The organism is Pseudomonas sp. DTU12.3, assembly GCF_004124275.1.
GTDB classification, from domain to species: Bacteria; Pseudomonadota; Gammaproteobacteria; order Pseudomonadales; family Pseudomonadaceae; genus Aquipseudomonas; species Aquipseudomonas helmanticensis.
Window position 1 is genome coordinate 229,818 of sequence record NZ_CP027218.1, and the last position, 111,884, is coordinate 341,701.

113 protein-coding genes (2 of these 113 cut by a window edge) are annotated in these 111,884 nt (G+C 59.4%); 53 read left to right on the top strand and 60 right to left on the bottom strand.

Translation table 11 applies throughout. From position 1 onward, the window contains the following. The 5 genes from mnmE to rpmH all read right to left on the bottom strand — a co-directional run. Positions 1-850, bottom strand: the 5' portion of a protein-coding gene (mnmE, locus tag C2E19_RS01030; RefSeq protein WP_129386927.1) for a tRNA uridine-5-carboxymethylaminomethyl(34) synthesis GTPase MnmE. 521 nt of this gene lie to the left of the window's left edge; the window shows 850 of its 1,371 coding nt (coding positions 1-850); it begins with the start codon at positions 848-850; its stop codon lies off the left edge, out of view. 79 nt (positions 851-929) lie between these two features. After that, complete coding sequence (gene yidC / locus C2E19_RS01035) at positions 930-2,609, bottom strand: membrane protein insertase YidC (protein ID WP_129386930.1); 1,680 nt, start codon at positions 2,607-2,609, stop codon at positions 930-932. 2 nt (positions 2,610-2,611) lie between these two features. After that, the gene (yidD, locus tag C2E19_RS01040) at positions 2,612-2,857 is read right to left on the bottom strand and encodes a membrane protein insertion efficiency factor YidD (RefSeq protein ID WP_010465488.1); all 246 of its coding nucleotides are present in this window, start codon (positions 2,855-2,857) and stop codon (positions 2,612-2,614) included. Next, on the bottom strand, positions 2,850-3,251 hold the full coding sequence (rnpA, locus tag C2E19_RS01045; RefSeq protein ID WP_042704971.1) for a ribonuclease P protein component: 402 nt from the start codon (positions 3,249-3,251) through the stop codon (positions 2,850-2,852). The genes yidD and rnpA overlap by 8 nt, the downstream gene beginning before the upstream one ends. Before the next feature lie 16 nt (positions 3,252-3,267). After that, positions 3,268-3,402, bottom strand: coding sequence for a 50S ribosomal protein L34 (rpmH, locus tag C2E19_RS01050; protein ID WP_003213577.1), 135 nt, complete (start codon positions 3,400-3,402; stop codon positions 3,268-3,270). Positions 3,403-3,969: 567 nt separating this feature from the next. On the opposite strand from rpmH, the gene dnaA reads away from it, so the two are divergent. The 4 genes from dnaA to gyrB are packed head-to-tail and all read left to right on the top strand — an operon-like array spanning position 3,970 to position 10,180. Then, complete coding sequence (gene dnaA, locus C2E19_RS01055; protein WP_129386937.1) at positions 3,970-5,496, top strand: chromosomal replication initiator protein DnaA; 1,527 nt, start codon at positions 3,970-3,972, stop codon at positions 5,494-5,496. Positions 5,497-5,535: 39 nt separating this feature from the next. After that, positions 5,536-6,639: a DNA polymerase III subunit beta gene (dnaN, locus tag C2E19_RS01060; RefSeq protein WP_007911887.1), complete on the top strand. Its 1,104-nt coding sequence runs from the start codon at positions 5,536-5,538 to the stop codon at positions 6,637-6,639. A gap of 14 nt (positions 6,640-6,653) precedes the next feature. Beyond that, on the top strand, positions 6,654-7,757 hold the full coding sequence (recF, locus tag C2E19_RS01065; RefSeq protein ID WP_129386940.1) for a DNA replication/repair protein RecF: 1,104 nt from the start codon (positions 6,654-6,656) through the stop codon (positions 7,755-7,757). Positions 7,758-7,762: 5 nt separating this feature from the next. Further along, a complete protein-coding gene (gyrB, locus tag C2E19_RS01070; protein WP_129386943.1) occupies positions 7,763-10,180 on the top strand; it encodes a DNA topoisomerase (ATP-hydrolyzing) subunit B in 2,418 nt (805 codons plus the stop codon). A 160-nt stretch (positions 10,181-10,340) separates the two neighbouring features. Here gyrB and C2E19_RS01075 read toward each other — a convergent pair whose 3' ends face one another. After that, positions 10,341-11,057 carry a response regulator transcription factor gene (locus tag C2E19_RS01075; protein WP_129386946.1) on the bottom strand — a complete coding sequence of 239 codons (717 nt, stop codon included), beginning with the start codon at positions 11,055-11,057 and terminating at the stop codon, positions 10,341-10,343. A gap of 167 nt (positions 11,058-11,224) precedes the next feature. On the opposite strand from C2E19_RS01075, the gene C2E19_RS01080 reads away from it, so the two are divergent. Then, a complete protein-coding gene (locus tag C2E19_RS01080; RefSeq protein WP_129386948.1) occupies positions 11,225-12,757 on the top strand; it encodes a HAMP domain-containing sensor histidine kinase in 1,533 nt (510 codons plus the stop codon). Positions 12,758-12,925: 168 nt separating this feature from the next. On the opposite strand, the gene C2E19_RS01085 is transcribed toward C2E19_RS01080, so the two are convergent. The 4 genes from C2E19_RS01085 to glyQ form a co-directional block, all read right to left on the bottom strand. Then, positions 12,926-13,705 carry a 1-acyl-sn-glycerol-3-phosphate acyltransferase gene (locus C2E19_RS01085; RefSeq protein WP_129386951.1) on the bottom strand — a complete coding sequence of 260 codons (780 nt, stop codon included), beginning with the start codon at positions 13,703-13,705 and terminating at the stop codon, positions 12,926-12,928. Between the two features lie 83 nt (positions 13,706-13,788). Beyond that, a complete protein-coding gene (gene gmhB / locus C2E19_RS01090) occupies positions 13,789-14,328 on the bottom strand; it encodes a D-glycero-beta-D-manno-heptose 1,7-bisphosphate 7-phosphatase (protein WP_164979400.1) in 540 nt (179 codons plus the stop codon). A 4-nt stretch (positions 14,329-14,332) separates the two neighbouring features. Further along, entirely contained in the window at positions 14,333-16,387 is a 2,055-nt protein-coding gene (gene glyS, locus C2E19_RS01095; protein WP_129386957.1) for a glycine--tRNA ligase subunit beta, read from the bottom strand. Continuing rightward, positions 16,384-17,337 carry a glycine--tRNA ligase subunit alpha gene (gene glyQ, locus C2E19_RS01100; RefSeq protein WP_025112261.1) on the bottom strand — a complete coding sequence of 318 codons (954 nt, stop codon included), beginning with the start codon at positions 17,335-17,337 and terminating at the stop codon, positions 16,384-16,386. The genes glyS and glyQ overlap by 4 nt, the downstream gene beginning before the upstream one ends. 81 nt (positions 17,338-17,418) lie before the next feature. Here glyQ and C2E19_RS01105 point away from each other — a divergent pair, with 81 nt between their 5' ends. The 3 genes from C2E19_RS01105 to C2E19_RS01115 all read left to right on the top strand — a co-directional run bounded on the left by C2E19_RS01105 (position 17,419) and on the right by C2E19_RS01115 (position 19,260). Next, the gene (locus C2E19_RS01105; protein WP_129386960.1) at positions 17,419-17,976 is read left to right on the top strand and encodes a DNA-3-methyladenine glycosylase I; all 558 of its coding nucleotides are present in this window, start codon (positions 17,419-17,421) and stop codon (positions 17,974-17,976) included. Between the two features lie 40 nt (positions 17,977-18,016). Then, positions 18,017-18,904: a lysophospholipid acyltransferase gene (locus C2E19_RS01110; protein ID WP_129386963.1), complete on the top strand. Its 888-nt coding sequence runs from the start codon at positions 18,017-18,019 to the stop codon at positions 18,902-18,904. 116 nt (positions 18,905-19,020) lie between these two features. Beyond that, complete coding sequence (locus C2E19_RS01115) at positions 19,021-19,260, top strand: PilZ domain-containing protein (protein WP_025112264.1); 240 nt, start codon at positions 19,021-19,023, stop codon at positions 19,258-19,260. A gap of 4 nt (positions 19,261-19,264) precedes the next feature. Here C2E19_RS01115 and C2E19_RS01120 read toward each other — a convergent pair whose 3' ends face one another. The 5 genes from C2E19_RS01120 to def all read right to left on the bottom strand — a co-directional run bounded on the left by C2E19_RS01120 (position 19,265) and on the right by def (position 23,960). Then, entirely contained in the window at positions 19,265-19,579 is a 315-nt protein-coding gene (locus C2E19_RS01120) for a tetratricopeptide repeat protein (protein ID WP_129386966.1), read from the bottom strand. A gap of 151 nt (positions 19,580-19,730) precedes the next feature. Continuing rightward, positions 19,731-21,107, bottom strand: coding sequence for a Trk system potassium transporter TrkA (gene trkA / locus C2E19_RS01125; RefSeq protein ID WP_064389689.1), 1,377 nt, complete (start codon positions 21,105-21,107; stop codon positions 19,731-19,733). Between the two features lie 22 nt (positions 21,108-21,129). Beyond that, entirely contained in the window at positions 21,130-22,440 is a 1,311-nt protein-coding gene (gene rsmB / locus C2E19_RS01130) for a 16S rRNA (cytosine(967)-C(5))-methyltransferase RsmB (RefSeq protein WP_129386969.1), read from the bottom strand. Then, positions 22,437-23,396, bottom strand: a complete 960-nt coding sequence (fmt, locus tag C2E19_RS01135) for a methionyl-tRNA formyltransferase (RefSeq protein ID WP_129386972.1) — start codon at positions 23,394-23,396, stop codon at positions 22,437-22,439. The genes rsmB and fmt overlap by 4 nt, the downstream gene beginning before the upstream one ends. Positions 23,397-23,453: 57 nt before the next feature. Beyond that, positions 23,454-23,960, bottom strand: coding sequence for a peptide deformylase (def, locus tag C2E19_RS01140; RefSeq protein ID WP_129386974.1), 507 nt, complete (start codon positions 23,958-23,960; stop codon positions 23,454-23,456). A 160-nt stretch (positions 23,961-24,120) separates the two neighbouring features. Between def and C2E19_RS01145 the strand changes: the two genes are divergently transcribed. The 3 genes from C2E19_RS01145 to C2E19_RS01155 all read left to right on the top strand — a co-directional run bounded on the left by C2E19_RS01145 (position 24,121) and on the right by C2E19_RS01155 (position 26,940). Further along, positions 24,121-25,146, top strand: coding sequence for a LysM peptidoglycan-binding domain-containing protein (locus C2E19_RS01145; RefSeq protein WP_129386977.1), 1,026 nt, complete (start codon positions 24,121-24,123; stop codon positions 25,144-25,146). Positions 25,147-25,229: 83 nt separating this feature from the next. Then, positions 25,230-26,327: a DNA-processing protein DprA gene (dprA, locus tag C2E19_RS01150; RefSeq protein ID WP_129386980.1), complete on the top strand. Its 1,098-nt coding sequence runs from the start codon at positions 25,230-25,232 to the stop codon at positions 26,325-26,327. Between the two features lie 55 nt (positions 26,328-26,382). Continuing rightward, the gene (locus C2E19_RS01155; protein WP_129386983.1) at positions 26,383-26,940 is read left to right on the top strand and encodes an L-threonylcarbamoyladenylate synthase; all 558 of its coding nucleotides are present in this window, start codon (positions 26,383-26,385) and stop codon (positions 26,938-26,940) included. Positions 26,941-27,029: 89 nt separating this feature from the next. On the opposite strand, the gene C2E19_RS01160 is transcribed toward C2E19_RS01155, so the two are convergent. Then, entirely contained in the window at positions 27,030-28,007 is a 978-nt protein-coding gene (locus tag C2E19_RS01160) for an NADPH:quinone reductase (RefSeq protein WP_129386986.1), read from the bottom strand. Positions 28,008-28,156: 149 nt separating this feature from the next. On the opposite strand from C2E19_RS01160, the gene hemF reads away from it, so the two are divergent. Next, entirely contained in the window at positions 28,157-29,071 is a 915-nt protein-coding gene (gene hemF, locus C2E19_RS01165) for an oxygen-dependent coproporphyrinogen oxidase (RefSeq protein WP_129386989.1), read from the top strand. A 9-nt stretch (positions 29,072-29,080) separates the two neighbouring features. After that, entirely contained in the window at positions 29,081-29,902 is an 822-nt protein-coding gene (gene aroE, locus C2E19_RS01170; protein WP_129386992.1) for a shikimate dehydrogenase, read from the top strand. 82 nt (positions 29,903-29,984) lie between these two features. On the opposite strand, the gene C2E19_RS01175 is transcribed toward aroE, so the two are convergent. The 3 genes from C2E19_RS01175 to betC form a co-directional block, all read right to left on the bottom strand. Beyond that, positions 29,985-31,553 (bottom strand): SulP family inorganic anion transporter, encoded by a 1,569-nt coding sequence (locus C2E19_RS01175; RefSeq protein WP_129386995.1) that lies wholly within the window; start codon positions 31,551-31,553, stop codon positions 29,985-29,987. A gap of 254 nt (positions 31,554-31,807) precedes the next feature. Next, a complete protein-coding gene (choX, locus tag C2E19_RS01180; protein WP_129386999.1) occupies positions 31,808-32,728 on the bottom strand; it encodes a choline ABC transporter substrate-binding protein in 921 nt (306 codons plus the stop codon). A 16-nt stretch (positions 32,729-32,744) separates the two neighbouring features. After that, positions 32,745-34,259, bottom strand: a complete 1,515-nt coding sequence (gene betC / locus C2E19_RS01185) for a choline-sulfatase (protein ID WP_129387002.1) — start codon at positions 34,257-34,259, stop codon at positions 32,745-32,747. A 114-nt stretch (positions 34,260-34,373) separates the two neighbouring features. On the opposite strand from betC, the gene C2E19_RS01190 reads away from it, so the two are divergent. Continuing rightward, the gene (locus tag C2E19_RS01190) at positions 34,374-35,324 is read left to right on the top strand and encodes a LysR family transcriptional regulator (protein ID WP_129387005.1); all 951 of its coding nucleotides are present in this window, start codon (positions 34,374-34,376) and stop codon (positions 35,322-35,324) included. Positions 35,325-35,354: 30 nt separating this feature from the next. Here C2E19_RS01190 and C2E19_RS01195 read toward each other — a convergent pair whose 3' ends face one another. Further along, the gene (locus C2E19_RS01195) at positions 35,355-36,023 is read right to left on the bottom strand and encodes an NAD(P)-dependent oxidoreductase (protein WP_129387008.1); all 669 of its coding nucleotides are present in this window, start codon (positions 36,021-36,023) and stop codon (positions 35,355-35,357) included. Between the two features lie 80 nt (positions 36,024-36,103). Here C2E19_RS01195 and C2E19_RS01200 point away from each other — a divergent pair, with 80 nt between their 5' ends. Beyond that, entirely contained in the window at positions 36,104-36,430 is a 327-nt protein-coding gene (locus C2E19_RS01200; RefSeq protein ID WP_129387011.1) for a DOPA 4,5-dioxygenase family protein, read from the top strand. Here C2E19_RS01200 and C2E19_RS01205 read toward each other — a convergent pair whose 3' ends face one another. Continuing rightward, complete coding sequence (locus tag C2E19_RS01205) at positions 36,431-36,832, bottom strand: GFA family protein (protein WP_129387014.1); 402 nt, start codon at positions 36,830-36,832, stop codon at positions 36,431-36,433. It lies immediately after the preceding gene. 321 nt (positions 36,833-37,153) lie between these two features. Here C2E19_RS01205 and C2E19_RS01210 point away from each other — a divergent pair, with 321 nt between their 5' ends. Continuing rightward, positions 37,154-38,461 (top strand): CitMHS family transporter, encoded by a 1,308-nt coding sequence (locus tag C2E19_RS01210; protein WP_007954069.1) that lies wholly within the window; start codon positions 37,154-37,156, stop codon positions 38,459-38,461. Between the two features lie 70 nt (positions 38,462-38,531). Continuing rightward, on the top strand, positions 38,532-39,299 hold the full coding sequence (locus C2E19_RS01215) for a TerC family protein (protein ID WP_129387017.1): 768 nt from the start codon (positions 38,532-38,534) through the stop codon (positions 39,297-39,299). 265 nt (positions 39,300-39,564) lie between these two features. Here C2E19_RS01215 and C2E19_RS01220 read toward each other — a convergent pair whose 3' ends face one another. Continuing rightward, positions 39,565-39,930, bottom strand: a complete 366-nt coding sequence (locus C2E19_RS01220; protein ID WP_129387020.1) for a DUF6124 family protein — start codon at positions 39,928-39,930, stop codon at positions 39,565-39,567. Between the two features lie 600 nt (positions 39,931-40,530). On the opposite strand from C2E19_RS01220, the gene C2E19_RS01230 reads away from it, so the two are divergent. The 14 genes from C2E19_RS01230 (at position 40,531) to C2E19_RS01295 (ending at position 53,080) form a co-directional block, all read left to right on the top strand. Continuing rightward, positions 40,531-41,028 carry a PAAR domain-containing protein gene (locus tag C2E19_RS01230; protein WP_129387026.1) on the top strand — a complete coding sequence of 166 codons (498 nt, stop codon included), beginning with the start codon at positions 40,531-40,533 and terminating at the stop codon, positions 41,026-41,028. 16 nt (positions 41,029-41,044) lie between these two features. After that, complete coding sequence (locus tag C2E19_RS29280) at positions 41,045-41,347, top strand: DUF2515 family protein (RefSeq protein WP_305955843.1); 303 nt, start codon at positions 41,045-41,047, stop codon at positions 41,345-41,347. A 15-nt stretch (positions 41,348-41,362) separates the two neighbouring features. After that, entirely contained in the window at positions 41,363-42,187 is an 825-nt protein-coding gene (locus C2E19_RS01235; protein WP_305955844.1) for a DUF2515 family protein, read from the top strand. Further along, a complete protein-coding gene (locus C2E19_RS01240; RefSeq protein ID WP_129387029.1) occupies positions 42,187-42,819 on the top strand; it encodes a hypothetical protein in 633 nt (210 codons plus the stop codon). Before C2E19_RS01235 ends, C2E19_RS01240 begins: the two co-directional genes overlap by 1 nt. Beyond that, positions 42,819-43,457 (top strand): hypothetical protein, encoded by a 639-nt coding sequence (locus tag C2E19_RS01245; protein ID WP_256661273.1) that lies wholly within the window; start codon positions 42,819-42,821, stop codon positions 43,455-43,457. The genes C2E19_RS01240 and C2E19_RS01245 overlap by 1 nt, the downstream gene beginning before the upstream one ends. Further along, positions 43,435-44,136, top strand: a complete 702-nt coding sequence (locus C2E19_RS01250) for a hypothetical protein (protein ID WP_256661274.1) — start codon at positions 43,435-43,437, stop codon at positions 44,134-44,136. The genes C2E19_RS01245 and C2E19_RS01250 overlap by 23 nt, the downstream gene beginning before the upstream one ends. Continuing rightward, positions 44,133-44,774 (top strand): hypothetical protein, encoded by a 642-nt coding sequence (locus C2E19_RS01255; protein WP_256661275.1) that lies wholly within the window; start codon positions 44,133-44,135, stop codon positions 44,772-44,774. The genes C2E19_RS01250 and C2E19_RS01255 overlap by 4 nt, the downstream gene beginning before the upstream one ends. 302 nt (positions 44,775-45,076) lie before the next feature. After that, positions 45,077-46,735, top strand: a complete 1,659-nt coding sequence (locus tag C2E19_RS01265; RefSeq protein ID WP_129387032.1) for a Na/Pi cotransporter family protein — start codon at positions 45,077-45,079, stop codon at positions 46,733-46,735. Between the two features lie 185 nt (positions 46,736-46,920). Further along, positions 46,921-48,300 carry a pitrilysin family protein gene (locus C2E19_RS01270; protein ID WP_129387035.1) on the top strand — a complete coding sequence of 460 codons (1,380 nt, stop codon included), beginning with the start codon at positions 46,921-46,923 and terminating at the stop codon, positions 48,298-48,300. 185 nt (positions 48,301-48,485) lie between these two features. Continuing rightward, a complete protein-coding gene (locus C2E19_RS01275) occupies positions 48,486-49,514 on the top strand; it encodes a DUF5924 family protein (RefSeq protein ID WP_129387038.1) in 1,029 nt (342 codons plus the stop codon). A gap of 54 nt (positions 49,515-49,568) precedes the next feature. After that, positions 49,569-50,717, top strand: a complete 1,149-nt coding sequence (locus C2E19_RS01280; protein ID WP_129387041.1) for an ABC transporter permease — start codon at positions 49,569-49,571, stop codon at positions 50,715-50,717. Continuing rightward, a complete protein-coding gene (locus C2E19_RS01285) occupies positions 50,714-51,517 on the top strand; it encodes an ABC transporter ATP-binding protein (protein ID WP_116254167.1) in 804 nt (267 codons plus the stop codon). The genes C2E19_RS01280 and C2E19_RS01285 overlap by 4 nt, the downstream gene beginning before the upstream one ends. 1 nt (position 51,518) lies before the next feature. Beyond that, positions 51,519-52,457, top strand: a complete 939-nt coding sequence (locus tag C2E19_RS01290) for an MlaD family protein (protein WP_129387044.1) — start codon at positions 51,519-51,521, stop codon at positions 52,455-52,457. Continuing rightward, complete coding sequence (locus tag C2E19_RS01295) at positions 52,454-53,080, top strand: ABC-type transport auxiliary lipoprotein family protein (protein ID WP_129387048.1); 627 nt, start codon at positions 52,454-52,456, stop codon at positions 53,078-53,080. The genes C2E19_RS01290 and C2E19_RS01295 overlap by 4 nt, the downstream gene beginning before the upstream one ends. A gap of 119 nt (positions 53,081-53,199) precedes the next feature. Here C2E19_RS01295 and C2E19_RS01300 read toward each other — a convergent pair whose 3' ends face one another. From C2E19_RS01300 to C2E19_RS01320, 5 genes are all read right to left on the bottom strand, one after another. Beyond that, positions 53,200-54,429 carry a nucleoside recognition domain-containing protein gene (locus C2E19_RS01300; protein WP_129387051.1) on the bottom strand — a complete coding sequence of 410 codons (1,230 nt, stop codon included), beginning with the start codon at positions 54,427-54,429 and terminating at the stop codon, positions 53,200-53,202. A gap of 195 nt (positions 54,430-54,624) precedes the next feature. Further along, positions 54,625-55,956 carry a glutamate/aspartate:proton symporter GltP gene (gene gltP, locus C2E19_RS01305; RefSeq protein ID WP_129387055.1) on the bottom strand — a complete coding sequence of 444 codons (1,332 nt, stop codon included), beginning with the start codon at positions 55,954-55,956 and terminating at the stop codon, positions 54,625-54,627. Positions 55,957-56,662: 706 nt separating this feature from the next. Next, complete coding sequence (locus C2E19_RS01310) at positions 56,663-57,127, bottom strand: inhibitor of vertebrate lysozyme family protein (protein ID WP_129387058.1); 465 nt, start codon at positions 57,125-57,127, stop codon at positions 56,663-56,665. 2 nt (positions 57,128-57,129) lie between these two features. After that, entirely contained in the window at positions 57,130-57,294 is a 165-nt protein-coding gene (locus C2E19_RS01315; RefSeq protein WP_003177151.1) for a DUF1328 domain-containing protein, read from the bottom strand. A 76-nt stretch (positions 57,295-57,370) separates the two neighbouring features. Continuing rightward, positions 57,371-57,658, bottom strand: a complete 288-nt coding sequence (locus C2E19_RS01320) for a hypothetical protein (RefSeq protein WP_129387061.1) — start codon at positions 57,656-57,658, stop codon at positions 57,371-57,373. 427 nt (positions 57,659-58,085) lie between these two features. Between C2E19_RS01320 and algB the strand changes: the two genes are divergently transcribed. Next, on the top strand, positions 58,086-59,432 hold the full coding sequence (gene algB / locus C2E19_RS01325; RefSeq protein WP_129387064.1) for a sigma-54-dependent response regulator transcription factor AlgB: 1,347 nt from the start codon (positions 58,086-58,088) through the stop codon (positions 59,430-59,432). 10 nt (positions 59,433-59,442) lie between these two features. Then, positions 59,443-61,233 (top strand): KinB sensor domain-containing domain, encoded by a 1,791-nt coding sequence (locus C2E19_RS01330; protein ID WP_129387067.1) that lies wholly within the window; start codon positions 59,443-59,445, stop codon positions 61,231-61,233. On the opposite strand, the gene C2E19_RS01335 is transcribed toward C2E19_RS01330, so the two are convergent. The 7 genes from C2E19_RS01335 to C2E19_RS01365 all read right to left on the bottom strand — a co-directional run bounded on the left by C2E19_RS01335 (position 61,230) and on the right by C2E19_RS01365 (position 68,614). Next, positions 61,230-62,843 carry an EAL domain-containing protein gene (locus tag C2E19_RS01335; RefSeq protein WP_174823955.1) on the bottom strand — a complete coding sequence of 538 codons (1,614 nt, stop codon included), beginning with the start codon at positions 62,841-62,843 and terminating at the stop codon, positions 61,230-61,232. The genes C2E19_RS01330 and C2E19_RS01335 overlap by 4 nt on opposite strands. Positions 62,844-62,919: 76 nt before the next feature. Continuing rightward, positions 62,920-63,702 (bottom strand): N-acetylmuramoyl-L-alanine amidase, encoded by a 783-nt coding sequence (locus tag C2E19_RS01340; RefSeq protein WP_129387073.1) that lies wholly within the window; start codon positions 63,700-63,702, stop codon positions 62,920-62,922. Between the two features lie 101 nt (positions 63,703-63,803). Beyond that, entirely contained in the window at positions 63,804-65,879 is a 2,076-nt protein-coding gene (locus C2E19_RS01345; protein ID WP_129387076.1) for a diguanylate cyclase, read from the bottom strand. Next, positions 65,876-66,754 carry an endonuclease/exonuclease/phosphatase family protein gene (locus tag C2E19_RS01350; protein WP_129387080.1) on the bottom strand — a complete coding sequence of 293 codons (879 nt, stop codon included), beginning with the start codon at positions 66,752-66,754 and terminating at the stop codon, positions 65,876-65,878. Before C2E19_RS01350 ends, C2E19_RS01345 begins: the two co-directional genes overlap by 4 nt. A 14-nt stretch (positions 66,755-66,768) precedes the next feature. Further along, on the bottom strand, positions 66,769-67,410 hold the full coding sequence (locus tag C2E19_RS01355; RefSeq protein ID WP_129387082.1) for a thiol:disulfide interchange protein DsbA/DsbL: 642 nt from the start codon (positions 67,408-67,410) through the stop codon (positions 66,769-66,771). Positions 67,411-67,666: 256 nt separating this feature from the next. Next, entirely contained in the window at positions 67,667-68,278 is a 612-nt protein-coding gene (locus tag C2E19_RS01360) for a cytochrome c (RefSeq protein ID WP_129387085.1), read from the bottom strand. A 30-nt stretch (positions 68,279-68,308) separates the two neighbouring features. Then, a complete protein-coding gene (locus C2E19_RS01365) occupies positions 68,309-68,614 on the bottom strand; it encodes a cytochrome c5 family protein (RefSeq protein ID WP_129387088.1) in 306 nt (101 codons plus the stop codon). A gap of 191 nt (positions 68,615-68,805) precedes the next feature. Between C2E19_RS01365 and yihA the strand changes: the two genes are divergently transcribed. Beyond that, complete coding sequence (gene yihA / locus C2E19_RS01370; protein WP_008081236.1) at positions 68,806-69,450, top strand: ribosome biogenesis GTP-binding protein YihA/YsxC; 645 nt, start codon at positions 68,806-68,808, stop codon at positions 69,448-69,450. A 424-nt stretch (positions 69,451-69,874) separates the two neighbouring features. Here yihA and polA read toward each other — a convergent pair whose 3' ends face one another. After that, positions 69,875-72,679, bottom strand: a complete 2,805-nt coding sequence (polA, locus tag C2E19_RS01375) for a DNA polymerase I (protein ID WP_129387090.1) — start codon at positions 72,677-72,679, stop codon at positions 69,875-69,877. Between the two features lie 74 nt (positions 72,680-72,753). On the opposite strand from polA, the gene C2E19_RS01380 reads away from it, so the two are divergent. Together C2E19_RS01380 and C2E19_RS01385 are read left to right on the top strand one after the other, a co-directional pair. After that, positions 72,754-73,050: a DUF2782 domain-containing protein gene (locus C2E19_RS01380; protein WP_008081231.1), complete on the top strand. Its 297-nt coding sequence runs from the start codon at positions 72,754-72,756 to the stop codon at positions 73,048-73,050. A gap of 61 nt (positions 73,051-73,111) precedes the next feature. Continuing rightward, positions 73,112-74,065, top strand: a complete 954-nt coding sequence (locus C2E19_RS01385; RefSeq protein ID WP_129387093.1) for a homoserine kinase — start codon at positions 73,112-73,114, stop codon at positions 74,063-74,065. A gap of 101 nt (positions 74,066-74,166) precedes the next feature. On the opposite strand, the gene znuA is transcribed toward C2E19_RS01385, so the two are convergent. After that, positions 74,167-75,087 carry a zinc ABC transporter substrate-binding protein ZnuA gene (gene znuA, locus C2E19_RS01390; protein ID WP_218569990.1) on the bottom strand — a complete coding sequence of 307 codons (921 nt, stop codon included), beginning with the start codon at positions 75,085-75,087 and terminating at the stop codon, positions 74,167-74,169. Positions 75,088-75,153: 66 nt separating this feature from the next. Here znuA and C2E19_RS01395 point away from each other — a divergent pair, with 66 nt between their 5' ends. The 4 genes from C2E19_RS01395 to C2E19_RS01410 are packed head-to-tail and all read left to right on the top strand — an operon-like array spanning position 75,154 to position 77,953. Continuing rightward, positions 75,154-75,636 (top strand): Fur family transcriptional regulator, encoded by a 483-nt coding sequence (locus tag C2E19_RS01395; protein WP_007911760.1) that lies wholly within the window; start codon positions 75,154-75,156, stop codon positions 75,634-75,636. Beyond that, entirely contained in the window at positions 75,636-76,421 is a 786-nt protein-coding gene (gene znuC, locus C2E19_RS01400; RefSeq protein WP_008081224.1) for a zinc ABC transporter ATP-binding protein ZnuC, read from the top strand. Before C2E19_RS01395 ends, znuC begins: the two co-directional genes overlap by 1 nt. Then, positions 76,414-77,202 carry a zinc ABC transporter permease subunit ZnuB gene (gene znuB / locus C2E19_RS01405; protein WP_129387099.1) on the top strand — a complete coding sequence of 263 codons (789 nt, stop codon included), beginning with the start codon at positions 76,414-76,416 and terminating at the stop codon, positions 77,200-77,202. The genes znuC and znuB overlap by 8 nt, the downstream gene beginning before the upstream one ends. 37 nt (positions 77,203-77,239) lie before the next feature. Beyond that, positions 77,240-77,953, top strand: a complete 714-nt coding sequence (locus tag C2E19_RS01410; protein ID WP_129387102.1) for a PA5502 family lipoprotein — start codon at positions 77,240-77,242, stop codon at positions 77,951-77,953. Between the two features lie 83 nt (positions 77,954-78,036). On the opposite strand, the gene katE is transcribed toward C2E19_RS01410, so the two are convergent. After that, on the bottom strand, positions 78,037-80,178 hold the full coding sequence (gene katE / locus C2E19_RS01415; protein ID WP_129396073.1) for a catalase HPII: 2,142 nt from the start codon (positions 80,176-80,178) through the stop codon (positions 78,037-78,039). Between the two features lie 260 nt (positions 80,179-80,438). On the opposite strand from katE, the gene C2E19_RS01420 reads away from it, so the two are divergent. The 3 genes from C2E19_RS01420 to C2E19_RS01430 all read left to right on the top strand — a co-directional run bounded on the left by C2E19_RS01420 (position 80,439) and on the right by C2E19_RS01430 (position 82,967). Then, on the top strand, positions 80,439-81,446 hold the full coding sequence (locus tag C2E19_RS01420) for a methionine ABC transporter ATP-binding protein (RefSeq protein WP_129387105.1): 1,008 nt from the start codon (positions 80,439-80,441) through the stop codon (positions 81,444-81,446). Further along, a complete protein-coding gene (locus C2E19_RS01425) occupies positions 81,446-82,120 on the top strand; it encodes a methionine ABC transporter permease (protein WP_129387108.1) in 675 nt (224 codons plus the stop codon). The genes C2E19_RS01420 and C2E19_RS01425 overlap by 1 nt, the downstream gene beginning before the upstream one ends. A 76-nt stretch (positions 82,121-82,196) precedes the next feature. Then, the gene (locus C2E19_RS01430) at positions 82,197-82,967 is read left to right on the top strand and encodes a MetQ/NlpA family ABC transporter substrate-binding protein (protein WP_129387111.1); all 771 of its coding nucleotides are present in this window, start codon (positions 82,197-82,199) and stop codon (positions 82,965-82,967) included. A gap of 736 nt (positions 82,968-83,703) precedes the next feature. Here the strand turns inward: C2E19_RS01430 and C2E19_RS01435 are convergent. From C2E19_RS01435 to C2E19_RS01455, 5 genes are read right to left on the bottom strand one after another with little or no spacing between them, the layout of a single operon-like run. After that, positions 83,704-84,339 carry an SCO family protein gene (locus C2E19_RS01435; protein WP_129387114.1) on the bottom strand — a complete coding sequence of 212 codons (636 nt, stop codon included), beginning with the start codon at positions 84,337-84,339 and terminating at the stop codon, positions 83,704-83,706. Continuing rightward, positions 84,336-85,235, bottom strand: coding sequence for a heme o synthase (cyoE, locus tag C2E19_RS01440; RefSeq protein WP_129387117.1), 900 nt, complete (start codon positions 85,233-85,235; stop codon positions 84,336-84,338). The genes C2E19_RS01435 and cyoE overlap by 4 nt, the downstream gene beginning before the upstream one ends. After that, positions 85,223-86,302 (bottom strand): heme A synthase, encoded by a 1,080-nt coding sequence (locus tag C2E19_RS01445; RefSeq protein WP_129387120.1) that lies wholly within the window; start codon positions 86,300-86,302, stop codon positions 85,223-85,225. Before C2E19_RS01445 ends, cyoE begins: the two co-directional genes overlap by 13 nt. 10 nt (positions 86,303-86,312) lie before the next feature. Continuing rightward, on the bottom strand, positions 86,313-86,906 hold the full coding sequence (locus C2E19_RS01450) for a hypothetical protein (RefSeq protein ID WP_129387123.1): 594 nt from the start codon (positions 86,904-86,906) through the stop codon (positions 86,313-86,315). Continuing rightward, positions 86,872-87,612 (bottom strand): SURF1 family protein, encoded by a 741-nt coding sequence (locus tag C2E19_RS01455; RefSeq protein ID WP_129387126.1) that lies wholly within the window; start codon positions 87,610-87,612, stop codon positions 86,872-86,874. The genes C2E19_RS01450 and C2E19_RS01455 overlap by 35 nt, the downstream gene beginning before the upstream one ends. Before the next feature lie 70 nt (positions 87,613-87,682). Here C2E19_RS01455 and C2E19_RS01460 point away from each other — a divergent pair, with 70 nt between their 5' ends. Then, positions 87,683-87,886 (top strand): twin transmembrane helix small protein, encoded by a 204-nt coding sequence (locus tag C2E19_RS01460; protein WP_034152251.1) that lies wholly within the window; start codon positions 87,683-87,685, stop codon positions 87,884-87,886. A gap of 88 nt (positions 87,887-87,974) precedes the next feature. Here the strand turns inward: C2E19_RS01460 and C2E19_RS01465 are convergent, their stop codons facing one another. From C2E19_RS01465 to coxB, 4 genes are all read right to left on the bottom strand, one after another. Beyond that, positions 87,975-88,862 carry a cytochrome c oxidase subunit 3 gene (locus C2E19_RS01465; protein ID WP_129387129.1) on the bottom strand — a complete coding sequence of 296 codons (888 nt, stop codon included), beginning with the start codon at positions 88,860-88,862 and terminating at the stop codon, positions 87,975-87,977. A 25-nt stretch (positions 88,863-88,887) separates the two neighbouring features. Then, positions 88,888-89,439, bottom strand: coding sequence for a cytochrome c oxidase assembly protein (locus C2E19_RS01470; protein WP_129387132.1), 552 nt, complete (start codon positions 89,437-89,439; stop codon positions 88,888-88,890). Positions 89,440-89,541: 102 nt separating this feature from the next. Beyond that, on the bottom strand, positions 89,542-91,128 hold the full coding sequence (gene ctaD, locus C2E19_RS01475) for a cytochrome c oxidase subunit I (RefSeq protein WP_129387135.1): 1,587 nt from the start codon (positions 91,126-91,128) through the stop codon (positions 89,542-89,544). An 82-nt stretch (positions 91,129-91,210) separates the two neighbouring features. Continuing rightward, positions 91,211-92,341, bottom strand: coding sequence for a cytochrome c oxidase subunit II (coxB, locus tag C2E19_RS01480; RefSeq protein WP_129387139.1), 1,131 nt, complete (start codon positions 92,339-92,341; stop codon positions 91,211-91,213). A 369-nt stretch (positions 92,342-92,710) separates the two neighbouring features. On the opposite strand from coxB, the gene C2E19_RS01485 reads away from it, so the two are divergent. After that, a complete protein-coding gene (locus C2E19_RS01485; RefSeq protein ID WP_129387142.1) occupies positions 92,711-93,361 on the top strand; it encodes a hypothetical protein in 651 nt (216 codons plus the stop codon). A gap of 123 nt (positions 93,362-93,484) precedes the next feature. On the opposite strand, the gene C2E19_RS01490 is transcribed toward C2E19_RS01485, so the two are convergent. The 3 genes from C2E19_RS01490 to C2E19_RS01500 form a co-directional block, all read right to left on the bottom strand. Continuing rightward, positions 93,485-95,011 carry a SulP family inorganic anion transporter gene (locus C2E19_RS01490; protein WP_129387145.1) on the bottom strand — a complete coding sequence of 509 codons (1,527 nt, stop codon included), beginning with the start codon at positions 95,009-95,011 and terminating at the stop codon, positions 93,485-93,487. Positions 95,012-95,101: 90 nt separating this feature from the next. Further along, the gene (locus C2E19_RS01495; RefSeq protein ID WP_129387148.1) at positions 95,102-95,830 is read right to left on the bottom strand and encodes a carbonic anhydrase; all 729 of its coding nucleotides are present in this window, start codon (positions 95,828-95,830) and stop codon (positions 95,102-95,104) included. A gap of 237 nt (positions 95,831-96,067) precedes the next feature. Continuing rightward, positions 96,068-97,126, bottom strand: coding sequence for a PA0069 family radical SAM protein (locus C2E19_RS01500; protein WP_129387151.1), 1,059 nt, complete (start codon positions 97,124-97,126; stop codon positions 96,068-96,070). A 233-nt stretch (positions 97,127-97,359) separates the two neighbouring features. On the opposite strand from C2E19_RS01500, the gene C2E19_RS01505 reads away from it, so the two are divergent. After that, complete coding sequence (locus C2E19_RS01505) at positions 97,360-97,662, top strand: hypothetical protein (RefSeq protein ID WP_129387154.1); 303 nt, start codon at positions 97,360-97,362, stop codon at positions 97,660-97,662. A gap of 75 nt (positions 97,663-97,737) precedes the next feature. Here C2E19_RS01505 and C2E19_RS01510 read toward each other — a convergent pair whose 3' ends face one another. From C2E19_RS01510 to C2E19_RS01520, 3 genes are read right to left on the bottom strand one after another with little or no spacing between them, the layout of a single operon-like run. After that, positions 97,738-99,039, bottom strand: coding sequence for a cytochrome c (locus C2E19_RS01510; protein ID WP_129387157.1), 1,302 nt, complete (start codon positions 99,037-99,039; stop codon positions 97,738-97,740). Between the two features lie 12 nt (positions 99,040-99,051). Continuing rightward, on the bottom strand, positions 99,052-100,836 hold the full coding sequence (locus tag C2E19_RS01515; RefSeq protein ID WP_129387160.1) for a GMC family oxidoreductase: 1,785 nt from the start codon (positions 100,834-100,836) through the stop codon (positions 99,052-99,054). Positions 100,837-100,838: 2 nt separating this feature from the next. Next, complete coding sequence (locus tag C2E19_RS01520) at positions 100,839-101,585, bottom strand: gluconate 2-dehydrogenase subunit 3 family protein (protein WP_129387163.1); 747 nt, start codon at positions 101,583-101,585, stop codon at positions 100,839-100,841. Between the two features lie 303 nt (positions 101,586-101,888). Between C2E19_RS01520 and C2E19_RS01525 the strand changes: the two genes are divergently transcribed. After that, complete coding sequence (locus C2E19_RS01525) at positions 101,889-102,533, top strand: dual specificity protein phosphatase family protein (RefSeq protein WP_129387166.1); 645 nt, start codon at positions 101,889-101,891, stop codon at positions 102,531-102,533. 45 nt (positions 102,534-102,578) lie between these two features. On the opposite strand, the gene C2E19_RS01530 is transcribed toward C2E19_RS01525, so the two are convergent. Next, complete coding sequence (locus tag C2E19_RS01530; RefSeq protein WP_129387169.1) at positions 102,579-102,866, bottom strand: YheV family putative zinc ribbon protein; 288 nt, start codon at positions 102,864-102,866, stop codon at positions 102,579-102,581. Next, on the bottom strand, positions 102,863-104,914 hold the full coding sequence (prlC, locus tag C2E19_RS01535; protein WP_129387172.1) for an oligopeptidase A: 2,052 nt from the start codon (positions 104,912-104,914) through the stop codon (positions 102,863-102,865). The genes C2E19_RS01530 and prlC overlap by 4 nt, the downstream gene beginning before the upstream one ends. Before the next feature lie 88 nt (positions 104,915-105,002). Between prlC and C2E19_RS01540 the strand changes: the two genes are divergently transcribed. Next, positions 105,003-105,548: a gamma carbonic anhydrase family protein gene (locus C2E19_RS01540; RefSeq protein WP_129387175.1), complete on the top strand. Its 546-nt coding sequence runs from the start codon at positions 105,003-105,005 to the stop codon at positions 105,546-105,548. A 29-nt stretch (positions 105,549-105,577) separates the two neighbouring features. Next, the gene (locus tag C2E19_RS01545; protein WP_129387178.1) at positions 105,578-106,228 is read left to right on the top strand and encodes an HAD family hydrolase; all 651 of its coding nucleotides are present in this window, start codon (positions 105,578-105,580) and stop codon (positions 106,226-106,228) included. Between the two features lie 99 nt (positions 106,229-106,327). Here C2E19_RS01545 and C2E19_RS01550 read toward each other — a convergent pair whose 3' ends face one another. Then, entirely contained in the window at positions 106,328-107,404 is a 1,077-nt protein-coding gene (locus tag C2E19_RS01550; protein ID WP_129387181.1) for an aminopeptidase, read from the bottom strand. Positions 107,405-107,463: 59 nt separating this feature from the next. Here C2E19_RS01550 and C2E19_RS01555 point away from each other — a divergent pair, with 59 nt between their 5' ends. Together C2E19_RS01555 and C2E19_RS01560 are read left to right on the top strand one after the other, a co-directional pair. Beyond that, the gene (locus C2E19_RS01555) at positions 107,464-107,886 is read left to right on the top strand and encodes a hypothetical protein (RefSeq protein ID WP_129387184.1); all 423 of its coding nucleotides are present in this window, start codon (positions 107,464-107,466) and stop codon (positions 107,884-107,886) included. 40 nt (positions 107,887-107,926) lie between these two features. Then, entirely contained in the window at positions 107,927-108,346 is a 420-nt protein-coding gene (locus tag C2E19_RS01560) for a hypothetical protein (RefSeq protein WP_129387187.1), read from the top strand. A gap of 6 nt (positions 108,347-108,352) precedes the next feature. Here C2E19_RS01560 and C2E19_RS01565 read toward each other — a convergent pair whose 3' ends face one another. Next, a complete protein-coding gene (locus tag C2E19_RS01565; RefSeq protein WP_129387190.1) occupies positions 108,353-108,592 on the bottom strand; it encodes a DUF1161 domain-containing protein in 240 nt (79 codons plus the stop codon). A 240-nt stretch (positions 108,593-108,832) separates the two neighbouring features. Beyond that, the gene (locus tag C2E19_RS01570) at positions 108,833-109,264 is read right to left on the bottom strand and encodes an OsmC family protein (RefSeq protein ID WP_129387193.1); all 432 of its coding nucleotides are present in this window, start codon (positions 109,262-109,264) and stop codon (positions 108,833-108,835) included. 242 nt (positions 109,265-109,506) lie between these two features. Here C2E19_RS01570 and C2E19_RS01575 point away from each other — a divergent pair, with 242 nt between their 5' ends. Next, entirely contained in the window at positions 109,507-110,508 is a 1,002-nt protein-coding gene (locus C2E19_RS01575; RefSeq protein WP_129387196.1) for an LLM class flavin-dependent oxidoreductase, read from the top strand. Between the two features lie 275 nt (positions 110,509-110,783). Here C2E19_RS01575 and C2E19_RS01580 read toward each other — a convergent pair whose 3' ends face one another. Continuing rightward, positions 110,784-111,005: a DUF1161 domain-containing protein gene (locus C2E19_RS01580; protein WP_129387199.1), complete on the bottom strand. Its 222-nt coding sequence runs from the start codon at positions 111,003-111,005 to the stop codon at positions 110,784-110,786. 127 nt (positions 111,006-111,132) lie between these two features. Then, positions 111,133-111,348 carry a dodecin gene (locus C2E19_RS01585; protein ID WP_129387202.1) on the bottom strand — a complete coding sequence of 72 codons (216 nt, stop codon included), beginning with the start codon at positions 111,346-111,348 and terminating at the stop codon, positions 111,133-111,135. Positions 111,349-111,505: 157 nt separating this feature from the next. Between C2E19_RS01585 and C2E19_RS01590 the strand changes: the two genes are divergently transcribed. Beyond that, entirely contained in the window at positions 111,506-111,832 is a 327-nt protein-coding gene (locus C2E19_RS01590; protein ID WP_129387205.1) for a YqjD family protein, read from the top strand. Here C2E19_RS01590 and C2E19_RS01595 read toward each other — a convergent pair. Beyond that, positions 111,805-111,884, bottom strand: the 3' end of a protein-coding gene (locus C2E19_RS01595; protein WP_129387208.1) for a LysR family transcriptional regulator. It continues 838 nt past the right edge of the window; only the last 80 of its 918 coding nucleotides appear in the window; its start codon lies beyond the right edge, outside the window; its stop codon occupies positions 111,805-111,807. The two genes, C2E19_RS01590 and C2E19_RS01595, sit on opposite strands and share 28 nt — an antisense overlap.

Sequence of the window (111,884 nt, forward strand, 5' to 3'; positions counted from 1 at the left end):
TCTTTTCCACCTGATCGTCGGTATCACGTAAGCCTGCAGTATCGACAACGTGCAGCGGCATGCCGTCGATGTGAATATGTTCCCGCAGGATGTCCCGTGTAGTGCCGGCAATCTCGGTAACAATCGCCGCTTCACGTCCGGCCAGGGCATTGAGCAGGCTCGATTTACCAGCGTTCGGACGGCCGGCAATTACCACCGTCATGCCATCTCTTAGCAAAGCACCCTGCCCGGCTTCGCGCAGCACAGTGGATAACTCACTGCGAACTTTGTCGAGCATGCTCAAAACATGACCATCGGCGAGAAAGTCGATTTCTTCTTCCGGGAAGTCGATGGCGGCTTCGACGTAGATACGCAACCCGATCAGCTGTTCGGTGAGGTTATGCACACGCTGGGAAAAAGCGCCTTGTAATGAGCGCAATGCATTGCGCGCAGCCTGTGCAGAACTGGCTTCGATCAAATCGGCAATCGCCTCGGCCTGTGCCAGGTCGAGTTTGTCATTGAGGAACGCGCGTTCGCTGAATTCCCCCGGACGCGCCAGACGGCAGCCCAGTTCCAGACAACGTTTGAGCAACATATCCAGAACGATCGGGCCGCCGTGGCCCTGCAGTTCCAGCACGTCTTCACCGGTGAACGAGTTCGGCCCCGGGAAATACAGCGCCAGACCTTCATCGAGCACTTGCTGGTCATCACTGAAAAACGGCCCGTAATGGGCGTAACGCGGTTTCAGTGCGCGGCCGCTGATGGCTTGTGCGGCAACGCTGGCCAGTGGCCCGGAAATACGGACGATGCCGACACCGCCGCGACCTTGAGCGGTGGCGACAGCAGCGATGGTTTCACGAGGTACGCTCATTAACCGGAATCCAGACAAAAATGACAGATAGCAAAACGCCCCACTAGGGGGCGTTTTGAGTGGTTATCCACAGTGTAAATCAAGCGGCTGCTTTGGTAGCCCGTTCGATCTTACGCGTGATGTACCACTGTTGGGTGATGGACAGGCAGTTGTTCACTACCCAGTACAGCACCAGACCCGCCGGGAACCACAGGAAGAAGAAGGTGAAGATGATTGGCATCATTTTCATGACCTTCGCCTGCATCGGATCCGGAGGAGTCGGGTTCAACTGCTGCTGGATGAACATGGTTGCGCCCATGATGATCGGCAGAATGAAGAACGGATCCTTGATCGACAGGTCAGTGATCCACAGCATGAACGGCGCTTGGCGCATTTCCACGCTTTCCAGCAGAACCCAGTACAGCGAGAGGAAAACCGGCATCTGCACGAGGATCGGCAAGCAGCCGCCCAGCGGATTGATCTTCTCTTTCTTGTAGAGCTCCATCATGGATTGCGACATTTTCTGCCGGTCATCGCCATGCTGTTCTTTCAGTGCAGCCAGTTTCGGTGCAACGGCACGCATGCGCGCCATCGATTTGTAGCTGGCAGCCGACAGAGGGAAGAACAGACCCTTGATCAGCATGGTCAGGAAAATGATCGACCAGCCCCAGTTACCGACGATGGCGTGGATGTGTTGCAGCAGCCAGAAGATTGGCTGGGCAATGAACCACAGAATGCCGTAGTCGACGGTCAGTTCCAGACCTGGGGACAACTGTTTCAGCACAGCCTGGCTTTTCGGACCGGCGTACAGCACAGCGCTTGTTTCAACTTTGGCACCCGGAGCAGCGGTCAGTGTCGGACCGGTGTAACCGATGATGTAGTTGCCTTTGCTGTCTTTACGGGTCTGGACGACATTGTTTTCGCCCTTCGCCGGAATCCATGCAGTCACGAAGTAGTGTTGCAGCCAGGCTACCCAACCACCGGTGACTGTTTCTTTCAGCTGCGCCTTGTCCATGTCCTTCATGGACACTTTCTTGTACGGCTCCGAACTTGTCCACAGGGCGGCGCCCAGGTAAGTCGCGGTGCCAGTAGCGGTTGTGGACGAAGGATCGGCGCTGTTATCGCGCTTCAACTGAGCAAACATCGCGCCGTTCCAGGGCTGAGCGCTCTGGTTATCCACAATGTAGGAAACAGCTACGTCATACAGGCCGCGTTTCAGAGTGAAACGCTTGATGTAATTGACGCCGTCCTTGCTGAACTTCAGGTCTACGACCAGTTGGTCCTGACCGTCAGCCAGTTGATAAGTCTTCTTCTCCGAGGAGTAAACCGGACGACCGGCAGGATTTGCATCCGGGCCATTGGTGCCGATCAGACCGCTTTGTGCCAGATAAACACGTTCGCCGCCGTTATCGAACAGCTGAAACGGAACATCAGGACGATCCTGACGACGTGGATACAGAGGCAAGGTCAGTTGGGCAACGTCGCCACCTTGTGGATCGATCGCGAGATCGAGCACGTCGGTTTTGATCTGGATCAGATCCTTGCTGGCGGCTACCGGTGTTTCGGCAGGTGCGCTGGTATCGCTAGCGGCGCGCGGAATATCGTCACTGGCGGCAGCATTATTGCCAGTGGCGGTGTCCGGCAAACCGGATGTAGTCGTACTGGAAGCAACATTCTGAGTCGGCAGGGCAGCCTGACCGTAGTCCTGGTTCCATTTAAGGACCATAACGTAGGCCACGATTGCCAGGGCGACGATCAGGATCGTGCGTTTGATATCCATGATTACTCGGCCATCGAAGAAGAACGGGAGGTAGGGATAGGTGGAACCGGGTCATAACCACCGGGATTCCACGGATGACAGCGACCTAAACGACGAAAGGTCAGCCAGCCACCGCGCAGAAGGCCATGATTTTCAATGGCTTCATACGCGTAGCAGGAACAACTGGGGTAGAAACGACAATGACTGGCCATCAAAGGACTAATGGCATAGCGATAAAACTGGATCGGAACGAGGGCCAGTTTACGCATCAGGACTGTCTACCCCTACAGTTTCGGTTTTGACTTCTGGAACTGGCTTGCTGCGTGCCAGACGCTTCCAGAGCTTGCCGAAATGCTGAATCAATTCGGGGTTTTCTACATCGCCCAGACCTTTGCGCGCGACGATAACGATATCCCAGCCGACCAGTGAATCCTGGTGCAGACGGAATGATTCGCGCATCAAACGTTTGAGTCGATTGCGCTCAACGGAGAGCTTTACGCTCTTTTTCCCGATAACCAGCCCGAGACGGGGGTGATCAAGATCGTTGTTGCGTGCAAGGAGCAGGAGATTTTTCCCCGGAACCTTGCCGGTAGGGGAGTCAAAGACTGCCTTGAAATGCCGGGGGGTTAGCAGACGCTTCTCCCGACTGAAGTCCTGACTCACCTCCAGTACCGGATTATCAAACTGCCAGACGCGCACGACCTTTGGCCCGGCGACGCGACAGGACTGCACGGCCGTTCTTGGTAGCCATGCGAGCACGGAAACCGTGGGTACGGGCGCGTTTGATAGTGCTTGGTTGGAAAGTACGTTTCATTGTCGTGTTACCTGGTTCGTCCACAACGGGCCGGAATGGCCCCCGTTTTAAGAGACCGGGGATTCTAGAGAAAGCAAGCCTTCAGGTCAATTTCCAACCAGCGTTTCCTTATAAATAGATCTCGATGCCTTCTTGGGCTGACAGCCTGTTCGCCAAATATAAAAATAAAGAAGGGAATTATTTAAAGCTTTTCTGTAAAGCTTATAAAAGCTAGGGCCACCATCTTCTGTGGATAACTACTCTCAGGCCTTGTTTAACCTGATGTACAGAGGATGACAACTACAGTGGAAAACCGTGTTCAGCCTGTGCTGCACTGTCGGATAACCTGTGTGTGGAATGGGCTGTTATCCACAGGCAGGTTATCCACCGAGTTCAACCCCCAGTTGTCCAGTGCCCTTAGAGCGGGTTATCCACAGAGCTTATTCACACACCGTTGGTCGCTTTGTTGTCATTTAACGCATTGATAAATCATGCGCAGCGGACTACCTGCATGTGGATAAGTGGGCGGCTCGCCGCTACAATGGCCGCTTGTTTTTGCCTCACCGGCTTTCAACTTAGGGGATATCCGTGTCAGTGGAACTTTGGCAGCAGTGCGTGGAGCTTTTGCGCGAGGAGCTGCCTGCCCAACAATTCAACACCTGGATCCGTCCACTACAGGTCGAAGCCGAAGGCGACGAGTTGCGCGTCTACGCACCGAACCGTTTTGTGCTGGACTGGGTCAACGAAAAGTACCTGGGCCGCGTCCTTGAACTGCTGGATGAGCATGGCGACGGCATGGCGCCGGCGCTTTCCTTATTAATAGGCAGCAAACGCAGCTCGGCCCCACGTGCCGCACCGAATGCACCGCTGGCTGCCGCACAGGTTTCCCAGGCCCAGGTAAACACGGGCGCGCCTGCAAATACGCCTGCTCCTGTGTCAACGCCTGCGCCGGCCAAGCGCTCGACGCAGAAATCCGTTGAAATCAGTGACGAGCCATCGCGTGACAGCTTCGATCCGATGTCCGGTGCTGCGTCACAACAGGCCCCGGTCCGCGCAGAACAGCGCACCGTGCAGGTCGAAGGCGCGCTCAAGCACACCAGTTACCTGAACCGCACCTTCACCTTCGAGAATTTCGTCGAAGGTAAATCCAACCAGCTCGCCCGCGCGGCGGCCTGGCAAGTGGCGGACAACCCGAAGCACGGCTACAACCCGCTGTTCCTTTATGGTGGCGTCGGCCTGGGTAAAACTCACTTGATGCACGCGGTGGGTAACCATCTATTAAAGAAGAACCCGAATGCCAAGGTCGTGTACCTGCATTCCGAGCGTTTCGTGGCCGACATGGTCAAGGCGCTGCAACTGAACGCGATCAACGAGTTCAAGCGTTTCTACCGTTCGGTGGATGCTTTGCTGATCGACGACATTCAGTTCTTCGCCCGCAAGGAGCGTTCGCAGGAAGAGTTTTTCCACACCTTCAACGCCCTGCTTGAAGGTGGCCAGCAGGTCATTCTCACCAGTGACCGCTACCCGAAAGAAATCGAAGGCCTTGAAGAGCGCCTCAAATCCCGCTTCGGCTGGGGTCTGACGGTTGCCGTCGAGCCGCCGGAGCTGGAAACCCGCGTGGCGATCTTGATGAAGAAGGCCGACCAGGCCAAAGTCGACTTGCCGCACGACGCCGCGTTCTTCATTGCCCAACGCATTCGCTCCAACGTCCGTGAGCTGGAAGGCGCGCTGAAGCGCGTGATCGCCCACTCGCACTTCATGGGCCGCGACATCACCATCGAGCTGATTCGCGAATCCCTGAAAGACCTGTTGGCATTGCAGGACAAACTGGTCTCTGTGGATAACATTCAGCGCACCGTCGCCGAGTACTACAAGATCAAGATCTCGGACTTGCTGTCCAAGCGCCGCTCGCGCTCGGTAGCACGCCCGCGTCAGGTGGCCATGGCGTTGTCCAAGGAACTGACCAACCACAGCCTGCCGGAAATCGGTGATGTGTTTGGTGGCCGTGACCACACCACCGTGTTGCACGCCTGCCGCAAGATCAACGAACTTAAGGAATCCGACGCGGACATCCGCGAGGACTACAAGAACCTGCTGCGTACACTGACCACTTGATGAACACCAGCGCAGCTTATTAAGGCAAGGGACTAGACCATGCATTTCACCATTCAACGCGAAGCCCTGTTGAAACCCCTGCAACTGGTCGCAGGCGTCGTCGAGCGTCGACAGACCTTGCCGGTACTGTCCAACGTGCTGTTGGTAGTCGAAGGCCAGCAACTGTCGCTGACCGGTACCGACCTGGAAGTCGAACTGGTCGGTCGTGTGCAACTTGAGGAGCCAGCTGAGACAGGTTCCATCACCGTGCCTGCGCGCAAGCTGATGGACATCTGCAAAAGCCTGCCCAACGACGCGCTGATCGACATCAAGGTCGACGAGCAGAAGCTGGTCGTGAAGGCTGGCCGTAGCCGCTTCACCCTGTCGACCCTGCCAGCCAACGACTTCCCGACCGTTGAAGAAGGTCCGGGTTCGCTGACTTGCAGCCTTGAGCAAAGCAAACTGCGACGTTTGATCGAACGCACCAGCTTCGCCATGGCCCAGCAGGACGTGCGTTATTACCTCAACGGCATGCTGCTGGAAGTTTCCGAAGGCATCATCCGTGCTGTGGCCACTGACGGTCACCGTCTGGCCATGTGCTCGATGAAAGCCGATATCGGCCAGCCGGATCGCCATCAGGTGATCGTGCCGCGCAAAGGTATTCTCGAACTGGCGCGTCTGCTCACCGAGCCGGACGGCAACGTCAGCATCGTGCTGGGTCAGCACCACATCCGTGCGACCACCGGTGAATTCACCTTCACCTCGAAACTGGTCGACGGCAAATTCCCGGATTACGAGCGCGTTCTGCCGAAGGGCGGCGACAAGCTGGTATTGGGCGATCGTCAGGCTCTGCGTGAAGCGTTCAGCCGTACCGCGATTCTGTCCAACGAGAAGTACCGTGGTATCCGTCTGCAACTGGCCAGCGGTCAGTTGAAGATCCAGGCTAACAACCCGGAGCAGGAAGAAGCAGAAGAAGAAGTGGGCGTTGAATACAACGGCGGCTCGCTGGAAATCGGCTTCAACGTGAGCTATCTGCTCGACGTGCTGGGCGTGATGACCACCGAGCAGGTTCGTCTAATCCTGTCCGACTCTAACAGCAGTGCGCTGGTGCAAGAGTCCGACAACGACGATTCGGCTTACGTTGTCATGCCGATGCGTCTGTAATCAGCTGACCCTGGATGTCCTTAAGTCGTGTTTCGGTCACCGCGGTGCGCAATCTGCACCCGGTGACCTTCTCCCCCTCCCCCCGCATCAACATTCTTTACGGCGCCAACGGCAGCGGCAAAACCAGTGTTCTGGAAGCCATTCATCTGCTGGGGCTTGCCCGTTCGTTTCGCAGCACGCGTCTGTTGCCGGTCATCCAGTATGAGCAGCTCGCCTGTACCGTGTTCGGTCAGGTTGAATTGGCCGAGGGTGGCCATAGCGCTTTGGGCATCTCGCGCGATCGTCAGGGCGAGTTTCAGATCCGTATCGACGGCCAGAACGCCCGTAGCGCCGCGCAACTGGCGGAGATCCTGCCGCTGCAGTTGATCAACCCCGACAGCTTCCGCTTGCTCGAAGGTGCACCGAAGATTCGCCGGCAGTTTCTCGACTGGGGCGTGTTCCACGTCGAACCGCGCTTCATGGCTACCTGGCAGCGTTTGCAGAAGGCCTTGCGCCAGAGAAACTCCTGGCTGCGGCATGGTACACTTGACGCCGTTTCGCAAGCGGTTTGGGACAGGGAACTGTGCCAGGCCAGCGCTGAAATCGATGAATACCGCCGCGCTTACATCAAAGCCTTGAAACCAGTCTTTGAACAAACCTTGAGCGAACTGGTTGAGCTCGAAGGTTTGACGCTCAGCTATTACCGAGGCTGGGACAAAGACCGGGAATTGAGCGCCGTACTGGCCGGATCCCTGCAACGGGATCAGCAAATGGGTCATACCCAGGCCGGACCGCAACGGGCTGATTTGCGTCTTAGATTGGGCGCACACAACGCCGCGGACATTTTGTCCCGGGGTCAGCAGAAGTTGGTGGTCTGTGCACTGCGGATTGCCCAAGGGCACCTGGTCAGCCAGGCCCGACGCGGTCAGTGTATTTATCTGGTGGATGACTTGCCGTCCGAGTTGGACGAGAACCACCGTCGCGCGTTGTGCCGCTTGCTGGAAGACTTATGCTGCCAGGTGTTCATCACCTGTGTAGATCACGAATTATTGAGGGAGGGCTGGCAGACGGAAACGCCAGTCGCTCTGTTCCACGTGGAACAGGGCCGTATCACCCAGACCCACGACCATCGGGAGTGAAGGCATTGAGCGAAGAAAATACGTACGACTCAACGAGCATTAAAGTGCTGAAAGGCCTGGATGCCGTACGCAAACGTCCCGGTATGTACATTGGTGACACCGACGATGGCAGCGGTCTGCACCACATGGTGTTCGAGGTGGTCGACAACTCGATCGACGAAGCCCTCGCCGGCCACTGCGACGACATCAGCATCATCATCCACCCGGATGAGTCCATCACCGTTAAAGACAACGGCCGTGGCATCCCGGTAGACGTGCACAAAGAGGAAGGCGTTTCCGCCGCCGAGGTCATCATGACCGTCCTCCACGCTGGCGGTAAGTTCGACGACAACTCTTACAAGGTATCCGGCGGCCTGCACGGTGTAGGTGTGTCGGTTGTGAACGCGTTGTCCAAAGAACTGGTCCTGACCGTTCGCCGCAGCGGCAAGATCTGGGAACAGACCTACGTCCACGGCGTACCTCAGGCGCCGATGGCGATCGTTGGCGACAGCGAAACCACCGGCACCCAGATCCACTTCAAGCCTTCGGCTGATACCTTCAAGAATATCCACTTCAGCTGGGACATCCTGGCCAAGCGTATTCGTGAACTGTCCTTCCTCAACTCCGGTGTCGGCATCGTCCTCAAGGATGAGCGCAGCGGCAAGGAAGAGCTGTTCAAGTACGAAGGCGGTCTGCGTGCTTTCGTTGAATACCTGAACACCAACAAGACTGCGGTCAACCAGGTGTTCCACTTCAACATCCAGCGTGACGACGGCATCGGCGTGGAAATCGCCCTGCAGTGGAACGACAGCTTCAACGAGAACCTGTTGTGCTTCACCAACAACATTCCGCAGCGCGACGGCGGTACTCACCTGGTGGGTTTCCGTTCGGCACTGACGCGTAACCTGAACACCTACATCGAAGCGGAAGGCTTGGCGAAGAAGCACAAAGTCGCCACCACCGGTGACGATGCCCGTGAAGGCCTGACTGCGATCATCTCGGTGAAGGTGCCGGATCCGAAGTTCAGCTCGCAGACCAAAGACAAGCTGGTCTCTTCCGAAGTGAAGACCGCGGTCGAACAGGAAATGGGCAAGTACTTCTCCGACTTCCTGCTGGAAAACCCGAACGAAGCCAAGCTGGTTGTCGGCAAGATGATCGATGCCGCTCGCGCCCGTGAAGCCGCGCGCAAGGCCCGTGAGATGACCCGCCGCAAAGGCGCGCTGGACATCGCCGGCCTGCCAGGCAAGCTCGCTGACTGCCAGGAAAAAGACCCGGCGCTGTCCGAACTGTACCTCGTGGAAGGTGACTCCGCGGGCGGCTCTGCCAAGCAGGGACGTAACCGCAAGACCCAGGCGATCCTGCCGTTGAAGGGCAAGATCCTCAACGTCGAGAAAGCCCGTTTCGACAAGATGATCTCCTCCCAGGAAGTGGGCACCTTGATCACCGCACTGGGCTGCGGTATCGGTCGCGACGAGTACAACATCGACAAGCTGCGTTATCACAACATCATCATCATGACCGATGCTGACGTCGACGGTTCGCACATCCGTACCCTGCTGCTGACCTTCTTCTTCCGTCAGTTGCCGGAGCTGATCGAGCGTGGCTACATCTACATCGCTCAGCCGCCGCTGTACAAGGTCAAGAAAGGCAAGCAAGAGCAATACATCAAAGACGACGACGCCATGGAAGAGTACATGACGCAGTCGGCCCTGGAAGATGCGAGCCTGCACCTGAACGAAGAAGCCCCGGGCATTTCCGGTGAAGCGCTCGAGCGTCTGGTGAACGACTTCCGCATGGTGATGAAGACCCTCAAGCGTCTGTCGCGCCTGTACCCGCAGGAACTGACCGAGCACTTCATCTACCTGCCGGCCGTGAGCCTGGAAAAGCTCGGCGACCACGCAGCGATGCAAGAGTGGCTGGCCCAGTACGAAGCGCGTCTGCGTACCGTGGAAAAATCCGGTCTGGTCTACAAGGCCAGTCTGCGTGAAGACCGTGAACGTGGTGTGTGGCTGCCAGAGGTCGAACTGATCTCCCACGGCCTGTCGAACTACGTCACCTTCAACCGCGACTTCTTCGGCAGCAACGACTACAAGACCGTCGTCACCCTCGGCGCTCAACTGAGCACCCTGCTCGACGAAGGCGCGTACATCCAGCGTGGCGAGCGCAAGAAAGCGGTCACCGAGTTCAAGGAAGCCCTCGACTGGCTGATGGCTGAAAGCACCAAGCGCCATACCATCCAGCGATACAAAGGTCTGGGCGAAATGAACCCGGATCAGCTGTGGGAAACCACCATGGACCCGAGCGTGCGCCGCATGCTGAAAGTCACTATCGAAGACGCCATTGGCGCAGACCAGATCTTCAACACCCTGATGGGTGATGCGGTCGAACCTCGCCGTGACTTCATCGAGAGCAATGCGCTGGCGGTTTCTAACCTGGATTTCTGATCCTCGGGCAAATCGTAAAGAAAAATGAAAAAGCCCGGTGAATTCTATTCACCGGGTTTTTTATGGCTAGTCGATGCTGGCAGGCCAATCACTTTTCGCTAGCCAGCGAACCATTTTGTTGATTGCAACAATATGGTTCAAGCTTTCGGAGGCACTAGAGTCAGCTCCCTGTCGCCACACTCTCCAACCGATACCCATACCCATAAATCGTCAACAACTGCCAACCCCGATCCGCCGTCAGCCCAAGTTTGTTCCGCAGCCGATAGATATGCGTATCCAACGGCCGCGACGACGCCATCTCCTCATGCGGCCAGAACCGTTCATACAGATAATCCCGCGACAACGGTCGGCCCAGGTTGCTGAACAAACACCGCGCCAGTCGATATTCACGCTCGGTCATGACAATCGGCTTTCCCTCGCGGGTGACAGTCAGCTCAGCGTCATCAAACGTCAGATCGTTAAAGCTCAGCACTTCCGTCGCCGCCGCACGTTGCTGGCTATGCCGCCGCAATACCGCAGCCACCCGCGCCTTCAGCTCATTCGGCCGAAACGGCTTGCTCACATAATCATCAGCCCCGGCATTCAACGCTTGGACGATATCGCTCTCGCCATCGCGGCTGGTGAGCATGATCGCCGCCGGTGGCGCTTCCATGTGTTCGCGGGTCCAGCGCAGCAGGGCCAGGCCGGTGAGGTCGGGCAGTTGCCAGTCGAGGATCAGCAGGTCGAAGGTTTCCCGGCGCAGTTGCCGTAGCAGGTCTTCACCGCGCTCAAAGCTGTGCAACGACCACGGCTGTTCGCCAGCGTCGGCCATTTGCTGCAGGGTTTGCTCGACCCGGCGCAGTTCGGCGGGTTCGTCGTCCAGTATCGCAACGCGCATACGCGGTGATTCCTTGTTGCTTGGGCAGTTGGCGGACAACCATAGTCGCTCGGCCCTCGCTATGAAAGTAAGCAGCCGCCGTCGGTCGACGTCCGCTATGATTCTTCGGTCTACGTCTCAGACCTGTGGCCTATGAAACCATTCACACTGCCCTGCCCTTTTTCCACATGAACCATGATCGTCGGCGTGAAAGCCGAGAGCCGAGCCAGGTGCAACGCCTGTTTCGCCAGTTGGTGCGCGAATGGTTGTGGATAAGTCTAGTGCTGTTGCCGCTGACTGCGCTGTTGTCTTATCGCGCACAGATCAACTTGCACGATGCGTCTCCCGCCATGGGCGCCTTGTTATCGGTCGCCTTGGTGGCCGGCAGTCTTGGCCTGCTGTTGTGGCGTCCGCGCTGGGCACTGTGGGTCACGTTGATTGGCATGGCGTGCGCGTTGCTGGCCAGTGCAGGTTTAGCGGAAATGCGCCGTTGGTGGTCGCCGACACCTGCAGTGCTGGGCATGTTGTTCGGTTATCTGATCTGGAACTGGCGGCGCCTGAGCGTGGTGCTGACCTATTTCGGCTGGGAACTGGCACGGCTGGACAACGAACCGAAGGTTTTCCCCGAACGCCGTCGCTCGCAATTCACCGGGGCTGACCGTTTGCAGGGCCAGATCATGGCGCTTGAGCAAGCCATGAGCCGAACCCGCGATACCCGTCGGTTTATTGCCGACGGCCTGGAATACCTGCCGGTTGCCACATTGATCAGCGATCCCAAAGGACAGATCCTGTTGGGCAATCGCAAGGCTCGCCAGCTCTTCGATAACAACCTGGTGGGGGATGACGTCCTTGCACAACTCGCACGTCTTGGTTACCCGGAGTTATCCACAGAGCAGCGTCCGCCATTGTCCGCCCTGCCGCTGTTGGAGTTTTGCGATCACAAGGAGCGCAGCCTGCGTCTGGAGCGGGCCGCCCTGCTGCCGGTAGACGGTGACACGCCGATCGGTTGGCTGCTGAGTCTCACCGACCTCAGTGCTGAACGCGCGGCCGAGGAGCAACGCAGTGTGTTGTTGCGCTTTCTTTCCCACGACCTGCGCGCGCCGCACTCTGCCATCCTCGCCTTGCTCGATGTGCACCGTCATCAAGTCGGGGCCGATGCGCCGTTGTTCGAACAAATCGAACGCCAGGTGCGTCGTGCGCTGGATCTGACCGACGGTTTTGTTCTGCTGGCGCGGGCTGAGTCCGAGGCGTACCAATTTCAGCCGACGCTGTTCGCGATGCTGGTGCTGGATGTGCTGGATCAGGCGTTGCCCATCGCCCAGCAGAAACGCATCGAGCTGCTGCATGACATGGATGAGGAATCGCAGGAACGCCTGATCAATGCTGACCAAGGCTTGCTGACCCGCGCGCTGTTCAACCTTTTGGAGAACGCGATCAAGTACAGCCTGGCCGACACCACGATCACCCTGCGCGTCTGTTGCCGCGAGGAGTGGTTGCACTGTGAATTGATCGATCAAGGCAAAGGCATCTCATCCGAAGAGTTGCCCGACCTGTTCAGCCAATATCGACGCTTTTCTTCCGCGCAAGGCATCGACGGCGTTGGTCTAGGCCTGTCGATGGTCAAAGCGGTGGTCGACCACCATGGCGGCAAAATCGAATGCCTGAGCGTGGTTGATCAAGGCACCACGTTCCTATTTGAGTTGCCGCTGATTCACGAGTGAACAGGCACAAAAAAACCGGCTATATCGGCCGGCTTTTTTACATCCTAAAAAAACTTATGCACCTTTTACGGTCTTTTATGAGCTTGAGAAATATATAAGTAAATCAATTACTTAATATCAATAATCAGGCCTTTTCAGCAAAACCGTACACAGGTTATCCACAAAATCTCAGACAGCGATCTGATCATTTGCCGCTGGTGCCTGCGGGGCCGGTGGCAGTGAGCCCATTTCGCGCTGAGTTTTCTCGTTCCAGGCTTGCACCCGGTCGTTCAACTCGGCGATGGCGCGCGGGCCTGTGCCTTCGGCATACATCGGTTCACCAATGACCACAGTGATCACGCCGCACTTTTTGCCCCAGCCGATTTTCGGCCAGAACTTGCCGGCATTGTGTGCAATCGGCAGCACCGGAAGCGCCGCATTCACCGCCAAAGCGCTGCCACTGCGGGAGAACTTGCCGACAGTGCCAAACGGAACGCGTGTGCCTTCCGGGAAGATCAGCACCCAAACGTTGTCCTTGAGCAGCTCATCACCCTTGGCGGCGACTTGTTTCAATGCAGCTTTCGGGTTGTCGCGGTCAATCGCGATAGGCCGCAACATGGCCATGGCCCAGCCGAAGAACGGTACATACAGCAGTTCGCGTTTGAGCACTTGGCTCAGCGGCGAGAAATAAGCGGAGAGAAAGAACGTCTCCCAGGTGCTCTGGTGGTTCGATTGAATCACGCAGGGCCGGTCAGGCACGTTTTCCGCGCCTTTGATTTCGTAACGGATACCGAGAAATACCTTGGTCAACCACAAGGCGCAACGGCACCAGTACACGTTGATGAAACGATAACGCGCCTTGAATGGCAAAAACGGCGCGATAAAAAAACTCAAGCTGCACCACAGCAGGGAGGTGGTGCCCAGCAGAAGGTAAAAGAGAAAAATTCTGATGGCCCGCAGTATCGACATAGTGACGTTTACCGTGACGGGGCAATGCCCGAGTGTTCAAGCGCACTCCCGATCAATCCCTGGTCAGGAACTTCAGAAGTACTCTAGTTGTGGATAAGTTCTGCGGCAATCGCCGCCAGATCGTCAAAAATCAGAGTGCCCACCGGCAGGGTTTTGCCCTGAGTCTTTTCGCCTTTTCCGGTCTTTACCAAAACTGGCTGTGAATCGACGGCTTTGGCGGCCTCCAGGTCACCAAGGCTGTCGCCGACGAACCAGACATTGGTCAGCTCGACGTCGTAATGCGCCGCGATGGTTTTCAGCATCCCCGGTTTCGGCTTGCGGCAATCGCAGCCTTCGTCCGGCCCATGCGGGCAATACACGATCAGCCCGACCTCACCGCCCTGCTCCGCCACCAACTCGCGCAACCGCGCGTGCATGGCATCGAGGGTGGCGAGGTCGTAGTAGCCGCGAGCAATACCCGACTGGTTGGTGGCGACCGCCACCGTCCAGCCGGCCTTGCTCAACTGCGCAATCGCCTCGATCGAGCCGGGCAACGGCATCCACTCCGCCACGGACTTGATGTAAGCGTCGGAGTCGTAATTGATCACTCCGTCCCGATCGAGAATCAGCAGTTTCAACAGCAATCCCTCAACCCAGCAGCGAAATGTCGGCAACACCGAGGAACAGGCCACGCAGACGCGCCAGCAGCGCGTAACGGTTGGCCCGTACATTGGCGTCGTCGGCATTGACCATCACCGCGTCGAAGAATGCATCCACCGGCTCGCGCAAGGCGGCCAGGCGTGCCAGCGATTCGTTGTACTGACGCGCTGCGGCCATCGGCTGCACCGCTTGATCCGCTTGCTGGATCGCCGAGTACAGCGAGAACTCGTTGGCGTTATCGAAATACTTGGCTTGGACCTCGGTCGGTACCGCGCCTTCTACTTTGCTCAACAGGTTCGATACACGCTTGTTCACTGCCGCCAGCGCTGCCGCTTCCGGCAGCTTGCGGAACGCTTGCACCGCTTGCACACGCTGATCGAAGTCCAGCGCCGAACCCGGCTTCAGGGCACGTACCGACAGGTAAGTGGCCACTTCAACGCCTTCGTCTTCGTAGCGTGCACGCAGACGGTCGAAGATGAACTCCAGCACCGACTCGTTGAGGCCGGCAGCCTTAACCTTGGCACCGAACGCGGCCACGGCGAACGCCACGGCATCGTTCAGGTCCAGATCAAGTTTCTTCTCGATGAGGATACGCAGCACACCGAGTGCCGCGCGGCGCAGGGCATACGGGTCTTTGCTGCCGGTTGGCAGCATGCCGATACCAAAGATACCGACCAGGGTGTCGAGCTTGTCAGCGATGGCAACGGCCGCACCGGTCAGGGTCGACGGCAGTTCTGCACCGGCACCGCGTGGCATGTATTGCTCGTTCAGCGCCAGCGCGACGTCTTCCGGCTCGCCGTCATTGAGGGCGTAGTAGTAACCGGCGACACCTTGCATCTCCGGGAACTCGCCAACCATTTCAGTGGCCAGGTCGCACTTCGACAGCAGGCCCGCGCGAGCAGCCCACGACGCGTTGCCGCCAATGCGTGCGGCGATGTACGCAGCCAGTTTTGATACGCGCTCGGCCTTGTCGTAGACGCTGCCGAGTTTTTCCTGGAACACCACGTTCTTCAGGCGATCATTGAAAGCTTCGAGTTTCTGCTTCTTGTCTTGCTTGAAGAAGAACTCGGCGTCGGTCAGGCGTGGGCGAACCACTTTTTCGTTACCGGCGATGATCTGCTGCGGGTCTTTGCTTTCGATGTTGGCCACAGTGATGAAACGTGGCAGCAACTTGCCGTCGGCATCCAGCAGGCAGAAGTACTTCTGGTTGTCCTGCATGGTGGTGATCAGCGCTTCCTGCGGCACGTCGAGGAAACGTTCCTCGAACGAACACACCAGCGGCACCGGCCATTCAACCAGCGCGGTCACTTCGTCGAGCAATGCCGGCGGAACGATAGCCGTGCCTTCCTGACGGGTGGCCAGCTCTTCGGTGCGCTTGCTGATGATCTCGCGACGCTCGTTGGCGTCGGCCAGCACGTAAGCGGCACGCAGGTCGGCGAGGTAGCTCGACGGCGAACCGATGCGCACGCTTTCCGGGTGATGGAAACGGTGACCACGGGAATCACGGCCAGCCTTCTGCGCGAGGATGGTGCAGTCGATGACCTGGTCACCGAGCAGCATCACCAGCCACTGGGTCGGACGCACGAACTCTTCCTTGCGCGCACCCCAACGCATGCGTTTCGGGATCGGCAGGTCGTTCAGCGAATCTTCGACGATGGTCGGCAGCAGGCTCGCGGTCGGCTTGCCGGCGATGCTCTGGCTGTAACGCAGTTTCGGGCCGCTCTGATCGATTTCGCTCAGATCAACGCCGCATTTCTTGGCGAAACCCAAAGCTGCCTGAGTCGGGTTGCCGTCAGCGTCGAACGCCGCCTGACGTGGCGGGCCGTCGAGGTTGATGCTGCGATCCGGTTGCTGGGTGGCCAGCGCGGTGATCAGCACAGCCAGACGGCGCGGCGCCGCGTAGACGGTTTTAGTCTCATAGCTCAGGCCTGCGGCTTGCAGGCCCTTGTCGATACCGGCGAGGAATGCCTCAGCCAAGGTGTTCAGGGCTTTCGGTGGCAGTTCTTCGGTGCCCAGTTCAACCAGAAAATCTTGCGCACTCATTGTGCTGCCTCCAGCTTGGCCAGTACTTCGTCACGCAGATCCGGGGTCGCCATCGGGAAGCCCAGCTTGGCGCGCGCCAGCAGGTAGGCTTGCGCAACGGAACGCGCCAGGGTGCGTACGCGCAAAATGTATTGCTGACGCGCGGTCACCGAGATCGCCCGGCGCGCATCCAGCAGGTTGAAGGTGTGCGACGCCTTCAGGACCATTTCGTAGCTCGGCAACGGCAGCGGCTGGTCGAGTTCGATCAGGCGCTTGGCTTCGCTTTCATAGAAGTCGAACAGTTCGAACAGCTTGTCGACGTTGGCGTGTTCGAAGTTGTAAGTGGACTGCTCCACTTCGTTCTGGTGGAACACGTCGCCGTAGGTGACTTTGCCCATCGGGCCGTCAGCCCAGACCAGGTCGTAGACCGAATCCACGCCTTGCAGGTACATGGCCAGACGCTCGAGGCCGTAAGTGATCTCGCCGGTCACCGGGTAGCACTCGATGCCACCAGCCTGTTGGAAGTAGGTGAACTGAGTCACTTCCATGCCGTTCAGCCAGACTTCCCAGCCCAGACCCCATGCGCCGAGGGTCGGCGATTCCCAGTTGTCTTCGACGAAGCGAATGTCGTGAACCAGTGGGTCCAGGCCGACATGCTTGAGGGAGCCCAGGTACAGTTCCTGGAAGTTGTCCGGGTTGGGCTTGAGCACGACCTGGAACTGATAGTAGTGCTGCAGACGGTTCGGGTTTTCACCGTAGCGGCCGTCAGTCGGACGGCGGCTTGGCTGCACGTAGGCGGCGTTCCAGGTTTCCGGGCCGATGGCACGGAGGAAGGTCGCGGTGTGGAAAGTGCCGGCGCCTACTTCCATATCGTAGGGCTGAAGTACCACGCAACCTTGCTCGGCCCAGTATTGCTGGAGCGCGAGGATCAAGTCTTGGAAGGTACGCACGGCTGGCGTAGGCTGGCTCACGAAATTCACCTGTTTCTTGGGCTGCGATTTAAAGAGCGGGAGTATACCCGATTCAGTCGCACCTCCACCCCCTGGAGCCTTATGCCACGCTGCTTTTGGTGTACCGAAGATCCGCTGTACATGGCTTATCACGATCAGGAGTGGGGCACGCCGCTACGCGATGCGCAGGGTTTGTTCGAGTTGCTTTTGCTCGAAGGGTTCCAGGCCGGGCTGTCGTGGATCACCGTGCTGCGCAAACGCGAGCGTTATCGCGAGGTGTTGTTCGGCTTCGACGTGCAGCGCGTGGCGCAAATGAGCGACGCTGAAATCGACGAGTTGATGCTCGATCCGGGGATCATCCGCAACCGCCTCAAACTCAATGCCGCCCGCCGCAATGCCCAGGCCTGGCTGGCGCTGGAGGATCCGGTGGGGTTCCTCTGGTCGTTCGTCGGCGACCAGCCGATCATCAATCATTTCAAGGATCGCAGCGAAGTCCCGGCGATCACCCCCGAAGCGCTGGCGATGAGCAAAGGCCTGAAAAAGGCCGGGTTCACGTTCGTCGGCCCGACCATTTGCTACGCACTGATGCAGGCCTCGGGCATGGTCATGGACCACACCCAGGACTGCGACCGCTACGCGCAGCTCGCCAACGGCGGTTAGAATGGGCGCCTCGCGCACCGCACAAGATCAGGAGTGACCTGTGGAAAAGTTTAAAGGCGCCTTGCTGGTAGGCGCTCTGCGGCTGTTTGCCCTGCTGCCATGGCGGGCCGTGCAGGCCGTGGGTTCGGCGATCGGCTGGATCATGTGGAAAACCCCCAACCGCTCCCGCGACGTGGTGCGGATCAATCTCGCCAAATGTTTTCCACAGATGGATGCGGCCGAACGTGAGCGTCTGGTCGGCCAAAGCCTGAAAGACATCGGCAAGTCGCTGACCGAAAGCGCCTGCGCGTGGATCTGGCCGGCGCAGCGTTCGATTGATCTGGTGCGCGAAGTCGAAGGCCTCGACGTGCTGAAAGACGCCTTGGCCTCGGGCAAAGGCGTGGTCGGCATCACCAGCCACCTGGGCAACTGGGAAGTGCTCAACCACTTCTATTGCAGCCAGTGCAAACCAATCATTTTCTACCGCCCGCCAAAGCTCAAGGCTGTGGACGATTTGCTGCGCAAACAGCGCGTGCAACTGGGCAACAAAGTCGCCGCCTCCACCAAGGAAGGCATCCTCAGCGTCATCAAGGAAGTGCGCAAAGGTGGTGCAGTGGGCATCCCCGCTGACCCGGAACCAGCCGAATCCGCCGGGATCTTCGTGCCGTTCTTCGCCACGCAAGCGCTGACCAGCAAATTCGTTCCGAACATGTTGGCCGGTGGCAAAGCCGTCGGCGTATTCCTGCATGCGCTGCGCCTGCCCGACGGTTCCGGCTACAAAGTCATCCTCGAAGCCGCGCCCGAAGCCATGTACAGCACCGACACCGCCGAATCCTGTGCGGCAATGAGCAAAGTCGTCGAACGCTACGTCGCGGCGTATCCAAGCCAGTACATGTGGAGCATGAAGCGCTTCAAAAAGCGCCCACCCGGCGAAGAACGCTGGTACTGAGGTAATTGGCACACTCTGTGGATAACCTGTAGGAGCTGCCGCAGGTTCGGGCCGCGATCGGACGATCTTTGATCCTGCTTGAGTTATCCACAACCGTTCAAAAAGGGCGCACCAAGATGTCCGAACAACGCAAATCCTTCCGCATCAAGATCACCCACGACAGCTTCGGCGAATGCCTCGGGCAAACCCGCAACCTGTCCCCGACTGGCGTGTACGTCCAGCACCCGCGCTTGGCTTCTTTGCCCAAAGGCGCGGTGGTTTATGGCCAGGTACAGGACTTACCCACAGGCGCGCCGCGAGTGCGGATGGAAGTGGTGACGGTCGATGCGGAAGGCATCGGCCTGCGCTATCTATAGAAAATCACTGCGCCTGACGATCGAGCTTCTTCAAGAACACCGTCATTTCCTTCTCGGCCTGCTTGTCGCCATGCGCGCGGGCCGCTTCCAGACCTTGCTCCCACGCCTGACGCGCGGCAGCGTGATTGCCCAGCGCCAGCTGCGCCTTGCCCAACAATTTCCACGCCGCTGAATACTTCGGATCAAAGCCGACACAGCGCTGGAAATGCTCGGCGGCTTTGGCATTTTCGCCCAGATCCAGATAGCCCTTGCCCAGGCCGAAGCGCAGCAGAGAGTTATCCACACCCTTGGCGAGCATTTTTTCCAGAGATTCGAGCATGGGTGGATACCTTTTCGGGGGAGTGTCAGGTGTTGATCGGGTTTAGTGAGGCCGCTTTCGCGAGCAAGCCCGCTCCCACAGGGGGAATGCATTCCAAATGTGGGAGCGGGCTTGCTCGCGAAGAGGCCATCACAGTCAGCGAAATTCCGGATCAGAAGAAGCTCAACCCCACATGAAACAGCTTCTCCACATCGCGAATATGCTTTTTATCCACAAGGAACAGAATCACATGGTCGCCCGCTTCGATCACCGTGTCGTCGTGGGCGATGATCACTTGTTCGTTGCGGATCACCGCACCGATCGTGGTGCCCGGCGGCAGGCCGATTTTCTCGATCGGCTTGCCAATCACCTTGCTCGATTTCGCATCACCGTGGGCAATCGCCTCGATCGCCTCCGCCGCGCCGCGCCGCAATGAGTGCACGCTGACGATATCGCCACGGCGCACGTGGGCCAGCAGCGTGCCGATGGTCGCCAGTTGCGGGCTGATGGCGATGTCGATATCGCCGCCCTGAATCAGATCGACGTAGGCCGGGTTGTTGATGATCGTCATGACCTTCTTTGCCCCCAGCCGTTTCGCCAGCAGCGACGACATGATGTTGGCTTCGTCATCGTTGGTCAGCGCGAGGAAGATGTCGGCGTCGGCAATGTTCTCTTCCAGCAGCAAATCGCGGTCGGACGCACTGCCCTGCAACACCACGGTGCTGTCGAGGGTGTCGGAGAGATAGCGGCAACGCGCCGGGTTCATCTCGATGATCTTCACCTGATAACGGCTTTCGATGGCCTCGGCCAGACGCTCGCCGATCTGCCCGCCGCCCGCAATGACGATGCGTTTGTAGGTTTCATCGAGGCGGCGCATTTCACTCATCACCGCGCGAATATTCTCACGCGCGGCGATGAAGAAGACCTCGTCGTCGGCCTCGATCACGGTATCGCCCTGCGGCAGGATCGGCCGGTCACGGCGAAAAATCGCCGCAACGCGGGTTTCGACATTCGGCATGTGTTCGCGCAACTGCCGTAGTTGCTGCCCCACCAACGGCCCGCCGTAATAGGCACGCACCGCCACCAGTTGCGCCGCACCTTCGGCGAAATCGATCACCTGCAAGGCGCCGGGATGCTGGATCAGGCGCTTGATGTAGTTGGTCACCACTTGCTCGGGGCTGATCAGCACGTCGACCGGGATCGCTTCGTTCTGAAACAGTTGTTCCTCGCGATTGAGGTAGGACGCTTCACGCACCCGGGCGATCTTGGTCGGGGTGTGGAACAGCGTGTGGGCGACCTGGCAGGCGACCATGTTGGTTTCGTCGCTGTTGGTCACCGCCACCAGCATGTCGGCGTCATCGGCACCGGCCTGACGCAACACCGACGGCAGCGAGCCACGGCCCTGCACGGTACGGATGTCGAGGCGATCGCCGAGGTCGCGCAGGCGTTCGCCGTCGGTATCGACCACGGTAATGTCGTTGGCCTCGCTGGCCAGGTGTTCCGCCAGCGAACCGCCGACCTGTCCCGCACCGAGGATGATGATTTTCATCCAGTCACTCCGTTGAATCCGTTTAGCCGCGCGCGGCAGCGATCTTGATCAGCTTGGCGTAGTAGAAACCGTCATGCCCACCCTGCTGGGCCAGCAATTGGCGGCCATGGGGCTGTTTGATCCCTGCCGTGGTGGCCAGATCCAGTTCGCGGGCGCCTGGTGTGCGCTCAAGGAACGCGGCGATGACTTCGGTGTTTTCGGTCGGCAGCGTCGAGCAGGTGGCATACAGCAGGATGCCGCCGACTTCGAGGGTTTTCCACATCGCCTCGAGCAGCTCGCCTTGCAGTTGCGCGAGGGCGACGATGTCGTCGGGCTGACGGGTCAGCTTGATGTCCGGATGGCGACGGATCACGCCGGTGGCCGAGCATGGTGCATCGAGCAGGATGCGCTGGAACGGTTTGCCGTCCCACCATTTGTCGATATCACGGCCATCGGCAGCGATCAATTCGGCGTCGAGACCCAGGCGTTCGAGGTTTTCTTTGACTCGCACCAGACGTTTGGCTTCCAGATCCACCGCCACCACGCCGGCCAGTGCCGGTTCGGCTTCGAGGATGTGGCAGGTCTTGCCGCCAGGCGCGCAGCAGGCGTCGAGCACGCGTTGGCCCGGCGCCAGGTCGAGCAGGTCAGCGGCCAGTTGCGCGGCTTCGTCCTGCACGCTGATCCAGCCTTCGGCGAAACCCGGCAGGCTGCGCACGTCGGCGGCGGCTTCGAGGATGATGCCGTCGCGGCTGTACACGCACGGTGTCGCAGCAATGCCGGCCTCAGTCAGCAGACCGAGGTAAGCGTCGCGGCTGTGATGGCGGCGATTGACCCGCAGGATCATCGGCGGATGCGCGTTGTTCGCCTCGCAGATGGCTTCCCACTGTTCCGGCCAGAAAGCTTTCAGGGATTTTTGCAGCCAGCGCGGATGAGCGGTGCGCACCACTGGATCGCGCTCCAGTTCGGCGAAAATCGTCTCGCTTTCGCGCTGGGCATTGCGCAACACGGCATTGAGCAGGCCTTTCGCCCAAGGTTTTTTCAGCTTGTCGGCGCAACCGACGGTTTCGCCGATGGCGGCGTGGGCTGGCACGCGGGTGTAGAGCAACTGATAGAGACCGACCAGCAGCAGCGCTTCGACATCGGCATCCGCAGCTTTGAACGGTTTCTGCAGCAGCTTCTCGGCCAGCGCCGACAGACGTGGCTGCCAGCGCGCGGTGCCAAAGGCCAGGTCCTGAGTGAAACCGCGATCGCGATCCTCGACCTTGTCCAGTTGCGTCGGCAGTGAGCTGTTCAACGAAGCTTTGCCACTGAGTACGGCGGCGAGTGCCTTGGCGGCGGCCAGACGCGGGTTCATTGCGCGTCCACCGCTGCGCCGAGCACCGTGCCGACAGCGAACTTCTCACGACGGCTATTGAACAGGTCGCTGAAATTCAGCGCTTTGCCGCCGGGCAATTGCAGGCGGGTCAGACACAGCGCCTGTTCACCGCAGGCGACGATCAGCCCGTCCTTGCTGGCGCTGAGGATTTCACCCGGCGCGCCTTTGCCGTCGGCAATGGTTGCCGCCAGTACTTTCAGCGCTTCACCGTTGAGGGTGCTGTGGGTAATCGGCCATGGATTGAAGGCGCGCACCAGGCGCTCCAACTCAACCGCCGGACGGCTCCAGTCGATGCGTGCTTCGTCTTTGTTGAGTTTGTGCGCGTAAGTGGCGAGTTCATCGTTCTGCACTTCGCCTTCAAGGGTGCCAGCAGCCAGACCGGCAATCGCCTGCACCACGGCCAGCGGCCCCATCTCGGCGAGACGGTCGTGCAGGCTGCCGCCGGTATCTTCGCCGGTGATCGGCGTGACCACCTTGAGCAGCATCGGCCCGGTGTCGAGGCCGGCTTCCATGCGCATCACGGTCACGCCGCTTTCGGCATCACCGTGTTCGACGGCGCGCTGAATCGGCGCCGCACCGCGCCAGCGTGGCAGCAAGGAGGCGTGACTGTTGATGCAGCCCAGACGCGGAATATCCAGCACCACTTGCGGCAGGATCAGGCCGTAGGCGACCACCACCAGCAAATCCGGTTTCAGCGCGGCCAGTTCAGCTTGAGCCTGCGGGTTGCGCAACGTCGGCGGCTGCAACACCTGGATATTGTTTTCCAGCGCGAGCTGTTTGACCGGGCTCGGCATCAGTTTTTGCCCGCGACCGGCCGGACGATCCGGTTGGGTGTAGACCGCAACGATCTCGTAAGGGCTGCTCAGCAGGGCCTTGAGGTGTTCGGCGGCGAATTCCGGGGTGCCGGCAAAAACGATGCGCAGTGGCTCAGTCATGAAGGGAGTCTCATAAAAAGAAAAAGGCTTGCCGCAGCAAGCCTTTGAAGAGGGGCATCAAGCGTTCTGGCGGTGCTGCTTTTCCAGTTTCTTCTTGATCCGGTCGCGTTTGAGCGTGGACAGGTAATCGACGAACAATTTGCCGTTGAGGTGGTCGCATTCGTGCTGGATGCACACCGCGAGCAGGCCTTCGGCGATCAGTTCATAGGGCTTGCCGTCGCGGTCCAGCGCCTTGATCCTGACCTTCTGCGGGCGATCGACGTTTTCGTAGAAACCCGGGACCGACAGGCAGCCTTCCTGATATTGCTCCATTTCGTCGGTCAGCGATTCGAACTCGGGGTTGATGAACACCCGGGGTTCGGTGCGGTCTTCGGAAAGGTCCATCACGACGATACGTTTGTGCACGTTGACCTGGGTCGCGGCGAGGCCGATGCCCGGCGCTTCATACATTGTTTCAAACATGTCGTCGACCAACTGACGCACTTCGTCGTCCACTACAGCCACTGGTTTGGCGATAGTGCGCAGACGTGGGTCCGGAAATTCGAGGATGTCTAAAATGGCCATAGGCTTTGATTGCTGCACGTATTGAGTAAAGTCGGGCGATGGCCTGGCAGGTCCGAAGATGCAGGCTACCGTTGTGAAGCGTAGCTTGTGCAATTTGCTCAAGCGAGCCACGGGGGCTCTGACGGTTCACGCGAACGCACATGATAAAGGGATTCACTGCATGAGGAAAACACTACTCGCCCTGCTGTTGCTGGCTTCGGCCGGCGTGGCGCAAGGGCAAGTGCAACTCAGGGATGATTTTCCACAGCAATACACGGTGGTTGCGGGTGACACACTCTGGGACATTTCCGGCAAATACCTGCGCGAACCCTGGCAGTGGCCGCAGCTGTGGCGGGCCAATCCGCAGATTGAAAACCCCAACCTGATCTACCCTGGCGACACGCTGACGCTCAGTTACGTCAACGGTCAGCCCCGCCTGATGCTCAATCGCGGTGAGTCGCGCGGCACCATCAAGCTCTCGCCACGGATCCGCACCAGCCCGGTGGCCGAGCCGATTCCGAGCATTCCGCTCAAGTCGATCAACAGTTTTCTGCTGAGCAACCGCATCGTCGACAAGGTCGAGGAGTTCGACAAGGCGCCATATATCGTCGCCGGCGATGCCGAACGCGTGCTCAGCGGTACCGGTGACCGTATCTTCGCGCGCGGCCATTTCGACCCGAATCAGCCGGTGTACGGCATCTTCCGTCAGGGCAAGGTCTACACCGACCCGCAGACCAAGGAGTTTCTCGGGATCAACGCCGATGACATCGGCGGTGGCGAAATCGTTGCCACCGAAGGCGACGTCGCTACCCTCGCGCTGCAACGCACCACCCAGGAAGTGCGCCTCGGTGACCGCTTGTTCAGCGGTGAAGAGCGATCGATCAACTCGACCTTCATGCCCAGCGCGCCGACCAGCGCCATCAACGGCGTGATCATTGACGTGCCGCGCGGCGTCACGCAGATCGGCGTGATGGACGTGGTTACCCTGAACAAGGGCAAGCGTGACGGTCTGGCCGAAGGCAATGTGCTGGTGGTGATGAAAACCGGCGAGACCGTGCGTGACCGCATTACCGGCCAGCCGCTGAAAATTCCCGACGAACGCGCCGGGTTGCTGATGGTGTTCCGCACTTACGACAAGCTCAGCTATGGCCTTGTCCTCAATGCTTCACGCTCGCTGGCGGTGCTCGACAAGGTGCGAAATCCGTAAGCTTGCTTAACAAGTTACCAACAGAGTTATCCACAGCTTGTTCCGAATGGTTCGGGACTTATAACGATCAAGGATGATCCACGATGCTCTCTGTCTGCACGCCGGTTTCGCCGGCGGAACTGGAAGCGCGCCTGCGCCTGCACCGCTTGCCGGAAATCGGTCCGAAGCGCTTTGCCAAATTGCTCGACGCCTTCGGCTCGGCGTCCAAAGCCATCAGCGCGCCAGCGAGTGCCTGGCGCTCGCTGGGAATGCCGGCGGCCTGCGCCGAAGCGCGACGCAGTCCTGAGGTGCGCGATGGCGCCAGCCATGCGATGCGCTGGCTAGAGCGCCCGGAGCATCATTTGCTGATGTCCGATCAGGCGGATTATCCGGCGCTGCTGGCGCAGATTCCCGATCCGCCGCCGCTGCTGTTTGTTGCTGGCGACCCACTGATTCTGGAAAAACCACAACTGGCGATGGTCGGCAGCCGTCGTGCCTCACGCCCGGGGATGGATACGGCGGCGGCGTTCTCGCGCAGCCTTGCCGGGGCTGGTTTTGTCATCACCAGTGGTCTCGCACTGGGTATTGATGCCGCCGCGCATCAGGCGGCACTGGATGTCGGTGGCTTGACCGTGGGTGTGTTGGGCACCGGCCTGGAAAATTTTTATCCACAGTGCAATCGACGCCTGGCTGACGCGATGATTGCGTCCGGCAGCGCGGTGCTTTCAGAGTTTCCGCTGGACGCCGGACCGACGCCGAGCAACTTCCCGCGGCGTAACCGGATCATCAGCGGCTTGTCGCTCGGTGTGCTGGTGGTCGAGGCCAGCGTCGCCAGCGGTTCATTGATCACTGCGCGGCTGGCAGCGGAACAGGGGCGCGAGGTGTATGCAATCCCCGGTTCGATCCATCACCCCGGTGCGCGCGGTTGTCATCAATTGATTCGCGACGGTGCGGTGCTGGTGGAAACCATCGAACACATTCTCGAAGCGCTGCGCGGCTGGCAGCATTTGCCGTTGTTCACAGACACAGCGAAAGTCGATCACCCGTTGCTCGCCCTACTCCACGCCGCGCCGCATACCAGCGAAGGTCTGGCCGACAGCAGCGGCTGGGCGTTACCGAAAGTGCTGGCAGCCCTGACCGAACTGGAAATGGATGGCCGCGCGGTATGCGAAAACGGCCGCTGGTTTGCGCGGGTGAGCTAGGTTTTACAAGGAAGATCGGTAAACTGCGCGAAACCTGTTTGCGGAGAGTTTTTTCATGGTCAACAGTTGGCGTGTGCAACAAGCCGCACGAGAGATTCGCGCCGGGGCGGTGATTGCCTATCCAACCGAAGCCGTCTGGGGGCTGGGTTGCGACCCGTGGAATGAAGAGGCGGTGGATCGGCTGCTGGCGATCAAGAATCGCTCGGTCGACAAGGGCCTGATTCTGGTGGCCGACAACATTCGCCAGTTCGATTTCCTGTTCGAAGACTTCCCGCAAGAATGGATCGACCGCATGGCCAGTACCTGGCCGGGGCCGAACACCTGGCTGGTGCCGCACCAGGGTCTGTTGCCGGAGTGGGTGACGGGCGTGCACGACACTGTGGCGTTGCGCGTTAGTGATCATCCACAGGTGCGCGATTTGTGTTCGATGGTCGGGCCGTTGATTTCGACCTCGGCCAACCCGCAAGGACGCCCGGCGGCGCGCACGCGGTTGCGCGTCGAGCAGTATTTCCGGGGGCAGATTGATCTGGTGCTGGGCGGGGAATTGGGTGGACGCAAGAATCCGAGCCTGATTCGTGATCTGGCCACGGGCAACGTCGTGCGCCCGGCTTGATACCGAGTAGCCTCATTCGCGAGCAAGCCCGCTCCCACAATTGAAATGCATTCCAAATGTGGGAGCGGGCTTGCTCGCGAAGGGGCCGGTCAAGGCAACAGAATGGTTGAACCTGTGGTGCGTCGAGCCGACAACTCGGTTTGCGCTTTGGCAGCATCAGCCAACGAATAGCGCTGACTGATATCCACCTTGATCTTGCCGCTGATGATCATCTCGAACAGCTCATCCGCCATCCGCTGCAAATTCTCAGCGTTATTGGCGTAAGTCGCCAATGTCGGCCGTGTCACATACAGCGAGCCTTTGGCCGAAAGAATCCCCAGGTTCACCCCGTCCACCGCGCCCGACGCATTGCCGAAGCTCACCACCAGACCACGCGGTGCAACGCTGTCCAGCGAAGTCAGCCAAGTGTCCTTGCCCACACCGTCGTACACCACCGGGACTTTCTTGCCATCGGTCAGCGCCAGCACGCGCTCGGCAACGTTCTCATGGCTGTAATCAATGGTCGCCCACGCACCATTGGCCTTGGCCAGTTCGGCCTTCTCTTTCGAACTGACCGTGCCGATCAGCTTCACGCCCAGGGCCTTGGCCCATTGGCAGGCCAGCGAACCAACGCCACCGGCGGCGGCGTGGAACAGAATGGTTTCGCCACCTTTCAGTTCATAAGTCTGACGCAGCAGATATTGCACGGTCAGGCCTTTGAGCATTACCCCGGCGGCCGTTTCGAAGCTGATTTCATCCGGCAGTTTCACCAGATTGGCTTCGGGCAACACGTGCAACTCGCTGTAAGCCCCCAATGGGCCACTGCCATAGGCCACGCGATCGCCGACCTTGAAGCGGGTGACGCCGCTGCCGACCGCGTCAACCACGCCTGCACCTTCCGCACCGAGACCGGACGGCAAGGCTGGCGGCGCGTACAGACCGCTGCGGAAATAGGTGTCGATGAAATTCAGGCCGATCGCCTTGTTCGCCACGCGCACTTGATTGGGGCCGGGCGCGGCGGGTTCGTAGTCAACAAATTCGAGCACTTCGGGGCCGCCGTGGGCGCGGAACTGGATACGCTTTGCCATCTGCCTGCTCTCCTTGGGTCTGTCGTGAACCCCCTATCCAACTCCCATGCTTGATCTTCGTCAACTGCGGCGCGCCAGTCTGCGGTGGTATGCTACGCGCCCATTTGCGTCGCCCGCCTGCGGGGCGCCGCCCGATTCAAGGTGAAGCCATGACGACCCGCACCGACGCCGTAAAGGCCTATCTGCTCGACCTGCAAGACCGTATCTGCGCTGCACTCGAAACCGAAGACGGTGGCACGCGCTTCGTCGAAGACGCCTGGACCCGGCCGGCGGGCGGTGGCGGTCGCACCCGCGTGATCGAGAACGGCACGCTGATCGAAAAGGGCGGCGTCAACTTTTCCCACGTCTACGGCAACGGTCTGCCACCGTCGGCCAGCGCCCATCGCCCGGAATTGGCCGGTCGCGGTTTTGAAGCCCTCGGTGTGTCGCTGGTGATTCACCCGCACAACCCGCATGTGCCGACGTCCCACGCCAACGTGCGCTTTTTCATCGCCGAGAAGGAAGGTGAAGAGCCGGTCTGGTGGTTCGGTGGTGGCTTCGACCTGACCCCGTATTACGGCAACGAAGAAGACTGCATCCATTGGCATCGCGTTGCTCAACAGGCTTGCGCGCCATTCGGGCCGGACATTTACCCGCGCTACAAAGCCTGGTGCGACACCTACTTCCACATCAAGCATCGCCACGAACCGCGCGGTATCGGCGGGCTGTTCTTCGATGATTTGAACGAGTGGGACTTCGACACCAGCTTCGCCTTCATGCGCGCCATTGGCGACGCCTACATCGATGCCTATCTGCCGATCGTGCAGCGCCGGAAAAACGATGCCTTCACCGCCCAACAGCGTGAATTCCAGGAATTCCGCCGTGGCCGCTACGTCGAATTCAATCTGGTTTACGACCGAGGCACGCTGTTCGGCCTGCAATCGGGCGGGCGTACCGAATCGATTCTGATGTCGCTGCCGCCGCAAGTGCGTTGGGGCTACGACTGGAAGGCTGCGCCTGGCAGTGAAGAGGCGCGCCTGACCGAGTACTTCCTGCAAGACCGCGACTGGCTGGCCCAGGCCTGAGGATTACTGATGGATCGTTACGTCGTTTTCGGTAACCCGATCGGCCACAGCAAATCGCCGATGATTCACAAGTTGTTCGCCGAGCAGACCGCACAGCAGCTCGACTACAGCACCTTGCTGGCGCCGCTGGACGACTTCTCCGGCTGCGCCAAGGCGTTTTTCGTAGACGGTCGCGGCGCCAACGTGACCGTGCCGTTCAAGGAAGACGCCTACCGTCTGGCCGACAGCCTGACTGCTCGCGCAGAGCGCGCCGGCGCGGTGAACACCTTGAGCAAACTGGCCGACGGTTCGCTGCTCGGCGATAACACCGATGGCGCCGGGCTGGTGCGTGACCTGACGGTGAACGCCGGGTTCAGCCTGAGCGGCAAACGCATCCTGCTGCTCGGCGCTGGCGGCGCGGTGCGTGGGGCGCTGGAGCCATTGCTGGCGGAGAAACCGGCATCGGTGATCGTCGCCAATCGCACGGTCGACAAGGCTGAGTTGCTGGCGGAGTTGTTCTGCGATCTGGGGCCGGTGTCGGCCAGTGGTTTTGACTGGCTGCGCGAGCCGGTGGACGTGATCATCAACGCTACATCGGCGAGCCTGACCGGCGATGTACCGCCGATTGCGCCGAGCCTGATCGAGCCAGGCAAGACCTTGTGCTACGACATGATGTACGGCAAGGAACCGACGGCGTTCTGCCGCTGGGCCAGCGAGCATGGCGCGGCGGTGGCGATGGATGGTTTGGGGATGTTGGCGGAGCAGGCCGCTGAGGCGTTCTTTTTGTGGCGGGGTGTGCGGCCTGATACGGCGCCAGTATTGGCCGAACTACGCCGCCAACTGACGGGTTGAAAATCAAAAGATCGCAGCCTGCGGCAGCTCCTACAGGGTGAACACCGATCCAATGTAGGAGCTGCCGAAGGCTGCGATCTTTTCAATCCTCAAACCGGATCGGACATTTCTCCGGTCCCTCCAGCTTCCGCAACTCCTCCACCACCTGCGGCCGCGCCCGACGCAAGGTCAAACTGCGATTCTGGCTCAACAACCGCCGCGCCTCCTGATGCAGCATCTCCACTCCCGAATAATCGATGAAGTTGATCTGCTGCGCCTCGATCACCACCCGCGCGCCGTGCATGCGCTGCAGGCGCACTTGCAGGTAATGGCTGGCGCCGAAAAAGATCGAGCCGCCGACGCGTAAAACATCGTCCTCACCGTCGCGCCAATGCTGCACACGTGGTTGCGAAGTGCGCTTGAGGTAGAAAAACAGCGACGCCAGCACCCCGGCATAAATCGCCGTCTGCAACTCCAGCAGCAAGGTCGCGAGACACGTCAGCGCCATTACCACGAATTCGGCGCGGCTGACTCGCAGCAACGAGCGAATGCCGCGATGATCCACCAGCCCCCAGGCAATCAGCAGAATGCTGCCCGCCATCGCCGGAATCGGAATGTGTGAAATCAGCCCCGCACCGAAAATCGCAAACAACGCCACCCAGATCGCTGAAAAAATCCCGGCCAGAGGCGAGCAGGCGCCCGCCTCGTAACTTAATCCTGAGCGAGTAAATGATCCGGCCGACAACGATCCGGAAAAGAACGCCCCGACAATGTTCGATAAACCTTGCGCACGCACTTCCTGATTGGCATCGAGTAATTGCTGCGACCGCGCCGAAATCGAGCGCGCAATCGACAGGCTGGTGACCAGCCCGAGCATGCCCACCGCCACGGCGCTCGGCAGCAGGCGCAAAATCAAATCCAGATCCAGCGGCAAGCCACTGAACGGCGGCAAACGCCCAACGAACGCACTGACCAGATGCACATGGCCGAACATCGCCGGCCACAACCACACCAGCAGGCTGGCCAGGATCAACGTTATCAACAGCGTCGGCCAGCGCGGCAGCAGTTGTTTCAGGACGATGCCGACCACCACCGTGGCCACGCCGAGCACCAGCGAAGGTTTATCCACAGCCCTTAGGTGTTGCAGCAGATCCATCAGACTCGCCAGCGCCGTGGCTTTGGCCGGCAATTCCAGGCCCAGCAGATTCGGCAATTGCCCGATAGCAATCACCACTGCCGCGCCAAGGGTGAAACCGAGCACCACCGAATGCGAGACGAAATTCACCAGCGCGCCGAAGCGCAGCAAACCGAGCAGCCACTGGAAAACCCCGGCGAGGAAGGTCAGTAGCAGGATCAGCGTGATGTAGTCCTGCGAGGCCGGCACAGCCAAGGGGCTGACGCTGGCGTACAGCACAATCGAAATCGCTGCGGTCGGGCCGCAAATCAGATGCCACGATGAACCCCACAGGCAAGCGATCAATACCGGGATAATCGCGGCATACAGACCGTACTCAGGTGGCAGACCGGCGATCAGCGCGTAGGCAATCGACTGGGGTAACGCGAGAATCGCACCGCTGAGGCCGACGATCAGATCCCGTCCGACGCTGGCGCGGGTTTGCCGCGGTAGCCAGGTGAGAAAGGGGAAGAGAGAGTGGCGGCTGGGGAAGGCCATGGATCCTCGCGGTTGGGGTTTTGTTCAAGGTTATCAGGGTGTCAGGGAAAGGGCCCTCACCCTAGCCCTCTCCCGGAGGGAGAGGGGACTGACCGAGGTGTTTGGACTGAATGTGTCGACCTGAGAAATCAGCGTCGAACTCAGGTCTTGAATCCAACAAATATCGGCTCCCTTCCCCCTCGCCCCCTTGGGGGAGAGGGCTGGGGTGAGGGGGCAAAAATCTCAAGCCGATTACTCATCCAGCCACCCCACAATCAAAGCTTCGCCTTAACCGCCGCCAACGCATCCTTCCCGTCAACCGTCTTCACCCCGTCCAGCCACTTATCCAGCACCGCCGGATTCGCCTTGATCCACGCCTTCACCGCCTCGGCATTAGTGACCTTCTTGTTCACCACCTCGGCCATGATGCTGTTCTCCATCGCCTGAGTGAACGAAAGATTGGTCAGCAATTTACCCACATTCGGACAGGCCTCGGCGTAACCCTTGCGCGTCAGCGTAAACACGCTGCCGGTGTCGCCGAAGTACTTCTCGCCGCCCTTCAGGTAATGCATTTTCAACTGCACGTTCATCGGGTGCGGGGTCCAGCCGAGGAAGGTGACGAATTTCTGTTTCTTCACCGCCCGCGACACTTCGGCGAGCATCGCCTGTTCGCTGGACTCGATCAGCTTCCACTGGCCCATGTCGAAGTCGTTCTTCTTGATGATTTCCTGCAGCGAGATATTCGCTGGCGCACCCGAACCAATGCCGTAGATCTTGCGCTCGAATTTGTCGGCGTATTTGTTCAGGTCGGCGAAGTTATGCACACCCGCGTCCCACACGTAATCCGGCACGGCGAGGGTGAATTCGGTGCCGTCGAGGTTCTTTGCCAATTGCGTGACGTCACCGGTGGCGACGAACTTGTCGTAGAAGCCCTGCTGCGCCGGCATCCAGTTGCCGAGAAACACATCCACCTGGCCATCCTTCAAACCGCCAAAGGTGATCGGCACCGCGAGGGTGTCGATCTTGGCCTTGTAGCCCATGCCGTCCAGCAGAAACCCGGTGATGGCGTTGGTCGCGGCGATGTCGCTCCAGCCCGGGTCGGCCATTTTCACCGTGTCGCAACTCTGCTCGGCGAACGCCGAGGCGCTGCTCAGCGCGAGCAGGCCGACCGTCACTACTGTGGATAACTTGCGCATGGACTTCCCCTTAACATTATTGGTTTTGGCAGGGTTGTGGATAACGTGCTTTGCGCTCCAGATCATCTAGGTCGATGTGGTTGCGCATGTACTGCTGACTGGCGTCCACCAGCGGCTGGTGATCCCAGCTCTTCAGCTTGCCGATGGATAACGCCTCGGCAACGAAACGGCGGCGCCGCTGGCTGGCGAGGACCTTCCGGTGAATTGCCGGAATATCCCACTTGGCCCGCGCTTGAGCGAGAAAATCGTCGAACAGCTGGCGATGTTGCGGCGATTGACTGAGTTCTTCCAATTCGCGCGGATCGTTGCTTACGTCGAAGAGTAGGCAAGGGTCGCTTTCACTGTAGATAAATTTGTAGGCGCCGCGACGGATCATCATCAACGGGCTGACGGTGCCTTCGGCCATGTATTCGCCGAACACTTCGTCATGGCCGCCCTGCCCTTGCAGGTGTGAGACCAGCGAACGGCCATCCAATGGCAGGCCCGGTTCCAGCGTTCCGCCGGCCATTTCCACGAAAGTTGGCAGCAGGTCGGCAGTGGATACGGCAGCACTGACACGGCCTGAATCGAACTGCCCTGGCGCACTGATCAACAGCGGCACGCGGGCAGCCATTTCATACCAGTGCATTTTGTACCAGAGGCCTTTCTCGCCGAGCATGTCGCCGTGGTCGCCGGAGAACACGATGATGGTGTCATCGATCAGCCCGGTTTCTTCGAGGGTTTGCAGAAGTTTGCCGACGTTGGCGTCTATATAGCTGCACGCACCGAAGTACGCCCGGCGCGCATCACGAATCTTATCCACAGGCAGCGGTTTATCCCACAGGTCGTAAACCTTGAGCAGGCGCTGCGAGTGCGGATCGAGTTCGTGTTGATCCGGGGTCGTAGGCAAAGGGATATCGGCATCGTCGTACAAATCCCAGAACGCCTTGGGAATGGTGTAGGGGTCGTGTGGGTGCGTCATTGAAACAGTCAGGCAGAACGGCTGATCGCCATCCTCGCGGATGTGATCAAACAAATACTGCTGCGCTTTGAACACCACCTCTTCATCGAAATCGAGCTGGTTGGTGCGCACGCACGGCCCAGCCTGCAATACCGAGGACATGTTGTGATACCAGCTCGGCCGTACGTCCGGCTCATCCCAGTTCACTGCCCAGCCGTAATCGGCCGGGTAGATGTCGCTGGTCAGGCGCTCTTCGTAACCGTGTAACTGATCGGGGCCGCAGAAATGCATCTTGCCCGACAGCGCGGTGCGATAGCCGAGGCGGCGCAGGTAGTGGGCGTAAGTCGGCACATCGGCGGGGAAATCGGCAGCGTTGTCATAGGCGCCGATCTTGCTCGGCAACTGGCCGCTGACCAGGGTGAATCGCGACGGCGCGCACAACGGGCTGTTGCAATAAGCGGCATCGAACACCACGCCTTGGGCGGCGAGGCGGGAAAGATTCGGCAGTTTGATCGGCGACGGGCCGTAGAACGGCAACATTGGCGCGGCCATCTGATCGGCCATGATGAAAAGAATATTCTTGCGCTTCATGTGATCGCGGCATTCCATAGTGAATATTTATGCGACATTGCTGCGATCGAGCATGGAGTCCATGCTGTATCCGGTAAAGCCCGCGTCGGACAATGACTAGGATAAGCACCGCTTATGTATGAAGCCTTGGGTGATCTGTCGCTCGACCTGTTGCGCGCATTCGAAGCGGCGGCGCGACATCGCAGTTTTACCGCCGCGTCGGTAGAGCTGGGCACTACGCAACCGGCGATCAGCCAGCAGATCAAACGCCTGGAAGAGCAACTCGGCACGCGCTTGTTTGATCGCATCTACCGCGGGATCGAATTGACCGAAGTCGGCGCCATCCTGTTCGAGCAGGTTTCCCTCGGTTTGCAGAATATCGACGCTGGATTGAGCGCAATCAGTGCACAGCAGCAACATGAAGTGCTGCAGGTCGCTACCGATTTCGCTTTCGCTGCATATTGGCTGATGCCGCGCCTGCACCGCTTCCATGAAGCCAATCCGCATGTCGATGTCAGCCTGGTGACCAGCGAACGCAACCACAACATGCTGCGCACCGATATCGACGTGGCAATCCTGTTTGGCGACGGGCGTTTCAAGCAGGGCGAAAGCCATTGGCTGTTCAGCGAAGAAGTGTTCCCGGTGTGCAGCCCGCAATTGCTCAATGAGCGCGCCCTGCCCTTGCCTGCTCAGGCACTGTTGGAATTGCCGTTGTTGCATCTGCGTGGCGAAAACAGCAGCAACTGGTTTGACTGGAGCGGCTTGTTTCGCGAGTTAGGCATCAACACGCCGCCGGCGCCGGGGCAATTGCGCTTCGACAATTACACGCTGTTGATCCAGGCGGCGATTGGCGGGCAGGGGGTGGCGATCGGTTGGCGCCACCTTGTGGATAACTTGCTGACTCAGGGTTTGTTGTGTCGGCCGATTGCTGAAACAACGCTGTCGCGGTTGGGGTATTACGTGGTGTTGCCGCAGCGCAAACGACGTGGGGCGTTGATTCAGCAGTTTGTCGATTGGTTGATGGTGGAGCAGGCGAACAGCGCCGAATCGTTGGCCGGGTTGGCGTTGCCTTCGATTGCGGTTTGAGGGGCAAGAGATCGCAGCCTGCGGCAGCTCCTACGAGGGATCTGTGGCGGCGATGAAATTTACGTGTTCGCCCACATGCAGATTCAGCCGCAGCTCATCGGCAATGCCGACCGCCACGCGATTCAGGCGTTCCAGCGGTTCGGCCAGACCCGGTTCCAGGTTGCCGCCGACCTGACTGAAATGCTCGATGGTCAGTCCAGCCACGCCGTGCGGGGCATTCACCAGCGTCCAGCGCAGCGGGCTGCTTTGCACGGCTTCGCGGATTTCCTCGGCAGCGTGACGTTGCAGGCGATCATCCAGATCCGGCTCGTCGAGTACGGCAAAATCGCCCACCAGAAACAGTCGCGAGACGTTGGCCAGTTGCAGGCCATCGACCAGCGCATCGACAGCCAGCACCTGTTCCACCGGCCCCAGCACCACAGATCTTTCCACGTGGTCACTGCTGAACGGCAAACCCGGCGCATCCAGCAGGCAAATCACCGCCGAACTCCCCGCTACGCTTTGATTGACTCGCTCGACATCGAACAGATCGCCGCTTTTGGTACGCAAACCCGGACGCGGCGCAAGCGCGGTCAGATCGTCGAGAATGGCGATGACTTCATGCTGGCGGCGCAGCAATTCAGCCATCAACGCACCGCCCAGGCTGGCCATGGCACCATAGAGCACCACTTTCACCGTAGGGGTTTCGGCATTTTTCATGGCTGATCCCTTTTGTTATCCCTTGTATGGCGTGTGACATACGGGCAACGCCGAGGGTTCGAACCGATTGAGGCTTTCCAATGCAAGTGATCAAGGGCTACCACGCCCACGTCTATTTCGACGCCGTCACCATCAGTCAGGCGCGCGCGTTATGTGATCAAGCTGCGCAGTTATTCCCGTTGAAGATGGGCCGCGTCCACGAACGCCCGGTCGGCCCACACCCGGACTGGAGCTGCCAATTGGCCTTCGGCCCCGAGCTGATTGGCGAGGTGTTGCCATGGCTGGCGCTGAACCGCAAAGGCCTGGTGGTGTTCCTGCACCCGGACACCGGCGATGACTTGCTCGACCATACCGAGCACGCGATCTGGATGGGCGCGATGCGGCCGCTGGACCTGTCTATTTTTTAATCACAGCGTTTCTTCGGCTTCGCCCGGCAGATGCTCATCCAGGTGCAGCCAAGGTAATTGGCTGTCGGTCCAGATGTGTCGTTCAGCCGGCGCCCGCTCCGGGTGATCAAGGGTGGCGATGGTCACGTCGATGCTCTCGGGGCTGAGCATTGTCAGCAACGCCAGTTGCGCGCCGCAATTCGGGCAGAAGAATCGCGCGCAGCTGCTGGACGAGTCATAGCGCGAAGGCGCCCCCGCCAGCCATTGGAAATTCGCTGCCGCCACGCTGATCCAGGTCGTGACTATTCCGCCGCTGACCTTGCGGCAGATCGAACAATGGCAGTGGGCGATGTCCTGCAACGCCCCGCTGAACTGATAACGAATGTGTCCGCAATGACAGCCGCCGCTGTGCAATTGGCTCATGGCCACAGCCTCCTTCCCGGGTTTATTGACTCTAGCCGTATCCGACGGCCGGTTAACCGTTCATTCAAAGCTTTCTTCAGCGAAAGGTAGCTGAAAGCTTCCGCGATTAGGATCGCCTCCACTTCCGGCAACAGACCGGTTGGCCAACGCGTGTGATACCACGCACGAACGGCCCAATTAACAACAACAATGGTGATTCTGATGTCCTCTGTAGCCCGCCTCCCCGCTTCAACTCCACCCGTACGCCTCGTGCTTCGCGTTCTGCGCTGATCCCACCCGATCCGCTCACTCAACTAGCCGCGCTACGCCTGGAGTATTCCCATGCTGACTTTCCTTGGCTTCGCCATGGTCATCACGTTCATGTTTTTGATCATGACCAAGCGCCTGTCCGCGCTGATCGCTCTGATCATCATCCCGATTCTGTTCGCGCTGTTCGGTGGTTTCGCACCGAAGATCGGCCCGATGATGCTCGAGGGCATCACCAAGCTCGCGCCGACCGGCGTGATGCTGATGTTCGCCATTCTCTATTTCGCCCTGATGATCGACTCCGGCCTGTTCGACCCGGCCGTGCGCAAGATCCTCAAACTGGTCAAGGGCGACCCGCTGAAAGTTTCGGTCGGTACCGCCGTACTGGCGCTCGTCGTCTCCCTCGATGGTGACGGCGCGACCACTTATATGATCTGCGTGGCCGCGATGCTGCCGCTGTACAGCCGCATCGGCATGAGCCCGCGAATCATGGCCGGCCTGATCATTCTCGCCGGTGGCGTGATGAACATGACCCCGTGGGGTGGCCCGACCGCGCGTGCGGCGAGTGCGCTGCATGTCGATCCTTCGGACATTTTCGTACCGATGATTCCAGCGATGGCCGCCGGTGTAGTGGCGATCCTGATCATTGCCTACTTCTACGGCAAACGTGAACGTGCACGCCTGGGTGAATTGCACCTGATCGGCGACGAGATCGATCACAGCGAAATCAGCGTGTCGCAATTCCCGGATGCCCGCCGTCCGAAACTGATCTGGTTCAACGGCCTGCTGACCCTGGCGCTGATGTGCACGCTGATCGCCGGCCTGCTGCCGCTGCCGGTGCTGTTCATGGTCGCGTTCAGTATCGCGATGATCGTCAACTACCCGTGCCTGCAAATGCAGAAGGATCGGGTCGCGGCCCACGCTGGCAGCGTGCTGTCGGTGGTCAGTCTGATTTTCGCGGCGGGTATCTTCACCGGTATCCTCTCCGGAACCGGCATGGTCGACGCCATGTCGAAAAGCCTGTTGGCAGTGATTCCGGACTTCCTCGGCCCGTACCTGGCGGTGATCACGGCGCTGGTGAGCATGCCGTTCACATTCTTCATGTCGAACGACGCGTTTTACTACGGTGTGTTGCCGGTATTGTCCGAAGCGGCCAGCCATTACGGCATCACCGCAGTGGAAATGGCGCGTGCCTCGATCGTCGGTCAGCCCGTCCACTTGCTCAGCCCGCTGGTGCCGTCGACGTACCTGCTGGTGGCGCTGGCCGGTATCGAGTTCGGTGACCATCAACGTTTCACCCTGAAGTGGGCAGTACTGGTCTGCCTGTGCATACTGGTGGCTGCATTGCTGTTGGGGACTTTCCCGCTGTTCAGCACTTTGTAACGGCATCAACTCACCAACACGCCAGCTGCTTGCTGGCGTCTTGGTTTAACACACGCTCAAAGGAATACACATGGAATGGCTGACCAACCCCGAAATCTGGGTTGCCTTCTTCACCCTGACCGCCCTGGAAATCGTCCTCGGCATCGATAACATCATCATGATTTCGATCCTGGTCAGCCGCATGCCCAAACACATGCAGCAGCGCACCCGGATCTTCGGTCTTGGCCTGGCCATGATCACCCGCATCCTGTTGCTGCTGTCGATCACTTGGGTCATGCGCCTCACCGCCGACCTGTTCGAAGTGTTCGGCCAGGGCATTTCCGGCCGCGACCTGATCCTGTTCTTCGGTGGTCTGTTCCTGCTGTGGAAGAGCTCGCAAGAGATGTACCACGCACTGGAAGGTGAAGACGAAAGCGATGACACCCCCGGCGGCAAGGGCGGCAACTTCCTCTACACGATCATCCAGATCGCGATCATCGACATCGTCTTCTCGCTGGATTCGGTGATCACCGCTGTCGGCATGGTTTCCCACGTGCCAGTGATGGTCGCGGCGATTGTCGTGGCAGTGCTGGTGATGATGCTGGCATCGGGCAAGATCAGCGAGTTCATCGACAAGCACCCGTCGCTGAAAATGCTCGCGCTGTCGTTCCTGCTGGTGGTCGGTACCGTGCTGATTGCCGAGTCGTTCGACGTGCATGTGCCGAAAGGCTACGTCTACTTCGCCATGGGCTTCTCGCTGGCGGTCGAGGCGATCAACATCAAACTGCGCGGCGCGATGGCCCGCAAGAAGAAACAGCAAGACCCGGTGAAACTGCGCAAGGACGTGCCGGGCCAGTAACCCGATAGTCCGCTAACAACGCAACACCCCTGTGGGAGCGGGCTTGCTCGCGAAAGCGTCGTGTCAGTCGACAGAAATGTTGGCTAACCCACCGCATTCGCGAGCAAGCCCGCTCCCACATTTGTTCAGGTGCACTGAATAACCTGGGTCAGCCAAAAGACCTGTAGGAGTGAGCCTGCTCGCGATTGCGGTTTCTCAGTCAACATCAATGTTGAAGCTGACGGCCGCATCGCGAGCAGGCTCACTCCTACATTTGTTTCTGCGTTCAGGCAGGCGGAACGAGGTTGTCGAGGACGCGGTTGACGGCCAGCTCACCCAGCATGATTACCTGCGCAATCCCCAGCAACGAATTGCGCTGCGGCCCGTCGATGAATCCGGCCAGATCACTGGCCATGATGCTCGCCGACGCCAGTGATTCGCATGCATGCACCAACAGGGTTTCGTTATCCACGGCGGGATCGATGAAAAAAATGCTGCTGGGTTTGCGTGGTGCGCCGGGGTCTTGTTTGAGACCGGGGCAGAGATAGAAGTCGAGGGCGCGGTCGGCGGCTTCTTTCATGCGCAGTGCTTCGACGGCGGGGTCGTGCGGTGCCGGATCGATGTCCGGGGGATCTGGCGTGATCTTTGTCATTGGCTCTAACCTCTTTGAAGAGTGAGGCTGCAAACCGCTCGCGACTAAACGAATGGGAGGCAGCTGTACGCAGGTTAGTCGACCGATGAGCCACGAAATCGGCGCGCCCGAAAGCGCCCTGCGCACAGCCACCATCAAGTGCAGGAATAGATAACCTGATTGACAGAGATTTGTACGTCGTGGAACAGACGGGCGACTAAACCCGACCACTGATAAGCAGTGGCCAGCCAACGATAGAGCCCCGCCCCAAGGCGCACAAGCCGGCGGATTCTGGCGTAGCCGTAGGCAACGGCGCAAGGTTTTGTAGCCTTGCGGACGTAACACCGCATGTGCATAAACACCCTGCCCAATCCGCGTTTAACACCCTCCAAAACATCACCACAAAAACCTGTGGGAGCTGGCTTGTCAGCGATAGCGGAGTGTCAGCCAACATCAATGTCGGCAGTGCCGCCGTCATCGCTGGCAAGCCAGCTCCCACAGGGTTTTCAGCGCTCCAACAGTGGCACATCGCACCCCTTTGAAACCGGATTCAAAGGTTGACGCACCCCGTTCCGCTCGTTAGCTTCCCCGCTCGCCTCAAACGACAAACAAGGAGTGTTCATGTCTGGAAAACCCGCCGCTCGCGTCACCGACCCGACCACCTGCCCCATTCCCGGCCACGGCACCAACCCGATTGCCAGCGGTTCCGGCGACGTCTTCTTCAACGGCCTCGCCGCCGCCCGACTGGGCGACACCTGCACCTGCGGCCAAGCCCTCAATGGCGCGTTCTCTGCCACAGTGTTCATCAACGGCAAAAACGCCATGACCCTCGATAGCACCGCCAGCCATGGCGGCGTCGTGGTCGGCGGCTCCGGTGACGTCATCATCGGCAGCTCGCACACGCCCGCGCCGTTCATTCCGCCGATGCCGATCGTTGGCCAGCCGCTGATTGAATTCAAAGCCGTCAGCGCCGGCAACGGCGAACCCATCGCCGCACAAGGCTACGAAATCGAAACCGCCGAAGGTCGCATCGTCAAAGGCCAGACCAACGAAAAAGGCATGACCCAAAGCGTCGCCACGCGCCAGCCGGACCTGGCTATCGTGCGCTGGACAGCCTGACCTTCAAGGAAGAACCATGACCGGACAATGCATCGCTCCAGACGACCTGGATATGAAAAAACTCTGGGACAGCACCTGCAAACGCGAAACCAACACCGCCGGCCCCAACCCGAAAACCCGCGTCGAAGTCCCGCTACTGACCTGCAACTGCCTGTGGCGCCGCTTCCAGAAAGAAGCCGAAGACTGGGTCGCCCCCGGCGGCGTCCTCATCGCCGACCCCCAGGCCCGCAACCGCAAAATCAACGCTGCCTACGCGCAGCTGTGGCTGGCGGATAACCGCTTTCAGTGGGCGGGGTTGGCGGCGTTTGCTTCGAAGTAGGTGGGGTGTGGGCTCGTGCATGCGGCCACTCTCGACCAGCGAATCGAAGCGGAAAAGAAGGCTTACCGAACCCTTAAAGACAGCCAACCCAAGGATTTGTATGAGCGCATAGTGGTGAACAGATTGCGCTCTGACCCTGAGCTGTGGCGGCAGTGGGATGAGGCCAAGCAACAGAACCCGGTTCCTTTGGCGAGTGATCCTTTGTCTGGCGATGCGATTGCTTTACTTCAAGAGGAGTTGCAATACGTTCACGAAATGCTGGCGCTTGGGAACACGGCTCTTTTTCTAGATGTTTATCCTTTGCACCGATTTTTTATGGTGCGCGGCCAGCAGGAGCTGGAAAGGTGCCTTGCTGATAGAAACAGCTTAAAAAATGAAGTGCTTTGGCCGATTGCGGATAAAGTCGAATTCGGGATGTACCGCACTGAAGTTTCCGAAACGTTCAAGGCAATCGAAGCTGGGGATATTGCTGCAAGCGTGGAGCTCATGGCTGCTCATGAGCGACTGAATATCCTGCAGCCCGCAATGTATGACGTGACTCATTTTGCGCTGCTGATGCAGGGCACCCAAGCGGGTGACGTTGTATCCGTGGTGACCGGATTATTCACCGGTATTTCTGAACAGATTCAGCTAACTCTCGCTAGCCAATGCAAAGCACCAGGCAATCAGCAGGTAACGTTTGGGCGCAACCCGCTAGCTAATCTTGCGGACAAAGATCAACGTATGGCGTTTGTGCTTCGAGCCGCGACGCAATTTAATCTTTTGCTTAAAGACCCGGCTACTCGGTCCCAGCTCGAGCAATCAATTAAAGAGATTTCAGTCGGTGGCGGTGTCAAATAATGACTTTCAAAAAGTACATCTTGGCCCTACTGGTAGGCGTCATCGCAGTAACTGCTTATGCCGTCAATTTGAATAGAAGCATGGATGTGCTCAGCGTCCATGTAGGCAAGCCATACGAGCAGGTCGTAAAAGATTCAACTTTTGCCGTCGACTCGAAGACAGCCATTTATCCGGGTCCCCCCCCGCATCCTAGTTCGACCTGGATCAGCGATCCCGTTGTCGTTCAATTTGACGATCCTATTCATGGCTTCACCTTGCCACCTACCAAGTTCGGTGCAGTGACATACCGGAACAGCAAAGTAGCAACCGTGACTACTTCACCGATGCTTGAAACCCTACCGTTTGAAGAGCTGGTGCCTCTTTTGGAGAGGCTTCAGCTCATGCTGAAAGCAGCAGGATGGGCGCCGCGTGACGCCGATAAACATGCTTGGGTGCAAGTACCAAGTGATGGCGAAAGAAGTGCGCTGCAAAGCAAGCTGTTCGATCAGGTCGTCATCGTGCTGCTACAGATCCCTCACAAATACACCCTGGCGCTAAACCTCAAATGCTACGTTCGCTGCGACGAGCGCGATCCAGACACCGCAAGGTATTTGATCGATGTCAGTATTGGTTCGGATAACTACAACAGGTGATGTCTCGCATCACGGAATGGCGCTGCTATGGGCGATGGCCGGCACTTTTCCTGCTGTACATCGGCCTGACGTCTTTTCACTATCCGCTGGATTTTCTGGTCGTTCACATCGGCAAGCCTTACGAAAGCGTTGTGCAAGACTCGACGTTTCCTGTGACATGGAAAACGGCTGTTTACCCAAGTGATCCACCTCACCCAAGTTCGACTTGGATCAGTAGCCCAGTGATCATCACTTTCGATGACGAACAACATGGGTTCACGTTGCCCGTCACAAAATTCGGTGCGATTGGCTGGTCTGACTTCAAAGCCATCACTCTTTCTACGTCACCAATGCTGGAGACGTTGCCGTTCGAGCAAGCAGTGAATCTGCTGGGAGAGCTGCAGCAGATGTTCAAAAAGGCAGGTTGGTCGCCAGAAGCTGTTGAAGGGAATGATTGGCTAAAGACTCAAACCCAAGAAGACAAGGTGCGTCTTCAGGCCAAGCTTTTTGATCAAATGGACGGTGTCATTCTGTTGATCCCAAACAAATACAGCCTGTTCCTCCACATCAAGTGCTATGCACGGTGCGATGAGCGGAATCCGGAGACGGCGAAATATTTGATTGATGTAGGTTTTGGTGAAGATCATTTCAGTGATTGATCGTTTTACATCGTCTCGTAGGAAATCAACGACCTTGGCAGGTAAGCATTGGGTGTCGATGGGCGCCGCTACGATTTTGCTGGTTGGTGTTATGGCGTGGCCATTGGGCGCCAAGACCCTATCCGTTCATATCGGAAAACCCTACGAACTGGTCATTAAGGATTCAACCTTCCCGGTCGAGGATAAAACGGCGATCTATCCTGGTGATCCTAATGACCCGAAGGATCCCGCGCGTCCTGGCTCTACATGGATTAGCAGCCCGACCATCATTGAGTTTGATGATCCTGTTAATGGCTTCAAACTTCCCCCGACTGTATTCGGCGCTGTGACGTATGCAAGCCAGAAAGTCTCGACACTGACGACCTCGCCGATGATAGAAACTTTGCCGTTCGCAGAAGCTCTGGATCGATTGGTTGTTACTCAAAGCAACCTCAAATCGCGAGGATGGAAGCTTGAGCCTCTGGAAAAAAACGACTGGTTCAATCTTGACTCCGTTCCGGAGCGTGAGCGGCTACGGGCGAAACTATTTGATCAAGCAGTTGGCATTGATTTGTACGTACCGGGAAAGTACAGCTTGCTGCTCTTGATCAAATGCTACGCAAGCTGTGACAAGCAAGATCCGACGACGGCGAAATATCTGATTGATGTCAGTGTGGGTCGGGATCGAAGCGGAGCATGAGTAATCGGTACAAGTGGCGCAGTCGATACTGGCGCACAGCAGCGTTTTTCGCGCTGTATGTATGCCTGACGTCTTTCCACTATCCGATGGGTGTTCTGGTCGTTCGCATCGGCAAGCCATATGCCGAGGTCGTCAAAGACTCCAGTTTTCCTGTTGAGCAGAAAACAGCCATGGACCCAAGTGACCCGCCCAAGGTCGACTCAACCTGGATTAGCAGTCCGGTCGTGATCACTTTTGATGACCCTGAACATGGCTTCACTTTGCCCAAAACCATCTACGGGGCGGTGGGCTACACCAGAGGGAAAGTAGACGGCATAACCACGTCTCCAATGGTTGAAACGCTTCCCTTCGATCAGACGGTGAAGCTTTTGAATGATCTGCAATTGATGTTCAGGGATGCCCTCTGGATTCCTGAACCCGTTGAGGGCAATGATTGGATCAAAGTGCAAAGCGATGATGAAAAGCGACAGCTACAAGCGAAGCTTTTTGATCAGGCGGATGGGGTCATTCTGCTGGTTCCGCACAAATACAGCCTGTTGATGCACATCAAGTGCTATGCGCGTTGCGATGAGCGGAATGTGGATACGGCCAGGTATTTAATTGACGTAGGCCTGAGCAGGGATCATTTCAGCGATTGATTCAGCCGCACCCGCAAACCCTGTGGGAGCTGGCTTGCCAGCGATGGCGGCGTGTCAGGCAACATCAATGTTGGTAGTGCCGCCCTCATCGCTGGCAAGCCAGCTCCCATAGGGATTTGCGGTGATTGTGGAAGGGGATGGATGAAGTGCTTTTCATGACACTTTTGTTTCAATCCACACTTTAGCTGTGCAATGCTGGCGCCCAGACCGTTAGCCGACTACAGCTTAAGTATCAAAAACGTAGAAACCGCGCGGTACCGTCCACTTGCCCCTCTGGGGCACTGCTATTACAGGGGGTCTGCATGCTCACCCTGCTCAATCTGCTTTCCGCCGTCGCCCTGCTGATCTGGGGCACGCACATCGTTCGAACCGGCATCCTCAGGGTGTACGGCACCAATCTGCGCCATGTGATTGGCCAGAACATGTCCAAGCGCTGGCTCGCGTTCGTGGCTGGCATCGTCGTCACCGCGATGGTGCAAAGCAGCAACGCCACGGCCATGCTCGTCACTTCATTCGTCGGCCAGGGCCTGATGGCGCTGACCCCGGCGCTGGCGACCATGCTTGGCGCCGACGTCGGTACCGCGCTGATGGCGCGGGTGCTGACATTCGACTTGTCGTGGCTGTCGCCGCTGCTGATCTTCCTCGGGGTGATTTTCTTTCTGTCGCGCAAACAGACGCGCCTTGGGCAGATGGGCCGCGTGGCCATCGGATTGGGGCTGATCATTCTCGCGCTGCAATTGATCGTTGAAGCCGCCGCGCCGATCACTCACGCCCAAGGGGTGAAGGTGATTTTTGCCTCGCTGACCGGCGACATCCTTCTCGACGCCCTCGTGGGCGCGTTGTTCGCGATGATTTCCTATTCCAGCCTCGCCGCCGTGCTGCTCACCGCGACCCTCGCGGGCGCCAGTGTGATCAGTCTGCCGGTGGCGATCGGTCTGGTGATCGGTGCCAACATCGGCAGCGGCGTGCTGGCGTTCATGAGCACCAGCATGCAGAACGCCGCCGGCCGGCAAGTGGCGCTGGGCAGCCTGTTGTACAAACTGATCGGCCTGCTGCTGATCATCCCGGTGCTCGACCCGCTGGTGCACTGGATTGATGGTCTCGATTTCAGCCCGCAGGAAATGGTCATCGGCTTCCACCTGCTCTACAACACTGCGCGTTGCCTGATTCTGCTGCCGAGCGTCGGGCCGATGGCGCGTCTCTGCGCGTGGTTGCTGCCGGAGCGGCCGGAGGTCAACGGCACCGCCAAACCGCGTCACCTCGACGCCACCGCACTGGTGACGCCGAGCCTGGCCTTGGCCAACGCCGCGCGGGAAACCCTGCGCATGGGCGATCTGCTCGACAACATGCTCGACGCCACGCTCGATGTGTTGCGCGGCAAGCAGACCGCTGTCACCCAGGAAATGCGCCGGCTCACCGACGACGTCGAAGCGCTGTACAGCGCGATCAAACTGTACCTGGCGCAGATGCCCCGCGAGGATCTTGGCGAGCAGGACAGCCGGCGCTGGGCCGAGATCATCGAACTGGCGATCAACCTGAAACTGGCCGCCGACCTGATCGAACGCATGCTGCGCAAGATTCAGCAGCAGAAGACTTCGCAGCGCCGCTCGTTTTCCGAGGAAGGTCTGGAAGACCTGGCCGGTTTGCAGCAGCAACTGATTGCCAACTTGCGCTTGGGCTTGTCGGTGTTTCTCAGCGGCGACCGCGAAAGTGCCCGGCAGTTGCTGCGCGAAAAACGCCGTTTTCGCGCGCAGGAGCGTCGTTTGGCCCATGCGCATGTCAGCCGTTTGCAACGCAAGATCGTGCAGAGTATTGAAACCAGTTCGCTGCACCTGGAGTTGATTGCCGACATGAAACGCTTGAATTCACTGTTCTGCGGCAGTGCCTATGTGGTGCTGGAGACGGCGGACACCGGAGCGCTGGAGTCGGATGATATTGCCGACATTACGCATTCGCCTTGAACGTCTGGGGCTAGGGTCAGTCAGTAACACAGAGTTCAGCCTCAAGGACGCCTTCGCGAGCAAGCCCGCTCCCACATTTGGAATGCATTCCCCCTGTGGGAGCGACGGTGCGACGATTCGACTTGCTCGCGAAGGCCATTTGACTGACGACACGGATCTCCAAATCAGCCGTATGGAAGCCTGTTATGCGTTGCCTGTTGTTCGCCTGTCTGTTGCTCGGTTCCCTGCCCGCCTTTGCCCTGGATCGCTTTCAGGTCGAAGGCTATGCGCTGCCCAACGGTTTGCAGTTGCTGCTCAAGCCCGGCACCGAGCGTGGGCATGTGGCTATCCGACTGGTGGTTGGCGTCGGCCTCGATGATTTCGACTGCAATGACAAAGAGCTGCCGCACCTGCTCGAACATCTGCTGTTCAGCGGCATCGACGCCACTGGCGAAGGTGGCCTGGAGGAACGCATGCAGGCGCTGGGTGGCGACTGGAATGCGTTCACCAGCAACGCCGACACCACGTTCGTCATCGAAGCCCCGGCGAAAAATCAGCGCAAGGTGCTCGACCTGCTGCTCGATCTGCTCACGCAAACGCGCATCGACGACAACGCCATCAACGCCGCCAAACGTGTGGTCGAGCGCGAGGACGGCGGCCACTACACGCGTCTGCAACGCTTTCTCGACCGTCAGGATCTTGGCCACACCGCAAGCAATCAGCTCGCCGTCGAACTGGGCCTGAAATGCCCGCAGCGCGCCGAGGTCGGTCACCTGACTCAGGAACAACTGGAGAAGGTGCGCAAGGCCTGGTACGCGCCGAACAACATGACGCTGATCGTCGTCGGTGAACTCGACAAATTGCTGCCGGCTTATCTGGAGCGCACCTGGGGCGCGTTGCAGGCGGTTGATCCGAGCGAACACCGGCCGCTACCGGACATCCGCACCAGCGCTGCGCATGAGCGCACCCTCACCCGTGGTTTTATCGGCGACAGCGCCAAGCTGCACTGGCTGGTGCCGGAACCGGTGCTGGACGATCAGTACGACGAGACCTTCGACATCCTCAAGGATTACCTCGACTGGGCGCTGTACCGGCAGATCCGCCTCAATCACGGCTTGTCGTACGGGCCGTGGGCCGAGCGCGAAGTGTTTGGTGGCGTCGGCTTCATGAGCCTGAATGCCGATCTGGATCGCGATGATGTCGACGAAGCCATTCAGGTACTCGAAGACCTCAAGGCTGATCTGCTGAAAAACGGCCTCGATGCCGACACCTTCGCGCGGATCAAACAGGCGGCGATCGCCCATCAGGCGTGGGCGGTGCAGGGCAACAGCGCGATGGCCGATTATTACTGGAGTGCGCTGGGCGATTACGAAGATGGCCGCTTTGCCAACCCCGCGCGCGAGCTGCAAGGGGTGACGCTGGCGGCGGCGAACAAGGCCATGCGTGAGTTGCTGCTGCAACCGGGGTATTTGCGGATCGAGAAGCCGTTGATCAGTGATGATCAGGTGTTGTGGCTGAGTGCGGGCGGGTTGGGTCTGGTGTTGCTGGTCCTGATCGGCTGGCGTTTGCATCGTAAGCGGGGTTGAAGATCAAAAGATCGCAGCCTGCGGCAGCTCCTACAGGGGATTGCGTTCCAAATGTAGGAGCTGCCGCAGGCTGCGATCTTTTGAGGTCCTGAAATGCACCGAATAAGTGACCGGCAGCCTCGCCACAGCGCCCGGCGGGCGCTACTCTGTCGAGGTTTTTTCCTACAGCGTTGTGAACCGCCCAAATGCCGAAAATACAGCTCCTGATCCAGCGCATTCTCGAACTGATGAAGCGCTATCCCGGGGTCATTGCGCTTGGCGGTTTCATCTCCGGGGTCGGCAGTTTCATCATGGTCGATCGTCAGCAGGGACTGGCGAGCTGGATCACCGTGATCATGCTGCTCAGCTGGATCTGGCTGATGCTGGAAAACACCCTCACCGGCCTCTTCACCCGCGTGTTCAAACGCGAGATTCCCCAGCCGCTGCTGCGTTACGCGACGCAGATGATCCATCAGGAAAGCCTGTTTTTCGTCCTGCCGTTCTTCTTCATCACCACGACGTGGAACAGCGGCCAGTTGTTTTTCACCGGCCTCCTCAGCGTCGCGGCGCTGATCTCGATCGTTGATCCGCTTTACTACAAATGGCTGGCGCCACGGCGCTGGGCGTTTCTCGCGCTGCACACCCTGACCCTGTTCGCTGCCCTGCTAACGGCGTTGCCGGTGATCATGCACCTGACCACGGCGCAGAGCTTCAAATGGGCGCTGGGGATTGCCGTGCTGTTGTCGTTCCCGAGCCTGGCGTCGATCTTCCCGATCCGCACGCTGCGTAATGCGCTGGCGATTCTCTGTATCACCGTCGGTATCGGCGCTGTCGGCTGGACCCTGCGTTCATGGGTGCCGCCGGCGACGTTGTGGATGACCGACGTGGCGATCAGCACTCAAATGCAGGATCGCACCCCCGGCGCCAGCCTCGACACGGTGAGCGCCGAGCAGATTCGTGGCGATGGCCTTTACGCCTACACCGCGATCAACGCGCCGCGCGGGCTCGATGAGCGGATTTATCACGTCTGGCAGTTCAACGGCAAAGAGGTCGACCGCATCCCTCTCGACATCCACGGCGGGCGCAAGGAAGGCTACCGGGCGTGGACGCACAAGCAGAATTTCCCCGGCAACCCGGCGGGCAAATGGCAGGTGCGGGTGCTGACCGAGGATGGCCAGGTCATCGGCGTGCTGCGCTTTGAAGTCACCGACAGCACAGCGATCAAAGAAAAGTAATCCGGTTCGTGCTATTACGTATGCCAGCATATTTAGCCGAAAAGCACGGAGCTTATGACCAGCAGCTCGATCAGCGGCAATGCCCAACTGGACACGTCGAACAGCCCTGCCCGCCTGCGGGTGACCGGGGACTGGACGCTTGCCCATTACGCCGAGCTGAAGACGCTGAGCGAAAAGCTCCACGGCCAGTACGACGCCAACACTCCGATCGACCTCAACAGCCTCGGCGCCCTCGACACCGCTGGCGCTTCGTTGCTGGTCGAACTGCTCGGTTCCGAGCGCCTCGGTAAATCTGCCGAGCATCCTGATTGCACGATTTCCACCGCCGACCGCGCGCTGCTGCAAACGGTGTATCGCTCGATGACTGATTTCTGCGTGCCGATCAAGGAGCCGGAAATCAGCGTCAGCGTGCAGTTGCTGACGCGCATCGGCCGCGCCGTCGACACGGTCTGGCAAGACACCCTGCAACTGCTCGGTTTTGTCGGCCTGATCCTCGAAACCATCGCTCGCAGTCTGTTCCGGCCCAAGCGCTGGCGCATCACGCCAATGATCGCGCACATCGAACAGACCGGCCTCGACGCCGCGCCGATCGTGGCCTTGCTGACTTTCCTGGTCGGCGCGGTGGTAGCGTTCCTCGGCGCGACGGTGCTGGCCAGTTTCGGAGCGACGATTTTTACCGTCGATCTGGTCGGTTTCTCGTTTTTGCGTGAATTCGGCGTACTGCTCACGGCGATCCTGATGGCGGGCCGCACTGCCAGTGCCTTTACCGCGCAAATCGGCTCGATGAAGGCCAACGAAGAAATCGACGCGATCCGCACTCTCGGCCTCGACCCGATGGAGCTGCTGGTGGTGCCGCGCGTGCTGGCGATGTTGGTGGCGCTACCGATGCTGACGTTTCTGGCGATGCTCTGCGGGATCATTGGCGGCGGTGTGGTCTGCGCGGTGTCGCTGGATATTTCGCCGGCGATGTTCCTGACGCTGTTGCAGTCGGACATCGGCGTGCAGCATTTTCTGGTCGGCTTGGTCAAAGCGCCGATCTTCGCCTTCATCATTGCCGCGATTGGCTGCCTGGAAGGCTTCAAGGTCAGCGGCAGCGCCGAGTCGGTTGGCGCCCACACCACCTCCGCTGTGGTCCAATCGATTTTCGTGGTGATCGTGCTCGACGCGGTGGCCGCACTGTTCTTCATGGAGATGGGCTGGTGAGTCGTCTACCCCGCGCGCCCTCGGAGGCGGTGATCGAAGTCCGTGGCCTGTGCAATCGCTTCGGCAGCCAGAGCGTGCACGAGAACCTCGATCTGGATTTGTACAAAGGCGAAATCCTCGCGGTGGTCGGTGGCTCCGGCAGCGGCAAATCGGTGCTGTTGCGCAGCATTGTCGGCCTGCGTCGGCCCAGCGAAGGCATCGTAAAAGTGTTCGGCAAGAACCTGCCGAGCCTGTCCGAGCACGAACGCTCGCTGGTCGAACGACGTTTCGGCGTGCTGTTTCAGAAAGGCGCGCTGTTTTCGTCCCTGACGGTCACCGAGAACGTCGCCCTCCCCCTCATCGAACACGCCGGCCTGAGCCGCAACGACGCCGAGCACCTGGCCGCCGTGAAGCTGGCGCTGGCCGGGCTGCCGCTGTCGGCGGCGGACAAATACCCGGCGTCGCTGTCCGGCGGCATGATCAAGCGCGCCGCGCTGGCCCGGGCCTTGGCGCTGGATCCGGACATCCTGTTTCTCGACGAACCCACCGCCGGCCTCGATCCGATTGGCGCGGCACAGTTCGATCAACTGATCCTGACCCTGCGCGATGCGCTCGGCCTCAGCGTGTTTCTGGTGACCCACGACCTCGACACGCTCTACACCATCACCGACCGCGTGGCGGTGCTGGCGCAGAAAAAAGTGCTGGTCGCCGGCCCGATCGATGTCGTCTCGGAAACCGACGACGCGTGGATTCACGAATACTTCCACGGCCCGCGCGGCCGCTCGGCGCTGGACGCCGCCAAATTGCTCAACGAGGTCTGACATGGAAACCCGAGCGCATCATGTGTTGATCGGCCTGTTCACCGTGATTGTGGTGGCAGGCGCCCTGCTCTTCGGTCTATTCCTGGCCAAGTCCAGCGTCGACACCGAGTTCAAGGACTACGAGATTGTCTTCAGCGAGGCGGTCAGCGGGCTGTCCAAGGGCAGCCCGGTGCAGTACAGCGGAATCAAGGTCGGCGATGTGATCAATTTGCGCCTTGATCCGAAAGACCCACGGCGGGTGCTGGCGCGGATTCGTCTGGCCGGTGACACGCCGGTCAAGGAAGACACCCAGGCCAAACTGGCGCTGGCCGGGATCACCGGTACGTCAATCATCCAGCTCAGCGGTGGCACCCCCGAGAGCCCGAAACTGACCGGCCATGACGGCAAACTGCCGCTGATTGTCGCCTCGCCCTCGCCTATTTCGCGCCTGCTCAATGACTCCAACGATTTGATGAGCGGGATCACCGCGCTGCTGCAGAACGCCAACCAGATGTTCTCCTCCGAGAACGTCGAGCGCGTCAGCAAGACCCTCGCCCATCTGGAGCAAACCACCGGCACCATCAACGATCAGCGCGGCGACATCAAGCAGGCCATGCAACAACTGGCGACTGTCGGCAAACAGGCCGGCAGCATGCTCGAACAGACTTCGCTGCTGATGCGCAACGCCAACGGCCTGATCAACGATCAGGGCAAACAAGCGCTGGGCAGCGCCGAACAGGCGATGAAGTCGCTGGAGCAAAGCACCACCACCATCAGCACCTTGCTCAGCAAAAATGAAAGCTCCCTCGACAACGGCATGCAGGGCCTCAACGGCCTGGCCCCGGCGATCCGCGAATTGCGCGAGACGCTGACTTCGCTGCGGGCCATCTCGCAACGCCTTGAGGCCAACCCCAGCGGCTACTTGCTGGGCCGTGACAAGAACAAGGAATTCACGCCATGAAGCTGACTCGCCTCGCCCTTCTCGCTGCTGGCATTTCGCTGATCAGCGCGTGTTCGATTCTGCCCAAGGCCGAGCCATCGGATGTCTATCGCCTGCCGACGGCACAGGCGCCCGCCTCGGCCAGTTCGGCGGCAACGCAGCATTGGTCGTTGCGACTTAACAAGCTGCAGGCCAGTGAGACATTGAACCGGCCGATGATTGCGGTGATTCCTCAGGGGGATGTGATCAGCAGCTACAAAGGCTCGCGCTGGAGCGATCCGGCACCGGTGCTGGTGCGCAATCGCTTGCTCGACGGCTTTGCGCGTGATGGCCGGGTGACGTTGCTCAGTACCGATGACAGCAACTTTGCTGCGGATCTGGAATTGGGCGGGAGTTTGCAGGCGTTTCAGACTGAATATCAGGGCACGCAGGCCAGCGTCGTGGTGCGGGTCGATGCGTTGCTGGTGCGCGGTTATGACCAGCGGATTCTGGCCAGCCGGCGCTTTGAAGAACGTCAGCCGTTGAGTGATGTGCAGGTGCCGGCGGTGGTCGCAGGCTTTGGCCAGGCCAGTGATCGCCTGACCGCGAAAGTCGTCGCGTGGGCCGTCGACCAAGGCCAAAAATTGGCCCCCCAAAAACCTTAAGCCCAACACAATCCCCCTGTGGGAGCGGGCTTGCTCGCGAATGCGGTGTATCAGTCAACATTATTGCTGGCTGACCCACCGCATTCGCGAGCAAGCCCGCTCCCACATTGGATTTTTGTTTAACCGAAGAACCAGTAGCAGACCGCGATCGCGCCAACCACACCGGCAAACTCCGCCAGCAGTGCACAACCCACCGCATGCCGCGCCCGCTGAATACCCACCGCGCCGAAATACACCGCCAACACATAGAACGTCGTTTCGGTACTGCCCTGCACCGTCGCGGCGACCAGTGCCGGGAAGCTGTCGACCCCCGAGGTCTGCATCGTCTCGATCAACATCGCCCTTGCCGCGCTGCCGGAAAACGGTTTAACCATCGCCGTCGGCAACGCATCGACAAACCGTGTGTCCCAACCGGCCCACTCGACCAGATGACGAATCCCATCCAGCCCGAAGTCCAGCGCCCCGGAGGCACGCAGTACGCCGACCGCGCAGAGCATCGCTACCAGATACGGCAGGAGATTCTTCGCGACATCGAAGCCTTCCTTCGCGCCTTCGACAAACGCCTCGTAGACCTTCACTTTCTTTAACGCGCCGATGATCAAAAACAGCATGATCAACCCGAACAACGTCAGATTACCGAGGATCGACGACAATCCCGCCAAAGCCGTCGCCGAAAGCGTGCCGAGCAGCGCCATAAAGCCACCGAGAATCAGCGCACCGGGAATCAGATAGGCCAACACCACCGGATCCCAGATCCGCAGGCGTTGCATGAACGCCACCGAGAGGAAGCCGACAATCGTCGAGCAACTGGTCGCCAGCAGAATCGGCAGGAACACCAGCGTCGGGTCCGGCGCGCCTTGCTGGGCGCGGTACATGAAGATCGTTACCGGCAGCAGGGTCAGGGAGGAGGCGTTGAGCACCAGAAAGAGGATTTGCGCGTTACTGGCAACGGTGGCGCTGGGATTGAGCTCCTGCAGCGCCTTCATGGCTTTCAGGCCGATTGGCGTCGCGGCGTTGTCGAGGCCCAGGCCGTTGGCAGCAAAGTTGAGGGTGATCAGGCCAAGGGCAGGGTGGCCGGCCGGGACTTCCGGCATCAGCCGAAGAAACAGCGGCCCAAGCACCTTCGCCAGCCATTCGACGATCCCGGCCTTCTCGGCAATGCGCAGAAAACCCAGCCACAGGGTGAGGGTGCCGAACAGCAGCACCATGACTTCGACCGAGAGCTTGGCCATGGCGAAAATGCTCTCCACCATCGCCGCAAAGATCCCGGCGTTGCCGCCGATCAGCCACTGCGCCAGCGCCGATACGGCTGCGACGATGAAGAAGCCAAGCCACAGGCCATTAAGCATCAGTCAAATCCCCCGAAGAATGCCGCGAATGATAGCGGGGTCGCCAGAAACGACAAACCCCGGATTTCTCCGGGGTTTGTCTACAGGCTCGTGGCCCCAATCTTATGTAGGAGCTGCCGAAGGCTGCGATCTTTTGATTTTATTTTTAAAAGCAAGATCAACAGATCGCAGCCTGCGGCAGCTCCTACAGGTGTATCAGTTTTTCGAGATTTCGCCCGCTGGCAATTTTTCCTTGCTGCGCCAGTGCGGCAGGGAGTTCCAGTAGCGCTCGCCCTTGGCGTCGTCGTACATGCCTTCCCAGCGCGAGATAACCAGTACGGCCAGCGCGTTACCGATCACGTTCAGTGCGGTACGGGCCATGTCCATGACGCGGTCGACACCGGCAATGAACGCCAGGCCTTCCAGCGGAATACCAACGCTGCCCAGGGTGGCCAGCAGCACCACGAAGGACACGCCCGGTACGCCGGCGATGCCTTTGGAGGTGACCATCAGCGTCAGCACCAGCAGCAGTTGCTGGCTGATCGAAAGGTCAATGCCGTACAGCTGGGCAATGAAGATCGCGGCGATCGATTGGTACAGGGTCGAACCGTCGAGGTTGAACGAATAACCGGTCGGTACCACGAAGCTGCAGATGGCTTTCGGCGCGCCGTAGGCTTCCATCTTCTCGATCACGCGTGGCAGCACGGTTTCCGACGAAGCGGTGGAGTAGGCCAGCACCAGCTCATCCTTGAAGATGCGCATCAGCTTGATCACCGAGAAACCGAACAGCTTGGCGATCAGGCCCAGTACCACGAAGGCGAAGAAGGCGATGGCGACGTAAACCAGGATCACCAGTTTGGCCAGCGGCACCAGCGAAGCGAAACCGAAGTTGGCCACGGTCACCGCGATCAGTGCGAACACGCCGATCGGCGCATAGTTCATGATCATGTGGGTGACTTTGAACATGCTTTCCGAGACGCCCTGGAACATCTTCACCAGCGGCTCGCGCAGGTCCGATTGCAGGCTCGACAGACCGAGACCGAACAATACGGAGAAGAAGATGATCGGCAGCATTTCGCCGCGGGCCATGGCCGCGAAGATGTTCGACGGGATCAGGTTGAGGATGGTCTCGATGAACGCGTGTTCATGTTGTACTTCGGCGGCGGTCGCCTGGTACTTGGAGATGTCCACGGTGCCGAGGGTGCTCATGTCGATGCCGGCACCCGGATGGAACAGGTTGGCCAGCAACAGACCGACAACGATGGCGATGGTGGTGACGATTTCAAAGTAGATGATCGTCTTCAGGCCGATGCGCCCGAGCTTCTTGGCGTCACCGACACCGGCAATGCCGACGATCAGCGAGGAGATGACGATCGGGATCACGATCATCTTGATCAGACGGATAAAGATATCGCCTGCTGGTTGCAGGACGTTGCTGATCCACCAGGCCTTCTCGGCACTGAAGTGGTTGAGCAACGCACCAATTGCAATACCCAAAACCAGACCGATGAGGATCTGCCAGGCGAGGCTAATTTTTGCCTTCTTCATTATCTTTACCCTTACTTGCGTTTGACTCAGGCACATGCAGGAACTGGAACGCTTTTTAGCGGAAAAGTCTGTGCATCTGCCTCCGTATAAGGTGCCCCGAAGCGCGTGTTTACGGCTCTTCGGCAGGCGAAAAAAGGCGCAACTATTCCGATGCAAGGTTGCGCCGTCTAATGCCGTAAACGCCTACCCTATGCCGAATCGGCATGAGCTTTTTTAAATGAAACTGGCGTCCCAACCGGTTCGATTGTGACATTTCGGCCGGCATAAGTGCCGTGAACCGGCCATCACAGCGTAGATTGATTATTTTTTGAACGAGAAAATTCGTCGAGAATTTTAGGAAAAAGCCTACGCGAGAAGACTAGAAGTCCCACTGTTTAAAAGGTTTTTTTCTCGATATACGGTCGCCATGAAACACCGCGTAATGTTTTCGCGCGCAGTGTCGACGATAAAAGGGAAGGGCTGGACGCTCTGGATCAACGTTTTGATAGATTGAAAGCTCAGCGCAAGTCCGTCGAACCACTGTGGGCCGGCGAACCTGCGGCGCAGCTTTTACTTACCCTGACCCGGCCCTTGCGCAGGCACTCCATGTCCCCGTAGGTCACTCCGACCCTGTAACAGTCAGAACGTCCCGGCCCCTTGGTCATGCGCCGGCCCTCCTCGTGTGGGCGCAATGGAAAGCAGCAGGGCTGCTGCCTTCATGTTCAAATCAGTACCACTGCGGATCTTTTTTCAGCGTTTCCATCAACAGATCCTGCATGCCCTGATCGGGTTTGCCGAGGAAGCGGTAGGTCGCATGTCGCGTTGGCGACTTATCGGCCGGCAGTCCCTCTGGCACATCGACGAGCATGGCGTAGGCATCTTTTTTGTCGAAACTGAACGCGACGATCAAGCGGTGATTCAGGCACTTGTCTGCGGATTCGCAGAGCGGGCCGACCAGATACTTGTCGCCATCTTCAGTCACGGCATTCATCTGCTGGTCCGGCGTGCCGGACAGGTTCATCACCCATTCCGGCAAGCGTTCTTCCTTCTTCACCACGCCTTCCCAGGTTTGCCGATATTGCGGGTCGGAACTCAACAGTTCGTTGACCCGCGCCTGGCCATCGTTGGCCGCCATCGTCATGGCACTACCGCCCAGAAGCAGGGCGGCTGCCAGTGTCTTTAAAACAGTCATCGTTAACCTCGGCCGCGACGGCCAAAGAAGAAGGAAGCGATGAACATCACCAGGAACACGACAAAGAGAATCTTGGCGATACCCGTGGCGGTGCCCGCGATACCACCGAAGCCCAGTACTGCGGCGATGATGGCAATGATCAAGAATGTAATTGCCCAGCTCAACATGGTGATTCTCCTTACTTCTCTATTTGGGGGTGTTACGTGTTCCGGCGCATCGCGCCTGAATTCATTTTTCAATCAGTCAGAAAACCCAACGCTCTTCACGTGGCATTTGATCCAGTGGCTGCGCCTGATCGACCGCCATCATGTGCATCGCCGCGTTTTCGTCCTGGGTGCTGCTGACAGCGCTGAAATGACTCTGGGTGCTGTGCTGCATCGAGATCAGCGGTGCCTCTGGCTGCTGGCTGTTTTCCCAGCGCAGGTATTGCTGGCAAGCAATCAGGGTGATAAGCAGCGCAAGTACGCCAAACAGACCTTGCTGGATGTGCAGTGGCGAGATGCGTACTTGGGCGGCGCGTTGGCGAGTCATCCTGGGTTCCTCACTCTTATTCGGTTGGGGCAGTTCTGATCTGCCCGGGCTGAATGAAGTATTGCAGCGTGCGTGCCAGTTTTTTAATTGAAAAATATTCAATAAAATCAACGTCTTACATAGATGTAAAAAATGAATAGCGACGCATCCTGCACGATGGGTCATCTGCGATCGTGCGCAATGCACGATTATTTCGTAGGAGAATTCATTCTTATGGAATTGCGAGCCGGTCGCAGATGTCAGAAAAGGACGCAGGCAACGCCCTGAAAACCGGTGATTGTTTAAAAAACCAACAAAATCAACGTATTGGCCGTAATGGCAGGAGAGAGCTACCCTCCTATGGCTGGCATCGTTCAGAATCAACCATGCAACTTGCCCGATTTTTCCGGGACTAACCCAAGACCAATCACTATGGAGCGTAGGAAAAATGGAATCTGCCACTGAGCATCAAGGCCGCATTCTGCTGGTGGACGATGAATCCGCCATCCTGCGTACCTTCCGTTATTGCCTCGAAGACGAAGGCTATACGGTCGCCACTGCCAACAGCGCGGCCCAGGCCGACGCTTTGCTGCAACGCCAGGTTTTCGACCTGTGCTTCCTTGATTTGCGTCTGGGCGAAGACAACGGTCTCGACGTGCTGGCGCAAATGCGCGTGCAGGCGCCGTGGATGCGCGTGGTGATCGTCACCGCTCACTCGGCAGTCGATACTGCGGTAGATGCAATTCAGGCGGGCGCTGCTGATTATCTGGTGAAACCGTGCAGTCCCGATCAATTGCGTCTGGCGACCGCCAAGCAACTCGAGGTGCGCCAGTTGTCGGCGCGTCTCGAAGCGCTCGAAGGCGAGATGCGCAAACCGAAGGACGGTCTCGATTCCCACAGCCCGGCCATGAAAGTCGTACTGGAGACTGCGCGCCAGGTGGCGAGCACCGATGCCAACATCCTTATCCTCGGTGAGTCTGGTACCGGTAAAGGCGAGTTGGCCCGGGCGATTCACGGCTGGAGCAAGCGTGAGAAAAAATCTTGCGTGACTATCAACTGCCCGTCGCTGACTGCCGAATTGATGGAAAGTGAATTGTTCGGTCACAGTCGCGGGGCATTTACCGGCGCTAGCGAAAGTACGTTGGGTCGAGTCAATCAGGCTGACGGTGGCACGCTGTTTCTCGACGAGATCGGCGATTTTCCCTTGACGTTGCAACCGAAGTTGCTGCGTTTCATTCAGGACAAGGAATACGAGCGGGTAGGGGATCCAGTCACCCGTCGCGCCGATGTGCGCATTCTGGCGGCGACCAACCTTAATCTGGAAGACATGGTCCGCGACGGGCGCTTCCGTGAAGACCTGCTCTATCGCCTCAATGTCATCACCCTGCATCTGCCACCGTTGCGCGAACGTGCCGAGGACATTCTCACCCTCGCTGATCGCTTCCTCGCACGCTTCGTCAAAGAGTACGCACGCCCGGCACGTGGTTTCAGTGATGAGGCCCGTGAAGCGCTACTCGGCTACCGTTGGCCGGGCAACATTCGTGAGTTGCGCAACGTGGTCGAGCGGGCGAGCATCATCTGCCCGCAGGAGCGGGTGGAAATCAGCCACCTCGGCATGGCCGAACAACCCGCCAACAATGCGCCGCGCGTTGGCGCTGCGTTGAGTCTCGATGAATTGGAAAAGGCTCATATCGGCGCGGTCCTCGCCACCGCCGGAACCTTGGATCAAGCGGCAAAAACCCTCGGAATCGACGCCTCGACGCTGTATCGCAAGCGCAAGCAGTACAACTTGTGAGTGTCTGGCGATGAAACTGGCGATGAAGTTGCGGACCCGCTTGTTCCTGAGTATTTCCGCCTTGATCACGGTGGCCTTGCTCGGGTTGTTGCTCGGGCTGGTCAGCGTGATGCAAATGGCCGGATCGCAGGAAGCGCTGGTGCGCAATAACTTCGTCACCCTCGACCTGGGGCTAAAGCTGCGGCAGACGCTCGGTGATCAACTGATCATCATGCTCGCGGAAAAGCCTGACCCAGTGGCGTTTGAAGCCTCCAAACAGCATTACTTCCAGTTGCTTGACGAGGGCATCGCCCAAGAGCAGGTGGGCGACGGCCGTCAATACGGTTTCAGCCAGGCCAAGGCTGATTACCTGAGTTTCCTGCAAGCCTTCGATCTGTCCCGCGACCCCGCCAGCGCACTGAGCAGCGACGCCGACTTCAGGGAGCGCTTCAACACCTTACGCAACGGCCTGATCACCGAACACAAGCATGCACTGGACAACATCAATGCGGTGCAGCATGACGCCCGCGACCGCGCGTTGTTGGTTGCCGGCCTGCTCGGGCTGGTCGGGCTGGCGGTGTTGATCATCGGTTTCGTCACGGCTCACGGCATCGCCCGGCGTTTCGGTGCGCCGATCGAGGCGCTCGCGCAGGCGGCGGACAACATCGGCCAAGGCAATTTCGAAGTGACTCTGCCGATTTCCTCGGCCATGGAAATGAACCAGCTGACCAAGCGCTTCGGGCTGATGGCCGAAGCGCTGCGTGAGCATCAGGCGACCAACGTCGACGAACTGCTGGCCGGCCAGCAGCGCTTGCAGGCGGTGCTCGACAGCATCGATGACGGTTTATTGATGATCGACCGCCAGGGCCAGCTGGAGCACCTCAACCCGGTCGCTCAACGCCAATTGGGCTGGGACGATGATCGCCTCGGTCAAGGTTTGGGCTCGGCGCTGCAACGGCCGGAGCTGGATTCGCAGCTGCAACTGGTCTTGCGCGGTGGCACGCTTGAGCGAGCGCCGGAAGATTTGAGCATTGAGGTCGATGGCGAATCACGCCTGCTGACCTACAGCCTGACGCCGGTCAGCCACACGCAGGGGCACATCCTCGGTGCGGTGATGGTGCTGCACGATGTCACCGAGCAGCGCGCGTTCGAGCGGGTCCGTAGCGAGTTCGTTCTGCGCGCCTCCCACGAACTGCGCACACCGGTCACCGGCATGCACATGGCCTTCGGCCTGTTCCGTGAGCGGGCGAAGTTTCCGGCGGATTCACGCGAGGCGGATCTGCTCGATACCGTGAATGAAGAAATGCAGCGCCTGATGCAGTTGATCAACGATCTGCTCAATTTCTCACGCTACCAGAACGGTTTGCAGAAACTGTCGCTGGCGCCGTGCTCCATCGAGGATCTGCTGGAGCAGGCGCAATTGCGGTTTGCCGACTTTGCGGCGGGCAAAGGCATTGCGCTGACTGTCGAAGTGCAGGGACCTTTGCCGCGCTTGCAGGCCGATCAGGCGCAGTTGGATCGGGTGCTCGACAACCTGATCGACAATGCCCTGCGCCATACCGCCCGCGACGGCCAGATTCGTTTGCAGGCGCGGCGCCATGGCGAGCGGGTGATCATCAGTGTCGAAGACAACGGCGAAGGCATTGCCTATGGCCAGCAGGGACGCATTTTCGAGCCGTTCGTGCAGGTTGGACGCAAGAAGGGCGGCGCCGGTCTCGGCCTGGCGCTGTGCAAGGAAATTGTGCAGTTGCACGGCGGGCGCATGGGCGTTTATTCGCGGCCGGGGCAGGGCACGCAGTTCTATATGGCGCTGACGGTTTAAGCTTCGTCGTCCATGCGTCGCGCGGCAAGGCGCCGGCCCCGGGTGATCAGCTCAATGAACTGCACCGCGCTCAGGGCATGGGCGAACAGCCAGCCTTGGCCGAACTTGACGCCTTCGCTGCTGAGCAATTCGGCTTGCGACTCCAGCTCGATGCCTTCGGCAATCACCTTCAGATCCAGCGCCTGCGCCATGTGAATGATGTGCGGGGCGACGCCACTGCTGGCCGCGTCATGGCCGAGCGCGTCGATGAAAGCCTTGTCGATCTTCAGGCAATCCACCGGCAGGGTTTGCAGGTAGGCGAGGCTGCAATAGCCGGTACCGAAGTCGTCGATCAGCACTTGGTGGCCGACATCGCGCAACGCTTGCAGATTCTCCCGCGCCACCACCACATCGATCAGGCCGCGTTCGGTGACTTCGAAAGCAATCTGCCGCGCCGCCACCCGGTGCAACGTCAGCAGCCGTGCCATGACCTGGCCGATGCGCGGCACCATGACGTCGCAAGCGGCGAGGTTCACCGAGATATACAGTTGCGGGTTGGCACGCAGCAGTTGGCCCAGTTGTTCGAGCAGACGCTGGAGGACGAAATCGGTCATCTGGCGAATCTGCCCGGTGTTTTCCGCCATTGGAATGAACAGGTCAGGGCTGGTCAGCGTGCCGTCCGGGCGGCGCCAGCGCAGCAGAGCTTCAGCGCCAACGCAGTTGCGACTGTCGAGGTCGAAGATCGGTTGATAGAGCACCTGCAACTCGCCACGACGGATCGCGCCGTGCAATTCGGCGTCGAGTGACTGGCGTTGGCGCACCAGCAGGAACACCAGAAAGCCCGCCAGTGCGCCGAGCAACAGGCAGGCGGGCACCATCCACCACCAAACGGCAGGAATGTGCATGCCGGTGCGCGGCGAGATCAGCACCAATTGATATTCCGGGTTGTCGGTGGGCATGCGGTAGACAAGGCGCGTTTGCGTGACTTGCAGGGCCTCGCGGCTTTTCGGCGGCCAGTGTTCGGTGGGTGGCCAGGCTTGCTCTGTACCCAGTACCGGGATTGCGCGCGTGCCGTGATCCAGCACGACCAACAGGCTGCTGCCGGGCGAGAGGTCGACCATGTCGGTCAGATGCCCGCGAGAAGTGGCCACGCGAAAATTGCCACGTCCGAGCATCAGCGCGGCGCGGTTTTCATCGGGTTCAGTGGTGGTGTTCAGCCAATAACTGTAGGTCGGGCCTTTGATATCGGGCTGGCGGACGACTGGCAGAGCTTCCTGGCGCGGACGATTTGAGCAGGTTCGCGTGCCATCGCTGTAAGCCGCCTCATAGACGAAGCGGTAATTGAAGGTGACTTGCTGCAGGGTGGCGATCATCTCGTCGTCACAGCTGCGCAACGGTTGTGCTTCCAGATCATCGAGACTTTCGCGCAACTGGCCGAATAATTGTTCGAGACGGGCGAGGAAGCGTTCGCCCTGCGCGTTCATTTCCTGGCTTTCGTTCTGCTCGACCTGGTGCATCGCGACGAACATTGCGCCGGCGATCAGCAGGCTGGCACTGAGGACAGCCGCGATCATCGCCAAAAACCAGGGGCGATAAAACCAGCTACGCAGCGTCTCTCGGGTAGCAACCATCATGGAATATCCGAAGAATTACCAATGAGTTATAGCTGCTGATTGCAATTTCGCCCTGACCGTCGGGCGGGCGTCATTATTTTGTCTGATTCAGTACGAGCAATAGGGCGGCCGTTTGCGCATCTGGCGTGCCATCGAAACGTGCAGGACGGAAATGCATCTGGAACGCGGCAAGGACATGGCGAGTGGCGACGTCCAGTTCACCGGTCTGCGGTGTGTCGTAGCCCAAGTGCGCCAATTGCGCCTGGAACCAGCTGATGCTCGGTAATTCGCTGCTGCTCAATAGCGCCTGTTGGCGTGCCACGGCTTGCTCGTTGGGCCACAGGCCAAGGCCTTCAGCGGCGAGGCGTTTCCATGGAAACAGCGGCCCCGGATCAAGCTTGCGCAGCGGCGCGATGTCGCTGTGACCGATGATGTGGCGCGGGCTGATGCTATTGCGTTTGCTGATGTCCTTGAGCAGGGCGATCAGCGCTTGAATCTGCGCCTCGCTGTACGGATACCACAGGCGTCCGGTCGGTGTGTCCTTGAAACCCGGATTGACGATTTCGATGCCGATCGAACTGGAATTGAGCCAGGTGCGGCCCTGCCATTGGCTTTCGCCGGCGTGCCAGGCGCGCTGGTTTTCATCCATCAGTTTGTAGACCGTGCCGCCCTTGTCGTCGCCGATCAGATAGTGGCTGCTGACTTCGCCGTGGGTCAGCAGTTGCAGCGAGCGTTCCAGCGACGCCGAGGTGTAATGCACGATCACGAACTGGATGCGGCTGTCGTAATTGGCCGAAGGATGGCTGGTATCGTAACGCGGGCCGCTGGCACAACCGGCCAGAACGAGCAGCGACGCAAGGAAAGTAAAAAATTTCATGGCAGAAGGCAGTACACGCAAGACAGTAATGCAACAGTGTAACGTACTGCCTTGCGTCCCGACGGTCAGCGGGCGCAATTAAACAAAATGGAACAATTGGCTCAGCCCAGCTCGACGCGGTTGCGCCCGGCGTTTTTCGCCCGGTACAGCGCCTGATCGGCTCTTTTCAGCACCAGATCACTGTGTTCTCCCGGCTTGAATGACGCCAGGCCCATGGAAATGGTGATCGTCACACGCTCGCCCTTGAAGTGGAACGGGCAGGCTTCGATTGCCGCGCGCAGGGTTTCCAGCAGCTTTGCGCCGACTGCTGGCGGCGTGGCGGGCAGCAGCAGGACGAATTCTTCGCCACCAAAACGGGCAATGAAATCCGCGCCGCGCAGGCGTTTGCGCAGCACGCTGGCGATGATTTTCAGGACTTTATCGCCGGCCAGGTGACCGTAGTTGTCGTTGATCCGCTTGAAGTGATCAAGGTCGAGCATGGCCAGGCTCAAAGTATTACCATGCTGCTGCCACTGCTTGATCTCGTGTTCGAGACGCTCGCTCCATGCGGCGCGGTTGGGCAGGCCGGTGAGCGGGTCGATCAGGGCTTTCTGCCGTTGCACTTCAAGGTGTTCCCGGAAACCCTGGGCTTCCTGTTCCATGTGCGCCACGCGTTCGGACAGGCTTTTAAGCCGCGTCGCGACTTCCTGCTCGCGGGCATCGCGCTGTTTCTGGTGTTGATCCATAGTGCCGAGCAGGCCTTCGAGATGGTTCTCCAGCACTTGCTTGAGGTCGTCGAGATCCGCCGCTTCCTGCATGCTGGTCTGCAGGCCGTCGACCTGCTCACGGATCTGCGTGTCCATCGCTCGCGCTGCCGAGCTGTTGTCGGCATGGCCCTCGCTGGCGGCTTGCAGGTTGCTCTGAAACGCCTCGAGGCGTTCGTTGAGCTGCTGCAAGTAAGCTTCGAATTCGTGCTGGCCGCTGTCAGTGATCGCCAGCATCAACGTCGCGAGATCGTCGAGGATCGGGATCAGTTCGTACCAGTTCAGGCCATGTTGCAAGCGTTCGCGCATCGCCTCGGCTTGCGGCCGGTGGCGCTCGGGCAGGGTCAGGTCGTCGAGCAGGCCGATCAGGGTTTCTTCGATGTGCTTGGCCACGGAGCTGTAGGACGGCTCGGGAGAATCCGGCAGGGCGAAGAGGATGTCTTGCTCGGATTGCTCCGGGTCGATGGCTGCCAGAGCCTGTGCGATCGGCTCGGGCAGCGGCAGGCTGTCGAGGATCAGCGGGTGCGGATCGCCGGGGTGGATCAGTTCATCGGGATTGAAGGCGTCGATTGTGGCCGAAGCGTGCTCGGGCGTGGGCGTGATGACGACTTCGGGTTCGGGCTTGACCGGTTCAGCTGCGACCGGAGCATGCGCCGCTTCGGGGACGACAGTGGGCGGTACGAAGGCAAACACTTCAGGCACTGCCGGCGGCTGCGGCGAGGGCGTCGGTGTTGCGATCACGGGCGCGGGTGCTTTGACCGCAGGAGCGGTAATCGGCGGCTCAGCAGCGACGGTGGGGGCGGTTTGCACTGCCGCTGGCTCTGGCTCCGAGGCGACGGGCGTTTGTACCTGTGGCGCTAGCGGCGCCGGCGCGTGCGTGTCGGCTGCTGGCGCGGGCGTCTCCTCGTTGTCACGACCGCCGAACAAACGTTGCAGCAACCCCGGGCGTCCCGGCTCGGCAGGCGTTTCCAGCTGGGTCAATGCCTTGCCCTGCAAACCACTGAGTTCACTCAGCAGCAGCGGCATTTCCCGCGCCGAGCCAACGCGGCTATCCAGTTGTTTGGCGAATTTCTTCAGGGGTTGCGCGACTTCTCGCGGCAGTGGTAGCGACTGCAATTGAGTGACCAATGCTGTCAGTGCGGTGCTGACCTGATCGATCCGGGTTTCGCGGCGCTGCTCGGAATCGAGCACGGCTTTTTCCAGGCGTGGCAGGAGGGCAGCGAGGCCGGCGTCCATGTCGTCGGTGCGCACCACGTCGCGCATCTCTTTCATGCACTGATCAACGACCTTATCGGTGCCCTCAGCCGCCAGCGTGCTGCGCACCAGGCCACGCCGAAGCAAGTCGAGCCTGGCGGCCCAGCGGCGTTCGAGTTTGTCCTGTTGTTCGATGCTTTTGAGGTACTTTTCTTTCCAGCGCTGGGCTTCGTCGCTCATTCAGGGGTTCCGCGAGGGGCAGGACTCAACGCGGGCAATGCATCGGCCGTGAGCGAACCCGGCAGACGAATCTCTACCGCGACCGGCAGGTGATCGGAAATCGGTTGTGCCAGCACTTCGACCTTTTCCAGGGTCAGGGTCGGGCTGAGCAAAATATGATCAAGGCAACGCTGAGGACGCCAGCTGGGGAATGTCGCTTCCACCTGCGGGGCCAGCAGTCCGAGATCGCGTAACGGAGAATGTTGCAGCAGGTCGCTGGCGTGGGTATTCATGTCGCCCATCAACACCTGATGTTTGTAGCCACCGATCAGTTCACGAATATAGGCCAGTTGCAGGCTGCGGGTTCGTGCGCCAAGGGCCAGGTGCATCATCACCACTACCAGCGCTTCCGGGCCTTCGCCGAAACGCAGCAGAATCGCGCCGCGACCTTTCGGTCCCGGCAACGGGTGATCCTCGATCGCCGATGGTTTCAGGCGACTGAGCACGCCATTGCTGTGCTGGGCCAGTCGGCCGAGGTTGCGATTGAGTTGTTGATACCAGTAAGGGAAGGCGCCGAGCTGGGCAAGGTGTTCGACCTGATTGACGTAGCCTGAGCGCAGGCTGCCGCCATCGGCTTCCTGCAGGGCGACCAGATCGAAGTCGCCAAGCAGGTCGCCGATCTTTTGCAGATTGCCTGAACGGCCGTTGTGCGGCAGCAGATGCTGCCAGCTACGGGTCAGGTAATGCCGATAGCGCTCGGTGCTGATGCCGACCTGAATGTTAAAACTGAGCAGGCGCAGACGCTGGTCCGCGGGCAAGCCCGTGGACGCCAGGTGATGCTCGTTGACCTGCGGGTCATGCAAACCAACGATGCGTTCAGACTTCCAGCGGCGCATGGCGGTGGCGGCGCTTAGTTGGCAGCAGCCTTGGTTGCCGCTCGCTCTTTGGCGACCAGTTGGTCAGCCAGTTTCAATGCTTCTTCGGCACCACCGGCAGAGCCGATGTCAAAGCGGTACTTGCCGTTGACGATCATGGTTGGCACGCCAGTGATTTCATACTTCTTGGCCAGTTCACGGGCCTTGACGATCTGCCCTTTGATGGCGAACGAGTCGAAGGTGGCGAGGAACTTGTCCTTGTCCACGCCTTGGGTGGCCAGGAAGTCAGCCATTTCGTTCTTTTCGATCAGTTTCTTGTGTTCTTTCTGGATGGCGTTGAACACGGCGTTATGCACCTTGTGCTCGACACCCATGGCTTCCAGGGTCAGGAACATTTGGCCGTGAGCGTCCCACGGGCCGCCGAACATGGCAGGAATACGCACGAAGTTGACGTCCGATGGCAGCTTCTCGACCCATGGGTTGATCACCGGCTCAAAGGCGTAGCAATGCGGGCAGCCATACCAGAACAGCTCGACCACTTCGATCTTGCCAGGTTCCGCAACCGGTACCGGGTTGGCCAGCTCCACGTAAGGGGCGGCAGGGGCTTCGGCGGCTTGAGCGGTCACGCCGAACAGGCTGGCAGCGACGAGAGCGGCGCTGATGATCAGATTACGCATGCTTTACTCCTGGACAATTTTGGTCGCCTCGCGCGAGCTGTTTTCAGACAGATCCTGGCGGGCATGAGTTCTGTAGTGTAACGGCAGCGGCCACAAAAAAGGGCGGCCAAAGCCACCCTTTTTATACTTGCTGTGACGGATTAATCGAGCGTTAACATTGCACTCCTGCATTGGATTACGTAACTCCCCTGTGGAAGCTGCCGAAGGCTGCGATCTTTTGATCTTCAGCCTTCATCCAACGCTCGACCCGGCGCGCTTAGTGCAGACCCTGAATGTAGCTGGAGACCGCAGCGATGTCTTCGTCGCTCAGGCGCTTGGCAATGGTCTGCATGGTCATGGTATCGCCGTCGTTGGTGCGGCCGCCTTCTTCCTTGCGGAAATCGGTCAGTTGCTTGGTGATGTATTGAGCGTGTTGGCCACCCAGATGCGGGAAGCCGGCAGCGGCGTTGCCGGCGCCGTTCGGCGAGTGGCAGCCGGTACAGGCGGGCAGGCCTTTGGCGAGGTTGCCGCCACGGAACAGCGCTTCACCGCGAGCGACGATTTTCGGATCGGCTGCGCCGACACTGCCTTGTTGGCTGGCGAAGTACGCCGCGATGTCGGAAAGATCCTGATCGCTCAGGTTGGTCAGCAGACCAGTCATTTCCAGCACGGTGCGCTTGCCCGACTTGATGTCGTGCAACTGCTTGGTCAGGTAGCGTTCACCTTGACCGGCCAGTTTCGGAAAGTTTGGCGCCATGCTGTTCCCGTCCGGGCCATGGCAGGCTCCGCATACGGCAGCTTTCGCCTGGCCTGCTGCGGCATCACCGGCAGCATGGGCGAAGCCTGAAATTCCCACGGTCAACAGCAGACTCACGATCAATTTGTTCATCAGCTAATCCAACTACGGCTAAGGGTTAAGTTATGGACCGGGCTTACTCGCGCTCATCCAAAGGATGATGGCTTGGTAATCCTCGGCACTGCAGTCCATGCACAAACCACGCGGCGGCATCGCCTTGAAACCCTGGGTCACGTGTTGCACCAGCGTCCCCATACCTTTCGCCAACCTCGGCGTCCAAGCTTCCTGAACGCCTCTTTCGGGCGCCATGGGTAGTTGGCCGGAATGACAGGCACCACAAACACGGTTGTACACGGCTTCCGGATCCTGTGTAGCCTGTGCGCTGTAAAGCGGCATCAAGACTCCGGCAGCCAGCAGCCATTTCGTCATAAAACGACCTTTTCAGGGTTGAGAGCGTTCTGCGTTCTAATGCGCAATCAAGGTCTGTCGCTCTCGTGAACTTCATCCTACGCTGGGACAAAGCACACACAAAATCTGCGGCATTATATACTGGCGTCACTGAAACGGAAGCGACACCGCGTTCCGCGCCCAATCCCGGCGCCGCCCACATCGGAAATCCCATGCAACTCAAGAATCCCATCCTCGGCCTGTGCCAACAGTCCACATTCATGCTCAGTGCCGCCAAAGTCGATCAATGCCCTGACGACGAAGGCTTCGAAGTGGCGTTTGCCGGCCGTTCCAACGCCGGCAAATCCAGCGCGCTGAACACTTTGACTCACGCCAGCCTGGCGCGAACCTCGAAAACCCCGGGTCGCACACAGCTGTTGAACTTCTTCAAGCTAGACGAAGATCGTCGTCTGGTCGACCTGCCGGGCTACGGTTACGCAAAAGTACCGATCCCGCTGAAGATGCACTGGCAGCGTCACCTTGAGGCTTACCTCGGTGGCCGCGAGAGTTTGAAGGGTTTGATTCTGATGATGGACATCCGTCATCCAATGACCGATTTCGACCTGCTGATGCTCGACTGGGCCGTTGCGGCCGGCATGCCGATGCACATCCTGCTGACCAAGGCCGACAAACTGACCTACGGCGCCGCCAAGAACACCCTGCTCAAAGTGCAGTCGGAAATCCGCAAGGGTTGGGGCGACTTGGTCACCATCCAGCTCTTCTCCGCGCCAAAACGCATGGGCCTGGAAGAGGCCTACACTGTACTGGCCGGCTGGATGGAACTGGCAGACAAAGGCGCCGAGGCGGCAGCCGAGTAAGTCGGGATATGGAAATTTGTTTGTAGTGTGTTCAGGCAAGGCGAAAGGGCAGTGAAAAGCGGCCGGGGTCGCGCTCGGCTTTAGGGAACCTAAATGAGCATTTGAGCTGCGCTTTCAACGCAGCATGAACGCCCTACAGACAAATTTTGGGCAAAAAAAGCCCCGGATTTCATTGGGGAGGGAGAAATTCCGGGGTTCAAGTTCCGAACCGCTAGGGCGGGGTTCAGATATCTGCCAACACTTAACACAACATAGGAGCATTGAAGGGCTTCACCAGCCATTCAGTAACTCTGAGTAGTGTCCTTCCAGATTAGTTCAGATTTTTTTCAAAAAGCTTTGGAATAATCCCAAGCGCTTTTCGAAATAAGCAGGTTTTACCGGTGCTGCCGCGACGCCATGTCGCGGCAAACCGTGTTTAAAAGGTTCAGTGAGCCTCATCCCAATTGTTGCCCACACCCACTTCGACCAGCAGCGGCACATCCAGTTTCGCCGCTTCGCTCATGTGCAGGCGAATCTCGGCACTGACCTGCTCGACCAGATCCTCGCGAACCTCGAGCACCAGTTCATCGTGCACCTGCAGGATGACTTTGGCGTCCAGCCCGGACGTCGCCAGCCAGTTATCCACCGCGACCATGGCTTTTTTGATGATGTCGGCAGCCGTGCCCTGCATCGGCGCGTTGATCGCCGTGCGCTCGGCGGCAGCGCGCTCCTGCGGTTTGTTCGAATTGATCTCCGGCAGGTACAAACGACGCCCGAAGAACGTCTCGACATAACCCTGATCCGCCGCCTGCGCGCGGGTGCGATCCATGTACTCACGCACCCCTGGATAACGGGCGAAGTATGTATCGATGTAAGCCTTGGCGGTCTTGGTGTCGACGCCGATGTCTTTGCCGAGTTTCTGTGCGCCCATGCCGTAGATCAGGCCGAAGTTGATCGCCTTGGCGCCACGGCGCTGATCGGAAGTCACTTCATTGAGCTCGACCTTGAACACTTCGGCTGCAGTCGCGGTGTGCACGTCCAGATTGTTGCGGAAGGCATTCATCAGGCCTTCGTCCTTGGACAGGTGGGCCATGATCCGCAACTCGATCTGCGAATAGTCCGCTGCCAGCAGTTTGTAGCCCTTTGGCGCGACGAACGCCTGGCGGATACGACGACCTTCGGCGGTACGCACCGGAATGTTCTGCAGGTTCGGATCGCTGGAGGACAAACGCCCGGTCGACGCCACGGCCTGATGATACGAAGTGTGGATACGCCCGGTACGCGGGTTGATCTGCTCCGGCAGGCGATCGGTGTAAGTGCTTTTCAGCTTGCTCATCGAGCGGTGCTCCATCAGCACCTTCGGCAAGCGGTGATCGTCTTCAGCGAGTTTCGCCAACACTTCTTCAGCGGTGGACGGCTGACCCTTGGCGGTCTTCTTCAGCACCGGCAGGCCGAGTTTCTCGTAGAGAATCACACCCAGTTGTTTCGGCGAACCAAGGTTGAATTCTTCCCCGGCGATCTCGAACGCTTCGCGCTCCAGCGCAACCATCTTGTTGCCCAGCTCGATGCTCTGGATGCCGAGCAGCTCCGCGTCAACGAACGCGCCTTGGCGTTCGATGCGCGCGAGAACGGGCACAAGTGGAATCTCGATGTCGGTCAACACGCTGGCCAGACTCGGAATGGCGCTGAGTTTTTCGAACAGCGTCTGGTGCAGACGCAGGGTGATGTCAGCGTCTTCAGCGGCATACGGCCCCGCCTGTTCCAGTGCGATCTGGTCGAAGGTCAGCTGCTTGGCGCCTTTGCCGGCGATGTCCTGGAAGCTCACGGTGGTGTGATCCAGGTACTTCTGCGCGAGGCTGTCCATGTCGTGGCGGGTGGCGGTGGAGTTGAGCACGTAGGACTCAAGCATCGTGTCGAAGGCGATACCGCGCACGGTAATGCCTTGGCTCTGATCGCCGCCGATGGCGCAGTTGGCGAGGATATTCATGTCGAACTTGGCGTGCTGGCCGACCTTGAGCTTGCTCGGGTCTTCCAGAATCGGCTTGAGTGCGCGCAGCACGGTATCGCGATCCAGCTGTTCCGGCACGCCGATGTAGGAGTGGGTCAGCGGGATGTACGCGGCTTCGTTGGCCTGCACGGCGAACGACAGGCCGACCAGTTGCGCCTGCTGCGCGTCGATGCCGGTGGTTTCGGTGTCGAAGGCGAACAGCTTGGCGTTATTCAACTTTTCCAGCCAGACATCAAAACGCGCCTGATCGAGAATCGTCTCGTACGCCGCTTCGGTCGGAGCAGCGGGAGTTTCGATATCTGGGGCGCTGAACAGATCGCCGGCCGGCGCAGGCTCAGCGGCCGCACTCAACTCCAGACGTTTGGCGTCGCGATCCAGATCGTTGATCCAGCTTTTGAATTCCAGCAGCGAGTACAGCTCGTAGAGCTTGGCCGGGTCCTCCGCGCCCATCTGCAAATCATCGAGTTCGACGTCCAGCGGCACGTCGATCTTGATGGTCGCCAGTTGATAGGAGAGGAATGCCATCTCCTTGTGCTCTTCGAGCTTGGCCGGCAGGGTTTTCGCCCCGCGAATGGGCAGGGTCGGAACGATGTCGAGGTTCGCGTACAGCTCGGTCAAACCGCCGTTGACCCCGACCAGCAGGCCGGACGCGGTTTTCGGGCCGATGCCCGGAACGCCTGGAATGTTGTCGGAAGAATCGCCCATCAGCGCCAGATAATCGATGATCTGCTCCGGTGCGACGCCGAATTTCTCCTTCACGCCTTCCACGTCCATCGAGCTACCGGACATGGTGTTGACCAAGGTAATGTGGCCGTCGACCAGTTGCGCCATGTCCTTGTCGCCAGTGGAGATGACCACCGGGCGATCCGCCGCCGCGCTGCTGCGGGCGAGGGTGCCGATCACGTCGTCGGCCTCGACGCCTTCCACGCACAGCAGCGGGAAACCGAGGGCGATCACGCTCTGGTGCAGCGGCTCGATCTGCACGCGCATGTCGTCGGGCATGCTTGGGCGATTGGCTTTGTATTCGGCGTACATCTCATCGCGAAATGTCCCGCCCTTGGCGTCGAACACCACGGCGAACGGGCTGTCCGGGTACTGCTTGCGCAGACTCTTGAGCATGTTCAGCACGCCTTTGACCGCACCGGTCGGCAGGCCTTTGGAAGTGGTCAGTGGTGGCAGCGCGTGAAACGCGCGGTACAGGTAAGACGAACCGTCCACCAGGACGAGGGGGGCTTGGCTCATGAGCAGGATCAACCTTTTCGGCGGGTCCGGCGCTAGAATAGCGGGACCGTTGACGACAAAGGGACAAGGTTATCATGCGTACGTTAAATCGCTTGCTGCTGGTCGGTCTGATTGCTGCCTCACCGTTGGCCGCGATGGCGGCGGATGATGCGCCGGCTTCCGAGCCGGAAGTTACCATCAACACGCACACGGAAGGCGACAAGGTCATCCAGGAATACAGTCGCAGTGGCTTCGTCTATGCGATCAAGGTCACGCCGAAGGGTGGCAAACCGTATTTCCTGGTGCGCGCCGACGGTACGGACGCGAACTACATTCGCTCCGACCAGCCGGATATGCTGATTCCGTCGTGGGAAATCTTTACCTGGAAGTAAGATTCCCGACTTTTAATCGGCGTCGCCTGACCGCGACGCCTGAACTGAGCAGTTTTTAACCATGTCTGTGTTCACTCCCCTGGCTCGGCCCGAGCTGGAAACCTTTCTCGCCCCTTACGGGCTTGGCCGCCTGCTTGATTTCCAGGGGATCGCCGCCGGCAGCGAAAACACCAACTTCTTCATCAGCCTGGAGCAGGGCGAGTTCGTCCTGACCCTGGTCGAGCGCGGGCCGGTGCAGGAGATGCCGTTCTTCATCGACCTGCTCGACGTGCTGCACGAAGCCGATCTGCCCGTGCCGTACGCACTGCGCACCACTGACGGCGTGGCGTTGCGTGAACTGAAAGGCAAACCGGCGCTGTTGCAACCGCGCCTGTCCGGCAAGCACATCAAAGTCGCCAATGCTCAGCATTGCGCGCAGGTCGGCGAGTTGCAGGCGCATCTGCATCTGGCGACCCAAGGCGAGCGCATGATCAAACGCAAGACCGATCGTGGCCTCGACTGGATGCTGGAGGAGGGCACGGAGTTTCTTTCGCACCTGAGCGATGAGCCGCGTGCCTTGCTGCAAAAGGCGCTGGACGAAATCACCGAGCGCAAGGAGAAGATTCTCGCGCTGCCTCGGGCCAACATCCATGCCGACCTGTTTCGCGATAACGCGATGTTCGAAGGCACGCACCTGACCGGGCTGATCGACTTCTACAACGCCTGCTCGGGGCCGATGCTGTATGACGTGGCGATTGCCTTGAACGACTGGTGTTCGGACGAGGATGGTTTGATCGATGGGCCGCGCGCCCGCGCGTTTCTCGGCGCCTATGCGGCGCTGCGGCCGTTCACGGCGGCGGAGGCTGAGTTGTGGCCAACGATGTTGCGCGTGGCGTGTGTGCGGTTCTGGTTGTCGCGGTTGATCGCGGCGGAGCAGTTTGCCGGACAGGACGTGTTGATTCACGATCCGCGGGAGTTTGAACAGCGGTTGGCGCAGCGGCAGCAGGTCAGTACACCGCTACCTTTCGCCCTTTAAAAGCTTCGCGAGCAAGCCCGCTCCCACATTGGTTCTGTGTCGTTCACAAATCCAATGTGGGAGCGGGCTTGCTCGCGAATGGGTCGACGCCGATGCCGGGGTTACAGAGATTCCAGGCACCCGGCCAGATCGTTACCCAACTTCTCCAACACCTGCTCATAACCCTGAGCCGTTGCCGGGGTGTACCCGCCCAACGCATCCAGTTCCGCCAGTTTCACCGGCAGCCCGGCCACCAAAGTCTCGGCCAGACGCGGACGCAACGGCGGTTCACTGAACACACACGTCTTGCCCACTTCCTGCAAACGCTTGCGCATCGCCGCGACATGCTGCGCGCCCGGCTGCACTTCAGCGGCCACGCTGAACACCCCGGTGTGCTTCAGGCCATAAGCGTCTTCAAAGTAATCGAACGCCTCGTGAAAAACGAAGTACGGCTTGCCTTCAACACTGGCCAGTCGCTGCTTCAAACGCTGATCCAGTGCATCAAGACGCTGATCAAACGCCTTGGCGTTGCTCTGATAGCGCTCGGCGTTGGCCGGGTCGGCAGCGCTGAGGTCAGCCGCCATTTTGTCGGCAATCACCCGCGCGTTGACTGGCGACAGCCACAAATGCGCATCCAGCGTGCCCGGGCGGTGGTCGTGATCATGCTCGTCGGCCTCTTCGGCGTGGGAATGGCTGTCCTCCGCAAAATGCCGCAGCTTCATCCCCGGCAGATCCTGCACGGCGATGCTCGGCAGCGTCCGACCGTTGAGCACGCGCGGCAGAAAGCCTTCCATGTCCGGGCCGATCCAGTAGAGCAGATCCACCGACTGCACCTTCCGTACGTCGGATGGCCGCAGCGCGTAATTGTGCGGCGAGGCGCCTGGCGGCAGCAGCACTTCGGGAATCGCCACGCCGTCCTGCACGGCCGCTGCAATCAGCTGCAACGGTTTGATGCTGGTGAGGACTTTAACCTCGGCCTGGGCCGAACCGATCAGCAGGAAACTGGCGACAAAAGCCACAAAAACAGAAAAAAGTCGGGACACGATGACCACTCAAGGAGGCGAGAACGGGTAACATAATAACGTCTCTATCAAAACTCGTCGCCGCCCATGCCTATTACACCGATTGCCAGCCGTCCCCACGACCACTCTCATTGCGTGCACAGCGCTTTGTCCGAGGCCGATACCTTGTGCGCCCAGAAAGGCTTGCGCCTGACCGCGTTGCGCCGCCGGGTGCTGGAACTGGTGTGGCAGAGCCACAAGCCGCTGGGCGCCTACGACATTCTCGCGGTGCTGAGCGAGCAGGATGGTCGTCGCGCTGCACCGCCAACCGTGTACCGCGCGCTGGATTTCCTCCTGGAAAACGGCCTGGTGCACCGCATCTCCTCGCTCAACGCCTTCGTCGGCTGCGTGCACCCGGAACACGCGCATCAGGGCCAGTTCCTGATCTGCCGCGATTGCCACGCTGCCATCGAACTTGAGCAAAAAGTGATCAGCGACGCGATCATCAACAGCGCCAAAGACGTTGGTTTCATCGTCGAAGCGCAGACCGTCGAAGTCGTCGGCCTGTGCTCCGGTTGCCAGGGGGCTTGATGAGCAATGCGCTGATCCGTCTGGAGCAGGTCGCCGTCACGTTTGCCGGGCAGACCGTGCTGGACAACATCGAGCTGAGCGTCGAGCCGGGCCAGATCGTCACCCTGATCGGCCCCAACGGCGCCGGCAAGACCACGCTGGTGCGCGCCGTGCTGGGTTTATTGAAGCCGGACAGCGGCAGCGTCTGGCGCAAGCCGAAACTGCGCGTCGGCTACATGCCGCAAAAACTCCACGTTGATCCAACGTTGCCGCTTTCGGTGCTGCGCTTTCTGCGACTGGTACCGGGCGTTGATCGTCCGCGTGCGTTGGCGGCATTGAAAGAAGTTGGCGCCGAACACGTCATCGACAGCCCGGTGCAAAGCGTTTCCGGCGGTGAAATGCAGCGCGTACTGCTCGCTCGGGCATTGCTGCGCGAGCCGGAATTGCTGGTACTCGACGAGCCGGTGCAAGGCGTCGACGTCGCCGGCCAGGCCGAGCTGTACAGCCTGATCACCCGTTTGCGCGATCGCCATGGTTGCGGCGTGTTGATGGTGTCCCACGATTTGCATCTGGTGATGAGCACCACCGATCAGGTGGTCTGTCTCAACCGTCACGTCTGCTGCTCCGGGCATCCCGAGCAGGTCAGCGGCGATCCGGCGTTTGTCGAGCTGTTCGGCAAGAACGCGCAGAGCCTGGCGGTTTATCACCACCATCACGACCACGCCCACGACCTGCACGGTTCGGTGGTCAAAGGGCCGGTTATTGGCCAACCTCACGTTCACGGAGACAACTGCAAGCATGGCTGATTTTCTGTTGTATGCCCTGCTTGCAGGTCTGGCGCTGGCACTGGTGGCCGGGCCGCTCGGTTCGTTTGTGGTCTGGCGGCGCATGGCTTATTTCGGCGACACCCTGTCTCACGCCGCGTTGCTCGGTGTGGCGCTGGGCTTTTTGCTGGATGTCAGCCCGACGGTCGCGGTCACCGTAGGCTGCCTGCTGCTGGCGGTGCTTTTGGTGACCCTGCAACAGCGCCAACCGCTGGCGTCCGACACGCTTTTGGGAATTCTCGCACCGAGCACGCTCTCTCTCGGCCTGGTGGTACTAAGCTTCATGCATGAAGTGCGGATCGACCTGATGGCCTACCTGTTCGGTGACCTGCTGGCGATCAGCCCGACCGATCTGGTGTGGATCCTCGGCGGCAGCGCGGCGGTGCTGGTGTTGTTGGTGACGCTGTGGCGGCCATTGCTGGCGATCACTGTGCACGAAGAACTGGCCAAGGTTGAAGGCCTGCCGGTCGCGGGCCTGCGCATGGCACTCATGCTGTTGATTGCGGTGGTTATCGCGGTGGCGATGAAAATCGTCGGTGTGTTGCTGATTACTTCGCTGCTGATCATCCCGGCAGCTGCGGCACAGCGTCACGCCCGCTCACCGGAGCAGATGGCGGTGGGCGCGAGCCTGCTGGGCATGCTCGCCGTGTGTGGCGGGCTGGCGCTGTCCTGGTTCAAGGACACCCCGGCCGGGCCGTCAATCGTTGTGACGGCGGCCGCACTGTTTCTGTTGAGTTTTGTTCTGCCCCGTCGTGGGGTGTAGACTTGGCCGCTTTTTGCGCAAATAGAGAGTCGCAGGAATGAAGCCGTTCGCCTCCCGTTATCTGCTCCTTGTCGCATTTTCAGTGCTGCTGGGCGCCTGCCAAAGCACGCCGCCGGTGGCCCAAATCCCCGATGCGCGAGCTACGGCCATCGCACAGCTGGAGCAAAGCCTGGCCAGTAGCGAACTGGCCACTGCCGAAGACCAATTGGCTGCTTTGCAGAAAGACACCCCAAACGACCAATCCCTTGAGCAATACCAGCGGCAGCTTGCCGAAGCGTATTTGCGTCGCAGCCAGATCGTGCTGCAGAAGGGTGATGTGAATGCCGCCGCCACCGCATTGAGCCGTGCCCGCGCGTTGATGCCCAAAGCGCCGGCGCTGACCGGTGGCGTCAACGGCGCCATTACTGAAGCGCGCAAGGCTGAGCTGGAAAAGGCTGAAGCGGCGCTGCTGGCAGCCGAAGCCAAGCCGAAAGCCAAGGTGATCGATCCGACTGCCGAGAGCACCACGGTTGCGTTGAACATCACCGATAGCCGCAAACTTCGCCGTCAACTGGACGCGATCGCCGCTGATGTGGTGAATTATGAGTGTGGGGTGACGATTCAGGCGCCACGGACCAATGATTACCCATGGCTGGCGACGTTGCTGACCAAACGGGTGAAGAAACTCAATCCGGATTTTGATCTGCAGATTGACAAGCAAATCGTGCGTACGGTGCCGGCACAGATGGTGTTGAGTCCGCGTAAACCGTAAAAAAGATCGCAGCCTGCGGCAGCTCCTACATGGGATTCAGGTACACCTTGTAGGAGCTGCCGAAGGCTGCGATCTTTTGCTTTTTAAGCCGGAATGGCTTTCGCCTTAGGCTCGCGATCCCAAACCCGGTGCTGCCCGATCGCCGCAAAGAACGGTTTGGTCAACGCCGCCACGTCCTTGCCCTGCAGCAATCCAGCATCCGCTTCCAGTTTCAGCAGGTCCTGCAACTGCTTCGCCTCGCCCTGCAACGCAATCGCCTTCAAATGCTTGTAAGCCTCCAGCACGTAGTGCAACGCCACGCCGTCGCCGCTCAACGCCTTGACCGACGCCGCGCCACCCGGCACAAACACCGCATCAAAGATCACCGAAGGCATGCCTTCCATCGAAGCATCGACAGGCAACATTTTGCCGTCCGCAGTTTTCACCGGCGCCGAAGTCGGTCCCAGCAACTTGGCATGCGCACCTTCTGCCGCCAACGCCTTCTTCATCGCATCAATCGCCGCGCCATCGACGCCGTTAGCGGCAAGAATCGCCACTTTTCGCGTCTTGATGTTCTCCGGCAAAAGATTTGCCTGGCTCAATGCTGGCGAATGATCGAAAGATACTTTGCGCACATCCACCGTACCTTTGCTCGGCGCCGGCAGACCCAGATTAGCCGCCACACGCTTGGCCAGTTCCAGATCGATGTTGGCCAGAATCTCATTCACTTCCCGCGCACGAATGTGCTCGCGCTCAACCTTGCCCAGTTCGAAGCTGTAAGCAGAGATGATGTGTTCCTGCTCATGCTTGCTCATGCTCTTGAAGAACAATGTCGCTTGAGAGAAGTGATCGCTGAACGACTCGCTGCGCTGGCGGATCTTGTTGGCGTCGATGCGCTCTGGATAACTCTCGAAACCCCCGTCCTGCGCAGCCGGCGGGGTTTCTTTCGGCCAGCCGCCATCAATCGAGTTCGGCTCATACGAGGCGCGACCCTTGTCGATCACCGTGCGGTGCTGCGCATCGCGCTGGCCATTATGGAATGGCGCCACCGGACGGTTGATCGGCAGCTCATGAAAGTTCGGCCCGCCAAGTCGGCTGATTTGCGTATCGGTGTAGGAAAACAGCCGACCTTGCAGCAGCGGGTCATTGGAGAAGTCGATGCCCGGCACGATGTGGCCGGGGCAGAACGCGACCTGCTCGGTCTCGGCAAAGAAGTTGTCCGGGTTACGGTTCAGGGTCATTTTGCCCAGCGGCGTGATCGGCACGATTTCTTCGGGGATCAACTTGGTCGGGTCGAGGATGTCGAAATCGAAGTCGTGCTCGTTTTCCTCCTCGATGATCTGTACGCCGAGTTCCCATTCCGGGTAATCGCCCATCTCGATCGCTTCCCAGAGGTCGCGACGGTGGTAGTCGGTGTCTTTACCGGCGAGCTTCTGCGCCTCGTCCCACACCAGCGAGCAAGTACCGGCGGTAGGGCGCCAGTGGAATTTGACGAAGCGTGATTTGCCCTCAGCATTGATCAGCCGAAAGGTATGAATGCCAAAGCCCTGCATGCTGCGCAGGCTTTTCGGGATTGCCCGGTCGGACATCGCCCAGATGACCATGTGCGCCGATTCCGGCACCAGGGACACAAAGTCCCAGAACGTATCGTGGGCCGAGCCGCCGGTAGGAATTTCATTGTGCGGCTCGGGTTTCACCGCGTGGACAAAATCGGGAAACTTGATCGCGTCCTGAATGAAAAACACCGGCATGTTGTTGCCGACCAGGTCGAAGTTGCCTTCATCGGTGAAGAACTTCACCGCGAAACCACGCACGTCGCGCACGGTATCGCCAGAACCACGCGGGCCCTGCACCGTGGAAAAGCGCACGAACACCGGGGTCTTTTTTGCCGGATCCTGTAGGAAACCGGCCTTGGTCAGCGTCGAATGGTTCTCGTAGGCCTGAAAGAAACCATGGGCGCCAGTGCCGCGTGCGTGGACGATGCGCTCCGGAATCCGCTCATGGTCAAAATGCGTGATCTTTTCCCGCATGATGAAGTCTTCAAGCAGCGACGGCCCGCGCGGGCCGGCCTTGAGGGTGTTCTGGTTGTCGGCAACCTTGACCCCCTGATTAGTGCGCAGGGCCTGGCCGGTGGCATCGGAGCGGAATTTTTCGAGGCTATCGAGTTTGGCGTTGGTGTTGGCGCGATCCGGCGTGTCGGTTCCGGCCATCTGGCTTTTGTCGGACGTAGGCTTCTTGCTCATCAGTCGTAAACTCCTCGGTTGACCCCGATGCTTGCCGGGGACTCTTGAGTGGTTCCCGGGCACGGCACCCAGGGTTTTCAAGTCGCTTACTTAGTGACTGATGGGCTGCTTTGGACGTTCCTTTTTTATGACCTTTGATCTTGTTATTGCCAAATCGAAGGTTAATTGAGAAATAAATGCTAAGAACCTCTATACGGACAGGCTAAAATGCGCGCCCGGCTAACCGCTGATCCTTTTCTAACGCGCCCCACAAGGTTCGCTACGTGATCGAGTTTCAAAACGTCCACAAGACTTACCGCGTCGCCGGTAAGGATATTCCCGCGCTGCACCCGACCAGTCTCTCTATCGAGAACGGGCAGGTGTTCGGCCTGATAGGCCATTCCGGCGCGGGCAAAAGTACCCTGCTGCGCCTGATCAATCGCCTGGAAAACTCCAGCGGCGGCAAGATCATCGTCGACGGCGAAGAAGTCACCGCGCTGGACGCCAACGGCCTGCGCCGTTTCCGCCAGCAAGTCGGGATGATCTTCCAGCATTTCAACCTGCTCGCCTCCAAGACCGTGGCCGACAACGTGGCGTTGCCGCTGACCCTGGCGGGTGAATTGTCGAGCAGCGACATCGACAAGCGTGTAGCCGAGTTGCTGGCGCGGGTTGGTCTGTCCGACCACGCCAAGAAGTATCCGGCGCAGTTGTCTGGTGGCCAGAAGCAGCGCGTCGGCATTGCCCGCGCCCTGGCGACCAAGCCGAAGATTCTGCTCTGCGACGAGGCCACCAGTGCCCTCGACCCGCAGACCACCGCGTCGGTCCTGCAACTGCTGGCCGAGATCAACCGCGAACTGAAGCTGACCATCGTCCTCATCACCCACGAGATGGATGTAATCCGTCGCGTCTGCGATCAAGTGGCCGTAATGGACGCTGGCGTGATCGTCGAGCAAGGTTCGGTGGCCGATGTGTTCCTGCATCCAAAGCACCCGACCACCAAGCGTTTCGTCCAGGAAAGCGAGCAGGTCGACGAGAGCGAGCAGCGTGATGACTTCGCTCACGTGCCGGGCCGCATTGTGCGTCTGACCTTCCAGGGCGAAGCGACCTACGCGCCGTTGCTCGGTACCGTCGCCCGCGAAACCGGCGTCGACTACAGCATCCTCGCCGGTCGCATCGACCGCATCAAAGACATTCCGTACGGGCAATTGACCCTCGCCGTCACCGGTGGCGACATGGAAGCGGCCTTCGCCCGCTTCACCGCCGCTGACGTTCACATGGAGGTATTGCGCTAATGGAAGACCTGATCAGTTTCTTCACCAATATCGACTGGTACGAAATCTGGCTGGCCACCGGCGACACCATGCTGATGCTCGGCGGGTCGCTGCTGTTCACCGTGTTGCTGGGCCTGCCGCTGGGCGTGTTGCTGTTCCTCTGCAGCCCGCGTCAGTTGCTGGAAAACCGTGGCCTCTACGCGTTCATGTCGTTGGCGGTGAACATCCTGCGTTCGCTGCCGTTCATTATTCTGTTGATCGTGATGATCCCGTTCACCGTGCTGATCACCGGCACGTCGCTGGGCGTGGCCGGTGCGATTCCGCCGTTGGTGGTCGGCGCGACGCCGTTCTTCGCGCGTCTGGTGGAAACCGCGCTGCGTGAAGTCGATCGCGGCATCATTGAAGCGACCCAGTCGATGGGCGCTACCACGCGGCAGATCATCGTCAACGCCTTGCTGCCAGAGGCTCGTCCGGGCATCTTCGCAGCGATTACGGTGACCGCGATTACCCTGGTGTCCTACACGGCAATGGCCGGTGTGGTCGGCGCCGGTGGTCTGGGCGACCTGGCCATCCGCTTCGGCTACCAGCGTTTCCAGACCGACGTGATGATCGTCACCGTGGTGTTGCTGTTGATTCTGGTGCAAGTGCTGCAAATGGTGGGCGACCGTTTGGTCGTGCATTTCTCGCGCAAATAAACCGGTTTTGTAAGAAGACATGAGCCGGCCATTCGCTGGCAGGCGCCAGACGGGCGCCTCAAAAGGAGTTAGCTGAATGAAAAAACTGATCGCTGCTATTGCTGCCGTTGCAGCATTCTCGGCCCACGCCGAAACCCTCACCGTTGCCGCCACTCCGGTGCCGCACGCAGAAATCCTCGAGTTCGTGAAGCCGGCACTGGCCAAAGAAGGCGTGGATCTGAAGGTCAAGGTCTTCACCGACTACGTTCAGCCGAACGTACAGGTCGCCGAAAAGCGCCTGGACGCCAACTTCTTCCAGCACCAGCCGTACCTCGATGAGTTCAACAAGGCCAAGGGCACCAACCTTGTCGCCGTGACCGGTGTGCACCTGGAGCCGCTGGGCGCTTACTCGAGCAAACTGAAGAACATCAATGATCTGCCAAGCGGCGCCAATGTGGTGATTCCGAACGACGCTACCAACGGCGGCCGTGCGCTGTTGCTGCTGGCCAAGGCTGGCGTGATCACCCTGAAGGATCCGACCAACATCCTGTCGACCGTCAAAGACATCGCGCAGAACCCGAAAGACCTGAAGATCCGTGAACTGGAAGCCGCGACCATCCCGCGCGTGCTGACCCAGGTTGATCTGGCGCTGATCAACACCAACTACGCGCTGGAAGCCAAGCTCGATCCGTCCAAGGACGCGCTGGTAATTGAAGGCAACGACTCGCCGTACGTGAACATCCTCGTGTCCCGCCCGGACAACAAGGACAGCGACGCGATGCAGAAACTGGCCGCTGCGCTGCACAGCCCGGAAGTGAAGAAATTCATCACCGAGAAGTACAAAGGCGCGGTATTGCCGGCGTTCTGATTTAGATTGTTGCAACGAAAAGGGGACGCCGCGAGCGTCCCCTTTTTTATGTCTGGTGTTTGGCTTTGAACCTGCTGTGAAGCTTCCCCTCACCCCAGCCCTCTCCCGGAGGGAGAGGGGGCCGACCGAGCTGTCTGGCGTCATACATCGACCTGACAGACCGAGTTGATTATGGATTCAGCGGATAACTTTCAGGTCGGCGTAACTCTTGAATATCCCCCAATCAGTCCCCTCTCCCTCTGGGAGAGGGCTAGGGTGAGGGGCTTTTAGGGGCCGACCGAGGTGTCTGGCGTCATACATCGACCTGACAGACCGAGTTGATTATGGATTCAGCGGATAACTTTCAGGTCGGCGTAACTCTTGAATATCCCCCAATCAGTCCCCTGTCCCTCTGGGAGAGGGCTAGGGTGAGGGGCTTTTAGGGGCCGACCGAGGTGTCTGGCGTCATACATCGACCTGACAGACCGAGTTGATTATGGATTCAGCGGATAACTTTCAGGTCGGCGTAACTCTTGAATATCCCCCAATCAGTCCCCTGTCCCTCTGGGAGAGGGCTAGGGTGAGGGGCTTTTAGGGGCCGACCGAGGTGTCTGGCGTCATACATCGACCTGACAGACCGAGTTGATTATGGATTCAGCGGATAACTTTCAGGTCGGCGTAACTCTTGAATATCCCCCAATCAGTCCCCTGTCCCTCTGGGAGAGGGCTAGGGTGAGGGGCTTTTGCCTTTAGGCGATTACTTGCGGTTAAGCATGACCGGCAGTTGCGCGACCAGTTTGGCATTGTTCAAAGGCGCACGGATAAACCCACGCTGCGTGCCATCCGGCCCGATCACCGCAAGGTTGCCGCTATGGTCGACGGTGTAATTCGGCTTGCTGGTATCGGCGGGAATAAACGGAATACTCACCGCGTTCGCCACCTTCTGCAGCTCCTCGATCGAGGTTGGCGTCAGGCCGATGAACTGCGGATCAAAGTAACCCAGGTACTGCTTCAACTGTTTCGGGTTATCGCGGTTCGGGTCAACGCTGACCAGCACGATCTGCAACTTGTCCACAGCGTCCTTGGGCAATTCACTCTTGATCTGCCGCAGCTGCGCCAATGTGGTCGGGCAGATGTCCGGGCAGAAGGTGTAGCCGAAGAACAACAGGCTCCATTTACCTTTCAGATCATTGAGCGCCACCGGTTTGCCGTCCTGATCAGTCATCGTCACGTCCGGCAGATTGCGGCTCTGCGGCAGCAGAATAATGCCGGCGTCGATCAGCGCAGTGGGGTCGCCCTGGCCCTTGCCGCTCAGCACTTTGTTGACGGTCAGGCCGAGGATCAGCGCGATCACGGCGACGAGGATGAAGACGGTTTTCTGGGTTCGAGTCATAGGTTCAACAGTAAGTAGTGGTCTACGAGCAGGGCGATGAACAGCAGGAACAAGTAATAAATAGAGTACTTGAAGGTGTTGATCGCCGCGTGCGGCCGAGTGCCACGGTACAGCACCACGGCCCATTGCAGAAACCTCGCGCCCAGACCGAGGGCGCAAATCAGGTAGAGCACGCCGCTCATATGGATCACGTACGGCAGCAGACTCACCGCCAGCAGTGCGAAGGTGTACAGCAGAATGTGCACTTTGGTGTAGTGCTCGCCGTGGGTGACCGGCAGCATCGGGATGTCGGCCTTGGCGTATTCCTCCTTGCGATGAATCGCCAGTGCCCAGAAGTGCGGCGGCGTCCAGGCGAAGATGATCAGCACCAGCAACAACGGTTCTGCGCTGACGTGGCCGGTGGCGGCGGTCCAGCCGAGCAGCGGCGGGGCGGCGCCGGCGAGGCCACCGATGACGATGTTCTGCGGCGTCGCGCGTTTGAGGAAACCGGTGTAGATCACCGCGTAACCGAGCAGCGAAGCGAGCGTTAGCCACGCCGTCAGCGGATTGGTGAAAGTCAGCAACAAGGCCTGACCGAGCAAGGCCAACACCAGCGCAAAGGTCAGCGCCGCCGCCGGCGAAACCCGTCCTTCGGCCAGCGGCCGTTTGTGGGTGCGCGCCATCACCGCATCAATGCGCCGATCGACCACATGATTGACCGCCGCCGCGCCACCGGCACATAGCGCAATCCCCAGATTGCCGAACACCAGCACCGTCCATGGCACCCCGGCGCGGGTCGCGAGGAACATGCCGACCAGCGAAGTGATCAGCATCAGCACCACGACTTTCGGTTTGGTCAGTTCCAGGTAATCACGCCAGATCGCCTGATGCGGGCGTTCGCCAATCAGAATCGCCACGGCGTTTCTCCTTTTATTGTGATGGGCGCGGCCACGTGTTTGCGCGGGCTCAGGCGCCAGCGTGCGAGCGCCGGTTGTTTGACCCGGACCAGACTGGTGCGCGCGTGATAGTTGACCAGCACCATCGTGAGTAACAGCGCCGCACCGCCAGCGTTATGCGCGACCGCCACCGGCAGTGGCAGATGAAAAAGTACGTTGCTGATGCCGAGGGTAATTTGTGCGGCGAGGGCGATCACCACCAGGCCGGCCAGCCGCGTCATGCCGACCACTTTCAATTGCCACGCCAGGCCGAGCAACACCAACGTCACCAGCAGCGCGCCGATACGGTGAGTCAGGTGAATCGCCGTGCGCGCGTCGCTATCCAGTTGCCCGCCGAGATAATTCGGGCCGATGTGTTGAGTCAGATGAAACCCATTGGCGAAATCCGCCGGCGGCAGCCATTGCCCGTGGCAGGTCGGGAAGTCGATGCACGCCACCGCTGCGTAGTTGGAACTGACCCAGCCACCCAGCGCGATCTGGCCAATCACCAACAACAACCCCGCCGTCGCCCAATACTGCAAACGCTTGGGCACGGTCAGCGCCGGCAGCACGCCGGACAATCGCAGCGTCAGCAAGAACAGCAGACTCAAGGTCGCAAACCCGCCGAGCAAATGCCCGGTGACCACCTGCGGCCAAAGCTTGAGCGTCACCGTCCACATGCCGAACGCCGCTTGCGCAAACACTACCGCCAGCAGAAACAGCGGCAACTTCAACGGCTGCCCCGGATGACGCCGATTAACCCACGCGCGCCCGGCCAGAATCGAAATGAGCAGGCCGAGGGTGCCGGCGAAGTAGCGATGGATCATCTCGTTCCAGCCCTTGTGCGCCACCACTGGCGAGTCGGGGTAATGCAGCTCGGCATGGGCCAGTTGCGCTTCGCTTTTCGGCACGCTGATAAAACCGTAGCAGCCCGGCCAGTCCGGACAACCGAGGCCGGCGTGGGTCAGGCGCGTATAAGCGCCGAGCAGCACCACAATCAGCGCCAGCAGGGTGGCAAACAGCGCGAGGCGAAATCCAGGTTTGGCCATGACGATGCCCTTATCCGATGTTCGACAGTTTCAGCAGGTGACGCAGGTCGTTGAGCAGATCCTTGCCTTTCACGTTTGGCTCGTAACGCAGCACGAGATTGCCGTGCGGGTCGATGATCCACAGCTGCGGCGTGGCTTTGTCGCCGGTGGCCTTGCTGAAAACGCTGGCGTCCAGCGGATAGCGTTGCAGTTGCGGATATTCGCGGGTCAGCTTGTCCGCGTAATCGGCGTTCAGCGGTTGCGCGACGGCGAGCGCATGACTGGCGCGACCGGCATCGCGGCCCAGACCGACCTGGATCTGCCGCGCCAGATACACCAGTTGCTGGCAATCGACCGCACAATCCTTCGGCGCAGTGACCAGCATCTGCCAGCGCTCTTCATCGGCCTGCACGCCGAGGTCGGCGCGGGTCTGGCCGTTGCCGATCAGTTCGCCGTGATAGCTGCGACCTTCCGGCACCCAGAACTGCAATTTGTACATGCCGGTGGCGAGCACCATCGGGCCGATCACGCCGAGCAGGATCAGCAGCAACTGAATGCGTCCGCGCCGACGGCTGGCGGCAGGTTTCGCCTCAGACATGCTGGGTGGATTCATGGCCGTTCCCATGGTGTTTCTCCTTTGCGTTGTGCAAGCCCAAATAGACGTAGAGGCCGAGCAGGGCGGTGGCCATGGCGAACCACTGCACGGCGTAACCGAGGTGTTTTTCCGGGCCCATGGCAACCACTGGCCAATCGGCCTCGTAGCTGGCCGGGCCGGGTTCGGCGCGTAATTCGTAGGCAAAGCCGTCGCGGTCGAGGGTTTGCCACAGCTTGGCGGGTTCGACGGCGGTGATGGTTTGCGGCCAGGTGCTGCTGACCGGATCGGCGTGAAGTTGGAAAGTGGCGCCGGGGGCGACGTAGACCCAGGCGTCGACATTCAACGCCTCTGTGGGCGTGGTGAATTGCGGCGGCACGCGGCGATCCGGCCACGGCAGCCAGCCGCGATTGACCAGCAGCCACAGGCCGCTGCGTTGATCCTGAAACGGTTGCAGCAGCTCGACGCCGACCTTGCCGTTACGCTGGCGGTTATCCAGCAACAGACTGTGCGCGGCATCGAACTGGCCGTGCAGATGCACACGGCGATAAGCCGGATCGGCGCTATTAAGGAGTTCGGTGCTGGCCATCGGTTCAGCGGCGCGGCGTTCGGCGTAACTGGCGAGCAGGGCGGTTTTCTCCGCGCCCCGGCTCAGTTGCCAGAAGCCCAAAGACACCAGCAGCGGCAGCAACAGCGCCACCACCACGGTCGGAATCACGCCCGGACGAAAACGCTTCATGGCTGCGCCACAAAGTCAGTCGTTGCGCTCGCTATACTCAACTGCATCGCCTGTCCCCCGGAGTTCTCCCATGCTCAAAACAGCGATCGTCCTGATGCTGATTGCCACGGTGATCAGCCTGTTCAGCGGCCTGTTTTTCCTGGTCAAGGACGACAGCAGTTCCAATCGCCTGGTCATCGCCTTGAGTGTTCGGGTGGCATTGGCCGCTGTCACCGTCGGCTTGATCGCCTGGGGCTTTTACAGCGGCCAATTGGTGTCCCACGTGACGTGGTAGACCCTAGCTGCAAGTGGCAAGCTACAAGTTAAAAGCCTTACTGCTTTGACTTGAAGCTTGCAGCTGTTGTTATGGTTTGCAGCTGTTTTTAAAGCACATAAACGAAGATGAACAAGCCGATCCACACCACGTCAACGAAGTGCCAATACCAGCTCGCTGCTTCGAAGCCGAACTGGTGTTCGGCGTCGAAATGGCCCTTCATGATGCGCATCAGCATCACGAACAGAATGATCGTGCCGATGGTCACGTGGGCGCCGTGGAAACCGGTGAGCATGAAGAACGTCGCGCCGTAGATGCCCGAACCGAGGGTCAGCCCCAGTTCGTGATAAGCGTGCATGTACTCTTCAGCCTGCAAGGCCAGGAAGCAGCAGCCCAGCAACACGGTGATCGCCAGCCAGATTTTCAGCGCGCCGCGATGGCCTTTTTTCAGCGCATGGTGGGCGATGGTGATGGTCACGCTGGAGCTGACGAGCAGGATCGTGTTGATCAGCGGCAGGCCCCACGGGCTGATGACTTCTTTCGGCGGCGGGAACAGTTTCGGATCCGGCGTGTGCAGCAGCGGCCAGGTGAACTGGAAGTTCGGCCAGAGCATGTGCGCGATGCCTTTCGGCCCTTCGCCACCGAGCGCCGGGCCGGAGATGTGCCGCACGTAAAACAGCGCGCCGAAGAAGGCGACGAAGAACATCACCTCGGAGAAGATGAACCAACTCATGCCCCAGCGAAACGAGCGGTCCAGTTGCGGGCTGTAGAGTCCCGCGCGGCTTTCCTTGATCACCGCCCCGAACCAGCCGAACAGCATGTACGCCAGCAACAGGCCACCGACGAAAAAGATGTACGGGCCGTGGGATTCCGGGCGCGCCGCCTTCAGATCATTGAACCAGGTGGCGAGGCCGTACACGGTGATGGCCATGCCGAAGGTCGCGATGATCGGCCATTTGCTTTGCGGCGGAACGTAATAATGCTCATGAGTTGCCATTTATTGTTCTCCTTATCGGGCACGCTCAACCGCCAGTGTTTACAGCCACCGGCGGATGTCGGGCAGTGATATCGAACAGCGTGTAGGACAGCGTCAGGTGCTTCACATCCTTGGGCATGTCGCGGTCAACAATGAAGCGCACCGGCATCTCGATCTGCTGACCGGGCTGCAGCACCTGCTGGGTAAAGCAAAAGCATTCGGTCTTGTGGAAATACGCCGCGGCGTTGCTCGGCGCGATGCTCGGCACGGCTTGCGCACTCATCGGTTTGTCGGTGGGGTTGCGCGCTATGAAGATCATCTCGTTGACTGCGCCGGGGTTGGCGGTCAGTTCGTCATGCTTGGGATAGAAATCCCATGGCATGTCGACGTTGTTGGTCGACAGAAACTGCACGCGCACCTGGCGCGACGTGTCGACCACTTGCTCACCCTCGTACTGTCCGGCGGTCTTGCCGTTGATGCCGAAGGCTTTGCACATCACGTCGTAGATCGGCACCAGGGCAAAACCGAAAACAAACATCGCCAGCACCACCCCTAGGAGGCGGGTGACCAGTTTCTTCATCGATACCGAGTCAGCCATGGCTTCCACCCTCCACAGGGGCTCTATGTGCATCCAAAGAAGATTTGTGAGCATCCACCGGGGATCTGTGCCTCTGCACCAATTTCACAAAAGGCCGGGTGTTCATTTCACTTCCGGCGGTGTAGTGAAGGTGTGGTACGGCGCCGGTGACGGCACGCTCCACTCCAGGCCTTCCGCGCCATCCCACGGTTTTGCCGGTGCTGGCGGGCCGCCGCGAATGGTCTTGATGACGATAAACAGGAAGAAAATCTGCGTCGCACCAAACATGAACGCGCCAATCGACGAGACCATGTTGAAGTCGGCGAACTGCAGGTTGTAGTCCGGAATCCGTCGCGGCATCCCCGCAAGACCGACGAAGTGCATCGGGAAGAAGGTCAGGTTCATGCCGACGAACGACAGCCAGAAGTGCAGTTTGCCGAGGGTTTCGTCGTACATGTGGCCGGTCCATTTCGGCAGCCAGTAGTAGGTTGAGGCGAAGATCCCGAAGATCGCCCCCGGCACCAGCACGTAATGGAAGTGCGCGACCACGAAGTAGGTGTCCTGGTACTGGAAGTCCGCCGGGGCGATGGCCAGCATCAGCCCGGAGAAGCCGCCGATGGAGAACAGGATCACGAACGCCACGGCAAACAGCATCGGCGTCTCGAAGGTCAGTGAGCCTTGCCACATGGTGCTGGCCCAGTTGAACACCTTCACCCCGGTCGGCACCGCGATCAGCAGCGTGGCGTACATGAAGAACAGCTCGCCGACGAGCGGAATGCCGACCACGAACATGTGGTGCGCCCAGACAATGAACGACAGGAACGCGATGCTCGCCGTCGCGTAGACCATCGAGGTGTAGCCGAACAGCGGCTTGCGCGAGAAGGTCGGGATGATCGAGCTGACGGCGCCGAAGGCCGGCAGGATCATGATGTACACCTCGGGATGGCCGAAGAACCAGAACACATGCTGGAACAACACCGGGTCACCGCCACCGGCAGCACTGAAGAAACTGGTGCCGAAGTGGATGTCCATCAACATCATCGTCACGCAGCCGGCCAGCACCGGCATCACTGCGATCAGCAGGAATGCGGTGATCAGCCAGGTCCAGACGAACAGCGGCATTTTCATCAGCGTCATGCCGGGGGCGCGCAGGTTGAGGATGGTCGCGATCACGTTGATCGCGCCCATGATCGAGCTGATCCCCATCAAGTGGATGGCGAAGATGAAGTAGGTGACGCTTTCCGGCGCGTACGTCGTCGACAGCGGCGCATAGAACGTCCAACCGAAGTTCGGCCCGCCACCGGGCATGAACAGGGTCGACACCAGAATCAGGAATGCCGCCGGCAACAGCCAGAAGCTGAAGTTGTTCATCCGGGGCAGGGCCATGTCCGGCGCGCCGATCATCAACGGGATCATCCAGTTGGCGAGGCCGACGAAGGCCGGCATCACTGCACCGAAAACCATCACCAGACCGTGCATCGTGGTCATCTGGTTGAAGAACGCCGGCTCGACGATTTGCAGCCCCGGCTGGAACAGTTCGGCGCGAATCACCATCGCGAACGTACCGCCGAGCAGGAACATGCAGAACGCAAACCACAGGTACAGGGTGCCGATGTCCTTGTGGTTGGTGGTCAGCACCCAGCGCATCAGGCCTTTGGCGGGACCGTGGGCGTGGTCGGCATGACCGTGGTCATCGATTACAGCGCTCATGGCCGGTCTCCTTTACGTGAACAGGCGGGGTGGCTCGCGGCAGTGAGCCGCGAACCGTGGCGGGTAGATGCGATAGGCCGGCTCATTTGTCTCCCGCCTGTTTCATCTCCAGCACTTCTTTTGGCGTGACCATGTCGCCCTTGTTGTTGCCCCAGGCGTTACGTTCGTAGGTCACGACCGCTGCGATATCGACTTCCGAGAGCTGCTTGCCGAACGCCGCCATGGCGGTGCCCGGTTTGCCGAAGACCACGCGATGCAGGTGATCGGCCTTGCTGCCTTTCATGATCAGTTCCGAGCCCTTGAGCGCCGGGAACATCGGCGGCAGGCCCTGACCTTCCGCCTGGTGACAGGACACGCAGGTGGTGTGATAGATCTTGTCGCCGCGTTCCTTGAGTTCGTCGAGCGTCCAGTCCTTGCTGGTCAGCTCTTTGAGTTGCGCGGCTTCGGCTTTACGGTCAGCGAGCCACTTGTCGTAGTCGGCCTTCCCCTTGACCTCGACCACGATCGGCATGAAGCCATGATCCTTGCCGCACAGTTCGGCGCACTGGCCACGGTAAATGCCGGGCTTGTCGATGCGCGTCCATGCTTCGTTGACGAACCCCGGGATCGCATCACGTTTCACCGCGAAGGCCGGCACCCACCATGAGTGGATCACGTCGGCGGAGGTCACCAGAAAGCGCACCTTGGCCCCGGTCGGCAGCACCAACGGCTTGTCGACTTCGAGCAAGTAATGCTCGCCCTTGGTTTCCTTGTTGTGGATCTGCTCGGCGGGGGTGGCCAGGTTGCTGAAGAACTCGACGTCCTGGCCCAGGTACTTGTAGTGCCACTTCCACTGATAACCGGTGATCTGGATATCGATATCCGGCTCACTGGTGTCGTACATCCTGATCAGGGTGGCGGTCGCCGGCACGGCCATCGCCACCAGAATCAGGAAAGGTACGATGGTCCAGAGAATCTCGACGGTGGTGCTTTCGTGGAATTTTGCGGCGACCTGCCCGGTAGAACGGCGGTGCACCATCATCGACCAGAACATGGCGCCGAAGACGATGATCCCGATCACCACACAGATCCAGAAAATGGTCATGTGCAGGTCGAATACTGCGTGACTGATTTCAGTCGCTCCAGGCGCCATATTCACAGTCCATGCGGCGTGTGCCGGACTGAAAATCGACCACAACAGGAGGCCCATCCAGACGTGTGGATGTCGCATCATTGCGGGTTCCCCTTATCGTTCTTGTTATCCCGCCGGCTTTCGCCTGCGGCAAGGGAGCGGCTGCATCAGACTACGAACTTGAATCGCCGGGCCTTGCTGCGGGTGCAGTCGGGCGTCATCAGCTAACTCCATTCACTGGCGAGTATAGACAGCGACTGAGAATTGCAATGTGTCGACGTAAATCATCTGAAACAGCGGGTGCTTGCATTCGAGGGCACGAATGGAGAAGGATGCAGACGAGTGGTGGCAAATCGATATAACGCAGGTGCATCAAGGATGAAATAATTATGACAAATGCGTCTTAGCATTTTTCGTAAGCCAGCTAAGTTATGTCTTCCCTATTTCATTGCCTTGTTTCCTGGAGTTTTCATGAACACCGCCGCATTGCGCGAGCAGATCCAAAAAGCCCAACAACACGAAAAAGACACCGGCCTGCTGACTCGTCAGCTGGAAAGCAAGCTGCCTCATTTACACCCGGCCATTCAATTGCCGGAAGCCGACGCCCAAGGCGTGCTGACGCGTTTTGTCGCCGCCTATATCGATGAAGTGCCTGACCTGCTGGACGCAGCCAATGAAGTCGCCAGGGAAGCGGGAATCGAATCGCAGATCAAACCGGTGCTGAAAATCGCCGAGCAGTATTTCCTCCAGCCTCCCGCCATCATGGCCGGGCACGTTGGCCTGGACAGCCTGCTCGACGAAGCCTATCTGGCGCACCGTTTTGTCGAAGAGGTCAACGACCTGTACATCAAGCATTTCGGCCAGCCACTGATCCCCTTGGACATGACGGTCGCCAACTTGATTGCTCACCAATTGATCGGTGAGGAATTTGCCAACCAACTGGACGAAGCGGTGCATCACGCGATCGACGAGATGCTCAACGACGAGAGTTTTGCGCTGGAGTCGGTAGAAATTTACCGCGAAAAACTCAGCAGCCCGGACACCGGCGCGGCGTGGAAACGCTGGCCGTGCATGGGCCGCCGACTGGGCGTGGGCCTGGAACTCGACCAGCCTGCCGCCTGAGTTCACACGATCCAATGTAGGAGCTGCCGCAGGCTGCGATCTTTTGATCTTGTTTTTTTACAATCAAAATCAAAGGATCGCAGCCTGCGGCAGCTCCTACAGGGGGTGAGTTCAATCGGAGATTTAGCCGGCTGCACCGATGCCTGTTGTTGTGCGAATCCGTCCTTCAAGCCTGCGCTTCAACCCACGCGACTCGATTAACAGCTTCGAGCCCTTCGCCGCATTCGCCCGGCCCCACTCTTCCAGCAACTCCAGACACGAATGGTCGATGTAGCTCAGATTGTTGAGCGGCACATGCACCGTCGTGCCCGCCGCAATACTGCCCAGCACCTGGGTCAGCGCCGGTACCTTGAGGAAGGTCGCCGCGCCGACCAGACGCAGCTCCATCTCACCGTCCTGCGGCAGATCGATCAGGCTGATCTTCAAGCGCGAAGCCTTGAACGCCAGCTTCAACAGCGTCAGACCGAAACCGATCAATACACCGGTCAGCAGGTCAGTGAAGATGATTGCCAGCGCTGTCGCCGCATAGGTGAACATCGGCATCCGCCCATAACGACTCAGACCGCGAAAGGCTTTCAGGTCGACCAGTTTGAACCCGGTATAGACCAGCACGCCCGCCAGGCTCGCCACCGGAATGCTTTGCAGCACACTCGACAGCAACAACACGAACGCCAGCAACCACAGACCATGAAAGATCGTCGAGTAACGCGTGGTCGCACCGGCCTGGACGTTGGCCGAACTGCGCACGATCACCCCGGTCATTGGCAGCGCGCCGACCAGACCGCAGAGCATGTTGCCGACACCTTGCGCCGACAGTTCGCGGTCGAAGTCCGACCGTACGCCGTTGTGCATGCGATCCACCGCAGCGGCGGACAACAGGGTTTCGGCGCTGGCGATAAACGCCACCGCGAACGCCGCGATCAACAGCGTCGGGTCAGCCAGACTGAGCAAGTCCGCAGGCTTCAGCCAATCAATAGCTTCCGCCAGATTCGCCGGCACCTCGACGCGTTTCACCTGCAACGCCAGCAGCAGACTCGCCCCGGTCGCCAGCCCGACACCGAGTAATGCACCGGGAACGAAGCGCAGCGAATGCGGGCGAAACTTCTCCCACAGCCACATCACCGCAATCGTCGATAGCCCAAGCAGACCCGCCTGCCAGCCGAACGACGGCAAGGCCTGCGCTACTGCTGCCGGGAATGCCGTGAGGTTATCCAGCCCTGAAGGTTTAGGCGACGCATCCAGCATCACATGCACCTGCGACAGCACGATCAACACGCCGATCCCCGCCAGCATCCCGTAGACCACCGCTGGCGCCGTGACCCGAAACCAGCAACCGAGCTTCAAGCGCCCGGCCACCAGTTGCAGGAAACCGGCGAGTAGCAGGATCGGCCCGAGCATCTCGATGCCGTGCTGGCGCACCAGCTCGAACACCAGCACCGCCAGACCCGCCGCCGGCCCACTGACCTGCAACGGCGAACCCGCCAGCCAACCGACCACCAGACCCCCGATGATCCCGGTGATCAGGCCCTTGGCCGGCGGCAACCCTGACGCAATCGCAATGCCCATGCACAGCGGCAGAGCGACCAGAAACACAACCACTGAAGCAAGCAGCTCCCGTGGCAACACCGCTTTCAATTGAGCCGCACGCATGGCGATTCTCCCGAAGTTTTCTTCAGGCATGGCTTCGCCGAACCGCTGAAATAGCGGCCGGCGTCAAACCACACAGATTTTTAGGAAGATTTAGAAGCGCGCTTTCGGCGTCGCCACCGGAATCGGATGGCTACCATCGAGCGGCAGGAAACGTCCCTGATCCGCGTCGTAAGCTTTGATTTCGCTGGTTTCGATGTCGTAGACCCAACCATGGATGAACAGATGACCGTTCGCCATGCGCGAGGCTACCGAAGGATGGGTACGCAAGTGCTGCAGTTGGGCGATGACGTTTTCCTCGGTGAGGATCGGCATGCTTTCTTTTTCGTCGGCGCAGTTACAGTTCTCATGCACCATGGTTTTTGCCACTTCCGCGTGGCGCAGCCAGGCTTTGACCGTCGGCATTTTTTCCAGGCTGTCCGGGTTGAGCACTGCACGCATGGCGCCGCAATCGGAGTGGCCGCAGATGATGATGTGCTGCACGCCGAGCGCCAGTACCGCGTATTCGATTGCGGTGGAAACGCCGCCGTTCATCTGCCCGTAAGGCGGGACAACGTTGCCGACGTTACGGGTCACGAACAGATCGCCGGGCGAGCTGTGCGTAATCAGCTCGGGAACGATGCGCGAATCAGCGCAGGTGATGAACATCGCTTTCGGCGCCTGGGCCGTGGCGAGTTTCTTGAAGAGTTCTTCCTGCTGCGGAAAAATCTCATGATGAAAATGCAAAAAGCCGTCTACGATCTGGCGCAGCGCTGCATCGGCGGATTCCGCTTCAGGGGTTTGCGCCGACGCAGCCAACGGCTGTTTATCCTTGTCACTCATGATTCATCCTCTTAGGCGGATTCAGGGAGTCTTCCCCGGTATTCCGGTATGAAGCCAGTGGCTGTTTAAAACTATCCGGGTCATCCCGACCCGTCAGTCACTCGATGAACAAGGTAGCCGCCGAAACTTAACTCAAACTGAATCAAACGCTCTAGAACGTGTGTTCCAGGTCACAAAAAACGTGACTGCGGGTTTCGGCGGAAGGACTCCAACCCCTCAACCATAGGCCAATTGTCGCTAAATCAACGACATCTGGCGACCCGGCGGACAGAAGGCGCTGCAATCAAGGTTGTAGCCTTCGCGGTGATTCAAACCCAGACGCTTGATGGCTTTGGCAAAACGTTGCGCGAGCAGGTCGGCAAACACCCCTTCGCCGCGCATGCGCGCGCCGAAACGACTGTCATAGAGCTCGCCGCCACGGCTCTGGCGGATCAGGCTCAGCACGTGCGCGGCGCGCTGCGGATAGTGCGCCGCCAGCCATTCCTCAAACAGCGGCGCCACTTCCAGCGGCAGGCGCAGCATCATGTAGGCAGCGCTTTGTGCGCCGGCGGCGTGGGCTTCGGTGAGCAGGCTCTCGATTTCGCTGTCGTTGATCATCGGAATCATCGGCGAACACAGTACGCCGACCGGAATCCCCGCTTCGCGCATCACCCGAATCGCGCGTAAGCGCGCCTTGGGCGCCGCCGCGCGCGGTTCGAGGATGCGTTTGAGTTCGTCGTCCAGCGTGGTCAGGCTGATCATTACCGCCACCAGCCGTTGCTGCGCCAGTTCGGTGAGCAGGTCGAGATCGCGCAGGATCAGCGAGCCTTTGGTGACAATGGTCACTGGATGCCGATAGCGCAGCAGCACCTCGAGGATTTGCCGGGTGATCTTGTGTTCGCGTTCGATCGGCTGATACGGGTCGGTATTTGAACCCAGATTGATCGGTGCGCATTGATAGCCGCGTTTGCTCAGCTGTTCTTCCAGCACCTGCGCAGCATTGGTCTTGGCGATCAGCTTCGTTTCGAAATCCAGCCCTGGCGACATGTCCCAATAGGCGTGGCTCGGCCGCGCGTAGCAATAGATGCAGCCATGTTCGCAGCCGCGATAGGGGTTGATCGAACGGTCGAAGGGCAGGTCCGGCGAGGTGTTGCGGGTAATGATGGTTTTCGCGGTTTCGATCATCACCTCGGTGTTCTGCGTCTCGGGCACTTCCTGATACCAGCCGTCATCTTCGGCCACCGAACGATTCGGCGCGAAACGGTTGTGCGGGTTGGTCGCGGTGCCGCGTCCGCGAGGTGGCAAAGGCGTGTGCATCGCAGGCATCCTGATCGCTGTATGCGCATACAGTATCGCTGGTGCGAAGAAACAGCTAGTGCCGTTCGGCGATTTACATGATTCAACAGTACCCTTGCAAATGCGGGATCTTCTTTGATCAATGCTGTTACTGCAACCCGGAGACACATCTTTGAACTGGCAGTGTAAAACGCCAAGTCGTTAGTATTGGTTTTGTTGTCATTCTGCTATTCAATATTTAAAAGGAATTAATCATGTCTAACTTCAATCATCGTGGCATCTTTCTGCAGAAGCTTGGGCCGACTCCGGTTGATCCGGATGAGGTACTGGTGTCCATGCAATTTGCGTTGAAAGAGTCGGGTTGGGATGCAGAGAACGGCGTGCCGACCGAGTCCTTGCTGGATTCGCGGATTATCATCGCCTCTTCTTATGACGCCGGTAAAACCTTTGATGTACGTAATGAAAAAGATGTCGATGGTGATGGGGATATTGATGCAGATGATAAGGCCAAGTTGCTCGCGCTGGCCAAGACTTACGTAAACATCATGAACCCATAAGATGGGTTAAATGCTGGATTAGTTGCGATGTAAAAATAAAAGCCCTGCCCGAATGAATGCGAGCAGGGCTTTTTATTAGTTGTTGTTGGTTACTTGGCCGAGATCATCTGCCGAAGTGTTTTTCATGTCGCTGGTGCGCAAACGACTGACGTCGTCAGCGCTGACCGCCGCCCCCTTGTTGCCCCAACTGCCACGAATAAAACTCACCACATCCGCCACTTCCTGATCCGACAGGCGCCAGGCGAAACCCGGCATGGTGAACGTGGACGGTGCGGTGTGAGTCGCTGGCAGAGTCCCACCTTTGAGCACGATGTGAATCAACGAGGTCGGGTCTGCCGATTGCAGCACCGGATTGCCCGCCAGCGCCGGGAACACTCGCGTGTAGCCGTGGCCGTCGGTGCGGTGGCACGCCGCGCAGTTGTCGATGTACACCGACGCGCCGCGTTGACTGTCGTCACCGTTCCACAAGGCCTTGGCCGCTTTCTCGTCGTACTGATGCGGCTGATCGGCAGGATCACTGGCCGGCAGTGACTTGAGGTAGCGGGCGATTGCCGTCAGGTCGGCGTCGGTCATGTATTGCATGCTGTGAGTGACCACATCGCTCATGCCGCCGAACACCGCACTGCGATCGCTGCGCCCGGTCTTGAGGAACTGCACCAGTTGCTCTTCGCGCCAGCCGCCGAGGCCATCCTTGTGATCGCCGCGCAGGCTCTTGGCGATCCAGCCTTCCAGCGGTGCACTGCCGGCGAGGAAGTTGCTGCCATCTGCGGCACTGAGGGATTTTTCCTGCATGGTCAGGGCGCGCGGTGTGTGACAGGCGCCGCAGTGGCCGAGGCCTTCAACCAGATAGGCGCCACGGTCGATCACCGGGTCGGTACTTGTTGCTTTGTAGTCCTCGACCTTCGGCGCAAACATCCAGCGCCAGCCCATCAGCGGCCAGCGCATGCTCAACGGCCACGGAATGTCGCTGGCCTTGTTCTCCTGCGCGACCGGTTCAACGCCGTGCATGAAGTACGCATACAGCGCCTGCATGTCGGTTTCGCTGACACGGGCGTAGGACGGATACGGCATCGCCGGGTACAACGTGCTGCCGTTTTTGGCGACGCCATGGCGCACGGCTTGATCGAAGTCCTCGAAGCTGTAATCACCGACGCCGGTTTTATCCGGGGTGATGTTGGTCGAGTAGATCGTGCCGATCGGCGTTTCCATCGGTAGGCCACCGGCGAACGGCTTGCCGCCCTTGGCGGTGTGGCAAGCCACGCAATCACCGGCGCGGGCAAGGTATTCGCCTTGTTTGATCAACGCTTGATCAATTTCAGCCGCATGAATTGAGGCGCTGCCGAGCAGCGCCAACGTCGCGATAACGAAATTCTTCATGGTCATCGCTCCTTAAGCCTGAACCAGCGGGCCGGGGTTTTTCAGGTATTGCTCGCGGATCGCCTTCGCCGACCAATAGGTCAGTGCCGCTACCAGCCCGGTCGGGTTGTAACCCAGGCCCTGCGGGAACGCCGAGGCGCCCGGGACGAAGACGTTGTGCACGTCCCAGCTCTGCAGGTAGCGGTTCAATGCGCTGGTCTTCGGATCGGTGCCCATGATCGCGCCGCCGTTGAGGTGGGTGGTCTGATACGCCGCGGTGTTGAAGTGATCGCCGACTTGCTTGCCGATCACCGCAATGGCTTTCGGCCCCATCGCTTCGGCGACCTTGCCCATTTTCTCGACCATGAAGCGGTTCATCTTGATGTCGTTTTCCTGCCAGTCGAAAGTCATCCGCAGCAGCGGCAAGCCGTAGGCATCGCGATACACCGGATCGAGGTCGAGGTAGTTGCCACGGTAGGACTGATGCGCGCCGTGGGCGTCCATCGACACCTGATGGGTGTAGTAATCGGCGGTCGCGCGTTTCCACGCACTGCCCCAGGCCGGGGTGCCCGGCGGGTTCGAGGTGCCGGCAATCGGCCGGCTGCCTGCCTGGTTGACCCACATCGGCGAGCCGCCGACGAAGCCGTGCGGGCCGTGGTCGAAGTTGTCGGCGTTGAAGTCGTCCAGCGCCACGCCGTTGCCGCCAGCGCCGATGAAGTTGTTGGTGTGGGTGTCCTTGTCGAAGAACGCCTTGATGGTCGCCATGTTCTGGTAGGCGAAGTTACGCCCGACCACGCCTTCGCCAGTCTTCGGGTCGTATGGCTTGCCGATCCCAGAGAGCAGCATCAGGCGCACGTTGTGCAACTGGAAGGCGCCGAGGATCACCAGATCCGCCGGTTGCTCGATCTCGCGACCCTGGCCGTCGACATAGGTGACGCCGGTGGCTTTGCTCTTGGTGCTGTCGAGGTTGATCCGCAGCACGTGGGCGTTGGCGCGCAACTCGAAATTCGGCAGCGGTTTCAGCGCCGGCAGAATGTTCACGTTCGGCGACGCCTTGGAGTACATGTAGCAAACATAACCGCTGCAGAAACCGCAGAAGTTGCACGGGCCCATCTGTGCGCCGTAAGGGTTGGTGTACGGCCCCGACGTATTCGCGGACGGCAGGTTGTAGGGTTTGTACCCGACTTCTGTAGCCGCTTTGCCGAACAGCTGTGCGGATACGGTGTTCTTCTGCGCTTGCAGCGGGAACGGGTTGGAACGATCCGGCGCGTACGGGTTGCCACCCTTGCCCTGACCGACCAGTTGACCTTTCACCGTCCACGCCTGGCCCGAGGTGCCGAAGACTTTTTCGGCGAAATCGAAGAATGGCTCCAGCTCTTCATAGCTGACGCCGAAATCCTGGATGGTCATGTCCTTGGGGATGAAGCTTTTGCCGTAGCGCTCTTCATAGTGGCTGCGCATGCGCAACTCGATCGGGTCGACCCGAAAATGCACGCCCGACCAGTGCAGGCCAGCACCACCGACACCATTGCCCGGCAGAAACGCGCCCAACTGGCGGTTCGGCAGGGCGATGTCGTTGACGCTGTGGCGAATGGTCACGGTCTCTTTGGAGATGTCCTGAAAGAGTTTTTTGCGCACGCTGTAGGTGAGTTCGTCGATCACCTGTGGATAGTTGCCGTCGGGGTAGGTGTCCTGCATCGGCCCGCGCTCCAGCGCCAGCACGTTCAAACCTGCTTCGGTGAGTTCCTTGGCCATGATCGCGCCGGTCCAGCCGAAACCGATGATGACGGCGTCAACCTTCTTCATTACCGTTGCCATGCTTACGCCCTCTCGCCGCGAATCGAAACTGCCGGGAAGGGGTATTGCTCGTTGCGTTCCACCCAATCCATGAAATCGGCGCGGGCGCCGGGGAAGCCGATCATGGTCCAGCCGACCATGCCTTTGTTGCCGCCGTGGATCGGGTCGCAGAAGAACCCTTCCTTGGTGTTTTGCAGCAGCAGATTGAAGAAAATCTTCGCCGGAACCGCTTCGAACTGCGGTTTTCCAGCTTCGAGTTGCTTGAGCAAATCTTCTCGGGTAGCGCTGTCTTGCTCAGCAAATACTTTACCGTTGAGGGTTTTTGCCCACTGATCCGTGGCAGCGATGCCGAGGCGATAGATCTCTTTGGGCACCAGTTTGCTCTGCCAGCCCATTTCAGGAGCAGCGTCGGCGTTGAACGGGCCTTGCATGTACCACAGGGCACCCGCGGCGTACGGCGTGTTCATCTGCCGGTCGATATATTCCGGCACACCGGCTTCGAGCGCGCCCGGGCCTTGAGCATCGTTGGGGATCAATTGCGCGACGGCGGCATTGATGAACGCCCATTCTTCGGCGGTGAAGTAGCTGGGCTGATAAACGCCGGCATTCGCTCGAACCGGCTGCGGCGCGGGTGCTGCCGGCGCTGCTTCAGGCGCGGCTTGCAGGACGCTGCTGCCCAGACCGGTACCGGCCAGGGTGACCACCGGGATCAGGGTCAGGGATTTGCGCAAAAACTCACGCCGCGGGTTGTCTCGACTTTCATCAGACATGGGGTGCACCTCATCAGGCATCAGGGGTAGCCGTTTCTGCGAACGGCTCGAGGATTTTTTCGTCGCGACGTGGCCGGGATGACCCGGAAAAGGGGGACGCGTCTGCAACATCGTGTGACAAATGGTAGCAGGCTAAGCTTCCGGGTGAACCGATTCAGTGGAAAAAAGAGTGGTTTTTATTGGCTGAACCCGATGAAACAGCGCTGATTCACGATTCTTTTACAAACGGCTCACAGGGCTTTGACCGCCGAACATCGAAGCTGTGGCTCCTTTCATCGATGAATCCCGACACGGTCACCCAGCATGTCCCGAGTGCGTTTGTTCTCTGCTTTGTGTTTATCGCTTGTAGTGCTGTTGCCGTGGATGCCGGCCCACGCCGCGTCGGCAACGGCTGTTCGCCCGACTGAATGGGCTCAGCCGGTCGAGGTGCAATACAACCTGTTCCAGATGTCGCCAACGCTCTACCGCAGCGCGTTGCCGGATGGCGGCGCAGTCCCGTTGCTGAAAAATCTCAAAGTCGCCACGGTGATCAACTTCCTGCCGGAAGCCGACAGCAGCTGGCTGGCCGAGCCAGGCATCAATCAAGTGCAGCTGCCGTATCGCACCAACCACGTCGACGACGCCGATGTACTGAAGACGTTGCGCGCCATTCAGGCAGCCGAAGCCAATGGCCCGGTGCTGATGCATTGCAAACACGGATCCGACCGCACCGGCCTGATGGCGGCGATGTATCGGGTGGTGGTGCAGGGCTGGAGCAAAGAGGATGCCTTGAGCGAAATGACCCAGGGCGGTTTTGGTGAAAGCGGCCACTTTCGCGACAGCGTGCGCTACGTGATGCAGGCTGATGCCGACAAGTTGCGCACGGCGCTGGCCAATGGTGATTGCAGCACCAGCGCGTTCGCTACTTGCTCGATGAAGAGCTGGTTTCAGTCAGTCAATCTGAAGTGAAGACTACCTCCCACGGCATTGCGCTGTGGGAGGTCATGTCGCGGCTCAGTCTTCAGTCTTCTTCTTCAGCTTCGGATTCGGAAAGAACTGCACCGCTTGCACGGTCTTGTCTGGCGCAGGTTTGCTGATAGCGCTGGTATTAACCCGCGTGCCCAGCTCTTTCGGTACCGAAAGCCCTTGCTCGTTGAGCGTGTCGGAGTAACCGCAAGCCACGCACTCACGATGCGGGACGAGGTCTTCGTTCCACATCATCAACTTGTCCGGCTCGCTGCACGCCGGGCAGACTGCCCCGGCGATAAAGCGTTTTTTGGTAATCACAGGCCCCTCACTCATGCTGCCGCGTCCTCACTCAGGCCGCTGTGGCGCAACAGTGCGTCAATTGACGGCTCACGACCACGGAAGTCGACGAACAGCACCATCGGTGCCTGCGAACCGCCGCGCGCCAGAATCGCTTCGCGGAAGGCCCGGCCGGTTTCTGCGTTGAGCACGCCGTCTTCTTCGAATTTCGAGAAAGCATCGGCCGACAACACTTCAGCCCACTTGTAGCTGTAGTAACCCGCCGCGTAACCGCCGGCGAAAATGTGCGCGAAGCTGTTCGGGAAGCGGTTGTAGGCCGGCGGACGCATGACCGACACCTCGTCACGCACACCTTCGAGCACCTGCGCGACACTGCGGCCATCACCGTGGGTGGCGTGCAGTTCGAAGTCGAACAGCGAGAATTCCAGCTGACGGACCATCATCAGGCCGGACTGGAAGTTCTTCGCCGCGAGCATTTTTTCCAGCAGGTCCTGTGGCAGTGGCTCGCCGCTTTCGTAGTGACCGGAAATCAGCGCGAGGCCTTCCGGCTCCCAGCACCAGTTTTCCATGAACTGACTCGGCAGCTCGACCGCGTCCCACGCCACGCCGTTGATGCCGGAAACACCGGCGTGATCAACGCGGGTCAGCAAGTGATGCAGGCCATGGCCGAATTCGTGGAACAGCGTGGTCACTTCATCATGGGTCAGCAGCGCAGGTTTGCCGCTGTCGGCCGGGGTGAAGTTGCACACCAGATTGGCCACCGGGCTTTGCAGCACGCCAGCAACCGTACGGCGACGGTCGCGGGCGCCGTCCATCCACGCACCGCCACGCTTGTTGGCGCGGGCGTAGAGGTCGAAGAAGAAGCGGCCGACGTGCTGGCCGTTTTCCTTGATTTCGAACAGGCGCACGTCCGGGTGCCAGGTGTCGAAGCCTTTCTGCTCGGCGATTTCGATGCCGTACAGGCGCTGAACGATGGCAAACAGACCGCCCAGCACTTTGTCGATCGGGAAGTAGGCGCGCAGGGTTTCCTGAGCAACGCTGTAGCGTTGTTCACGCAGCTTCTCGCCGTAGAAACCGCTGTCCCAGCTTTGCAGATCGGCGCAGCCCTGTTCGGCGGCGTAGGCGCGCAGCTGTTGCAGATCCTGCGCGGCGAACGGCTTGCTGCGCTTGGCCAGATCGCGCAGGAAGCTCAGCACCTGATCGCTGGAGTCGGCCATTTTGGTCGCCAGGCTCAGCTCGGAGAAGCTGGTGAAACCGAGCAGCTTGGCCAGTTCCTGACGCAGGTCGAGGATCTCTTCCATCACCGGGCCGTTGTCGTTCTGGCCGGCGTTCGGGCCTTGGTCCGAGGCGCGGGTGCAGTAGGCGGCGTAGACTTCTTCACGCAGCGCACGATCCTGCGCGTAGGTCATCACCGCGTAGTAGCTCGGGAATTCCAGGGTGATCAGCCAGCCGTCGAGGCCTTTGGCCTGTGCGGCGGCAGCCATTTGCGCCTTGGCCGAATCGGTCAGGCCGGCGAGGGCGGTTCCGTCGGTGATGTGCTTGGTCCACGCCTGAGTGGCATCGAGCAATTGATTGGAGAAACGGCTGCCCAGCTCGGACAGTTTGCTCTGCACTTCGGCGTAGCGTTTCTGTTCGGCTTCCGGCAGGTCGATACCCGACAGACGGAAGTCACGCAGGGCGTGTTCCAGAATAGTCTTCTGCGCCACGTCGAAACTGGCGGCTTGCGCGCTGTTGGCCAGTGCTTCATAAGCCTGGAACAGTTCGCGGTTCTGGCCCATCTCGGTGGAATAGGCGCTCAGGGCTGGCAGGCACGACTCGTAGGCTTCACGCAGTTCGGCGCTGTTGCACACGGCATTAAGGTGGCTGACCGGACTCCAGGCAGCGCCGAGGCGATCATTGAGTTCGTCCATCGCCAGCACCAGGCCGGCCCAGGTCGGGTTCTGCACCTGAGTCTTGAGGATTTCGGCAATGGCGGCGCGGTTGTCGGCCAGGATCGTTTCGATGGCGGGCAGGACATGTTCGGCACGGATCGTGGAGAACGGTGGCAGGTCATAGGACTGCAGCAGAGGGTTGTTCACGCTCACGGTTGGCACCTTGGCTGGGGAAACATGCAACCATCTTAATTACAATCGGCATTCACCGCAGCTATCGGCGACAGAGAGAGAAATTATCGTGTCCGTTCGCAAGTACCAGAATCACACCCCCAGCCTGAGCAAAGGCGCGTTTGTCGACGCCTCGGCGGTGGTGATCGGCGACGTCGAAATCGGCGTAGACAGCTCGGTCTGGCCGCTGACCGTGATCCGTGGCGACATGCACCGCATCCGCATCGGCGCGCGCACCAGCGTGCAGGACGGCTGCGTGTTGCACATCACCCACGCCGGCCCGTTCAACCCCGACGGCTTCCCGCTGCTGATCGGCGATGACGTGACCATCGCCCACAAAGTCATGCTGCACGGCTGCAGCGTCGGCAGCCGCGTATTGATCGGCATGGGCAGCATCGTCATGGACGGCGCGGTGGTTGAAGATGACGTGATCATTGGCGCCGGCAGTCTGGTGCCGCCGGGCAAGCGCCTTGCAAGTGGCTTCCTTTATGTGGGTAGCCCGGTGAAGCAGGTGCGTCCGCTCTCCGACAAGGAAAAAGCCTTCTTCACCTACAGCGCCGCCAATTACGTAAAGCTCAAGGATCTGCATCTGGCCGAAGGCTACGACACACTCTGAATCGAATTTGCGCCTGCCCAGGAATTCCCATGCATTACCAAACCGTATTGTTCGACCTCGATGGCACCCTCACCGACCCGCGTGAGGGCATCACCCGCTCCATCCAGTTCGCCCTCGCCAAGCTCGGCATCGATGAGCCGGATCTGAGCAAACTCGAACACTTCATTGGGCCGCCGCTGTTGCAGGCGTTCATGCAGTTTTATGAATTTGACGAGGCGAAAGCGTGGCAGGCGGTGAATTTTTATCGCGAGCGTTTCAAGGTTACCGGCCTGTATGAAAACCGCGTATTCGATGGCGTTACGCCGTTGCTGGAAACCTTGAGTGGCCAAGGTCGGCAGCTGTATATCGCCACTTCGAAGCCGTGGGAATTTGCCCGCGAGATTGCCCGGCATTTTGATTTCGCCCGGCACTTCAAAGTGATTTACGGCAGCGAACTGGATGGCACGCGGACCAACAAGGTGGAGTTGATTGCGCATCTGATCAAGGAAGAAGGGCTGGATCCGGCGAACACGCTGATGATCGGCGATCGCAAGCATGACCTTATCGGAGCGCGCAGCAACGGGTTGGATGCGGCGGCGGTGGGGTATGGGTTTGGCAGTTTTGAAGAGTTGAATGCCGAGGCGCCGGCTTATCACTTTGAAACACTGGATGAGTTGCATCAGGCTTTTTTGCAGCGCTGATCAGATTGCCTTCGCGAGCAAGCCCGCTCCCACATTTGGAATGTATTTCACTGTGGGAGCGGGCTTGCTCGCGAAGAGGCCAGCCCAGCCAACACGAAATCAGGATTCCGCCAACGCCTTGAGCGCCGCCTTACGCTCAGCCGCCGGCAACCCACCCAACCGCTCAACCTCAGCATAAAACCTCAGCCAATCCCCCCCGACCTTTTTGAACAACGCCGCAAACGCCGGCACCCACTGGTCATACAGCCCAAACGGCAACAACCGCGCATTGTTCAACGGCGTATTTACCCAAGCGTCATAACGCTTGTCCCCGGCCCACTGGCTGTCCCTCATCAGCCGAAAATCCCGGCGAAACTGCTCGAACTCGGCCGCTTTGCGCTCACGCATTTGTTCAACCGACAAAGGTTGCGCATACAGTTTTTCCAAACGTGATCGGGTAGCGAGGACCAATTCGATGAACTGATCACGTTGCTGCAATCGCGAGTCGGTATCCGCCGGCAACCCGCGAAATGCTCGCCACTGCCGCGTGCCTTCCTGCTCGACAAACGTGGCAAAGGATTCGTTGAATTCGGTGTCGTCCTTCACATAAAAACGCTGATGCGCCAGTTCGTGAAAGATCAGCGTGGCCAGGCGTTCATCGCCCCAGCCCAGCATCGAGTTGAGGATCGGGTCGTTGAACCAGCCCAGCGTCGAATAGGCTTCGACACCGCCAATCGACACGTCCATGCCTTGCAAGCGCTGGATCGCCGCTTCACCGCGCGCCGCGCTCTGGCTGTAGTAACCCCGATAGGCCACGCAACCGGCAATCGGGAAGCAATGGTTCTGCGGCGTCAGGGAAAATTCCGTGGTGGCGAACACGTTCCACACCACGAACGGCCGGCCAATGTCGGCGTACAGGCGATAGCTCTGGTTATCCGGCAAGTGCAGTTGCTCGCTGGCGAACGCACGGGCCTTTTGTGACTGAGCCAGGTGCGCGCGCAATTTCGCATCGCGGTGTGGGTCGGCGATGACTTTTTCCACCGGCTCACGCGCGCGCAGCAATTGCAGCTGACCGCTGGCCAACTGGCTGTAATAGCTCACGCTGACGCAACCGTTGAGCAACAAAAACATCACACCCGGAAACAAAACCCGAAAAACGCGATCAAGTAACCCAAGGCTTGGAAACGGCCTGATCAAAATAAGAAATTCCCCGGAGAGTCTTCTCGCAAGACTATCTCGCCTAAAGGAGCACCGCTATGCGCACGTTGATGCTGACAGGGGGCCTGCTGACGCTGGCCGGTTGTGCCAATTTCGGAATCCCCGATCCTGACCCTTCGCAAGCCTGGATCGATCTCGATGCCCGGCAACAGGACACGGCGCTGCAAGCGCTGCAAGTCGATACCCAGGTGACCCCCGATAAACGCTACTTCGAAGTGCAGCCCGGCAGCCATGAGCTGAAGGTTCGTTATCAATTTCCCGTCGAGGCGACCAACATCGGTCCCGATGCCGAGCCGCTGTGGCGCGATTGCCAGTTGAGTGTGAAATTCAAGGACTTCAATGCCGGCCAGCGTTATCAGTTGCAGGCTGGCAGTATCGGTTTCCGACCGTGGGCCAAGCTTTATGACGAGCAGCGCAAAGTGGTCGGTCAGGGCACGCCGGCAGGCTGTCAGCGCACTTGATCGGCGCTATGCTGAGTATCCGGATCTGTGGATATTCATCATGCGCAAGTTGCTGTTGTTGCTCGTCACCAGTCTTGTAGCGGGTTGTCAGACGCCGCTGCCCCCGGTCGATCCGCAAATGGCCTGGGTCGACTTTGCGACACCGACACCCGGCGGCAAATTACTGATGGCTGAGCGCCTCGACAATCAACGACTGAATGACGGGCGCTACTTTCAGGTCACCCCCGGCAGTCATGAGCTGCGGGTGCGCTTCGATTTTGAGGTGTTTGGCGGTGGCGGCAGTCTGATGACCGGGCCGGTAGAGCGCCTGTGCTACCTGTACATTCGCTACGACCATTTCGAGGCGGGGCAGCGTTATGTGCTGGAAGGGCGTTCGCTGGCGTTCACCCCGAGTGCCCGGCTGTACAACGGCAAGCGTGAAATCGTCGCCGAGGATCATGACTACAATTGCATCAACTGAGATGGCTCAGCTGTCGTTCTTTTGATAGATGATCGCTTTAGTGCCGTATTCGCAGGTGCCCACTACCATCGCCACGTCGTGCTTGTCGGCCTCTTCCTTGCTGACGATTTCCAGCGTGTAGGACGGCACGGCGTTGGCCTGGATCTTGATCTCGATTTCTTTTTTCAGTTCTTCGCAGTCTTTGGGTGCCGCCATAACCGAGGTGGCCAGTGCACTGCAGAGGATCGCCAAGCCAATACGTTTCATGAGTGAAGCTCCCTGAGGCAGCGCGCACGGGCGTGCGCTGAAGCTGCTGTCACTTATTCGACCATATTTTTACAGCGAGGGTTCTGACTTCGCTCACAACTTGTATGTTTGGTTTCAGACCTGTGTCGATTGCGAAATCGCCTTCGCGAGCAGGCTCGCTCCCACATTGGAACTGTGTGCCACACGAATCGCTGTGGGAGCGAGCCTGCTCGCGAAGGCGTCAGAGCAGCCAGCGACAAATCAGCTGACCAACGAAGCCTCAAGCGTAATCTGCGCATTCAGCACTTTCGACACCGGGCACCCTTCCTTGGCCTTGTTGCTCAGCTCCTCGAACTGCGCCTGCGTCGCCCCCGGGATTTTCGCCTTGAGGATCAGCTTCACCGCGGTGATCGCGAACCCGCCCTCTACCTGATCGAGGGTCACTTCAGCCTGAGTATCGATGCTGTCAGCCTTCAGGCCCGCATCGCCCAGAATCATCGAAAACGCCATGGAGAAACAGCCGGCATGCGCCGCGCCGATCAGTTCTTCCGGGTTGGTGCCCTTGCCGCCTTCGAAGCGGGCCTTGAAGCCGTAGGGTGCTTCTCTGAGGACACCGGTTTCGGTGGAGATCGAACCGATGCCGGTTTTCAGATCGCCTGCCCAATGTGCGGATGCTTTCTTCACGATAGCCATGTCTGCCTCCTCAAGATCTGGCACGGAAACGCCGCACCGTCGTGGTTTTTGCTTGCAAGGCTTCTGAGGATAGACGGCGGAACAAAGTTCAGCCGGACTGAATCGTTGACTTTTTTAGTAGGAAATTTCGCCGCCACTATTGAAACTCGGGTATATGCCCTCATTGCACAAAACACGCTTATGGATTTGGCAGGTTTTCGTTCGCAAGAAAAACCTGCCTCCTCACTCGGAGACGCAGGTTTATGAAGCAATTGTCCGACGTAAAGTTTTCCACCCTCGATCTGGTGCCGGTGCGCGAAAACGGCAGCCCGGCGCAGTCGCTGCGCAATTCGCTGGACCTGGCGCAGCACGTCGAGAAGTTCGGCTACACGCGGTTCTGGGTGGCGGAACACCACAACATGGACGGTATCGCCAGTTCGGCGACGTCGGTGCTGCTCGGTTATCTGGCCGGCGGCACGTCGACGATCCGTGTCGGTTCCGGTGGTGTAATGTTGCCCAACCATGCGCCGCTGGTGATTGCCGAGCAGTTCGGCACGCTTGAGAGCCTGTATCCGGGTCGCATCGATCTCGGTTTGGGTCGCGCCCCCGGTTCCGATCAGATGACCGCGCGGGCGCTGCGCCGTGAACGTTCCGGCAGCGCCGATGATTTCCCCGAAGACGTTGCCGAACTGGCACGCTTCCTTGGCCCGCGCACGCCGGATCAACGGGTGATCGCGATGCCGGGCACCGGCACCCATGTGCCGATCTGGTTGCTCGGTTCCAGCCTGTTCAGCGCGCAATTGGCCGGCGAGCGCGGCTTGCCGTACGCCTTCGCCTCGCATTTCGCCCCGCGCTTCATGCACGAGGCGATCCGCGTCTACCGCAATCACTTCAAGCCGTCGGCGGTGCTCGACAAGCCGTATGTGATGCTCGGCGTGCCTTTGGTGGCAGCGGATACTGATGAACAAGCCGATTACCTGGCGACTTCGGTGTATCAGCGCATTCTGGCGTTGATGCGCGGGCAAAGTCTGGTGCAGCGTCCGCCGGTGAAAACCATGGACGGCCTGTGGCTGCCGCATGAGCGCGAGGCGGTGGGCGATTTCCTCGGTCTGGCGATGGTTGGCAGCCCGCAGAAGATCCGCGCCAAGCTGGAGGTGCTGGTCGAGCAAACACAGGCCGATGAGCTGATTTTTACCAGTGATCTGTATGAGCACGCTGATCGCGTGCACTCCTACGAACTGCTCGCGCAAGTCATGAAGGGCTGAAAAGCCGAAAGGCACCCTCACCCTAGCCCTCCCGAAACGTCGGACCGCCCGGAGGGAGAGGGGACTGACCGGGTTGAATGTTCGAGATACATCGACCTGAAAAATCGAGTCGAACTCACGGTCTGAACAACCCCCGATCGGCTCCCTTTCCCCCTCTACCCCTTGGGGGAGAGGGCTGGGGTGAGGGGGGATTGATTTCAAAACCACCAAAAATCCCAAATCCCGGACACAAAAAAGCCGACGCATTCACGTCGGCTTTTGTATTTCAGGCGCGATCAACCGCGCTTGTAGACGATTTCCTTGGAGCCACTTTCGCAGGTGCCGACGACTTTGCCGCCATTGGCGCCCTTGTCGACAATTTCCAGCGAATACCCGGAAACGCCCTTGGCATCCAGCTTCGCCGCAATCTCGCTTTTCAGCTCTTCACATGGCTTGCCGGCAGCAAACGCACCACCCGCAAGGCTCAACAAACCTACTGCCAACATGAACTTCTTCATCGGTCGCACTCCCTGGTCGGATTAAAAGAGGCGGGCACCGGGGTTTGACCCGATGCAGCCACCCTGTAGCGCTTTGCCATTCCTATGGCACTCGGCCAGCGCGCAAGTTCAGAAGCGTAGACCAAACTCAGCTACTGGCAATGCGAAAACCGACTTTCAACGTCACTTGAAAGTGCGCGGCCTTGCCGTCCTTGATGTGGCCACGGGTGTCGACCACTTCAAACCACTCAAGATGCTTGATGCTCTTGTGGGCTTCGGCCAGCGCGTTGTTGATGGCGTCTTCAATGCTGCTGGGCGACGAACCGACCAGCTCGACTTTCTTGTACGTGTGATGGTCACTCATGGCGATCTCCTTGGCGTGTGGAATTGAGACTAGCAGTGAATCTGCACTGTTGATTTCGGTGACGCTGCGCAGGCGAAGTTCAGATTTTCTGCACTTTCTCAAACCGCTGAAGTCCCAACCAACACACGCCACTCATCACCAATGCAGGAGAGCCACCATGGCCAACACCTCTTTACGTAAAGCCTCGTTGCAAAGCATGGAAGCCGAGATCGAGAGTCTGCTCAAGTCGTTGGAAAGCCTGAAGGACGACGCTTCGGACGAGTCGCGCAAGACCCTCAAGGCGCTGAAAAGCAATGCTGAAAGCGCGCTGAAACATTCGCGTCATCTGCTGACCGATGCCTATGAAGAAGTCAAAGTCAAAACCCGCGAAACCGGCATCGCCACCCGTGATTACGCGCAGGAACATCCGTGGACGACGGCCGGTGTGGCAGTCGGTGCACTGGGTCTGCTCGCGGCTTATCTGCTGTTCAAACGCGGCGAGTGATTGCTCTGGCGTAGCTCGTTCTTGAGCCATTGCGCCAGTTGCCGGGCGCGCC

What these genes read in the sequence shown, in the direction of transcription:
- C2E19_RS01145 (WP_129386977.1), top strand. Translation starts at nt 24,121, where the DNA reads ATGAGGAAAACACTACTCGCCCTGCTGTTGCTGGCTTCGGCCGGCGTG.
- znuC (WP_008081224.1), top strand. Translation starts at nt 75,636, where the DNA reads ATGAGCAATGCGCTGATCCGTCTGGAGCAGGTCGCCGTCACGTTTGCC.
- C2E19_RS01360 (WP_129387085.1), bottom strand. Translation starts at nt 68,278, where the DNA reads ATGAACAAATTGATCGTGAGTCTGCTGTTGACCGTGGGAATTTCAGGC.
- C2E19_RS01570 (WP_129387193.1), bottom strand. Translation starts at nt 109,264, where the DNA reads ATGGCTATCGTGAAGAAAGCATCCGCACATTGGGCAGGCGATCTGAAA.
- C2E19_RS01240 (WP_129387029.1), top strand. Translation starts at nt 42,187, where the DNA reads ATGACTTTCAAAAAGTACATCTTGGCCCTACTGGTAGGCGTCATCGCA.
- C2E19_RS01385 (WP_129387093.1), top strand. Translation starts at nt 73,112, where the DNA reads ATGTCTGTGTTCACTCCCCTGGCTCGGCCCGAGCTGGAAACCTTTCTC.
- C2E19_RS01350 (WP_129387080.1), bottom strand. Translation starts at nt 66,754, where the DNA reads ATGCGCCGCTGGAAGTCTGAACGCATCGTTGGTTTGCATGACCCGCAG.
- C2E19_RS01465 (WP_129387129.1), bottom strand. Translation starts at nt 88,862, where the DNA reads ATGGCAACTCATGAGCATTATTACGTTCCGCCGCAAAGCAAATGGCCG.
- C2E19_RS01545 (WP_129387178.1), top strand. Translation starts at nt 105,578, where the DNA reads ATGCATTACCAAACCGTATTGTTCGACCTCGATGGCACCCTCACCGAC.
- C2E19_RS01115 (WP_025112264.1), top strand. Translation starts at nt 19,021, where the DNA reads ATGTCCGAACAACGCAAATCCTTCCGCATCAAGATCACCCACGACAGC.
- C2E19_RS01455 (WP_129387126.1), bottom strand. Translation starts at nt 87,612, where the DNA reads ATGAAGCGTTTTCGTCCGGGCGTGATTCCGACCGTGGTGGTGGCGCTG.
- C2E19_RS01330 (WP_129387067.1), top strand. Translation starts at nt 59,443, where the DNA reads ATGAAACTGGCGATGAAGTTGCGGACCCGCTTGTTCCTGAGTATTTCC.
- C2E19_RS01270 (WP_129387035.1), top strand. Translation starts at nt 46,921, where the DNA reads ATGCGTTGCCTGTTGTTCGCCTGTCTGTTGCTCGGTTCCCTGCCCGCC.
- C2E19_RS01560 (WP_129387187.1), top strand. Translation starts at nt 107,927, where the DNA reads ATGCGCAAGTTGCTGTTGTTGCTCGTCACCAGTCTTGTAGCGGGTTGT.
- def (WP_129386974.1), bottom strand. Translation starts at nt 23,960, where the DNA reads ATGGCCATTTTAGACATCCTCGAATTTCCGGACCCACGTCTGCGCACT.
- yihA (WP_008081236.1), top strand. Translation starts at nt 68,806, where the DNA reads ATGCAACTCAAGAATCCCATCCTCGGCCTGTGCCAACAGTCCACATTC.
- C2E19_RS01435 (WP_129387114.1), bottom strand. Translation starts at nt 84,339, where the DNA reads ATGACTCGAACCCAGAAAACCGTCTTCATCCTCGTCGCCGTGATCGCG.
- C2E19_RS01080 (WP_129386948.1), top strand. Translation starts at nt 11,225, where the DNA reads ATGAACCATGATCGTCGGCGTGAAAGCCGAGAGCCGAGCCAGGTGCAA.
- C2E19_RS01485 (WP_129387142.1), top strand. Translation starts at nt 92,711, where the DNA reads ATGAACACCGCCGCATTGCGCGAGCAGATCCAAAAAGCCCAACAACAC.
- C2E19_RS01275 (WP_129387038.1), top strand. Translation starts at nt 48,486, where the DNA reads ATGCCGAAAATACAGCTCCTGATCCAGCGCATTCTCGAACTGATGAAG.
- choX (WP_129386999.1), bottom strand. Translation starts at nt 32,728, where the DNA reads ATGCGCAAGTTATCCACAGTAGTGACGGTCGGCCTGCTCGCGCTGAGC.
- rpmH (WP_003213577.1), bottom strand. Translation starts at nt 3,402, where the DNA reads ATGAAACGTACTTTCCAACCAAGCACTATCAAACGCGCCCGTACCCAC.
- C2E19_RS01575 (WP_129387196.1), top strand. Translation starts at nt 109,507, where the DNA reads ATGAAGCAATTGTCCGACGTAAAGTTTTCCACCCTCGATCTGGTGCCG.
- C2E19_RS01190 (WP_129387005.1), top strand. Translation starts at nt 34,374, where the DNA reads ATGTATGAAGCCTTGGGTGATCTGTCGCTCGACCTGTTGCGCGCATTC.
- C2E19_RS01290 (WP_129387044.1), top strand. Translation starts at nt 51,519, where the DNA reads ATGGAAACCCGAGCGCATCATGTGTTGATCGGCCTGTTCACCGTGATT.
- C2E19_RS01520 (WP_129387163.1), bottom strand. Translation starts at nt 101,585, where the DNA reads ATGTCTGATGAAAGTCGAGACAACCCGCGGCGTGAGTTTTTGCGCAAA.
- C2E19_RS01320 (WP_129387061.1), bottom strand. Translation starts at nt 57,658, where the DNA reads ATGACTCGCCAACGCGCCGCCCAAGTACGCATCTCGCCACTGCACATC.
- C2E19_RS01295 (WP_129387048.1), top strand. Translation starts at nt 52,454, where the DNA reads ATGAAGCTGACTCGCCTCGCCCTTCTCGCTGCTGGCATTTCGCTGATC.
- C2E19_RS01335 (WP_174823955.1), bottom strand. Translation starts at nt 62,843, where the DNA reads ATGGTTGCTACCCGAGAGACGCTGCGTAGCTGGTTTTATCGCCCCTGG.
- C2E19_RS01460 (WP_034152251.1), top strand. Translation starts at nt 87,683, where the DNA reads ATGCTCAAAACAGCGATCGTCCTGATGCTGATTGCCACGGTGATCAGC.
- C2E19_RS01265 (WP_129387032.1), top strand. Translation starts at nt 45,077, where the DNA reads ATGCTCACCCTGCTCAATCTGCTTTCCGCCGTCGCCCTGCTGATCTGG.
- rsmB (WP_129386969.1), bottom strand. Translation starts at nt 22,440, where the DNA reads ATGAACCCGCGTCTGGCCGCCGCCAAGGCACTCGCCGCCGTACTCAGT.
- C2E19_RS01215 (WP_129387017.1), top strand. Translation starts at nt 38,532, where the DNA reads ATGGAATGGCTGACCAACCCCGAAATCTGGGTTGCCTTCTTCACCCTG.
- gltP (WP_129387055.1), bottom strand. Translation starts at nt 55,956, where the DNA reads ATGAAGAAGGCAAAAATTAGCCTCGCCTGGCAGATCCTCATCGGTCTG.
- C2E19_RS01075 (WP_129386946.1), bottom strand. Translation starts at nt 11,057, where the DNA reads ATGCGCGTTGCGATACTGGACGACGAACCCGCCGAACTGCGCCGGGTC.
- C2E19_RS01530 (WP_129387169.1), bottom strand. Translation starts at nt 102,866, where the DNA reads ATGAGTGAGGGGCCTGTGATTACCAAAAAACGCTTTATCGCCGGGGCA.
- C2E19_RS01205 (WP_129387014.1), bottom strand. Translation starts at nt 36,832, where the DNA reads ATGAGCCAATTGCACAGCGGCGGCTGTCATTGCGGACACATTCGTTAT.
- C2E19_RS01590 (WP_129387205.1), top strand. Translation starts at nt 111,506, where the DNA reads ATGGCCAACACCTCTTTACGTAAAGCCTCGTTGCAAAGCATGGAAGCC.
- C2E19_RS01300 (WP_129387051.1), bottom strand. Translation starts at nt 54,429, where the DNA reads ATGCTTAATGGCCTGTGGCTTGGCTTCTTCATCGTCGCAGCCGTATCG.
- glyS (WP_129386957.1), bottom strand. Translation starts at nt 16,387, where the DNA reads ATGAGTGCGCAAGATTTTCTGGTTGAACTGGGCACCGAAGAACTGCCA.
- C2E19_RS01195 (WP_129387008.1), bottom strand. Translation starts at nt 36,023, where the DNA reads ATGAAAAATGCCGAAACCCCTACGGTGAAAGTGGTGCTCTATGGTGCC.
- algB (WP_129387064.1), top strand. Translation starts at nt 58,086, where the DNA reads ATGGAATCTGCCACTGAGCATCAAGGCCGCATTCTGCTGGTGGACGAT.
- C2E19_RS01255 (WP_256661275.1), top strand. Translation starts at nt 44,133, where the DNA reads ATGAGTAATCGGTACAAGTGGCGCAGTCGATACTGGCGCACAGCAGCG.
- C2E19_RS01245 (WP_256661273.1), top strand. Translation starts at nt 42,819, where the DNA reads ATGTCTCGCATCACGGAATGGCGCTGCTATGGGCGATGGCCGGCACTT.
- recF (WP_129386940.1), top strand. Translation starts at nt 6,654, where the DNA reads ATGTCCTTAAGTCGTGTTTCGGTCACCGCGGTGCGCAATCTGCACCCG.
- C2E19_RS01200 (WP_129387011.1), top strand. Translation starts at nt 36,104, where the DNA reads ATGCAAGTGATCAAGGGCTACCACGCCCACGTCTATTTCGACGCCGTC.
- C2E19_RS01580 (WP_129387199.1), bottom strand. Translation starts at nt 111,005, where the DNA reads ATGAAGAAGTTCATGTTGGCAGTAGGTTTGTTGAGCCTTGCGGGTGGT.
- aroE (WP_129386992.1), top strand. Translation starts at nt 29,081, where the DNA reads ATGGATCGTTACGTCGTTTTCGGTAACCCGATCGGCCACAGCAAATCG.
- C2E19_RS01470 (WP_129387132.1), bottom strand. Translation starts at nt 89,439, where the DNA reads ATGGCTGACTCGGTATCGATGAAGAAACTGGTCACCCGCCTCCTAGGG.
- C2E19_RS01500 (WP_129387151.1), bottom strand. Translation starts at nt 97,126, where the DNA reads ATGCACACGCCTTTGCCACCTCGCGGACGCGGCACCGCGACCAACCCG.
- C2E19_RS01105 (WP_129386960.1), top strand. Translation starts at nt 17,419, where the DNA reads ATGCCACGCTGCTTTTGGTGTACCGAAGATCCGCTGTACATGGCTTAT.
- C2E19_RS01230 (WP_129387026.1), top strand. Translation starts at nt 40,531, where the DNA reads ATGTCTGGAAAACCCGCCGCTCGCGTCACCGACCCGACCACCTGCCCC.
- C2E19_RS01315 (WP_003177151.1), bottom strand. Translation starts at nt 57,294, where the DNA reads ATGTTGAGCTGGGCAATTACATTCTTGATCATTGCCATCATCGCCGCA.
- C2E19_RS01120 (WP_129386966.1), bottom strand. Translation starts at nt 19,579, where the DNA reads ATGCTCGAATCTCTGGAAAAAATGCTCGCCAAGGGTGTGGATAACTCT.
- C2E19_RS01155 (WP_129386983.1), top strand. Translation starts at nt 26,383, where the DNA reads ATGGTCAACAGTTGGCGTGTGCAACAAGCCGCACGAGAGATTCGCGCC.
- dprA (WP_129386980.1), top strand. Translation starts at nt 25,230, where the DNA reads ATGCTCTCTGTCTGCACGCCGGTTTCGCCGGCGGAACTGGAAGCGCGC.
- C2E19_RS01160 (WP_129386986.1), bottom strand. Translation starts at nt 28,007, where the DNA reads ATGGCAAAGCGTATCCAGTTCCGCGCCCACGGCGGCCCCGAAGTGCTC.
- betC (WP_129387002.1), bottom strand. Translation starts at nt 34,259, where the DNA reads ATGAAGCGCAAGAATATTCTTTTCATCATGGCCGATCAGATGGCCGCG.
- C2E19_RS01555 (WP_129387184.1), top strand. Translation starts at nt 107,464, where the DNA reads ATGCGCACGTTGATGCTGACAGGGGGCCTGCTGACGCTGGCCGGTTGT.
- C2E19_RS01450 (WP_129387123.1), bottom strand. Translation starts at nt 86,906, where the DNA reads ATGGGAACGGCCATGAATCCACCCAGCATGTCTGAGGCGAAACCTGCC.
- C2E19_RS01525 (WP_129387166.1), top strand. Translation starts at nt 101,889, where the DNA reads ATGTCCCGAGTGCGTTTGTTCTCTGCTTTGTGTTTATCGCTTGTAGTG.
- C2E19_RS01085 (WP_129386951.1), bottom strand. Translation starts at nt 13,705, where the DNA reads ATGTCGATACTGCGGGCCATCAGAATTTTTCTCTTTTACCTTCTGCTG.
- coxB (WP_129387139.1), bottom strand. Translation starts at nt 92,341, where the DNA reads ATGATGCGACATCCACACGTCTGGATGGGCCTCCTGTTGTGGTCGATT.
- C2E19_RS01495 (WP_129387148.1), bottom strand. Translation starts at nt 95,830, where the DNA reads ATGAGTGACAAGGATAAACAGCCGTTGGCTGCGTCGGCGCAAACCCCT.
- C2E19_RS01280 (WP_129387041.1), top strand. Translation starts at nt 49,569, where the DNA reads ATGACCAGCAGCTCGATCAGCGGCAATGCCCAACTGGACACGTCGAAC.
- C2E19_RS29280 (WP_305955843.1), top strand. Translation starts at nt 41,045, where the DNA reads ATGACCGGACAATGCATCGCTCCAGACGACCTGGATATGAAAAAACTC.
- C2E19_RS01355 (WP_129387082.1), bottom strand. Translation starts at nt 67,410, where the DNA reads ATGCGTAATCTGATCATCAGCGCCGCTCTCGTCGCTGCCAGCCTGTTC.
- yidD (WP_010465488.1), bottom strand. Translation starts at nt 2,857, where the DNA reads ATGCGTAAACTGGCCCTCGTTCCGATCCAGTTTTATCGCTATGCCATT.
- C2E19_RS01365 (WP_129387088.1), bottom strand. Translation starts at nt 68,614, where the DNA reads ATGACGAAATGGCTGCTGGCTGCCGGAGTCTTGATGCCGCTTTACAGC.
- C2E19_RS01310 (WP_129387058.1), bottom strand. Translation starts at nt 57,127, where the DNA reads ATGACTGTTTTAAAGACACTGGCAGCCGCCCTGCTTCTGGGCGGTAGT.
- C2E19_RS01340 (WP_129387073.1), bottom strand. Translation starts at nt 63,702, where the DNA reads ATGAAATTTTTTACTTTCCTTGCGTCGCTGCTCGTTCTGGCCGGTTGT.
- C2E19_RS01210 (WP_007954069.1), top strand. Translation starts at nt 37,154, where the DNA reads ATGCTGACTTTCCTTGGCTTCGCCATGGTCATCACGTTCATGTTTTTG.
- C2E19_RS01345 (WP_129387076.1), bottom strand. Translation starts at nt 65,879, where the DNA reads ATGAGCGACGAAGCCCAGCGCTGGAAAGAAAAGTACCTCAAAAGCATC.
- C2E19_RS01505 (WP_129387154.1), top strand. Translation starts at nt 97,360, where the DNA reads ATGTCTAACTTCAATCATCGTGGCATCTTTCTGCAGAAGCTTGGGCCG.
- C2E19_RS01175 (WP_129386995.1), bottom strand. Translation starts at nt 31,553, where the DNA reads ATGGCCTTCCCCAGCCGCCACTCTCTCTTCCCCTTTCTCACCTGGCTA.
- C2E19_RS01585 (WP_129387202.1), bottom strand. Translation starts at nt 111,348, where the DNA reads ATGAGTGACCATCACACGTACAAGAAAGTCGAGCTGGTCGGTTCGTCG.
- C2E19_RS01410 (WP_129387102.1), top strand. Translation starts at nt 77,240, where the DNA reads ATGAAGCCGTTCGCCTCCCGTTATCTGCTCCTTGTCGCATTTTCAGTG.
- ctaD (WP_129387135.1), bottom strand. Translation starts at nt 91,128, where the DNA reads ATGAGCGCTGTAATCGATGACCACGGTCATGCCGACCACGCCCACGGT.
- C2E19_RS01395 (WP_007911760.1), top strand. Translation starts at nt 75,154, where the DNA reads ATGCCTATTACACCGATTGCCAGCCGTCCCCACGACCACTCTCATTGC.
- polA (WP_129387090.1), bottom strand. Translation starts at nt 72,679, where the DNA reads ATGAGCCAAGCCCCCCTCGTCCTGGTGGACGGTTCGTCTTACCTGTAC.
- hemF (WP_129386989.1), top strand. Translation starts at nt 28,157, where the DNA reads ATGACGACCCGCACCGACGCCGTAAAGGCCTATCTGCTCGACCTGCAA.
- C2E19_RS01445 (WP_129387120.1), bottom strand. Translation starts at nt 86,302, where the DNA reads ATGGCCAAACCTGGATTTCGCCTCGCGCTGTTTGCCACCCTGCTGGCG.
- C2E19_RS01490 (WP_129387145.1), bottom strand. Translation starts at nt 95,011, where the DNA reads ATGCGTGCGGCTCAATTGAAAGCGGTGTTGCCACGGGAGCTGCTTGCT.
- znuB (WP_129387099.1), top strand. Translation starts at nt 76,414, where the DNA reads ATGGCTGATTTTCTGTTGTATGCCCTGCTTGCAGGTCTGGCGCTGGCA.
- C2E19_RS01510 (WP_129387157.1), bottom strand. Translation starts at nt 99,039, where the DNA reads ATGAAGAATTTCGTTATCGCGACGTTGGCGCTGCTCGGCAGCGCCTCA.
- yidC (WP_129386930.1), bottom strand. Translation starts at nt 2,609, where the DNA reads ATGGATATCAAACGCACGATCCTGATCGTCGCCCTGGCAATCGTGGCC.
- C2E19_RS01425 (WP_129387108.1), top strand. Translation starts at nt 81,446, where the DNA reads ATGGAAGACCTGATCAGTTTCTTCACCAATATCGACTGGTACGAAATC.
- C2E19_RS01565 (WP_129387190.1), bottom strand. Translation starts at nt 108,592, where the DNA reads ATGAAACGTATTGGCTTGGCGATCCTCTGCAGTGCACTGGCCACCTCG.
- dnaN (WP_007911887.1), top strand. Translation starts at nt 5,536, where the DNA reads ATGCATTTCACCATTCAACGCGAAGCCCTGTTGAAACCCCTGCAACTG.
- C2E19_RS01220 (WP_129387020.1), bottom strand. Translation starts at nt 39,930, where the DNA reads ATGACAAAGATCACGCCAGATCCCCCGGACATCGATCCGGCACCGCAC.
- C2E19_RS01515 (WP_129387160.1), bottom strand. Translation starts at nt 100,836, where the DNA reads ATGGCAACGGTAATGAAGAAGGTTGACGCCGTCATCATCGGTTTCGGC.
- fmt (WP_129386972.1), bottom strand. Translation starts at nt 23,396, where the DNA reads ATGACTGAGCCACTGCGCATCGTTTTTGCCGGCACCCCGGAATTCGCC.
- C2E19_RS01430 (WP_129387111.1), top strand. Translation starts at nt 82,197, where the DNA reads ATGAAAAAACTGATCGCTGCTATTGCTGCCGTTGCAGCATTCTCGGCC.
- C2E19_RS01380 (WP_008081231.1), top strand. Translation starts at nt 72,754, where the DNA reads ATGCGTACGTTAAATCGCTTGCTGCTGGTCGGTCTGATTGCTGCCTCA.
- trkA (WP_064389689.1), bottom strand. Translation starts at nt 21,107, where the DNA reads ATGAAAATCATCATCCTCGGTGCGGGACAGGTCGGCGGTTCGCTGGCG.